The organism is Mycobacterium sp. FW102-FHT13B02, assembly GCF_058790275.1.
In genome coordinates this window covers 112,259-223,881 of sequence record NZ_JBYTCM010000002.1, presented here as the reverse complement: position 1 = coordinate 223,881, position 111,623 = coordinate 112,259, and the positions used below count along the sequence as shown (strand labels likewise).

At 67.3% G+C, this 111,623-nt stretch carries 115 protein-coding genes, 4 tRNA genes and 2 riboswitches (2 of these 121 running past the window's edge); of the genes, 52 read left to right on the top strand and 67 right to left on the bottom strand.

What is annotated here, in order from left to right; all coding sequences use genetic code 11:
* Both AC3WTE_RS03970 and AC3WTE_RS03965 read left to right on the top strand, forming a co-directional pair.
* Positions 1-401 carry the end of a carboxyl transferase domain-containing protein gene (locus AC3WTE_RS03970; RefSeq protein WP_492435826.1) on the top strand. The gene continues 1,099 nt to the left of window position 1, outside the view, so 401 of the gene's 1,500 nt are visible here — the last part of the coding sequence; its start codon lies off the left edge, out of view; its stop codon occupies positions 399-401.
* 32 nt (positions 402-433) lie between these two features.
* On the top strand, positions 434-1,108 hold the full coding sequence (locus AC3WTE_RS03965; RefSeq protein ID WP_492435824.1) for a hypothetical protein: 675 nt from the start codon (positions 434-436) through the stop codon (positions 1,106-1,108).
* Here AC3WTE_RS03965 and AC3WTE_RS03960 read toward each other — a convergent pair whose 3' ends face one another.
* Positions 1,109-1,651: a TetR/AcrR family transcriptional regulator gene (locus tag AC3WTE_RS03960; protein ID WP_492435822.1), complete on the bottom strand. Its 543-nt coding sequence runs from the start codon at positions 1,649-1,651 to the stop codon at positions 1,109-1,111.
* 96 nt (positions 1,652-1,747) lie between these two features.
* On the opposite strand from AC3WTE_RS03960, the gene AC3WTE_RS03955 reads away from it, so the two are divergent.
* Positions 1,748-2,887, top strand: coding sequence for an FAD-dependent monooxygenase (locus AC3WTE_RS03955; protein ID WP_492435820.1), 1,140 nt, complete (start codon positions 1,748-1,750; stop codon positions 2,885-2,887).
* Between the two features lie 68 nt (positions 2,888-2,955).
* On the opposite strand, the gene AC3WTE_RS03950 is transcribed toward AC3WTE_RS03955, so the two are convergent.
* The 3 genes from AC3WTE_RS03950 to AC3WTE_RS03940 all read right to left on the bottom strand — a co-directional run bounded on the left by AC3WTE_RS03950 (position 2,956) and on the right by AC3WTE_RS03940 (position 6,651).
* Entirely contained in the window at positions 2,956-4,881 is a 1,926-nt protein-coding gene (locus tag AC3WTE_RS03950; RefSeq protein ID WP_492435818.1) for a primary-amine oxidase, read from the bottom strand.
* The gene (locus AC3WTE_RS03945; RefSeq protein ID WP_492435816.1) at positions 4,878-6,344 is read right to left on the bottom strand and encodes an APC family permease; all 1,467 of its coding nucleotides are present in this window, start codon (positions 6,342-6,344) and stop codon (positions 4,878-4,880) included. The genes AC3WTE_RS03950 and AC3WTE_RS03945 overlap by 4 nt, the downstream gene beginning before the upstream one ends.
* 91 nt (positions 6,345-6,435) lie before the next feature.
* The gene (locus AC3WTE_RS03940; RefSeq protein ID WP_492435814.1) at positions 6,436-6,651 is read right to left on the bottom strand and encodes a hypothetical protein; all 216 of its coding nucleotides are present in this window, start codon (positions 6,649-6,651) and stop codon (positions 6,436-6,438) included.
* A 246-nt stretch (positions 6,652-6,897) separates the two neighbouring features.
* Between AC3WTE_RS03940 and AC3WTE_RS03935 the strand changes: the two genes are divergently transcribed.
* Positions 6,898-8,355 (top strand): APC family permease, encoded by a 1,458-nt coding sequence (locus AC3WTE_RS03935; RefSeq protein WP_492435813.1) that lies wholly within the window; start codon positions 6,898-6,900, stop codon positions 8,353-8,355.
* On the top strand, positions 8,352-9,104 hold the full coding sequence (locus AC3WTE_RS03930) for an IclR family transcriptional regulator (RefSeq protein WP_492435811.1): 753 nt from the start codon (positions 8,352-8,354) through the stop codon (positions 9,102-9,104). The genes AC3WTE_RS03935 and AC3WTE_RS03930 overlap by 4 nt, the downstream gene beginning before the upstream one ends.
* A gap of 453 nt (positions 9,105-9,557) precedes the next feature.
* On the opposite strand, the gene AC3WTE_RS03925 is transcribed toward AC3WTE_RS03930, so the two are convergent.
* From AC3WTE_RS03925 to AC3WTE_RS03910, 4 genes are all read right to left on the bottom strand, one after another.
* Entirely contained in the window at positions 9,558-11,318 is a 1,761-nt protein-coding gene (locus tag AC3WTE_RS03925) for an NRAMP family divalent metal transporter (RefSeq protein WP_492435810.1), read from the bottom strand.
* 521 nt (positions 11,319-11,839) lie between these two features.
* Positions 11,840-12,012, bottom strand: a riboswitch (M-box (ykoK) riboswitch).
* A 75-nt stretch (positions 12,013-12,087) separates the two neighbouring features.
* Positions 12,088-12,240 (bottom strand): hypothetical protein, encoded by a 153-nt coding sequence (locus AC3WTE_RS03920; protein WP_492435808.1) that lies wholly within the window; start codon positions 12,238-12,240, stop codon positions 12,088-12,090.
* 264 nt (positions 12,241-12,504) lie between these two features.
* The gene (locus tag AC3WTE_RS03915; RefSeq protein ID WP_492435806.1) at positions 12,505-14,121 is read right to left on the bottom strand and encodes an AMP-binding protein; all 1,617 of its coding nucleotides are present in this window, start codon (positions 14,119-14,121) and stop codon (positions 12,505-12,507) included.
* Entirely contained in the window at positions 14,115-15,839 is a 1,725-nt protein-coding gene (locus tag AC3WTE_RS03910; RefSeq protein ID WP_492435804.1) for an AMP-binding protein, read from the bottom strand. Before AC3WTE_RS03910 ends, AC3WTE_RS03915 begins: the two co-directional genes overlap by 7 nt.
* A 58-nt stretch (positions 15,840-15,897) precedes the next feature.
* Between AC3WTE_RS03910 and AC3WTE_RS03905 the strand changes: the two genes are divergently transcribed.
* Positions 15,898-16,737 (top strand): LuxR C-terminal-related transcriptional regulator, encoded by an 840-nt coding sequence (locus AC3WTE_RS03905; protein WP_492435802.1) that lies wholly within the window; start codon positions 15,898-15,900, stop codon positions 16,735-16,737.
* Positions 16,738-16,741: 4 nt separating this feature from the next.
* Here the strand turns inward: AC3WTE_RS03905 and AC3WTE_RS03900 are convergent, their stop codons facing one another.
* The 5 genes from AC3WTE_RS03900 to AC3WTE_RS03880 all read right to left on the bottom strand — a co-directional run bounded on the left by AC3WTE_RS03900 (position 16,742) and on the right by AC3WTE_RS03880 (position 22,772).
* Entirely contained in the window at positions 16,742-18,559 is a 1,818-nt protein-coding gene (locus AC3WTE_RS03900; protein ID WP_492435801.1) for an ABC transporter ATP-binding protein, read from the bottom strand.
* A 28-nt stretch (positions 18,560-18,587) separates the two neighbouring features.
* Positions 18,588-20,510, bottom strand: coding sequence for an ABC transporter ATP-binding protein (locus tag AC3WTE_RS03895; protein ID WP_492435800.1), 1,923 nt, complete (start codon positions 20,508-20,510; stop codon positions 18,588-18,590).
* A 59-nt stretch (positions 20,511-20,569) separates the two neighbouring features.
* On the bottom strand, positions 20,570-21,130 hold the full coding sequence (locus AC3WTE_RS03890; RefSeq protein WP_492435798.1) for a chromate transporter: 561 nt from the start codon (positions 21,128-21,130) through the stop codon (positions 20,570-20,572).
* An 84-nt stretch (positions 21,131-21,214) separates the two neighbouring features.
* Positions 21,215-21,790, bottom strand: a complete 576-nt coding sequence (locus AC3WTE_RS03885; protein WP_492435796.1) for a chromate transporter — start codon at positions 21,788-21,790, stop codon at positions 21,215-21,217.
* Positions 21,783-22,772 carry a phospholipase D-like domain-containing protein gene (locus tag AC3WTE_RS03880; RefSeq protein WP_492435794.1) on the bottom strand — a complete coding sequence of 330 codons (990 nt, stop codon included), beginning with the start codon at positions 22,770-22,772 and terminating at the stop codon, positions 21,783-21,785. The genes AC3WTE_RS03885 and AC3WTE_RS03880 overlap by 8 nt, the downstream gene beginning before the upstream one ends.
* Positions 22,773-22,845: 73 nt before the next feature.
* Between AC3WTE_RS03880 and AC3WTE_RS03875 the strand changes: the two genes are divergently transcribed.
* Both AC3WTE_RS03875 and AC3WTE_RS03870 read left to right on the top strand, forming a co-directional pair.
* On the top strand, positions 22,846-23,556 hold the full coding sequence (locus tag AC3WTE_RS03875) for a response regulator transcription factor (RefSeq protein ID WP_492435793.1): 711 nt from the start codon (positions 22,846-22,848) through the stop codon (positions 23,554-23,556).
* Between the two features lie 10 nt (positions 23,557-23,566).
* Positions 23,567-24,907 carry a sensor histidine kinase gene (locus tag AC3WTE_RS03870; RefSeq protein WP_492435791.1) on the top strand — a complete coding sequence of 447 codons (1,341 nt, stop codon included), beginning with the start codon at positions 23,567-23,569 and terminating at the stop codon, positions 24,905-24,907.
* A 368-nt stretch (positions 24,908-25,275) separates the two neighbouring features.
* Here AC3WTE_RS03870 and arfA read toward each other — a convergent pair whose 3' ends face one another.
* From arfA to pdxH, 7 genes are all read right to left on the bottom strand, one after another.
* On the bottom strand, positions 25,276-26,280 hold the full coding sequence (gene arfA, locus AC3WTE_RS03865) for a channel-forming protein ArfA/OmpATb (RefSeq protein WP_492435789.1): 1,005 nt from the start codon (positions 26,278-26,280) through the stop codon (positions 25,276-25,278).
* Between the two features lie 118 nt (positions 26,281-26,398).
* On the bottom strand, positions 26,399-26,764 hold the full coding sequence (locus AC3WTE_RS03860) for an FKBP-type peptidyl-prolyl cis-trans isomerase (protein WP_061005607.1): 366 nt from the start codon (positions 26,762-26,764) through the stop codon (positions 26,399-26,401).
* Positions 26,765-26,814: 50 nt separating this feature from the next.
* Entirely contained in the window at positions 26,815-27,234 is a 420-nt protein-coding gene (locus AC3WTE_RS03855) for a MarR family transcriptional regulator (protein ID WP_459368261.1), read from the bottom strand.
* Positions 27,224-28,675 (bottom strand): MFS transporter, encoded by a 1,452-nt coding sequence (locus AC3WTE_RS03850; protein ID WP_492435787.1) that lies wholly within the window; start codon positions 28,673-28,675, stop codon positions 27,224-27,226. The genes AC3WTE_RS03855 and AC3WTE_RS03850 overlap by 11 nt, the downstream gene beginning before the upstream one ends.
* Positions 28,676-28,885: 210 nt before the next feature.
* On the bottom strand, positions 28,886-30,181 hold the full coding sequence (locus tag AC3WTE_RS03845) for a citrate synthase (RefSeq protein WP_455982127.1): 1,296 nt from the start codon (positions 30,179-30,181) through the stop codon (positions 28,886-28,888).
* 121 nt (positions 30,182-30,302) lie between these two features.
* The gene (locus AC3WTE_RS03840; RefSeq protein WP_492435785.1) at positions 30,303-31,577 is read right to left on the bottom strand and encodes an MFS transporter; all 1,275 of its coding nucleotides are present in this window, start codon (positions 31,575-31,577) and stop codon (positions 30,303-30,305) included.
* 92 nt (positions 31,578-31,669) lie between these two features.
* Positions 31,670-32,344: a pyridoxamine 5'-phosphate oxidase gene (gene pdxH / locus AC3WTE_RS03835; RefSeq protein WP_492435783.1), complete on the bottom strand. Its 675-nt coding sequence runs from the start codon at positions 32,342-32,344 to the stop codon at positions 31,670-31,672.
* 40 nt (positions 32,345-32,384) lie between these two features.
* Here pdxH and AC3WTE_RS03830 point away from each other — a divergent pair, with 40 nt between their 5' ends.
* The 3 genes from AC3WTE_RS03830 to AC3WTE_RS03820 all read left to right on the top strand — a co-directional run bounded on the left by AC3WTE_RS03830 (position 32,385) and on the right by AC3WTE_RS03820 (position 34,759).
* Complete coding sequence (locus tag AC3WTE_RS03830; protein ID WP_492435782.1) at positions 32,385-33,005, top strand: maleylpyruvate isomerase N-terminal domain-containing protein; 621 nt, start codon at positions 32,385-32,387, stop codon at positions 33,003-33,005.
* 67 nt (positions 33,006-33,072) lie between these two features.
* Complete coding sequence (locus AC3WTE_RS03825) at positions 33,073-34,203, top strand: citrate synthase 2 (protein ID WP_492436276.1); 1,131 nt, start codon at positions 33,073-33,075, stop codon at positions 34,201-34,203.
* A 100-nt stretch (positions 34,204-34,303) separates the two neighbouring features.
* A complete protein-coding gene (locus AC3WTE_RS03820; protein ID WP_138228564.1) occupies positions 34,304-34,759 on the top strand; it encodes a VOC family protein in 456 nt (151 codons plus the stop codon).
* Between the two features lie 61 nt (positions 34,760-34,820).
* On the opposite strand, the gene AC3WTE_RS03815 is transcribed toward AC3WTE_RS03820, so the two are convergent.
* Together AC3WTE_RS03815 and AC3WTE_RS03810 are read right to left on the bottom strand one after the other, a co-directional pair.
* Positions 34,821-36,497, bottom strand: coding sequence for an FAD-dependent oxidoreductase (locus AC3WTE_RS03815; RefSeq protein ID WP_492435781.1), 1,677 nt, complete (start codon positions 36,495-36,497; stop codon positions 34,821-34,823).
* 36 nt (positions 36,498-36,533) lie between these two features.
* Positions 36,534-37,550 (bottom strand): AurF N-oxygenase family protein, encoded by a 1,017-nt coding sequence (locus tag AC3WTE_RS03810; protein WP_492435779.1) that lies wholly within the window; start codon positions 37,548-37,550, stop codon positions 36,534-36,536.
* A gap of 207 nt (positions 37,551-37,757) precedes the next feature.
* Between AC3WTE_RS03810 and serC the strand changes: the two genes are divergently transcribed.
* Entirely contained in the window at positions 37,758-38,864 is a 1,107-nt protein-coding gene (gene serC, locus AC3WTE_RS03805) for a phosphoserine transaminase (RefSeq protein WP_492435778.1), read from the top strand.
* A 137-nt stretch (positions 38,865-39,001) separates the two neighbouring features.
* Positions 39,002-39,937 carry a septation protein SepH gene (sepH, locus tag AC3WTE_RS03800; RefSeq protein ID WP_492435777.1) on the top strand — a complete coding sequence of 312 codons (936 nt, stop codon included), beginning with the start codon at positions 39,002-39,004 and terminating at the stop codon, positions 39,935-39,937.
* An 86-nt stretch (positions 39,938-40,023) separates the two neighbouring features.
* On the opposite strand, the gene AC3WTE_RS03795 is transcribed toward sepH, so the two are convergent.
* From AC3WTE_RS03795 to AC3WTE_RS03785, 3 genes are read right to left on the bottom strand one after another with little or no spacing between them, the layout of a single operon-like run.
* On the bottom strand, positions 40,024-40,299 hold the full coding sequence (locus AC3WTE_RS03795; RefSeq protein ID WP_492435775.1) for a DUF2537 domain-containing protein: 276 nt from the start codon (positions 40,297-40,299) through the stop codon (positions 40,024-40,026).
* A 10-nt stretch (positions 40,300-40,309) separates the two neighbouring features.
* Positions 40,310-41,170 carry a TrmH family RNA methyltransferase gene (locus AC3WTE_RS03790; RefSeq protein WP_492435773.1) on the bottom strand — a complete coding sequence of 287 codons (861 nt, stop codon included), beginning with the start codon at positions 41,168-41,170 and terminating at the stop codon, positions 40,310-40,312.
* A complete protein-coding gene (locus AC3WTE_RS03785; RefSeq protein WP_492435771.1) occupies positions 41,167-41,598 on the bottom strand; it encodes an Rv0880 family HTH-type transcriptional regulator in 432 nt (143 codons plus the stop codon). The genes AC3WTE_RS03790 and AC3WTE_RS03785 overlap by 4 nt, the downstream gene beginning before the upstream one ends.
* A 41-nt stretch (positions 41,599-41,639) precedes the next feature.
* Between AC3WTE_RS03785 and AC3WTE_RS03780 the strand changes: the two genes are divergently transcribed.
* Positions 41,640-41,906, top strand: a complete 267-nt coding sequence (locus AC3WTE_RS03780; protein WP_492435769.1) for a DUF2530 domain-containing protein — start codon at positions 41,640-41,642, stop codon at positions 41,904-41,906.
* A 29-nt stretch (positions 41,907-41,935) separates the two neighbouring features.
* Positions 41,936-42,403 carry an SRPBCC family protein gene (locus tag AC3WTE_RS03775; protein ID WP_492435767.1) on the top strand — a complete coding sequence of 156 codons (468 nt, stop codon included), beginning with the start codon at positions 41,936-41,938 and terminating at the stop codon, positions 42,401-42,403.
* Here AC3WTE_RS03775 and AC3WTE_RS03770 read toward each other — a convergent pair.
* On the bottom strand, positions 42,400-43,101 hold the full coding sequence (locus AC3WTE_RS03770) for a DUF3027 domain-containing protein (protein ID WP_492436275.1): 702 nt from the start codon (positions 43,099-43,101) through the stop codon (positions 42,400-42,402). The genes AC3WTE_RS03775 and AC3WTE_RS03770 overlap by 4 nt on opposite strands.
* A 408-nt stretch (positions 43,102-43,509) precedes the next feature.
* On the opposite strand from AC3WTE_RS03770, the gene AC3WTE_RS03765 reads away from it, so the two are divergent.
* Positions 43,510-45,261: an MFS transporter gene (locus tag AC3WTE_RS03765; protein ID WP_492435766.1), complete on the top strand. Its 1,752-nt coding sequence runs from the start codon at positions 43,510-43,512 to the stop codon at positions 45,259-45,261.
* The gene (locus AC3WTE_RS03760) at positions 45,258-45,740 is read left to right on the top strand and encodes a DUF2771 domain-containing protein (RefSeq protein ID WP_492435764.1); all 483 of its coding nucleotides are present in this window, start codon (positions 45,258-45,260) and stop codon (positions 45,738-45,740) included. The genes AC3WTE_RS03765 and AC3WTE_RS03760 overlap by 4 nt, the downstream gene beginning before the upstream one ends.
* Positions 45,741-45,756: 16 nt before the next feature.
* Here AC3WTE_RS03760 and AC3WTE_RS03755 read toward each other — a convergent pair whose 3' ends face one another.
* Together AC3WTE_RS03755 and AC3WTE_RS03750 are read right to left on the bottom strand one after the other, a co-directional pair.
* Positions 45,757-46,782, bottom strand: coding sequence for a glutathione S-transferase family protein (locus AC3WTE_RS03755; RefSeq protein ID WP_492435762.1), 1,026 nt, complete (start codon positions 46,780-46,782; stop codon positions 45,757-45,759).
* Positions 46,783-46,865: 83 nt separating this feature from the next.
* A complete protein-coding gene (locus AC3WTE_RS03750; RefSeq protein WP_073697818.1) occupies positions 46,866-47,276 on the bottom strand; it encodes a cold-shock protein in 411 nt (136 codons plus the stop codon).
* Between the two features lie 149 nt (positions 47,277-47,425).
* Between AC3WTE_RS03750 and AC3WTE_RS03745 the strand changes: the two genes are divergently transcribed.
* The 4 genes from AC3WTE_RS03745 (at position 47,426) to AC3WTE_RS03730 (ending at position 50,708) form a co-directional block, all read left to right on the top strand.
* Positions 47,426-47,830 carry a YccF domain-containing protein gene (locus AC3WTE_RS03745; protein ID WP_459368241.1) on the top strand — a complete coding sequence of 135 codons (405 nt, stop codon included), beginning with the start codon at positions 47,426-47,428 and terminating at the stop codon, positions 47,828-47,830.
* Complete coding sequence (gene moaA, locus AC3WTE_RS03740; protein ID WP_492435761.1) at positions 47,831-48,892, top strand: GTP 3',8-cyclase MoaA; 1,062 nt, start codon at positions 47,831-47,833, stop codon at positions 48,890-48,892.
* A gap of 11 nt (positions 48,893-48,903) precedes the next feature.
* Positions 48,904-49,152, top strand: a complete 249-nt coding sequence (locus tag AC3WTE_RS03735; RefSeq protein WP_492436273.1) for a MoaD/ThiS family protein — start codon at positions 48,904-48,906, stop codon at positions 49,150-49,152.
* A 240-nt stretch (positions 49,153-49,392) separates the two neighbouring features.
* Positions 49,393-49,560: riboswitch (cyclic di-AMP (ydaO/yuaA leader) on the top strand.
* Positions 49,561-49,568: 8 nt separating this feature from the next.
* Positions 49,569-50,708 carry a transglycosylase family protein gene (locus AC3WTE_RS03730; RefSeq protein ID WP_492435759.1) on the top strand — a complete coding sequence of 380 codons (1,140 nt, stop codon included), beginning with the start codon at positions 49,569-49,571 and terminating at the stop codon, positions 50,706-50,708.
* A 127-nt stretch (positions 50,709-50,835) separates the two neighbouring features.
* On the opposite strand, the gene AC3WTE_RS03725 is transcribed toward AC3WTE_RS03730, so the two are convergent.
* The 4 genes from AC3WTE_RS03725 to AC3WTE_RS03710 all read right to left on the bottom strand — a co-directional run bounded on the left by AC3WTE_RS03725 (position 50,836) and on the right by AC3WTE_RS03710 (position 52,459).
* Positions 50,836-51,258, bottom strand: coding sequence for a molybdenum cofactor biosynthesis protein MoaE (locus tag AC3WTE_RS03725; RefSeq protein WP_492435757.1), 423 nt, complete (start codon positions 51,256-51,258; stop codon positions 50,836-50,838).
* A complete protein-coding gene (locus AC3WTE_RS03720; RefSeq protein ID WP_492435756.1) occupies positions 51,255-51,734 on the bottom strand; it encodes a MogA/MoaB family molybdenum cofactor biosynthesis protein in 480 nt (159 codons plus the stop codon). Before AC3WTE_RS03720 ends, AC3WTE_RS03725 begins: the two co-directional genes overlap by 4 nt.
* Before the next feature lie 63 nt (positions 51,735-51,797).
* A complete protein-coding gene (moaC, locus tag AC3WTE_RS03715; RefSeq protein WP_492435754.1) occupies positions 51,798-52,268 on the bottom strand; it encodes a cyclic pyranopterin monophosphate synthase MoaC in 471 nt (156 codons plus the stop codon).
* A 2-nt stretch (positions 52,269-52,270) separates the two neighbouring features.
* Entirely contained in the window at positions 52,271-52,459 is a 189-nt protein-coding gene (locus AC3WTE_RS03710; RefSeq protein ID WP_492435752.1) for a hypothetical protein, read from the bottom strand.
* A 65-nt stretch (positions 52,460-52,524) separates the two neighbouring features.
* Between AC3WTE_RS03710 and AC3WTE_RS03705 the strand changes: the two genes are divergently transcribed.
* Positions 52,525-54,762: a helicase-associated domain-containing protein gene (locus AC3WTE_RS03705; RefSeq protein ID WP_492435751.1), complete on the top strand. Its 2,238-nt coding sequence runs from the start codon at positions 52,525-52,527 to the stop codon at positions 54,760-54,762.
* A gap of 128 nt (positions 54,763-54,890) precedes the next feature.
* Complete coding sequence (locus AC3WTE_RS03700) at positions 54,891-56,540, top strand: DNA repair helicase XPB (protein ID WP_492435750.1); 1,650 nt, start codon at positions 54,891-54,893, stop codon at positions 56,538-56,540.
* Between the two features lie 41 nt (positions 56,541-56,581).
* Here AC3WTE_RS03700 and AC3WTE_RS03695 read toward each other — a convergent pair whose 3' ends face one another.
* From AC3WTE_RS03695 to AC3WTE_RS03685, 3 genes are all read right to left on the bottom strand, one after another.
* Entirely contained in the window at positions 56,582-56,920 is a 339-nt protein-coding gene (locus AC3WTE_RS03695) for a cupin domain-containing protein (RefSeq protein ID WP_492435748.1), read from the bottom strand.
* Between the two features lie 47 nt (positions 56,921-56,967).
* Entirely contained in the window at positions 56,968-57,354 is a 387-nt protein-coding gene (locus AC3WTE_RS03690; protein WP_492435747.1) for a hypothetical protein, read from the bottom strand.
* Positions 57,355-57,469: 115 nt separating this feature from the next.
* On the bottom strand, positions 57,470-58,462 hold the full coding sequence (locus tag AC3WTE_RS03685; RefSeq protein WP_492435746.1) for an LLM class F420-dependent oxidoreductase: 993 nt from the start codon (positions 58,460-58,462) through the stop codon (positions 57,470-57,472).
* A 96-nt stretch (positions 58,463-58,558) separates the two neighbouring features.
* On the opposite strand from AC3WTE_RS03685, the gene AC3WTE_RS03680 reads away from it, so the two are divergent.
* Together AC3WTE_RS03680 and AC3WTE_RS03675 are read left to right on the top strand one after the other, a co-directional pair.
* On the top strand, positions 58,559-58,864 hold the full coding sequence (locus tag AC3WTE_RS03680) for a type VII secretion target (RefSeq protein ID WP_492435744.1): 306 nt from the start codon (positions 58,559-58,561) through the stop codon (positions 58,862-58,864).
* Positions 58,865-59,032: 168 nt separating this feature from the next.
* Positions 59,033-59,743 carry an MgtC/SapB family protein gene (locus AC3WTE_RS03675; RefSeq protein ID WP_492436271.1) on the top strand — a complete coding sequence of 237 codons (711 nt, stop codon included), beginning with the start codon at positions 59,033-59,035 and terminating at the stop codon, positions 59,741-59,743.
* Positions 59,744-59,756: 13 nt separating this feature from the next.
* On the opposite strand, the gene AC3WTE_RS03670 is transcribed toward AC3WTE_RS03675, so the two are convergent.
* The 3 genes from AC3WTE_RS03670 to AC3WTE_RS03660 form a co-directional block, all read right to left on the bottom strand.
* On the bottom strand, positions 59,757-60,977 hold the full coding sequence (locus AC3WTE_RS03670; protein WP_492435743.1) for a DUF7373 family lipoprotein: 1,221 nt from the start codon (positions 60,975-60,977) through the stop codon (positions 59,757-59,759).
* A 3-nt stretch (positions 60,978-60,980) separates the two neighbouring features.
* Positions 60,981-61,997, bottom strand: a complete 1,017-nt coding sequence (locus AC3WTE_RS03665; RefSeq protein ID WP_492435741.1) for a VWA domain-containing protein — start codon at positions 61,995-61,997, stop codon at positions 60,981-60,983.
* 112 nt (positions 61,998-62,109) lie between these two features.
* On the bottom strand, positions 62,110-62,661 hold the full coding sequence (locus AC3WTE_RS03660) for a TetR/AcrR family transcriptional regulator (RefSeq protein ID WP_492435740.1): 552 nt from the start codon (positions 62,659-62,661) through the stop codon (positions 62,110-62,112).
* A gap of 81 nt (positions 62,662-62,742) precedes the next feature.
* On the opposite strand from AC3WTE_RS03660, the gene AC3WTE_RS03655 reads away from it, so the two are divergent.
* Genes AC3WTE_RS03655 through AC3WTE_RS03635 form a run of 5 tightly spaced genes read left to right on the top strand, consistent with a single transcriptional unit; the run spans position 62,743 to position 65,956 of the window.
* A complete protein-coding gene (locus AC3WTE_RS03655; protein ID WP_492435738.1) occupies positions 62,743-63,930 on the top strand; it encodes an FAD-dependent monooxygenase in 1,188 nt (395 codons plus the stop codon).
* Between the two features lie 59 nt (positions 63,931-63,989).
* Positions 63,990-64,415 (top strand): pyridoxamine 5'-phosphate oxidase family protein, encoded by a 426-nt coding sequence (locus AC3WTE_RS03650; protein WP_492435737.1) that lies wholly within the window; start codon positions 63,990-63,992, stop codon positions 64,413-64,415.
* A 4-nt stretch (positions 64,416-64,419) separates the two neighbouring features.
* Positions 64,420-65,031, top strand: coding sequence for a class I SAM-dependent methyltransferase (locus AC3WTE_RS03645; RefSeq protein ID WP_492435736.1), 612 nt, complete (start codon positions 64,420-64,422; stop codon positions 65,029-65,031).
* Between the two features lie 57 nt (positions 65,032-65,088).
* Positions 65,089-65,511, top strand: coding sequence for a PPOX class F420-dependent oxidoreductase (locus AC3WTE_RS03640; RefSeq protein ID WP_492435734.1), 423 nt, complete (start codon positions 65,089-65,091; stop codon positions 65,509-65,511).
* A gap of 7 nt (positions 65,512-65,518) precedes the next feature.
* Entirely contained in the window at positions 65,519-65,956 is a 438-nt protein-coding gene (locus AC3WTE_RS03635) for a TIGR03618 family F420-dependent PPOX class oxidoreductase (RefSeq protein ID WP_492435732.1), read from the top strand.
* 71 nt (positions 65,957-66,027) lie between these two features.
* On the opposite strand, the gene AC3WTE_RS03630 is transcribed toward AC3WTE_RS03635, so the two are convergent.
* The 3 genes from AC3WTE_RS03630 to AC3WTE_RS03620 form a co-directional block, all read right to left on the bottom strand.
* Complete coding sequence (locus AC3WTE_RS03630) at positions 66,028-68,175, bottom strand: 3-hydroxyacyl-CoA dehydrogenase NAD-binding domain-containing protein (protein ID WP_492435731.1); 2,148 nt, start codon at positions 68,173-68,175, stop codon at positions 66,028-66,030.
* 16 nt (positions 68,176-68,191) lie between these two features.
* Entirely contained in the window at positions 68,192-69,403 is a 1,212-nt protein-coding gene (locus AC3WTE_RS03625) for an acetyl-CoA C-acetyltransferase (protein ID WP_492435730.1), read from the bottom strand.
* A gap of 670 nt (positions 69,404-70,073) precedes the next feature.
* On the bottom strand, positions 70,074-71,096 hold the full coding sequence (locus AC3WTE_RS03620; protein ID WP_492435729.1) for an alpha/beta hydrolase: 1,023 nt from the start codon (positions 71,094-71,096) through the stop codon (positions 70,074-70,076).
* A gap of 103 nt (positions 71,097-71,199) precedes the next feature.
* On the opposite strand from AC3WTE_RS03620, the gene AC3WTE_RS03615 reads away from it, so the two are divergent.
* From AC3WTE_RS03615 to puuE, 3 genes are read left to right on the top strand one after another with little or no spacing between them, the layout of a single operon-like run.
* Positions 71,200-72,414 (top strand): DUF6986 family protein, encoded by a 1,215-nt coding sequence (locus tag AC3WTE_RS03615; protein WP_492435727.1) that lies wholly within the window; start codon positions 71,200-71,202, stop codon positions 72,412-72,414.
* Positions 72,411-73,373, top strand: a complete 963-nt coding sequence (alc, locus tag AC3WTE_RS03610; protein WP_492435725.1) for an allantoicase — start codon at positions 72,411-72,413, stop codon at positions 73,371-73,373. Before AC3WTE_RS03615 ends, alc begins: the two co-directional genes overlap by 4 nt.
* Complete coding sequence (puuE, locus tag AC3WTE_RS03605) at positions 73,370-74,272, top strand: allantoinase PuuE (protein ID WP_492435724.1); 903 nt, start codon at positions 73,370-73,372, stop codon at positions 74,270-74,272. The genes alc and puuE overlap by 4 nt, the downstream gene beginning before the upstream one ends.
* On the opposite strand, the gene AC3WTE_RS03600 is transcribed toward puuE, so the two are convergent.
* From AC3WTE_RS03600 to AC3WTE_RS03580, 5 genes are all read right to left on the bottom strand, one after another.
* On the bottom strand, positions 74,269-74,991 hold the full coding sequence (locus AC3WTE_RS03600; protein ID WP_492435722.1) for an aspartate/glutamate racemase family protein: 723 nt from the start codon (positions 74,989-74,991) through the stop codon (positions 74,269-74,271). The two genes, puuE and AC3WTE_RS03600, sit on opposite strands and share 4 nt — an antisense overlap.
* A gap of 19 nt (positions 74,992-75,010) precedes the next feature.
* Positions 75,011-76,558: an NCS1 family nucleobase:cation symporter-1 gene (locus AC3WTE_RS03595; protein ID WP_492435720.1), complete on the bottom strand. Its 1,548-nt coding sequence runs from the start codon at positions 76,556-76,558 to the stop codon at positions 75,011-75,013.
* Between the two features lie 80 nt (positions 76,559-76,638).
* The gene (locus AC3WTE_RS03590) at positions 76,639-77,340 is read right to left on the bottom strand and encodes a GntR family transcriptional regulator (RefSeq protein WP_492435719.1); all 702 of its coding nucleotides are present in this window, start codon (positions 77,338-77,340) and stop codon (positions 76,639-76,641) included.
* 67 nt (positions 77,341-77,407) lie between these two features.
* A complete protein-coding gene (locus AC3WTE_RS03585; protein WP_492435717.1) occupies positions 77,408-78,970 on the bottom strand; it encodes a phytoene desaturase family protein in 1,563 nt (520 codons plus the stop codon).
* 63 nt (positions 78,971-79,033) lie between these two features.
* A complete protein-coding gene (locus AC3WTE_RS03580) occupies positions 79,034-79,618 on the bottom strand; it encodes a TetR/AcrR family transcriptional regulator (RefSeq protein ID WP_492435715.1) in 585 nt (194 codons plus the stop codon).
* Between the two features lie 70 nt (positions 79,619-79,688).
* Between AC3WTE_RS03580 and AC3WTE_RS03575 the strand changes: the two genes are divergently transcribed.
* Both AC3WTE_RS03575 and AC3WTE_RS03570 read left to right on the top strand, forming a co-directional pair.
* Entirely contained in the window at positions 79,689-80,189 is a 501-nt protein-coding gene (locus AC3WTE_RS03575) for a DUF2834 domain-containing protein (protein WP_492435713.1), read from the top strand.
* Between the two features lie 11 nt (positions 80,190-80,200).
* Positions 80,201-81,361, top strand: a complete 1,161-nt coding sequence (locus AC3WTE_RS03570) for a pyridoxal phosphate-dependent aminotransferase (protein ID WP_492436269.1) — start codon at positions 80,201-80,203, stop codon at positions 81,359-81,361.
* Positions 81,362-81,421: 60 nt separating this feature from the next.
* On the opposite strand, the gene AC3WTE_RS03565 is transcribed toward AC3WTE_RS03570, so the two are convergent.
* The 5 genes from AC3WTE_RS03565 to AC3WTE_RS03545 form a co-directional block, all read right to left on the bottom strand.
* The gene (locus AC3WTE_RS03565; protein WP_492435712.1) at positions 81,422-81,859 is read right to left on the bottom strand and encodes an SRPBCC family protein; all 438 of its coding nucleotides are present in this window, start codon (positions 81,857-81,859) and stop codon (positions 81,422-81,424) included.
* 65 nt (positions 81,860-81,924) lie between these two features.
* Positions 81,925-83,004, bottom strand: a complete 1,080-nt coding sequence (locus AC3WTE_RS03560) for a CaiB/BaiF CoA transferase family protein (RefSeq protein WP_492435710.1) — start codon at positions 83,002-83,004, stop codon at positions 81,925-81,927.
* 47 nt (positions 83,005-83,051) lie between these two features.
* A complete protein-coding gene (locus tag AC3WTE_RS03555) occupies positions 83,052-83,504 on the bottom strand; it encodes an SRPBCC family protein (RefSeq protein WP_492435709.1) in 453 nt (150 codons plus the stop codon).
* Between the two features lie 107 nt (positions 83,505-83,611).
* Entirely contained in the window at positions 83,612-84,310 is a 699-nt protein-coding gene (locus AC3WTE_RS03550; protein WP_492435708.1) for a sensor domain-containing protein, read from the bottom strand.
* Between the two features lie 23 nt (positions 84,311-84,333).
* Positions 84,334-84,864 carry an Rv2240c family protein gene (locus AC3WTE_RS03545; protein ID WP_492435707.1) on the bottom strand — a complete coding sequence of 177 codons (531 nt, stop codon included), beginning with the start codon at positions 84,862-84,864 and terminating at the stop codon, positions 84,334-84,336.
* A gap of 431 nt (positions 84,865-85,295) precedes the next feature.
* Here AC3WTE_RS03545 and AC3WTE_RS03540 point away from each other — a divergent pair, with 431 nt between their 5' ends.
* From AC3WTE_RS03540 to AC3WTE_RS03515, 6 genes are all read left to right on the top strand, one after another.
* Positions 85,296-85,970: an MspA family porin gene (locus AC3WTE_RS03540; protein ID WP_492435705.1), complete on the top strand. Its 675-nt coding sequence runs from the start codon at positions 85,296-85,298 to the stop codon at positions 85,968-85,970.
* A 247-nt stretch (positions 85,971-86,217) separates the two neighbouring features.
* Positions 86,218-86,889, top strand: a complete 672-nt coding sequence (locus AC3WTE_RS03535; protein ID WP_492435703.1) for an MspA family porin — start codon at positions 86,218-86,220, stop codon at positions 86,887-86,889.
* 59 nt (positions 86,890-86,948) lie between these two features.
* The gene (locus AC3WTE_RS03530) at positions 86,949-87,593 is read left to right on the top strand and encodes a hypothetical protein (RefSeq protein ID WP_492435702.1); all 645 of its coding nucleotides are present in this window, start codon (positions 86,949-86,951) and stop codon (positions 87,591-87,593) included.
* Between the two features lie 142 nt (positions 87,594-87,735).
* Positions 87,736-90,279, top strand: a complete 2,544-nt coding sequence (locus tag AC3WTE_RS03525) for a cellulase family glycosylhydrolase (protein WP_492435700.1) — start codon at positions 87,736-87,738, stop codon at positions 90,277-90,279.
* A 25-nt stretch (positions 90,280-90,304) separates the two neighbouring features.
* On the top strand, positions 90,305-90,916 hold the full coding sequence (locus AC3WTE_RS03520) for a pyridoxamine 5'-phosphate oxidase family protein (protein WP_492435698.1): 612 nt from the start codon (positions 90,305-90,307) through the stop codon (positions 90,914-90,916).
* A 41-nt stretch (positions 90,917-90,957) separates the two neighbouring features.
* The gene (locus AC3WTE_RS03515) at positions 90,958-91,578 is read left to right on the top strand and encodes a flavodoxin family protein (RefSeq protein WP_492435696.1); all 621 of its coding nucleotides are present in this window, start codon (positions 90,958-90,960) and stop codon (positions 91,576-91,578) included.
* On the opposite strand, the gene AC3WTE_RS03510 is transcribed toward AC3WTE_RS03515, so the two are convergent.
* From AC3WTE_RS03510 to AC3WTE_RS03485, 6 genes are all read right to left on the bottom strand, one after another.
* On the bottom strand, positions 91,579-91,845 hold the full coding sequence (locus AC3WTE_RS03510; protein WP_492435694.1) for a DUF6480 family protein: 267 nt from the start codon (positions 91,843-91,845) through the stop codon (positions 91,579-91,581).
* A 39-nt stretch (positions 91,846-91,884) separates the two neighbouring features.
* On the bottom strand, positions 91,885-92,913 hold the full coding sequence (locus tag AC3WTE_RS03505) for a hypothetical protein (RefSeq protein ID WP_492435692.1): 1,029 nt from the start codon (positions 92,911-92,913) through the stop codon (positions 91,885-91,887).
* A 70-nt stretch (positions 92,914-92,983) separates the two neighbouring features.
* A complete protein-coding gene (locus tag AC3WTE_RS03500) occupies positions 92,984-93,241 on the bottom strand; it encodes a hypothetical protein (RefSeq protein WP_492435690.1) in 258 nt (85 codons plus the stop codon).
* A gap of 114 nt (positions 93,242-93,355) precedes the next feature.
* Positions 93,356-93,432 (bottom strand) — tRNA-Phe (locus AC3WTE_RS03495).
* A 50-nt stretch (positions 93,433-93,482) separates the two neighbouring features.
* Positions 93,483-93,559 (bottom strand) — tRNA-Asp (locus AC3WTE_RS03490).
* A 33-nt stretch (positions 93,560-93,592) separates the two neighbouring features.
* Positions 93,593-93,665, bottom strand: a tRNA-Glu gene (locus AC3WTE_RS03485).
* A gap of 164 nt (positions 93,666-93,829) precedes the next feature.
* Here AC3WTE_RS03485 and AC3WTE_RS03480 point away from each other — a divergent pair.
* Positions 93,830-93,905, top strand: a tRNA-Lys gene (locus tag AC3WTE_RS03480).
* A 42-nt stretch (positions 93,906-93,947) separates the two neighbouring features.
* Positions 93,948-94,403: a PaaI family thioesterase gene (locus AC3WTE_RS03475; RefSeq protein ID WP_492435688.1), complete on the top strand. Its 456-nt coding sequence runs from the start codon at positions 93,948-93,950 to the stop codon at positions 94,401-94,403.
* Positions 94,404-94,412: 9 nt separating this feature from the next.
* On the opposite strand, the gene AC3WTE_RS03470 is transcribed toward AC3WTE_RS03475, so the two are convergent.
* Positions 94,413-95,135 (bottom strand): MerR family transcriptional regulator, encoded by a 723-nt coding sequence (locus AC3WTE_RS03470; RefSeq protein WP_492435687.1) that lies wholly within the window; start codon positions 95,133-95,135, stop codon positions 94,413-94,415.
* A gap of 80 nt (positions 95,136-95,215) precedes the next feature.
* On the opposite strand from AC3WTE_RS03470, the gene AC3WTE_RS03465 reads away from it, so the two are divergent.
* From AC3WTE_RS03465 to AC3WTE_RS03455, 3 genes are read left to right on the top strand one after another with little or no spacing between them, the layout of a single operon-like run.
* A complete protein-coding gene (locus AC3WTE_RS03465; protein WP_492435686.1) occupies positions 95,216-96,007 on the top strand; it encodes an SDR family NAD(P)-dependent oxidoreductase in 792 nt (263 codons plus the stop codon).
* Positions 96,008-96,039: 32 nt separating this feature from the next.
* Positions 96,040-97,029, top strand: a complete 990-nt coding sequence (locus AC3WTE_RS03460; RefSeq protein ID WP_492435684.1) for an SDR family NAD(P)-dependent oxidoreductase — start codon at positions 96,040-96,042, stop codon at positions 97,027-97,029.
* 12 nt (positions 97,030-97,041) lie between these two features.
* Entirely contained in the window at positions 97,042-98,694 is a 1,653-nt protein-coding gene (locus tag AC3WTE_RS03455) for an AMP-binding protein (protein ID WP_492435683.1), read from the top strand.
* Between the two features lie 12 nt (positions 98,695-98,706).
* Here AC3WTE_RS03455 and AC3WTE_RS03450 read toward each other — a convergent pair whose 3' ends face one another.
* The 5 genes from AC3WTE_RS03450 to AC3WTE_RS03430 all read right to left on the bottom strand — a co-directional run bounded on the left by AC3WTE_RS03450 (position 98,707) and on the right by AC3WTE_RS03430 (position 102,435).
* Positions 98,707-99,366: a cation efflux transmembrane domain-containing protein gene (locus AC3WTE_RS03450; RefSeq protein ID WP_492435681.1), complete on the bottom strand. Its 660-nt coding sequence runs from the start codon at positions 99,364-99,366 to the stop codon at positions 98,707-98,709.
* Positions 99,363-99,704, bottom strand: coding sequence for an ArsR/SmtB family transcription factor (locus AC3WTE_RS03445; RefSeq protein ID WP_492435679.1), 342 nt, complete (start codon positions 99,702-99,704; stop codon positions 99,363-99,365). The genes AC3WTE_RS03450 and AC3WTE_RS03445 overlap by 4 nt, the downstream gene beginning before the upstream one ends.
* Before the next feature lie 69 nt (positions 99,705-99,773).
* Complete coding sequence (locus AC3WTE_RS03440) at positions 99,774-100,910, bottom strand: serine/threonine-protein kinase (protein ID WP_492435677.1); 1,137 nt, start codon at positions 100,908-100,910, stop codon at positions 99,774-99,776.
* Positions 100,911-100,983: 73 nt separating this feature from the next.
* On the bottom strand, positions 100,984-101,349 hold the full coding sequence (locus AC3WTE_RS03435; RefSeq protein WP_492435675.1) for a group I truncated hemoglobin: 366 nt from the start codon (positions 101,347-101,349) through the stop codon (positions 100,984-100,986).
* Positions 101,350-101,460: 111 nt separating this feature from the next.
* The gene (locus tag AC3WTE_RS03430; RefSeq protein WP_492435674.1) at positions 101,461-102,435 is read right to left on the bottom strand and encodes an oxygenase MpaB family protein; all 975 of its coding nucleotides are present in this window, start codon (positions 102,433-102,435) and stop codon (positions 101,461-101,463) included.
* Positions 102,436-102,534: 99 nt separating this feature from the next.
* Between AC3WTE_RS03430 and AC3WTE_RS03425 the strand changes: the two genes are divergently transcribed.
* From AC3WTE_RS03425 to phoU, 5 genes are all read left to right on the top strand, one after another.
* Positions 102,535-103,122: a TetR/AcrR family transcriptional regulator gene (locus tag AC3WTE_RS03425; RefSeq protein WP_492435672.1), complete on the top strand. Its 588-nt coding sequence runs from the start codon at positions 102,535-102,537 to the stop codon at positions 103,120-103,122.
* Between the two features lie 127 nt (positions 103,123-103,249).
* Positions 103,250-104,251, top strand: a complete 1,002-nt coding sequence (locus tag AC3WTE_RS03420; RefSeq protein ID WP_459368155.1) for an acyl-ACP desaturase — start codon at positions 103,250-103,252, stop codon at positions 104,249-104,251.
* Complete coding sequence (gene dusB, locus AC3WTE_RS03415; RefSeq protein ID WP_492436268.1) at positions 104,239-105,420, top strand: tRNA dihydrouridine synthase DusB; 1,182 nt, start codon at positions 104,239-104,241, stop codon at positions 105,418-105,420. The genes AC3WTE_RS03420 and dusB overlap by 13 nt, the downstream gene beginning before the upstream one ends.
* A 2-nt stretch (positions 105,421-105,422) precedes the next feature.
* Positions 105,423-107,492, top strand: coding sequence for an LCP family protein (locus tag AC3WTE_RS03410; RefSeq protein ID WP_492435670.1), 2,070 nt, complete (start codon positions 105,423-105,425; stop codon positions 107,490-107,492).
* Positions 107,493-107,570: 78 nt separating this feature from the next.
* On the top strand, positions 107,571-108,239 hold the full coding sequence (gene phoU / locus AC3WTE_RS03405; RefSeq protein WP_492435668.1) for a phosphate signaling complex protein PhoU: 669 nt from the start codon (positions 107,571-107,573) through the stop codon (positions 108,237-108,239).
* A gap of 2 nt (positions 108,240-108,241) precedes the next feature.
* On the opposite strand, the gene AC3WTE_RS03400 is transcribed toward phoU, so the two are convergent.
* Positions 108,242-108,748, bottom strand: coding sequence for a MarR family transcriptional regulator (locus AC3WTE_RS03400; RefSeq protein ID WP_492435667.1), 507 nt, complete (start codon positions 108,746-108,748; stop codon positions 108,242-108,244).
* 76 nt (positions 108,749-108,824) lie between these two features.
* Between AC3WTE_RS03400 and AC3WTE_RS03395 the strand changes: the two genes are divergently transcribed.
* A complete protein-coding gene (locus AC3WTE_RS03395) occupies positions 108,825-109,799 on the top strand; it encodes a quinone oxidoreductase family protein (RefSeq protein ID WP_492435665.1) in 975 nt (324 codons plus the stop codon).
* A 16-nt stretch (positions 109,800-109,815) separates the two neighbouring features.
* On the opposite strand, the gene AC3WTE_RS03390 is transcribed toward AC3WTE_RS03395, so the two are convergent.
* The 3 genes from AC3WTE_RS03390 to pstA all read right to left on the bottom strand — a co-directional run.
* Entirely contained in the window at positions 109,816-110,550 is a 735-nt protein-coding gene (locus tag AC3WTE_RS03390; RefSeq protein WP_492435663.1) for a winged helix-turn-helix transcriptional regulator, read from the bottom strand.
* Between the two features lie 68 nt (positions 110,551-110,618).
* On the bottom strand, positions 110,619-111,395 hold the full coding sequence (gene pstB, locus AC3WTE_RS03385) for a phosphate ABC transporter ATP-binding protein PstB (protein ID WP_459368148.1): 777 nt from the start codon (positions 111,393-111,395) through the stop codon (positions 110,619-110,621).
* Positions 111,396-111,414: 19 nt separating this feature from the next.
* Positions 111,415-111,623, bottom strand: the end of a protein-coding gene (pstA, locus tag AC3WTE_RS03380; RefSeq protein ID WP_492435662.1) for a phosphate ABC transporter permease PstA. The gene runs 694 nt beyond the window's last position; only the last 209 of its 903 coding nucleotides appear in the window; its start codon lies off the right edge, out of view; the stop codon is at positions 111,415-111,417.

Sequence of the window (111,623 nt, the reverse complement as noted above, 5' to 3'; positions counted from 1 at the left end):
TCGTCACGCTCGACACCCCGACGGTGTCGGTGCTCCTGGGTCAGGGCAGCGGCGGCCCGGCGCTGGCGATGGTTCCGGCCGACCGGGTGCTCGCCGCGCAGCACGGCTGGCTGGCTCCGCTGCCGCCGGAAGGCGCCAGCGCCATCGTCTACCGCGACGTCGACCACGCCCCCGAACTTGCTGCCGCCCAAGGAGTTCGGTCTGCGGACCTGTTGAAGGCCGGCATCGTCGACGTGATCGTGCCCGAGAATCCCGACGCCGCCGACAATCCGGTCGGATTCACCGAACGGCTGGCGGCCACCATCGCCGCCGAGCTGCACGCACTGCACACCGTGCCCGCCGCCCAGCGGCTCGGGGTGCGGCTGCAGCGCTACCGGCGGATCGGTGTACCCGACAGCTGAGCCGGCGCGATGGCATGCTGGACAGGGTGCAAATGGCGATGCACTTCTGGTGGCTGATCTTTCCGCTGAGCGGGGTGATCGGCGGTGCTGTTCGGGCCATTGCGGTGGCGAACGATCGGCGCGCCGAACGCCGGCTCGAGCGCTACCGCATCAAGCAGCAGACCAAGATCGCCGTCGCCGAAGCGGCGGGACGGGGCCGCGTCGACGCCGCCACCGAACGGCGCGCCATCAGCAGGGTGCTGGCCCAGCACGACGACACCGACGGCCGGTGGCTGAGTTACGAGTTGGACGTCGCCAAGCTGCTCGACTTTCCGGCGATGACGAACCTGCGGGACCCGCTCACCGTTGCCTTCCACAAGGCCAAGAGCCGCGCCGACCTACTCCGCCCGTCGACTCCCGACGACCTGGCCGGCGATCGCGACGCCCAGATCGAATACCGAGACGCCGTCCATGAATACGCGTCGGCATTCGACGTCGCCGAGGCCGAGGCGGTCCGCCGGCGGCGCAGCGATTTTTCCGCAGAGGACCAGGAGCGGTTGGCCCGGGCCGAGCACCTGCTGCGGGTCGCGTCCGATCCGGCGGCCACCCCGAGCGAGCGGCACAACGCGTACAGCAAGGCCCGCCGGGAACTCGACGGACTCATCGCGCTACCAGCGGTGACGCGGGCGGCGATCGAACGTCGCGTGGCGGGTGAGATCGAGGCCTGATCAGGCCTCGTCGAGGTAGCGCTGCAGCGTCGGCGCGAGCCAGTGGATGAGGTCGCCGTCGCTCATCGCGACGATCGGCGGCAACTTCAGAACGAACCGGCACATCGCCATGCCGAGTATCTGCGTGGCAATCAAGCCGGCACATCGCGCGGGGTCGGCGGGTTTGAGCCGGGCGATGGCGGGCCGCAGCTGGTCGGCGAAGATGCTCTGCATCCGCCCCGCCGCTTCGGCATTCGTGGTCGATGAGCGCAGCAGCACGATGAGGCCGTCGTCCTGCGTCCAGCGGTCCAGGAAGTGCGCCACCAACGCGGCACCCAGGTCCGCCCTGGGGACATCCGACAGGTCCGGGAACCGCAGATCGAATTCGGCTGCGGCGGCGAACAATTGGTCCTTGTTGCCGAAGTAGCGCATCACCATCGACGGATCGATGTGCGCGTCCGCGGCAATGGCCCTGATGGTCGCCCCCTGGTAGCCGGTCGTCGCGAACCTCTCCCGGGCCGCCGCCAGGATCACGGCCTTGGTCTCCTCTGACGATCTACGCATGCCAACAACTGTATGCCAACACTTGTTGACTTCGATGCCGAAACGCGCAACCATGGTTATGCCAACAACTGTTGGCATACGCGGAAGGAGACACAGATGACTGACACCGATGTGCTGATCGTCGGAGCCGGCCCCACCGGACTCGCCCTCGCCGCCGCCCTACAGGCCCGCGATGTCGAAGCCCTCGTGGTCGACCGCCTGGCAGCCGGGGCCAACACCTCGCGCGCCGCAGTGGTCAACGCCCGCACACTCGAGGTACTCGAGGAACTGGGCGTGGCTGAACGCCTGGTTGAGCTGGGTATCCGCGCCCCGCGTTTCACCATCCGTGACGGCCACAAGACGCTGATCCCGGTCGATTTCAGCACACTGCCGACCCGGTACCCCTACAGCTTGATGGTGCCGCAATGCACCACCGAGCGGGTGCTGCTGGACCGTCTGGCCGAACTCGGCGGCAAGGTCGTGCGGCCCAAGACCCTGGCCCGTGTCACCCAGGACGGCGAGGGCGCCACGGCACACTTCGATGACGGCGAGACGATCCGGGCGCGGTACCTCGTCGGCGCCGACGGCATGCACAGCGTCGTCCGGGAGCAGTCGGGAATCGGGTTCAGTGGCGGACAGTACGGGCAGTCCTTCGCCCTCGCCGACGTCCGCCTCACCGGCGATGTCACAGCGAGCGAGGTGATCCTGTTCTGGGCGGCCAGCGGTATGACGGTCGTCGCTCCACTGCCCGGCGGCACCTACCGCATCGTCGCGCCCGTCGACGCGGCGCCCGAAGAGCCGTCCGCCGCTTTCGTCCAGGAACTGCTCGACACCCGCGCCTTCGGGCCGGGCCGGGTGACGGTGACCGACGTCGAATGGGGATCCCGGTTCCGGGTGCACCACCGCGTCGCCGACAGCTACCGCGCCGGTCGGGTACTGCTCGCGGGCGACGCCGCCCATGTCCACAGCCCGGCCGGCGGCCAGGGCATGAATCTGGGCATCCAGGACGCCCTTGCGTTGAGCGATTCCCTGGCAACGGTTTTGGCGACCGGACGCGACGCGGCGCTCGACGCCTACAGCGCAGCCCGGCGCCCCTTGGCGCAACAAGTCATCGCCCTCACCGACCGGCTGACCCGGCTGGCCACGCTGCCGGGACCACTGCTCCCCGCCCGGAATCTGGCGATCGGGCTCATCGGCCGCCTCCCCGCCGTGCAGCACCAGCTGGCGTGGCGACTGTCCGGGCTGGCCAACCGCTGAGCCGGTCCCGACAGCGGAAAGCCGGGCCTGATCTTCGGGGGTGACCAGGCCCGGCAGCTCATTTCCGCTCAGCCGTTGCAGCAGTGCGACTTCTTCGGCGACGGCGGCACATTCAGCGCCGGGTTGCGATCGAAGAAGCCGACCGGCTTGAGCTTGAATCCGGCGTAGTCCACCGGCATCACCGGCCAGTCCTCGGGCCGCGGGAAGTGCGTCAACCCGAAGGTGTGCCAGACCACGATGTCCTCACCCTCGATGTTGCGGTCCTGCGCGACGAAGGACGGCAGGCCGCCATCACCCGGATGCTGGTTGACGAACTGGCCGGCCGGATAGCGTTCGGCCGGATCGTATTTCGTCACCCACAGGTGTTTGGTGGCGAAGGCCGCCCGCTTGGCGATGGAGCTCGACGGGTCGGCCAACAGCGTGGGCTGTCCCTCGGGGTGCAGCGCGTAGCCGACGTTCTGGCCCAACCGGTTCTGCTTGGTCGGGTTGGTGATGTGCCACACCCGGGCCTTGAGGTTGTCGGCGGTGCGCATGGCTTCGAGCTCGTGGGTCAGCTTTGTCTTCTGCGGGCGGAATGCGTTGCCCCACGGGTTGTCCGGGCCCATCGGAACGCCGACCGCGTCCACCTCCTCGACGGTGTTGGTCAGCCCGTCGACCGCCATGTCCAGCCGCGCCGAGAACATGTGCTGGTGGAACGGCGCGCCCAGGCCCGGGGCCATCTCGGTGGAAAAGCCTTCCGGCCCACGGTAAGCCGAAGCGAACACGATGCCGGTGGCCTTGGCCTCCAGCTCGATGGTGCCGTCGAGGTAGAGGTACCAGTAGAAGCCGTAGTCGTAGTTGCCGATGGTGAGGAAGAAGGAGATCACCAGACGACGCGACCGGCGCACCTCGGCCATGCCGTTGAACATGTCGGTGTGCTTCCACAGCACGCCGAAGTCCTCCTCGTGCAGGCAGATTGCGTTCTTCATCAGCTTGGGCTCGCCGTTCTCGTCGGCGATGGTGACGTCGAAGTACTTGATCTCGCCGAGGCAGTCGCAGCCCAGTTCGAGGGCATTGGTGTAGCGGCCGAACAGGTACTCGCCCTGATCGAAGTAGTTCTGCCAGTACCGCACCGGGGACGGATCGGCGTAGGGCACCACCATCTCGGCGATGGACGCCCGGTACACGACCGGCCGCCCGTCGATCGACAACTGGTGCAGGGTCAGACCCTCGCGGACATCGAAGCCGAAGCGGAAAGACCAGTCGGCCCACGTGATCTGGTTGCCCGCAACGGTGAAGCTCGCGCCTTCGGGCTGCGTGATCTCGATGGGCTTGAGATCGGTGCGGGCGGGAACGGCATGCGGTGCGGCGTCCCACTCGCCACGCTCGGTGGGCAGCGGCAGCTCGACCTCATCGATCACCTTGACAACCTTGCGGCCCGTGAGGTCGACGTAGGCGACCACGCCGTCGATCGGGTGCGCCCAGGGCAGGTCGGCCGCGTCGTATTGGTAGAACGCCAGCACCCGGACGATGCGCCGGCCCACCTCGTCTTCGTGTCCGAATACGCCGGCTGACAGCGGAACCGCCCGCACGTCAGTCGGATTCAGCTTGCGCTTGGTCATCGCCTCGATCCACTCGGGGCACTCGAGGAGGAACGCTTCGATGTCCTCGAATTCCTGGTCCAGGATCGGTACGTGACCGTCGCGCGTGCTGTCGATCGTCACCTCGCTGATCACGCGGCCCTCGGTCACCGACACCACCAGATCGGAGCCCTGCCCCGTGGCCCGGTCCAGCAGCAGCACCCGGGCGCGGCGGTCCATGTCGTCGCCGGGGCGGAAGGCCAGCACATCGTTCTTGTGCGGCTCCTCCAACGCGACGAACACGAAGCGGACGCTGTCGCCGAGCAGCCCGTGGGCGTCGACGATGCGGCGGACCGCGCGGATTTCGTCGGCACTCAGTGGGGTGAGCGGATGGTCGGGAACTGTCGTCACCTGGGGCTCAATAGTGGCAGTCATCGTGCGATCTCCTTTGCGATATCAGGGTTTTCGTTCTGTTGATTCCCGGCATGGGGCCGCGCCACTGCGACCGCGATGCCGCCGACGAAGGCGCCGACCAGCAGGACGCCGAGGATCGCGGCCATGGTGCTGGAGCCACCGACCAGCAGCGGCAGGTTGACCGCGGTCATCACCGACAGGACGGCCAGGCCGACAAGGCCAAGGCTCGGCGCGATGACGGTGTGCCATGGCCGGGTATCGAGGCGCGTGCGGCGGAAGAAGACGATGACGGCTGCCGAAGTCAGGGTCATCAGCACCACGATGCCCACCGATGCCGCGCCGACGAACCAGGTGAACACCTGCGTCACCGGGTCCAGTCCAGCCACCACCGACGCTCCGACGAGCACCAGCGCCGAGAGGGTCTGTGCGAACGAGGCGATGTGCGGGGAGTCGTGCCGCGGGTGCGACCGACCGCAGCGCTCGGGGAGCGCCCGGGTGTTACCCAGCGAGAAGATGTAGCGGGCCAGCACGTTGTGGAACGACAGCAGTGCGGCGAAAAGACTTGTGATCAAGAAGATCTGGACCAGGTCACCGGCCAGGGCACCGACGTAGCGGGTTGCGGTCTCGGTCAGCATGGTCGCGGGATTCTTCGTCGCCTCGTCGACCGCGCCCGCATCACCCCAGGCGCTGACCAGTGCCCAGCTGCTGAGCGCGTAGAAGCCTCCGATGAGCAGCAGTGCGGCGTACGTCGCACGCGGGATGGTGCGCGCCGGATCACGTGCCTCATCACGGAACACCGCCGTGGCCTCGAAGCCGATGTATCCGGCCAGCGCGAAGATCAGTGCGATCCCCGGGGCACCGGAGAAGAAGTTGTCCGAGTGCAGCACTGCCGCCGAAAGCCCCTGTGCACCATCATGTCCGATGACTGCGGCGTTGATCACCAGCACGATGCCGACTTCGCAGACCAGCAGGACGCCCAGGACCTTGCCCGACAGCTCGATGTGCCGGTAGCCCAGGACGCCGGTGACCGCCATCATCACCAGGGCATAGAGGTACCAGGGCATCGACGGCCCACCGTGTGCGGTGATGAGCTCGTTGATGGACGCGCCGATGTAGCCGTACACACCGACCTGCACCGCGGTGTACGACAGGAGGGCCAGGAACGCGGCGCCGAGTCCCGCATGCCGGCCGAAGCCGGCCGCGATGTAGGTATAGAAGGCGCCGGCTCCGGTGATGTGCCGGGCCATCGCGGTGAAGCCGACCGCGAACAGCAGCAGCACCGCGGTGCAGACGACGTACGACGCTGGATACGCCGCCCCGTTGCCGGCGGAGATGCCGATGGGAAAAGTGCCGGCAACGACGGTCAGTGGCGCAGCGGCGGCCACGACCATGAACACGATTGCCACCGGGCCGAGACGGCCCGTCAATCGGTTGGGTTGAGCACCGGCGCTTCGACCGGCATCGAGAACTGCGTCAGTTGTCATGGCAACACCTTCGCTGGAATTGAATGTGAATTGGTTGCGGCACGGTAAGGCTTCAGTGAGTTCAAATGAGAATTCCTGGAGCGGTGAATTCTCATTTGACGGCGAAACTCACAGCGCGATGTTGATGGCTTTTGTCTGGGCGTATTCGGCAATGGCGCCCCTCGGTGGCCGGGTCGACGGTGTCGAACCGCCGGCCGGAGACCGACTCGGCCCGCTGACCGTCGACGTACATCTGCTGCGGACGGGAAATGAAATCAGTGGTCCGCGGGTCCAGATCGACACTGAGCGTGGCTGCCATGGACGTCATACTTACGCCTCGATGTGGTGCGCGTCACCACTAATTCCGAATGGGTATTCGGCGAATTCGGATTCTCATTTGAAATGGCTTTGCCGTTCTCATTCTGGCCTCCCGATAATCGCAGCTCGTGTCGATCACCAGGCATCGGCGGGCTATGTCTGGCGGCTGCCGTCCGCTCCGATTCTCATTTGAAGATTTTCGATGTTTACCCGACAACGCTGCCGGGGTCGGTGGCGATCGGCTACCTTCCGACGAATGGGCCCCACCCGAACCATCCGCAGCCGCTCGCCGGTCGCCGGGCTTCAGCGCGCACAGCTGACGTTCACTCAGGTTCTGGGGCAGTCGGTCTCGGCGGTGGCCCCGTCGGCGGTGATGGTCACCCTCCCGGCACTGGTCCTGCCGGCCGCCGGCCGCACCACGATCGCGGTGTTCATCCTGACGGCCCTCATGATGACCGCGGTCGGGTACTGCATCACGCAGTTCTCCACCCGGATGGTGGCCGTGAGCGGGCTGTACAGCTACACCGTCAAGGGCTTGGGCGCTGTGCCCGGTGTTGCGGCCGGGTGGTCACTGGTGATCGGCTACGCCGCCGCGGCGATGGCCAGCGCCCTCGGCGCGGCCAGCTACATCGCCGCCCTGCTAGGCCGGGTCGGGGTGCCCGGCGGTAAACCCGTCATCGCCGGCCTGACCGTCCTGGTCGGCGGCGGCGCGCTGATCCTCATGGTCCGGGGCATCAGGCTGTCGGCGCGCATCTCACTGGCCGTCGAATTGTTCGCGATCGTGGTGGCCGGCATGGTACTGATGATCGCCTTCGGCGGCGCGGTCACGGGCGCCGCGGCACCCTCGAAAACGATTGCAGATGCCCCACATTCGGCACTGGGCTTCGCCCTCCTGCTCGCCATCACCTCATATGTGGGGTTCGAGAGCGCGAGCACCGTGGCCCGGGAGGCGCAGCGCCCGTTCGTCACCGTGACCCGGGCCATCCGCTGGACGCCGCTGGCCCTCGGGGCGCTCTACACCTTTGCCGCCGTCCTGCAGACCACCGGCACCATCCGCACCCGGACCGGGTCGACGCCCATCGTGCTGTCCCTACCCGACTCCGCCGACACCTTGGCCGGCGCGCTGTCCATCGCGATGGAGTTCGGCATCACCGCGTCGTGGATCGCCTGCGTGATCGGCTCCAGCACGGCGTTGTCCCGCACCCTGTTCGCGATGGGACGTGAGGGCCTGCTGCCGGACGCCATGGGTCGCGCCCATCGGCGGTACCGCACCCCGCACGTCGCACTCAGCATCGCGATGCCGCTGATCGTGGCCGTGCCGGTCGGCTACCTCTTTGCCGCGGAGTCCAGCCGCGACGTTCTCATCGGCCTGCTCGCGGTATCCGCGCACGGCTACATCGTGGCGTATCTGCTGGTGTGCCTTGCCACTCCGGCCTTCCTCCGTCGGATCGGCGAGCTCACCACCGTCCCGATGATCGTCGGGCTGGCCACTGCCGCCACCATGGTCGCGATCATCATCTGGGCTGCGCTATCGGTGGCGTCACCGGCGTGGATCGCCACTGCGGTCTACTCCGTCCTGTTGGCGTTCGGTCTGGCGGCATTCCTGGTGCGCCGCCGGACGGTTACCGATCTGGCCGACCGCGTCGGGGTGTTCGACGAGACCGTCGCCGGTGACGTGTTCGCCGACTACAACCCGTGGGAGGTGCGCCGATGAGCCCGGCCGACGGTGCGCTGTCCGGCCGCCAGCCCAAGGCGGTACAGAGCGCGCTGCAGGTGCTCGAGGCCGTCGCCGTGGCCGGCACCGGCGTCACCGCAAAAGACATCGCCGAGCACCTTTCCATGCCATCGGCCACCACGTACCGGCTGCTGAATCTCCTTGTCGCCGACGGCTACATCGTGCGGCTACCAGACCTGTCGGGATTCGCACTGGGCCCGCGCATGGGCTTGCTGATCGACGCCGCGGTCTCCCCCACCGTGTGCACCAAGGCCCGCGAGACGCTGGCGGAGCTGCGACTCTCGGTGCGCTTCGGCGTGCACCTGTTCTACTTCACCAACACCTCGGTGCGCCTGGCCGACCCCGACGGTGAATACCCACCGCCCGCAGACGAATCAGTGCTCAACCGGCACCTGCACGCCAGTGCGGTCGGCAAGTTGTTGCTCGCCGAGAAACACGACGCCGATGCGCTGCTCGGCCTCACGCCGGCCGCGCTCACCGACCGCACCGTCACCTCGAGATCGGCGCTGGCCGAACAGCTCACCGAGATCAGGGCGCATGGATACGCGGTGCAGATCGGTGAGCTGCGGGCCGACTGCGCCTGCGTCGTGGTACCCGTCCGATCCGCCGCCGCGACCCTGGTCGCTGCCGTGGCGATGTCCGGCCGCGCCGAACAGGAACAGCTCCTGAAGCGGCAGATTCCGGTACTGCAGGACTATGCGACCCAATTGGCGCCGCTACTGGCCTGACGCCAGCACATGCCGGCGTGCGTACCGGCTTGCGGATCAGCTGGCACGGGCCATTCTCGGGGCACCCTGTTTGCGGAATTGACGCATACGTCGCTACTGTGCGACAGTCGTCGGGGATAAATCCAGATACGCACAGCAATGCAATGCATCGGACGGTAAGCATGGTAAATCGGCTGCTTACAGTGCATCAATTGGTTGTTCTACTACAGTCGGCAAATCAAATCGAGTTGCTGCTGAGCGTGGCGGCCGGGACCGCGTCGATCGTCACCGCTGCCCGTGACGCCGTAGGTGACGTTGCTGCCTGGGGTCCGGAGCGCGCGCACTCGGAATTCTGCACCTGCAAAGACGGCGACACGTCCCACTGCCCCGCGCGCGACTCACTCTGAGCTGCGGAAAGTCATCGCCCAGAGGTGGGGCACGGCACCATGACACCGCACCCCACCTCGACAGCGCTCAACCGCCGATCGCCTCGGCGACCTTGACCCCAACCAGCACCACGGCCACCAGCAGGTAGCCACGCAGCGCGACCATGCCGGCCACCCGCAACGGCGACCACGCTGGCCGATCCAGGGTGTCCAGAGCGGGAGTCCGGAACTCGTCCCGCTCCTGCCTCAGCAGAGCCTTCCGGACAGCGCGATCGTCCGGTTTCTCATCCAGATCCGCCACCTGCTCGGGGTCCAGACCACCCAGCTCGGCGGCTACTTCCACCGCGTCCCGCTTTCGCTGCGTGCGCCGCGACCGCAACGTGGCACCGGCGATGGCCGCGCCTCCCAGGGCGCCGACGCCCACCCCGATTCCGAATCCCGACTCGAGTTGTGCGGCAGTCAGATTCGGGAAGAACGTCGCCGCCGTCAGGGCCAGGGACAGCAGCACCAAGGCCCACACGATCACGCCGGCCACGATGTTCTGCCGCATGGTGTTGACCCACGGACCCAGCACTGCCTTGTCGTTGCACAGCAGAACCAGGAACACCGTCGCCGACGGCAGCAGCACCCCGGCCAGCGCCTGCACGCCCTGGGTGAGCAGCCCCAGCACGTGATCCGGGCTGAACGACACCGCGGCGGCCACCCCCAAGAGAGCGGCGTAACCCAGGTAGAAGGCCGGTGCCTCGCTGACCTTCCAGTGCAATGAGTGGCGCCTGCCCAAGGTGTCACCCAGTGCGTAGGTGGTGGCGAGCCCGACGGCATTGGCCCCGATGAGCGACGCGTCCAGCAGCAGGATCGCGAACAGCGCGCCCGCGGTGTCAGACACGTGCTGACCGAGCTGATGTGCCACGTCACCCGCATCGGTGAAATTGCCGGCCGCGCCGCTACCGGCGAGCCCGAACGCGCTGGCGGCCATGATCGCCACCGCACCCACCATCACCACGACGATGCCGATCCACAGGTCGATCCGCTCGTAACGAATCCACTTGGGGGTCAAGCGCTTGTCGACGATGTTGGACTGCTGGAAGAACAGCTGCCACGGCGCGACGGTGGTGCCGACGATGGCCACGATCAGCAACAAGAGCGTCGAGTTCAGGCCACCCGGGAACGACGGGATCAGGCCGCGCGCAGTGTCCGACGCCGACGGGTGCACGATGAATGCCAGTGGGAAGATCACGATGTTGATGGCGATCAGCGCGAAAACGAAGCGCTCCCAACGGCGGAACGAACCGCCGGCCACCACGGCGAACAACAGCACCGCGGCGAGCGGCACCGAGATCGACTTGGGCAGCCCGAAGTAGCTCAGCGCCATCGACACCCCGACGAATTCGGTGACGATGGTCAAGGCGTTGACGATGAGCAGGTCACCGACACTGAACGCGCCCCAGAACTTGCCGAAGCGCGCGAAGATCAGGCGGGCGTGCCCGACGCCGGCGACCGCACCGAGCCGCACCACCATCTCCTGGTTGACGTACAGCACCGGAATCAGCAGCGCCAGCGTCCACATCAGTGCCATGCCGTAGTTCTGGCCGGCCTGCGCGTAGGTCGCGACGCCGCCGGCGTCGTTGTCCCCGACCATGACGATGAGGCCGGGCCCCATCACCACCAGCAGCATCTTCAATCGCTGCCAGCGGCTGCGACCCGCGCTGGTCTCGTCGGTGCGGATGGTGCCGAGCGCGCCGACGATGTCGCCGACGTGCGCGGTGTCGAGCACTGCGGTGCTCGGTGAATCACGTTGCGTTGCTGAGGTTTCGCTGGAGGGACGCGGGGTACGAGCGAAAAAGGCCATGTCGAGATTCCTCTCGGGATATGGCAGCACAAGAGGGGTCCGCCCACCGGAATCGGTGGGCGGACCGTGCGGCCTAACGGATCAGAAGTGGGGGTGCGCCCCGAGAGACGCCGAGATCACCGCGAGCGGCGTGTGCGACATCTGGAGGTTGTGCCGTTCCTGCGGGGTCAGCCGAGCGCGAACGCTCACCCGACGAACAACGCGATGTACTGCGGCACTACGAAATACGGTCATGACAGGTCTCCTGCAGGGATGAGTCCCGCGAGCCTGCGTCAGGCACCGTCGATCAGACGGCCACGCCGATGAAGAGCCGGCAAGGTCGCGGGAGGATGGAAATGAAATTGTCGGAGTTGGGTTTTCGCTCCGGACTGGAACTCGGACCATCGCCAGGTTTCATGTGTCCTCACCTCCTCGCCGTCAGGTCCCCACCAGGGACAGTTGTGCCACATGACTTCGACAACACGCAAGGGATGGACACGGCATCCGAAGCGGCCATAACGGGCCACTGCATCTCGACGCCACATACACCCCTCTCGTCAGAGCTTCGGCACTGAACGACGTAATCCACCTGGGCGGATAGCCACTTTGGGTAACCCCTTAATCCGGGGAGACCTGTCCTGACCCTGGGCGTCTCTCGACGTCGTCGGATCAGTGGCTTTTGTTCGTTCAGGAGCCTCGCCTAGCGAGGTGCTGACCTGGGAAACATAACCCCGGCCGCGGCGGCCCGTCAAGTTGAATGACGGCCGACTCGCCGGGCATGACAGGGTGATCAGCTGTACGGGTGCGCTCCGATCGAAGCCGAGATGACGGCCAAGGGCGTAGCCGACAAGCGCAGGTTGTGTCGTTCCTCCGGGGTCAGTTGTGCTCGGGCACGGACCCGCTCAACTATCCGGCGGACGGCGTCGGTGCGAAATACGTTCATGGCACGCTCCTGTCAACATCTGTCCGCCGGCCCGAATGTCGGGCGGCCGATGGGCAGACCGATACCCACCAATGACAGCACGTAAACGTGAACTCGGCGCCGGATGCAACCGTCAAGACCGTGTTAAGAATTCACGGTCGGCAGACGCCCCTCACCTGGGCTTTGTCATCGAGATCGGCGGCACCGCGGAGCACCGAGAGGGTGGCATACGCGAAAACGTGCCGATTCTCCTCGGCAAGCCGCACTCTCGACGCAGAAACGCGCTCAGTCCAAGCCGAAGATGCGGATGCTCTCGGCACGCATGTCGACCTTGCGGACCTTCCCGGTGATCGTCATCGGGAATTCGTCGACGACGTGCACGTAGCGCGGAATCTTGAAGTGCGCCAGCCGGTCTGCGGTGAATTCCCGGATGGCCGCGGCGTCCAGCGGGACGGCGCCGGGGCGCATCCGCAGCCAGGCGCAGATCTCCTCGCCATAGCGGGCATCGGGAACCCCGATCACCTGGGCGTCCTCGATGTCCGGGTGCGTGTACAGGAACTCTTCGATCTCGCGCGGGTACACGTTCTCGCCGCCGCGGATCACCATGTCCTTGATGCGGCCGACAATGGCGCAGTAGCCATCGTCCCGCATCACCGCGAGATCACCGGTGTGCATCCAGCCCTCGGAATCGATGGCTTCCCTTGTCTTTTCGTCGTTGTCCCAATAGCCGAGCATCACCGAATAGCCACGGGTGCAGAACTCCCCCGGCTCGCCACGCCGCACCGTCTCACCCGTCTCCGGGTTGACGATCTTCACCTCGAGGTGGGGATGCACCCGGCCGATGGTCGCCGTGCGCCGGTCCAGGTCGTCGTCGATGAGGGTCTGGCAGGACACCGGCGAGGTCTCGGTCATGCCGTACCCGATGGCCACCTCGGCCATGTGCATGTCGGAGACGCAGCGCTTCATCACCTCGACCGGGCACACCGAACCGGCCATGATGCCGGTGCGCAGGCTCGACAGGTCGCGGTCGCCGAACGACGGATGGTTCTGTACGGCGATGAACATCGTGGGCACGCCGTAGACACCCGCGCACTGCTCGGATTCAACGGCATCGAGCGTCGCCGCGGGATCGAAGCCGGGTGCCGGAATCACCACGGCCGCACCATGGCTCATACATCCGAGCACCCCCATCACCATGCCGAAGCAGTGGTAGAACGGCACCGGGATGCACAACCGCTCGCCCGGCATCAGCTTGATGCCCTCGGTGGTGAAGTAGCCGTTGTTCAGGATGTTGCGATGCGACAGCGTCGCACCTTTCGGGAATCCGGTTGTGCCCGAGGTGTATTGGATGTTGATCGGATCGGCGTTGGACAACGTGGCCTGCCGGGCGGCGAAATCACCGGCACCGATGGCCGCGCTCGCGGCGCGCAGCTGATCCCAATCCGCGCTGTCGAGGAAGACCACGTCGCGCAGGCCGGGTACCTGCGGACGGACTTCCTCGATCATCGCCGAGTAGTGGGACGTCTTGAACGAAGTGGCCGAGATCAGCATCCGCATCCCGGACTGATTGAGCGCATAAGCCAGTTCATGTACCCGATAGGCAGGGTTGACGTTGACCAGGATGGCGCCGATCTTGGCCGTCGCCAGCTGCGTCACGATCCACTGCGCACAGTTCGGTGACCAGATGCCGACCCGGTCACCTTTCTCGATGCCACGGGCCATCAATCCACGGGCGACCAAATCGACTTCGGCGTTCAACTCGGCGTACGTGTACCGCAGTCCTTGCGCGCGGTCGACCAGCGCCAGGGTGTCCGGATGGGCCGCGGCGGTGCGCTCGAAATTGGCTCCGATGGTCTCTTCCAGGATGGGAGTGCCGGTGGGCCCCGCGTCGTAGCTCAGCATGACTTCAACAAATCCTCGTAACGGTATTCCGACGCGATCGGGGTGCCGGCCGCATGCGCCTGATCTTCGCGCCTACGCAGGTCGACGCGCCGGATCTTGCCCGAAATGGTCTTGGGGAGATCGCCGAATTCCACCCGGCGGACCTTGAGGTACGGCGCCAGGTGGTCACGGGCGAATTCCATGATGGACCTTGCGGTCTCCTCGTCAGAACTCCAGCCCGCAGCCAGGCAGACGTAGGCCTTCGGCACGGAGAGCCTGGTTTCGTCGGGCTGCGGCACCACCGCGGCTTCCACCACCGCGGGATGCTCGATGAGCACGCTCTCCAGCTCGAACGGCGACACCTTGTAGTCCGACGACTTGAACACGTCGTCGGTGCGGCCGATGTAGGTGATGTAGCCGTCGCCGTCCCGGGAGGCCACGTCGCCGGTGTGGTAGTAACCGCCCGCCATGACGGCCGCATTCCGTTGCGGATCACCGAGATAACCGGTCATGAGGTTCAGCGGCTGCGCGCTCAGCTCCAGGCAGAGCTCGCCCTCGTCGGCCTGCTCGCCGGTCACCGGATCCACCAGCACCACCGGCACACCCGGCATCGGCCTACCCATCGAACCGGCCTTGACCGGCCGGCCCGGGGCGTTGCCCACCAGCAGGGTGGTCTCGGTCTGGCCGAAGCCGTCTCGGATGGTCAGCCCCCAGGCGTCCCGCACCTTCGCGATGACATCGGGGTTCAGTGGTTCACCGGCACCGAGAATCTCGCGCAGCCCTTCGGGTTTGGCGCCGAGGTCGGCTTGGATCAGCATCCGCCACACGGTTGGCGGCGCGCAGAAGGTGTTGACACCGGCGCGGCGCAATTGGCCCATCAGCGCGGCGGCGTCGAAGCGGCTGTAGTTGTAGACGAAGATGGTCGCCTCGGCGATCCACGGCGCGAACACACAACTCCAGGCATGTTTGGCCCAACCCGGCGAGCTGATGGCCAGGTGCACGTCGCCGGGCGTCACCCCGATCCAGGCCATCGTGGTCAAGTGCCCGACGGGATACGAAACCTGCGAATGCTCAACGAGTTTGGGCTTGCTGGTGGTGCCCGAGGTGAAGTAGACCAGCAGCGGATCGTCGACCTCGGTGACGGCGGTGAACGGACCCGCCGAAACCACTTGGTACGCATCGGCGTAGCGGTGCCAGCCCGGCGCCGAATCACCGACAACGACTCCGGTGTACTGCCCGTCGACGGACGAGAACTTGTTCGCGTCCGCAGCACCCGTCACCACGAAGCCTGCCCCGCCGCGGGTGATCCGGTCGGCCAGGTCCGCCGGGCCCAGCGCTTCGGTCGTCGGCATCACCACCGCGCCGAGCTTGGCCACCGCCAGCATCGACTCCCAGAGCTCCACCTGGTTGCCCAGCATGACGATGACGCGGTCACCCTTGCCGACGCCCAGCGTCTGCAGCCACGTCGCCACCTGGTCGGATCGGTCGGCCATTTCCGCGAAGGTGTACTGCCGCTCGTCGCCGCCTTCTTCGGTGATCCACAGCGCCGCCTGCTCGGCCCGTTCCGGGCTGCGGGCGATGACGTCGAACCAGTCGGTGGCCCAGTTGAAGGTGCCGGTGAGCCGCGGCCAACTGAACGAATCGACGGCGGGCGCGTAGTCACCGATCGATGCCACGAGACGGTCCCGTGCCTCTCGGTACTGCTCGGTGTTGGTCGTGATCCCAGCGTCTGTCGGCATGAACGTAGGATCTACGTCACAGCCATCCACCCGCTACCCCCGAAAGAGGGTACTGATCGTGACCACCGGCCCCTCCGTGCTGCGCCCGCGCGACACCGACGCGGTGCGCGCCGAGCTGCGGAGAATCGGCACCGAGGGGGCGGTACCGGTGATGTTCGGCGGTCAGGTGCACGACGACGCACTGCTGCTCACCGAGTTCTACGGCACCCGGGGCGGCGGGCTCCGCGGCCTGATGGTGCGGTCGGCGTTCGGGCTCGGCGGGGCCAGCATGGTGTCGGGACAGCCGCTCGCGGTCGCCGACTACCGGCATGCACCGTCCATCACCCACGACTACGACAGGCCCGTGCTCTCCGAGGGCATCCGGTCGGTACTGGCGGTGCCGGTCGTCGTCGACGGCCGGGCCCGGGCCGTGCTCTACGGCGCCTACCGGTCCAGTGCACCGTTCGGCGGCCGCACCGTCGACCTGATGCTGACGTCGGCACGGCGGCTGTCCGACGAGCTGACCATTCGCGACGAGGTGGACCGCCGGTTGCGGCTGCAACAGGCCCAAACGGCCGGCACGGCGGTGAACACCGAACACGTCCGTCAGGTGCATGCCGAGCTGCGGCGGCTGGCGGCCGGTGGCCATCCCGTCGCACCGGGCACCCTTGGCGACCTCGCCGACCGGCTGGCCGCAGCCCTGGCCGGCGGTCCGGCAACCGTCGGTCCGCTGAGCCCGCGCGAACTCGACGTGCTGGCGCAGATCGCGTTGGGCTGCACCAATACCGAAGCCGCCGCGCGGCTGTCCCTGAAACCGGAGACCGTCAAGAGCTACTTACGCAGCGCCGCAACGAAACTCGGTACCCACACCCGGCACGAGGCGGTGTCGAAGGCACGCCAGCTGCGGCTTATCCCCTGACCGGTCAGGCCAGCGAGTCGATCCAGGCGCGGTGCAGCGCCGCGTATCGCCCATTCTGAGCGACCAGATCGTCGGGGGCACCGTCCTCGACAATGCGCCCGCCGTCGAGGACCAGGACCCGATCCGCGGACTGCACGGTGGAGAGCCGGTGCGCGATCACCAGCGCGGTGCGCCCCGCCAGCACCGTGGCCAGTGCGCGCTGCACGAGGCGCTCGGTCGGGATGTCCAGCGAGGACGTCGCCTCGTCGAGGATCAGCACCTTGGGGTCGGCCAGGAACGCACGGGCGAACGCCACCAGTTGCCGTTGCCCCGCCGACAGCCGGCCGCCGCGATTCGCGACGTCGGTGTCGTAACCGTCGGGCAGCGCGGCGATGAACCGTTCGGCGCCAACAGCTTCCGCGGCCGCGCGAATCTCGGCGTCGGTGGCGTCGGGCCGGCCGAACCGGATGTTGTCGGCGACGCTACCGGCGAACATGAAGTTCTCCTGCGTCACCATCACCACGTGCTGACGCAACTCGGTCTGGGCGATGGACCGCAGGTCAATGCCGTCGAGGGTGACCGTGCCGGTGACCGGGTCGTAGAAGCGGGCGATGAGCTTGGCGATGGTCGTCTTCCCCGCGCCGGTGGCACCCACGAGAGCGACGGTCTGCCCCGCCGGCACCGTCAGATTCAGCTCCGGCAGCACCGGCCGCTGCGCGGTGTAGCCGAAGCTGACACCGTGAAAAGCAATGTCCCCCTTGACCGCCGTGAGGGTGACCGGGTCGGCGGGATCCATGATCGCCGGCTGCTGCCCGAGCACCCCGGCCAGCTTCTCCAGCGCCGAGGCCGCCGACTGGAAGGTGTTGAAGAACTGCGAAATCTCCTGCATCGGTTCGAAGAACATGCGCAGGTACAGCAGGAAGGCCGTCAAGGTGCCGATGGTCATGCGGCCGTGCAGCACCAGGTAGCCGCCGTACAGCAGCACGATGGAGGTGGTGAGGTTGCCGATCAGCTTGACGGTGGGCATGAACACCGCGAGCAGCGTCATGGTGCGTTCGTTGATGGCGCGGTAATCGTCGACGACGTCGTCGAAGATCTGCTGGTTGCGCGGTTCACGCCGGTAGGCCTGCACCGCTTTGATGCCCGTCATGGTTTCGACGAACTGGACGATCACCAGCGCCGCGCGCTCGCGGACCGTGCGGTACGTCTTGGACGATTCGCGTCGGAACCAGGCGGTCAGGAGCACCAGGAGCGGGAAGGCGCCCAGGCACATCAACCCGAGCCGCAGGTCCAGCGTCACCAAGAGCACCGCGGTGCCGCCGAGGGTGAGTACGGCGGTGATGAGGCTGTCGAAACCCGTCGACAGCATGGTCTGGATGGCTTCGATGTCGTTGGTGGACCGGCTCACCACGCGGCCGGACGTGTAGCGGTCGTGGAATGCCACGTCGAGACGCTGGAACTGCCGATACACCCGGCGGCGCAGTTCCAGCAGCACCTTCTGGCCGATGCGGCCCGACCGGTTCAGGAAGAACAGCCGGAAACTGGCCTGCAGCACGACGACGCCGCACAGGGCCGCCACGATCTGCAGCAACTCGCGGGCCGGTCCGCCGTGCAGGATCGGCGGGATGCCGTGGTCGATGCCACGCTGCACCAGCAGCGGAACCGACAGGCGTGCAGCATTTTCCACCACCACGACCAGGCCCAGCAGCAGGACCGCGACGCGGTACGGCTTCAGCAGCGAGCCCAATAGAGCGCGGGCCTCGCGACGCCGAGACACGCTCTCATCGATGGGCAGGTCCAGGGCCGCCTCGACCGTCCGGCCGCGCCAATCATTGATGCTCATCGGTGTTCTCTGCTCTTCGCGCAAGCGCTCATCGCCGGCGCACCTCTTCGGCCTCATCCGTCTGCTCCAGATAGAGCTGCTCGAGGCGTTCACGCTCGGCGTCCTGCTCCCAGTCACAGCTGCGTTCGGCGCCGTCGTCGAGCTCATCGTCGGCGGACAGCAGATACCGGTATTCGGGCGCCTGCGCCAGCAACTCGGCGTGCGTGCCGATGCGGGTGATGGTGCCGTCGTGCAGGAGCGCCACCCGATCGGCCAGCAGCACAGTCGACGCCCGATGCGCCACCACGATGCCGGTGACCGCCCTCAGCACGCGTCGCAGCGCGACGGTGACCTCGGCCTCGGTGTGCATGTCCAGGGCCGACAGGGTGTCGTCGAGCACCAGCAGCGACGGCGCGGCGAGAATGGCCCGGGCCAGCGAAAGACGTTGCCGCTGACCGCCGGACAAGCTCATACCCTGCTCGCCGATGCGGGTGTCCAGGCCGAACGGCAGGTCGTAGACGAACTGGGCGGCGGCGATGTCGACGGCCGCGCGAATCTCGTCGTCGGTGGCGGGATCGTCGGCGCCTTGTCCTGAAATCGACCGGCCCAGGGTGAGATTCTCGACGACGGACATGGAGAACAGCGTCGGGTCCTCGAAGGCGGTGGCCACCGCGCGGCGCAGGGCAGGCAGCGACAGCTCTCGGATGTCCCGCCCGTCGAGCAGGATGGCGCCCTCGGTGACGTCGTAGAGCCGCGAGAACAGCGCGGCCAGTACCGATTTCCCGGACCCCGTCGCGCCGACCAGCGCCAGCGTCTCACCCGGTTCGACCGTCACCGACACGTGGCGCAGGGCCCAATCGTCGGGCTCGGCGTCCGGGAAGCGGAAGCCGACGTCGCGCAGTTCGAGATGACCGCCGCGCGGCACCGCACGCACCGGACCGTCAGTGATATCCACTGGGGCGTCGAAGATCTCGGCAACGCGGTTGGCGGCGGTCATCGACTCCTGCATCATCGACAACAGGTAGCCCAGCGATGCGATGGGCCAGACCAACGAGAGCATCATGGTGATGAACGCGACCAGCGTGCCCATGGTGACCAGGCCGTGCCCGGCCGCGTACGCACCGAATCCCAGCACCAGGATCAGCGTGAGATTGGGAATGACCTCGAGCAGCGCCCAGAAGCGCGCCGACACCGCCACCTTGCCCACCTCGGCGTCGTACAGGGCCGTCGCCCGCTCGTCGAACCGCTCGTAGACGTAGTCCTCGCGGCCGAACGATTTGATCACCCGCAGGCCCAGCGCCGATTCCTCGACATGCGTTGCGACATGGCCGGATTGGTCCTGCGCCTGCCTCGACAACACCGTGAACTGCCGCTCGAACCGGAAGATCGTGATGGTCACGGGCAGCACCGACGCCAGCACCACCACGCCCATCGGCCAGTACATGGCCAGCAGAATGGCCGTCACCACGACGATCTGAATGGTGTTGAGTACCAGGAACAGCAGGCCGAACCCGAGGAATTGACGAATGGTGCCAAGATCGTTCATCACGCGGGACAGCAGTTGTCCCGATTGCCACTGCCGATGGAACGACATCGGCAGAATCTGCAACCGCGCGTAGAGCTCCTTGCGGATGTCGGCCTCGACACCCATGGTCGCGCGGGCCCCGAGCCAGCGCCGGATGAACCACAGGACCGCCTCGACAAGCCCCAGGGCCAATGCGGCTGAACCGAGCACCCACAGGCCGTGCTGATCCTGGTGCCGGACCGGGCCGTCGATCACGGCCTTGGTCACCAACGGAATCGACACCGTCACGCCCAGGCCGACGAACGCGGTGAGCAGCATGGCGCCCCAACGGCCGCGGTACGGCCCGAGATACGGCAGCAGGCGCAGCAAGTCCGCCGATGCACGCTGACGCCGCGGCACCGGCGCTATGGCCGGAGCCGAATGCAGGGGCTGGGCTACATCAGACACAACAACTTCAATGCTCGCACGTGCCACCGACAATCCCACGGCACGGCGGGCTGACCAGTTCAGATGAAACCCAGATACCCGACGAGTCCGGCCGCAGCCACCACGATCAGCGGGTTGAGCTTGGTGCGCATGAAGATCACGGTGCATACCGCCGTGACGGTGTACGCCCGCCAGTCATGGTCCGCGGCGCGGCTCATGACCAGCGACGCCGCCAGGATGAGGCCCACCGTCAGCGGCGCAAACCCCTTCTCGACCGCACGGCGAAGTTTCGAGCGTTCGGCCTTCTGCCAGATCAGCGTGATGGCGTAGACGAATGTCGCGGCCGGCACCACCATCGCGACCATCGAGATGACGCCGCCGATGATCGCCCCGGGAATGCCGGCGACTTTCAGCCCGGCGCCGTACCCGACCATCGACACGATGAGGATGCTCGGCCCCGGCGCAGTCTGGGAGATCGAGAACAGGTCGGCGAACTGGCTGTTGGTCAGCCAGTGCCTGCCGTTGACGGCGTTGATGTGCATTTCCGGCAGGACCACGTTGCCGCCGCCGATGGACAGCAACGACAGCATGCCGAACAACCCGATGAGCTGAAAATACGTGGAAAGCGCCTCTGAACTCATGCGCGATCCGCCTCCGGCTTCTCGCTGGGCGTCATGCGCGATCCGCCTCCGGTTCCAGCTCCGGCTCCGGCTCCGCGCTGACGCTCATGAAGCCGCTGCGGCGCGCTCCCGCGGCCACGCCCAGATCAGGCTGAGCGGCGCCAGGATGGCCAGCGTCCCCAGCAGCGGAAACCGCATGACGCCATTGAGCACGAAGGCCCCGGCGAACAGCAGGACCGGCACGACGCCCGTCAGGCACTTCTGGCCGGTCTTGAGCACCATCGTCAGGGTCAGGGCCACCGCGGCCGCCGACGCGCCGTGCAGCACGCCCTTGACGGCGGGGACCTCCTTGAACCGGAAGTATATGAACGACAGCACCAGCACGATCACCAGAGGCATGGCGCACAAGCCGAATACCGCCGCCGCAGCACCGAAGAAGCCCCGCATCTTTGTACCGGTGAAGACCGCCATGTTGACCTGATTGGCACCCGGCAGAATGCGGCACATCGTGCTGGCCGAGAGAAACTCGGCGTCCCCGAGCCAGCCCTTCTCCACCACCAGCACCTCGCGCGACCAGGCCGACAGCCCGCCACCGAACGACGCCAGCGCGATGTGGTTGAACGTCAGAACCAACTCGAACAACGAAACCCGTTGGGCCGTCGAGTCGATCTGGTCACTCATGAACCAACTCGGGGTCATGCGGGAAGTCGTCTTCGTGGTGCTGCGAAGAGTCGAGCGGGTCCGGCGGCTCGTAGTGGTGCGAGGTCTCCCAGTCCGACTCGAACACCGCGCTCAGCTGCGCGACGGCCTCCGGATCGTCGACCATGACGCCCAGTTCGCGGCGCAGGTCGAAGGCGCTGCGGTCGATGTTCATCGAGCCCACCAGGGCTTCGTGGTCGTCGACGATGACCAGCTTCGCGTGCACCCGCAGGTTCTTCTGCTTACGCACCTTCGCGCCGAACCGGCGCAGCGTCCGCAGTGACGCGAACGTGTCGAGGATGTCCCAGTCGCTGATGCCGTGCCGGCCACCGCACAGCACATGGACATTCACGCCGCGATCCACCGCCGCCGCGATGTGGTCGAGGATGACGGCGTCGACGTACTTGGGATGCTGGATGCGCAGGTGATGTTGCGCCGTGTCGATGAATTTCGCCATGTGGTACCGCGAATTCGAATTGCTCCAGAGCAGCCCGTGGTACGACGACGGCTCCCAATCGGTGTGCGACCAGTCGGCGTCGAACACCTCGACGATCTGTGCGACATGTTGGGCGTCGGTGGTGATGACGCCGTAGTCGCGGGTGAGGGTGAAGTACTTCTCGCACAGATTGAACGTGGCCACCAGCGCGGCCGTCTCGTCGACCACGATCGACTTCTCGTGCGTCACATAAAACGTCGGATTGGACCACTGCACGTTCACGCCGGCGTCCGAGAACTGTGCGAACGTGTCGTCGTTGGCGCGGTCCCCGCCGGATCGGGCGGGGTTGAGCATGACGCGCACCGCGACGCCCGCTCGGTGCCGCTCGATCACCTCCGCCACGAGGGACGGCTCGGTGAACGTGAATTGTTTGATCAGCAGCGATTTCTGCGCCGATGCGATGAAATCCCGCACCGGCTGCACACCATCATCGGGTTGAACGATGACTCGCGGCGACACAGGCCCCATAAGCGCCGGATGCTAGCACCGAATGGTGGCTGCCAGACGTGCCTCCGTCAATTACGGATGGCCATCGGGCAAGATGAGTCCCATGGATAGCGGAAGCGCCTCTCCCCGCCTGCTCGTAGTCGACGACGACCCGGACGTGCTGGCCTCGCTGGAGCGCGGATTGCGGCTGTCCGGTTTCGAGGTGTCGACCGCGGTCGACGGTGCCGAGGCCCTGCGCAGCGCCACCGAATTCCGGCCGGACGCCATCATTCTGGACATCAACATGCCGGTGCTGGACGGCGTCAGCGTCGTCACCGCACTGCGCGCCATGGACAACGACGTGCCCGTGTGCGTGCTGTCGGCCCGCAGCTCGGTCGACGACCGCGTCGCCGGGCTGGAAGCCGGCGCCGACGACTACCTCGTGAAGCCGTTCGTGCTCGCCGAGTTGGTTGCCCGCGTGAAGGCGCTGTTGCGCCGGCGCGGCGCGACGGCCACGTTCTCGTCCGAGACCATCTCGGTCGGGCCGCTCGAAGTCGACATCCCCGGCCGGCGGGCCCGCGTCAACGGCGCCGATGTCGACCTGACCAAGCGCGAGTTCGACCTGCTGGCCGTGCTGGCCGAGCACAAGACCGCCGTGCTGTCCCGCGCCCAGCTGCTGGAGCTGGTGTGGGGCTACGACTTCGCCGCCGATACCAACGTCGTCGACGTGTTCATCGGCTACCTGCGCCGCAAGCTGGAGGCCAATGGGGCGCCGCGACTGTTGCACACGGTCCGCGGCGTGGGGTTCGTGCTCAGGCAGCAATAGGCAGCAGACGGTGAACACGCTGGCCCGGGTCTTCCGCCGCACTCCATCGCTGCAGTCCCGCGTCGCGTTCGCCACCGGTATCGCCGCGGCCATCGTGGTCGGGATCGTCGGCACCATCGTGTGGATCGGCATCACCAACGACCGCAAGGAACGCCTGGACCGGCGGCTCGACGAAGCGGCGGGGTTCGCCATCCCGTTCCTGCCCCGCGGGCTCGACGAGATCCCGCGGCCGCCGCACGACGAGAACGTCGTCATCACCGCCCGCCGGAACGGCCAGGTCAGTTCGAACTCGAATGTCGTGCTGCCCGAGCTTCCCATCGGCTATGCCGATACCGACGTCAAGGGCGTCCGCTACCGGGTGCGCACGGTGCAGATTCACCTGCCGGACCCGATGTTGGTAGCGGTGGGCGCCACGTACGACGCGACGATCGTCGACACCAATAACCTGCACCGCCGCGTGATCGCGTTGTGCGCGTTCGCCATTGGCGCGGCCGCCGTGGCGGGCTGGGCCCTGGCCGCGTTCGCGGTGCGTCCACTCAAGCGGCTCGCCCAACAGACCCGCGACATCGATCCGGAAGGCGATGCCCCCCACATCGACGTGCGCGGCGCCACCGAGGCCGTCGAAATCGCCGACGCGGTCAAAGGTTTGGTGGACCGGGTGTGGGAGGAGAAGGGCCGGACCAAGGCCGCGCTGGCGTCGGCCCGCGACTTCGCCGCGGTGTCGGCGCACGAGCTGCGCACCCCGCTCACCGCGATGCGCACCAACGTCGAAATCCTTACCACGCTGGATCTTCCGGACGAACAGCGCAAGGAGGTGCTGGGCGACGTCGTCCGTACCCAGTCGCGCATCGAGACCACACTATGGGCGCTCGAGCGGCTGGCCCAGGGCGAGCTCTCCACCGTCGATGACCATGTGCCCGTGGACATCACCGATCTCCTGGACAGAGCCGCGCACGACGCCGTGCGGGTGTATCCCGACCTGGAGGTGTCCCTGGTCCCGGCGCCGACCATCATCATCGTGGGACTTCCTGCCGGACTGCGGCTTTCGGTGGACAACGCGATCGCCAACGCGGTGAAGCACGGCGGCGCGTCGAGAGTTCAGCTGTCGGCGGTCAGTTCGCGCGCCGGAGTCGAGATCGCCATCGACGACGACGGCTGCGGCGTCCCCGAAGAGGAACGACTGAAGGTGTTCGGCCGGTTCAGCCGCGGTTCCACGGCGTCGCACTCAGGCTCGGGGCTGGGCCTGGCTCTCGTCGCCCAGCAGGCCGAACTACACGGCGGGACGGCGACATTGGAGACCAGCCCCCTCGGTGGGACCCGGCTGCTGCTGCGGCTGCCCGGGCATCGCTAGAGGCTACTTCCAGGCGTTGACCGTACGCTGACGTAACAAAGTTCGAGTAGCGAGCACCTGGACGCACCATCAACACGGGCCGGCGTGATGCCGCGAACAGGACGGAAAGGCCGTGAGTTCAATCGCGCTGGGTATCTGCCGGTGGTTATTGAACTCAGGGACGTCGGACGACCGGAAAAGGTACCTGCGTTCAATCTCTGCTGTCGCACGTGTCTCCTGATTGAAGCCACGTACTTCCCAGACCCAGCTGACTGCGAACTGACGGCGCAAGAGGTCGAGTAGACAAGTGCGAAGATTGACAGTCAACGGGCGTAGCGGCCAATGGGGCATATCGCAGGAGTGCCGAGGCGCCGGCGTGAGGCAAGGGCTCAGCCGAGAGTGATCTCGACCCGGCGGTTCTTCGCCCGTCCGTCCTCGGTGCTGTTGTCGGCGATCGGGTTGGCGGAGCCGGCACCGCGAGCGGTCACCTTCGCGGCCAGGACGCCGTTCGAAACTAGAGCAGCGGCAACAGCTTTGGCGCGGGTGTCGCTGAGTTTGAGGTTGACGGCGTCACTGCCTTGATTGTCGGTGTAGCCGATCACGGTGACCGTACCGTTCGGGCAGCCGCCCTTGATCTTGTCGGCGACCTGGCCCAGCACCCGGCGGGACTCCCCCGTCATCTGCGAGCCGCCGGTGTCGAAACTGATCGGGCTACGCATCAGCTCCGTGACGTCGGCCTGCACCTTCGCACAGGGGCCGCCGGCCGGGGCGGGTGCCGGTGCGGGCACAGGCGCGGATGCCGACGACGGCGCCGGGGCCGGCGGCGCGACCGGGCCACCGGGCGCGGGAATCTGAATGTTGTTGGCGAGCTTCGCGCCGGGGAAGGACAGCGCCGCCGCGCTCTGCACCTCGCCCGCGACATCGAGGTTCGGGGCCGTCCCCATCAGCGTGATGGTGGCGCCGTCGATGGACAAACCGAAATCCGAGATGGGATCGGCGGCCGACAGGACGTTGCCGACAACCGACATGTCCGGGGTTCCGGCGCCGTCAACCACAGTGGTCTTGTCGTCGAGAGTGGCGCTGCGCCACTGGGCCTTCACCGCGTCGGCCAGTTCGGACTTCGACCGCGTGTTGGCGAGGTTGCCGGTCAGGGTGACGGTGTTGCCGTCACGCGTCAACGCGAAGGGTGCCGACGTCAGCTCGGGCTGCGCCGGAACCGGCGCCGCGGAGACCGCTATCGAACTCGGGGCCTGGTGCTCATCGGAGCTGCCGAATACCACCCAGCTGACGGCCGCGACGACGGCTACCACGACAGCCACTGCAGCGACCTGGCCGCGTGTGCCGAGGCGACGAACGCTGCCGGACGGCTCGGTGACGTCAGCTGTGTCCGGCATGCACAACCCTCCCTGAAAACAAGTTCGAGCCTAGAGCCCGGCAGCTGTGGGGACGGCACGTTGCCGCCATGACACGCCACAACCGCCGGACCCTAAGCCCGACAGCACGTCGATCAGGTCAGCGGACACCGACGAGGTCGATGACGAAGATGAGCGTCTTGCCGGACAGGCGGTGCCCACCACCGGCGGGGCCGTATGCCTGTGCGGGCGGGATGGTCAGCTTGCGCCGGCCGCCCACGCGCATCCCGGGGATGCCGTCCTGCCAGCCCTGGATCAGGCCGCGCAGGGGGAATTCGATGGTCTCGCCGCGGTTCCAGGAGCTGTCGAACTCCTCACCGGTGTCGTACTCGACGCCGACGTAGTGGACCGTGACGTTGCCGCCGGGCACCGCCTCGGCGCCGTCGCCGACGATGACGTCCTCGATCACCAGCGAGTCAGGTGCCGGGCCGTCCGGGAATTCGATCTCAGGTTTGGTGTTAGCCACGGGGACCACCGTAGTCGGGCACCTGCTGCAGGTGGACAGGAACCGTGTCCCTAGTGGCGACGCAGTCGGCTCAACAGGTCGCGCAGCGTGGCCAGCTCGTCGGCGTCCAACGTGGCAAAGACCGGCGGGGCCGGATCGTCGATCTGGCGGATACCGCGTGTCACGGCGGCTCCGGCGTCGGTGAGCGACACCAGTTTGCATCGTCGATTGTCCGGATCCGGCTGGCGCACAACCAGTCCGCGTTCTTCCAGATCGTTGATGGCGACGGTGGCGGCCGGGGCATCCATGGCGGTCGCGGCGGCGATTTCCTTCGCCGTCATGGCCTTGGCTTCCAACCGGCGCAGAATCCGGGCGCGGCTGAACGGCAACCCGGACCGCTCGACCACCGCACGTTTCCAGCTGTCGCGGTTCTCGACCACGACGGCGGCCATGGTCTGCCAGACCTCGTCAGCCAGCGAATCAGTGGACATGGGCCGGCTCCGGGGCGGGGGTACCTTCGATCAGCGGAGCCAGCCGCTCAGCCGAGCGCAAGGCCCGCTGCGAGGTCGAAACCAGGCCGAGCGCGACGATCGCCAGACCCACGCCGAAGCACATCCACCACAGCGGCCGGGCCTGAGTGCCGAAGTCCGCGGCACCGGACAGTGCGGCGCCGGCAATCGAACCGCACAGTGCCACACCGATACTGACGCCCACTTGCCGGCTGGTAGACGTTACGGCCGCCGCAGCGCCGGCACGATCTACCGGCATACCGCTGACCGCCGCGTTGGTGATGGGTGCGTTGACCATGGCGAACCCCATGCCGTACACCGTGAAGATCAGCACCACGTGCCACATCGGCGTGGTGCCGGTCAGCGTCGTCAGCAGGAGAGCAGCCGCTGCCATCAAAACGCCCGCGGTCAGCAGGGACGGACGCGCACCGTAGCGTCCGACGATCCGTCCGGACAGCGGCGAAAAGATCAGGGCGCCAACGGCTATCGGGAGATAGATCAGGCCGGTGTGGATGGCCGAGTAGTGCCGTTCGGTCTGCAGGTAGAACGACATCATGAACAGGAACGCACCCCAGCCGGTGAACGCCAGGATCGCGGTGACCGTAGCGGAGGCGAACGGGATGCTGCGGAAGAAACGCAGGTCGATGAACGGGTCGTGGCGGCGCCGTTCGTAGCGTAGGAAGGCGACGAGTGCGACCGCCGCCAGCACGGCGATCGACACGGTACGGGCACTGGTCCAGCCCATGCCCGGCCCTTCGATCAGGGTGAACACCAGGCTGAACAGGAACAACACTGCCAGCCCTTGGCCGACCGGATCGATATTGCGCATGGTGGCCGATTTGCTCTCCGGGACGAAGATGGCAGTCAGCACGATGGCCGTCAGGCAGATCGGCAGATTGATCCAGAACACCGCACGCCAACCGACGGTCTGGATCAGCAGGCCGCCGACGGTGGGCCCCAGCGCCATCGAGATGCCGACCACTGCGCCCCACAATCCGAGCGCCCGGGCCCGCTCCACCCTGCCGGTGAAGACCTGCGAAATAATCGACAGCGCAACGGGATTCAGCATCGAGCCGCCGATACCCTGGAGGAGACGGGCGCCGATCAACGCGTCCGCGGTCGGCGCCAGGCTGCACAACAGCGAACCGAATGCGAAGACCGTCAGGCCGATCTGGAATACCCGACGACGGCCGAACCGGTCGCCGGTCGCGCCCGAGAGCATCAACAGCGAGGCCAGCACCAGGGTGTAGACGTCGACGACCCACTGCATCTGGGCGGGCGACGCACCGAAGTCGGCACGGATCGACGGGATCGCGACGTTCACGATGGTGGCATCCATCGACACGATCAGCAGACTCAGGCAACAGGAGATCAGGATGATCGTCTTGCGCCGTGAGTCGAGCGCGCCGATGGTTGTATTCACACAACTATTGTGAAACCACAACTGTTGCTGATGCAACATCGGGGCACAGTGACATGGGCGACATGAGCGGGAACTGGCCGCTCGCCGCCCGCGAGCGAGCCCGAAATGCGCACGAAAAACGGCGTGTCGCCGGGCAAACACGCACGCCCGCGGAAAAGAGACGGCCCCTGGCGCGAAGTGCGCGAGGGGCCGTGTCCGTGAACAGACTCTCTAGTGGGCGGGGTAGTCCCGCTCGGTGTAGCCGGTGTAGATCTGGCGCGGGCGGCCGATCTTGGTGCTCGGGTCGGCGCTCATCTCGCGCCAGTGCGCGATCCAGCCCGGCAGGCGACCGAGAGCGAAGAGCACGGTGAACATGCGGGTCGGGAAGCCCATGGCCCGGTAGATCACGCCGGTGTAGTAGTCGACGTTCGGGTACAGCTTGCGCTCGACGAAGAAGTCGTCGGTGAGGGCGATCTCCTCCAGCGACTTGGCGATGTCCAGCAGTTCGTCGTCGCCGCCGAGCTTGCCGAGGATCTTGTCGGCCTGCTCCTTGACGATGCGCGCCCGCGGGTCGTAGTTCTTGTAGACCCGGTGACCGAAGCCCATGAGCTTCACGCCGTCTTCGCGGTTCTTGACCTTCTTGACGAAGTCGCGGACGTCACCGTGCTCGGTGCGGATCTTCTCGAGCATCTCCAGCACGGCCTGGTTCGCGCCGCCGTGCAGCGGGCCCCACAGCGCGTTGATGCCACCGGAGATCGAGGTGAACAGGTTGGCCTGCGACGAGCCGACCAGACGCACCGTCGACGTCGAGCAGTTCTGCTCGTGGTCCGCGTGCAGGATGAACAGCATGTCCAGGGCGCGGACCAGCTCCGGGTCCACCTGGTACGGCTCCGCCGGCAGGCCGAACGTCATCCGCAGGAAGTTCTCGACCAGGTTCAGCGAGTTGTCCGGGTACAGGAACGGCTGACCGACCGACTTCTTGTAGGCGTAGGCCGCGATGGTCGGCAGCTTGGCCAGCAGGCGGATGGTCGACAGCTCGACCTGCTCGGGATCCTTGGGATCGAGCGAGTCCTGGTAGTAGGCGCTCAGCGCGTTGGCCGCCGACGACAGCACCGGCATCGGGTGAGCGTTGCGCGGGAAGCCGTCGAAGAACCGCTTGAGGTCCTCGTGCAGCAACGTGTGCCGCTGAATCTTGTTGGTGAACGCTTCCAGCTCGGAAGCCGTCGGCAGCTCCCCATAGATCAGCAGGTAGCTGACCTCGATGAAATTCGACTTCTCGGCGAGCTGCTCGATCGGGTACCCGCGGTAGCGCAGGATGCCGGCGTCACCGTCGATGTACGTGATGGCGCTCTTGGTGGCCGAGGTATTGACGAAACCACCGTCGTACGTGGTGTAGCCGGTCTTGGCCAGCAGCGAGCCGAGCTCGATGCCGTCCGACCCCTCGGTGGCATTCACGATCTTCAGATCGATCTCGCCCCCGGGATACCGGAGGTTGGCTACGTCGTCAGAGCTGGAGGTGTCGGCCACTAGAACCCCTTTTGCGGTGTCGACCTTTTGCGGTGTCGGCAGGTGAAACGTCCGGGACTAGACGGTAGTCGTTAAGAGAACTATGTGCTTGATCGGGTCGTGCTAACCCCGTTGCCGAATATCAGGTGCGCGCCACCCGGTAGCGCACGAACGCGGGTACCACCAGGACCGACACGACGACACCGACCACCACCAGCGCTCCGCCGCCCGTCGCAGCCACCGTCGTACCCACCACCGCGGCCGCCGCACCGTGCACCGCGTCAGCAATCCGAGGGCCGCCTGCGACCACGACGGTGAAAACGCCCTGCAAACGGCCGCGCACCTCGTCGGAGGCCGCTTCCTGCAGGATCGTGCTCCGGAACGCTGCCGAGACCATGTCCGCCGCACCGCCGACGGCCAACAGCGCCAGCGCGATCCAGAGGAATCCGTCGTCGGGCCGGCCCGTGGCCTGGCCGACCGCGAGCCCGAAACCGGCCATGGCCGCGCCCCACACCACGATCGAGACCACCACCGCCAAACCCTGCCTGCGGACCCGGGGCAGCCACCCCGAAAACACCCCGCCGGCGACCGCGCCGACGGCCATGGCGGCCGACAACAGCGCCATCGCGGTCCCGCCCGCGACCGGTCCGCCGAAGTTCTCGTGGGCCATCTGCGGAAACAGCGCCCGCGGCATGCCGAAGATCATCGCGATGAGGTCGACCACAAAAGACATGAGGACGACCCCGTTGCCCGACAGGTGCCGAAAGCCGTCCAGTACGGCCGCGAAGCCCCAGCGTGAGGTGTCGTCGTCGACCGAATACTCGGGCGGCATCGGGGTGAGCCGAAAAGTCGCCCAGATCGGCACGATCGTGGTGAGGGCGTCGATGAAGTACAGCGTCGACAGGTCCACCCACCGCAGCAGCACGCCGGCGAGCAGCGGGCCGATGATCGCGCCGGCCTGGAACACCGTCATGTTCAGCGAGTTGGCGGCGGGCAGCTGTTCGGCGGGCAGCATCCGCGGGATGGCGGCCGAGCGGGTCGGCGAGTTGATCGCGTAGAACGCCTGCTGTACCGATAGCAGGCACAGCACCAGCCAGACGTTGTTGAGGCCGGCGGCGGCCTGCACCCACAACAGCACCGACGCCACGGCCAGCCCGCAGGACGCGATGATCAGCAGCAGCCGGCGGTCCATCGCGTCGGCCCAGGCCCCGCCCCACAGGCCGAACACGATCAGCGGCACGACACTGAACACGCCCGCCAAACCGACGTACGCCGAGTTCTCCGTCAACGCGTACAGCTGGACCGGCACCGCGAAGATGGTCAGGTTGGCGCCGACGACCGTGACGACGCTGGACCCCCAGAGCCGACGGTAATCCGGGTTGCGCAGCGGTGTGGTGTCGGCGATCAGACCTCTCATCGGAGGGCGAGCGAAGCGACGGGACAGGTCATCGGAGGGCGAGCGAAGTGACGGGACAGGTCATCGGATGGCGAGCGAAGCGACGGGAAGGGTCACGGCTGGAGCCGTTCGATGCGGTCGCCGGTGATACGGATCCGGTTGTGCACCCGGCTCTCCCGGCCCTGCCAGAACTCGATCACTTCCGGGGCGAGCAGGTACCCGCCCCAATTCGGCGGCACCGGCACCTCGGGCACGTCGGCGAATCGCTCGGTCACGTCACGCAACTGTTCCAGCAGCGCCGCCCGCGAGGCAATCGATTTTGACTGGTGTGATGCCCACGCACCCAGCTGCGAACCGCGCGGCCGCGTGGACCAGTACTCAGCCGTGTGCTCCGCGTCGACCTTGGTCACCGCGCCGCGGATGTGGATCTGCCGGCCCACCAGGTACCACGGGAAGGTCGCCGACGCATAGGGCACGGCGGCCAGCTGCTCGCCCTTATCGGAGTCGTAGTTGGTGTAGAAGGAGATGCCGGTCTCTTCGATGGACTTGCACAGCACCGAGCGGGTGACCGGATGGCCCTGCGCATCGACGGTGCCCAGCACCATCGCGTTGGGTTCGGCGACCCCGGCCTGCACGGCGTCGGCCATCCAGTCGCGGAACAACGCCAACCAGCCCCGGTCCAGCCAGTCGACGTCGAGGTCGACACTGCCGTCCTTCTCTGTCGAGCCGTATTCGACCCGCATCCGGGCCAGATGATGTGCCGACTGTTCCACGTGATCGGATGCCATGCTCGGCGACGGTACGCCCATGCGGTGACACAATGCAGACATGGCGTCAGAAGCACCCGCGGACCATGCGGTATTCGTCTCGGCGGCAACAGCTTTCGCGGACCTGGTGACACACATCCCAGCCACGGCCTGGGCCGGTCCCGGGATCGGAGACTGGGACCTGCGGTCCCTGGTCGGGCACACCTCTCGGTCCCTCATCACCGTCAGTAGCTACCTGCGTACGCCCGCCGACCGCGAGGACGTGACCGGACCGGCGCACTACTACGCGCTGCTCCGCAGCTACGCCTCCAACAGCCCGGACATCGTTGAGCGCGGCCGTGAAGCCGGGCGCAATCTGGGGCCGGATCCCTCGGCCAAGGTCGCCGACTTGCTGCGCCAGGTGCGCAGCGATCTGGACGGGGCAGGAGATCCGCTGATCGCCGTGATCGGCGGTCTGGGCATCCGGCTGAGCAATTACCTTCCGACGCGCGTGTTCGAGTTGACGGTGCACAGCCTGGACATCGCGCGGGCCACCGGTATGGACATCACCCTGCCCGACCAGGCACTGCGGGACGCCACAGTGCTCGCCGCGCAGATCGCGGCGCTGACCGGTCAGGCCGCAGCGGTGCTTTCGGCGCTCACCGGACGCGGTGGTCTACCGGCCGGTTTCTCCGTGGTCTGAGCGTTTGTTACCGGCCGGTAGGTCCGCGCCCATCGGCTAATGGAACAATTTCGGCATGACCGAGGCAATGTCAGTGTCGACGCCGCAGATCCCCGAGAACTTCGTCGCCGGTTTGGAAGGTGTCGTGGCCTTCACGACCGAGATCGCCGAGCCGGACAAGGACGGCGGGGCGCTGCGCTACCGCGGCGTCGACATCGAGGACCTGGTGAGCCACCGCGTCACATTCGGTGACGTCTGGGCCCTGCTGGTGGACGGCGAATTCGGCCGGGGCCTACCCGCCGCCGAACCGTTCCCGCTGCATGTGCATTCGGGCGACGTCCGCGTGGACGTCCAGGCCGCTCTGCCCACGCTGGCGCCGATGTGGGGCTTCCAGCCGCTGCTCGACATCGACGACGACACTGCCCGCGACCAACTGGCGAAGACGTCGGTGACCGCGCTGTCATTCGTCGCGCAGTCGGCCCGCGGCATCTACCAGCCCGCGGTGCCGCAGCGCATCGTCGACGAATGCCCGACTGTCACAGCACGTTTCATGACCCGTTGGCAGGGCGAGCCGGACCCGCGGCACATCGAGGCCATCGACGCCTACTGGGTGAGCGCCGCCGAGCACGGCATGAACGCGTCGACGTTCACCGCGCGCGTCATCGCCTCGACCGGAGCCGACGTACCCGCGTCGCTGTCCGGCGCCATCGGCGCCATGAGCGGCCCGCTGCACGGCGGCGCCCCGGCCCGCGTGCTGCCGATGATCGAGGAGACCGAGCGCACCGGCGACGCCCGGGGCGTGGTCAAGGGCATCCTGGACCGCAAGGAAAAGCTGATGGGCTTCGGGCACCGCGTGTACCGCGCCGAGGACCCGCGGGCGCGCGTGCTGCGCGCCACGGCCAAGCGCCTGGATGCGCCGCGCTACGAGGCCGCCGCCGCACTGGAGCAGGCCGCCCTGGCCGAGCTGCGTGAGCGCCGGCCGGACCGGGCCATCGAGACCAACGTCGAGTTCTGGGCCGCGGTCATCCTCGACTTCGCCCAGGTGCCCAGCGCGATGATGCCGGCGATGTTCACCTGCGGCCGCACCGCAGGCTGGTGCGCCCACATCCTGGAGCAGAAGCGGCTGGGCAAGCTGGTCCGTCCCGCGGCCATCTACGTCGGCCCGCAGCCGCGGAGCGCGGACTCCGTCGACGGCTGGGACGGCATCGCCCACGCCTGACACTTCGGGCTCGGTTTCTTGTCACCGATGAGAAGTAGCGTTGGAGATGGTCATAACGACTGACCCCAATCCACGCAGTACCGCTCTTGAGGAGAAACCGATGACCGAATCTCAGACCTTCCTCGCCCCGCACCTCGTCGTCGGCGACGGTGCCGCCGCAATCGACTTCTACGTCAAGGCTTTTGGCGCTACCGAGCTGGGCCGGGTGCCCGGCCCCGACGGCAAGCTCATGCACGCCGCACTGACCATCAACGGGTCGAACGTCTACCTCAACGACGACTTCCCCGAGATGTGCGGCGGCAAGTCGCAGACCCCGACGGCCTTCGGCGGCACGCCCGTCACCATCCACCTGCAGGTGCCCGATGTCGACGCGGCATACCAGCGCGCCATCGACGCCGGCGCGCGGGAACTGATGGCCCCGCAGGACATGTTCTGGGGTGACCGCTACAGCCAGGTGGAGGACCCGTTCGGGCACCACTGGTCGCTGGCACAGACCGTGCGCGTGGTCAGCCCCGAGGAGATCGAAGCCGCGATGGCCCAGCAGCAGGGCGCGTAGCGACCCTGGATTGGCGCACGATTTTCCGCGGCCGGCGCGGAAAATCGTGCACCAATCGCAGTCAGCCGAGGGCTGAGAGCAGGCGCTGACGCAGCGTCGGTTTCGGTGCGCCGGCGGCAGCGGTCAGCATCTCGGCCACATCGATGAACTTGTCGCGTGGCCGGTCCGCGCCGCCGCGGGCGATCTCGGCCGCATCGATGGCCCGCCACCCCGCCATGTCGACCACGTCCGGCCGCCGGTCGCGGATGAGCTGGTGCAGCGCACCGGCTTTCGCGGTCGGCTCGGCGAGTCGGCTGGCGTTGTAGTCGGCGACCAGTCGGTCCACGGTATGCGCGGCGCACGACTTGTTGGTGCCGATGAAGCCCGTCGGGCCCCGCTTGATCCACCCCGCCACATAGCTGCCGCGGACTGGGTTGCCGGTGGCCGGATCGATGACGCGGCCCTCGTCGTTGGGGACCACACCGGCGGCATCGTCGAACGGTAGACCGCGAATCGCCTTGCCGTGGTAGCCGATTGACGTCAGCACCAGGCCGGCTTCGAGCTGCCGGACCTCGTCGGTGCCGGTCACGGTGAATTCGATGCCGGTGACCTTGCCCGAGCCGAGCACGCGCGCCGGGGTCAGCTCGTAGGCCAGCCGGATCCGCGGCCGGGTGGTAGGTGCGGAACTGTCGGCCAGCTTGGCGAGGATCTCGAGCTTGTGACGCGTCAGCCCTTCGGTCACCGTCTCCAGGTCGCGACGGACCAGCTCATGGTCAGCGGCGTCGAGCACCACGTCGCACGTCGAGGTCAGGCCGATCAACTCCGGCAGGGTGAAGGCCGAATGGATCGGGCCGCGCCGGGCCGCGATCACCACCTCGCGCACCTTCGAGTCGCGCAGCGCGGCCAGGGCGTGATCGGAAATGTCGGTGCGCGCCAACGCATCCGGATCGGCGGTCAGGATGCGGGCCACGTCGAGCGCGACGTTGCCGTTGCCGATGATCACCGCCCGCTCGTGACTCAGGTCGACGGGCAGATGCGAGAACTCGGGATGCCCGTTGTACCAAGCCACCACCTCGGTGGCGGTTCCGGTTCCGGGCAGCTCCATGCCCTCGATGTCGAGGCGCTTGTCGTTCGGCGCACCCACCGCGTACAGCACGGCGTGGTGGTGCTCCAGCAGCTCGGCGTGCGTGATGTCCCGACCCACCTCGACGTTGAGGTAGAAGTCAAGCCCACGACGCTTCGTGATCTGGTCGAACAACCGCGTCACGCCCTTGGTGTTCTGGTGGTCGGGGGCGACCCCGGCACGCACCAGCCCGTAGGGCGTCGGCAGCTTCTCGAAGATGTTGACCCGGACCCCGCGCTGGGTCAGCAACTCGTCAGCGGCATACATGGCAGCCGGCCCGGAACCGACGATGGCCACCCGCAGCGGACCGTGCGGCCGTTGGTCGACCGCCGGAGCGTCGGGCACCGGCGCCAGCTTGGACGTCGGTGGGAGCTTGCCCTCGTACTTCGGGTAGAAGGACGCGTTGAGCTCGATGAACGGCAGCTGCGCTTCGGTCAGCTTGGTGTCCGGCTTGATCGCGCCGACCGGGCAGGCGGTGACGCAGGCGCCACAGTCCACGCAGGCGGCAGGATCGATGAACAGCATTTCGGCGGTAGCGAAACCCGGCTCGTCCGGGGACGGGTGAATACAGTTCACCGGGCATGCGAAAACGCATGAACCATCGCTACAGCACGACTGGGTAATTACGTGAGGCATGTCGTGCGTCGTCTAACTTTCTAGAGTTTCAGAAGATCAGGCGGCGACCACGACGTGCTGGCGCTGCGGCTCGCTGCGGTACCGGCTGGGCGGGCCGTCGATCTTGCAGATCTTCCACATGATCTTGGCCAGCGGGTTCATCAGACCGGTGTCGTACGCCAGCATGCGCACGTCGGAGAACATGTTGCGCAGGAACATGCGCGACTCCGGGGCGTCGAAGAACAGCTCGTCGCGCACCGAGCGCGGGATGTCGAACGTCTTCCAGAAGACGCGCGGCGGCACGATGATGGCCGAGCACAGAATGCGCATGGTGAGCGGCACGAACAGCGACAGCCAGAACTTCTTCCAGCGACTCAGCTCCGGGACGCGCTTGTGCAGGTACTCGTGGGCGAACGAGATGTGGCGGGCTTCCTCGGCCACATGGATGGCCATGACCCGCTCCATGATCGGGTGCAGCTCCGACCCCTCACGCAGGATGTTCTTCTGGGTGTGGTCGATGGGTTCCTCGCCGGCGAGCACACCGAAGAAGAACGGGATGGGTGCCGGACCGGCGGCCAGCGGGATCAGCGGCTGAATCCACTTGAGCAGCTTGGGCATACCCGGTACGTCAACACCCATGTGGTTGACCATCTCCTGGAACATCAGGGTGTGATTGCCCTCTTCGATGGCCTCGTGGGTGCAGTAACGGAACTCGGGCGAACCGTTCGGAACCCAGAACGCGTACTCCATGAGGCCGCGGATCAGGATGTTCTCGAAGTGCAGACCAACCTTGGCGACGTTGGCCTGGCGCCACATGCCGATCGCGATCTGGCGTTCCTGCGACTGGGCCTGGTACCACGGGTGGCCACCGAGCGGATCGGTGTCCGGGAGGATCCAGCGCGGGTCGTTCGGGACCACAGCGAAGTCCGGCAAGTCCCACGCGATGTCGGTGTACGGGTTGAAGTTGCGTCGCACCGACCCCTCGGACAGTGTGGCGAGCTTCTCGACGTACACCTGGTCGTCGAGCACGTCCATGTTCCGTCGCCAGCGACGAATCATGCGGGTACGAGCCATTTTCGAGCCTCCCAAGACTGTTTTGCCAGCTTTACAATCGGCTGTCTTGTGTCGAACGGTACCGGAGGTACCACCTAAAGACTAGTGCCCGCCATCACACATCTCCAACCACTTTGTGACGCCGATCACACGACCTGCGCGCAAAGTGGAGCAACCAGGCCGATCCCGCGGTCACCGGGCCGTCGACCTGCAACTACGCTGGCACCCATGGCTGAGCTCACCATTCCCGCCGACATCAAGCCCGCCGACGGACGCTTCGGCTGCGGCCCGTCCAAGGTTCGCCCCGAGCAGCTGACCGCACTGGCCGCCGCCGGCAGCCTTTTCGGCACCTCACATCGCCAGGCCCCGGTCAAGAACCTGGTCGGTCGCGTGCGCGACGGTGTCAAGCAACTGTTCGCCACCCCCGACGGCTACGAGGTGATCCTCGGCAACGGCGGCTCGACCGCGTTCTGGGATGCCGCCGCCTTCGGCCTCATCGACAAGCGCTCGCTGCACCTCACCTACGGCGAGTTCAGCAGCAAGTTCGCGTCGTGCGTCGCCAAGAACCCGTTCGTCGGCGACCCGATCATCATCAAGGCCGACGCCGGCAGCGCGCCTGCGGTGCAGTCGGACCCCGACGTCGACGTCGTGGCCTGGGCCCACAACGAAACCTCGACCGGTGTCGCGGTGCCGATCCAGCGGCCCGCCGGTGACGCGCTCGTCGCCATCGACGCCACCTCGGCCGCCGGCGGACTGCCGGTCAACATCGCCGACACCGACGCCTACTACTTCGCGCCGCAGAAGAACTTCGCCTCCGACGGCGGCCTCTGGCTGGCCGTGATGAGCCCCGCCGCACTGGCCCGGGTCGAGCAGATCGCCGCCACCGACCGCTGGGTGCCCGACTTCCTGTCGCTGCCCATCGCGGTGGAGAACAGCCTCAAGAACCAGACCTACAACACCCCGGCGATCGCGACCCTGATCCTGCTCGCCGAGCAACTGGATTGGCTGAACGGCAACGGCGGCCTGGACTGGGCCGTCAAGCGCACCGCCGACTCGTCGCAGCGGCTGTACTCGTGGGCCGAGTCGCGTCCGTTCACCACTCCGTTCGTCGCGGACCCGGCACTGCGGTCCCAGGTGGTCGGCACCATCGACTTCAACGACGACGTGGATGCCGCAGCCGTGGCAAAGGTGTTGCGCGCCAACGGAATCGTCGACACCGAGCCGTACCGGAAGCTGGGCCGCAACCAGCTGCGCGTGGCCATGTTCCCGGCCATCGACCCCGACGACGTCAGCGCCCTGACGGCGTGCGTCGACTGGGTTGTCGAACGCCTGTAGTACAGCTCTCCGCACAATCACGAACACAAACCGAGGCGCGCAGCTCAGCAAGAGGTGCGCGCCTCGGTGTGTCAGCACGATTACGAGTCGATAACGCAGTAGGGTGGGCCGTTAAGCCGCGTCCTAGGAGGTCACCAATGAGGGAACTCAAGGTCGTCGGACTCGATGCCGACGGCAAGCGCATCATCTGCGAGACCCCCAACGGTTCGGCCACCGCAGACAAGTTCTTCTTGCGTGTCGATGATCGACTGAAGGCCGCCGTCCGTGGCGACCGGGCCGCCAGCAACCAGACTCAGATCGAGGTCGAGGTGCCCAACTCCCTGCGCCCCCGTGACATCCAGGCCCGCATCCGAGCCGGCGCCTCCGTCGAGCAGCTCGCCGCAGCCGCGGGGGTGAGCCCGGAGCGCGTCATGCGCTTCGCCCACCCGGTACTGCTGGAGCGGTCCCGCGCCGCCGAGCTCGCCAGCGCGTCGCACCCGATCCTGCCGGACGGCCCGTCGGTTTTGACCCTGCTGGAAACCGTGACCGGCGCTCTGATCTCCCGCGGACTCGATCCCGACGCAACCAAGTGGGACGCCTGGCGTAACGAGGACAGCCGGTGGACCGTGCAGTTCGGCTGGAAGGCCGGACGCTCCGACAACGTCGCGCACTTCCGGTTCAGCCCGGGCGCCCACGGCGGCACCACCACCGCTTTCGACGACGCCGCCACCGAGCTGATCGATCCGAACTACGCCCGCCCGGCCCTGCGGTCGGTCGCACCGCTCCCACAGCTGCATTTCGAGGAGTCGGTCGCCGAGATCCCGATGCCCGCGTTCGTCCCCGAACCGGAGCCCGCCGCCCCGGAACCTGCACCCGCCCCGGTCGTCGTCATGACGCCGGCACCCGTCGCTCCCCCGGTGCCCGCGGCGCCTGTCGCCCCGCCGGCGCCGGAGCCGATCCCCGCTCCCGAGCCGGCCGCTGTCACCGAGACCCCCGAGCCGGCCGCACCCGCGCCGCGTCCGCGCAAGAAGAAGCCAGAGATTCCGGCCTGGGAAGACGTGCTGCTCGGCGTCCGGGCCAACGGCCAGCGCTGACCCGGCGTTTGCGCGTCGACTCTGTACTGAGGGCCTGCGCTACTCGCGCTTTTGCGCCGTAGCTACAGGATCAACGCCGGGTGAGGCTAGCTGGACAACGCGATGGCCGCCGTCGCGATCCACCCCAGCGCCACGCCCGCACAGGCGCCCCAGACGAACCAGCGCCATACGGGGCGGACGCGCCAGCTCCACACTGTCGGGGCCAGGCCGCCGACCGCCACCGCGTTCAAGCCCACTGCCAGCAGCGGGTGCACCCGGAGCAAGCCGAGGGACAGGACGATGATGGCCGCCGCGGTCAGCGCGGCCACGAATGCCGACACCGTCAGTCCGGTGCCCCAGGGTGTCTGCGTCGGCGTCGTCATCTGAGCCAACTTAGCCCGCCGCCCTGGCACGTTCGTAGAACGCCAGCGCAGCGGCCGTCGCGACGTTCAGCGAGTCGGTCCCCCGCGACATCGGAATGCGCGCTCGCACCTCGCAGGCCCGCATGGTGTGTTCGGTGAGCCCCGGGCCTTCCGCTCCGACCAGCACCCCGACCTTCTGGTTCGCCAACGGCGCGAGGGCATCGGCCAGCGGCACGGACCCTTCCCCTGGCGTCATCGCGATGAGATGAAAGCCGTTGTCCTGCATCAACTTCAGATCACCCGGCCACGACTGCGCGCGGGCGTAGGGCACCAGCAGCGCATGTCCCATCGATACCCGGACCGCGCGCCGATACAACGGATCGGCGCAGCCGGCGCCGAACACCACCGCGTCGACGTCGAGCCCCGCGGCATTGCGGAAGATCGAGCCCAGGTTCTCGTGGTCGTTGACGCCCTCGAGCACTGCGACGGTCCGAGCATCCTGCAGCACCTCGGACACCGACCGTTCGGCAGGCCGTGGCGCCGCCGCCAGGACGCCCCGGTTCAGGTGGAAGCCGACGACCTCGGCCATCACCTCGGCACTGGCGCGGTAGTACGGCACGCCGCTGCCGGCCAGGTCGTCGGCCAGTTCGCCGAGCCGGCGGTCGGTGCCGAGGAACGCGCGCGGGCTGAACCGAGAGGCCAGCATGCGCTGCGCCACCAGCACACCTTCGGCGATCACCAGACCTTTGCCCGACGGCAGATCGGGGCGGCGATCGACGCTGTTGAGGTCACGGAAATCGTCGAGCCGGGGATCAGCGGGGTCGGTGACGTCTTCGACAATCACGTCGATGACGCCGTCCCCACCGTCGTCGACCTCCGTTACGGCGCTCACTGGCCTTCGTCGATGATCGCGAACATCAGGTCCGCAGCGGCGAGCAAGGTCGCGCGGTCCTGCTCCTTCAGCTTCTCGAGCCGGCCCTGCAGCCATTCCATGCCCGCCCGGCGCTCCGCCTCGAACAGCTCCGCGCCGGCCGGGGACACCGCGACCAGCACCTGGCGCCGGTCGTCGGGATGCGAACTGCGTTCCACCAGGCCCAGTTCGAGCAGCGATGCGATGACGCGCGTCATCGACGGCGGCCGCACCCGCTCCCGGGTGGCCAGCGCGCCCGGCGTCATCGGGCCGTCCTTGGCGAGCGTGGCCAACGCCGACAACTGTGTCAGGGACACCGGGGAATCCGGACGACGGAACCGTAACTGCCGGGCCAGCCGCACGACGGCCAGCGACAGGTCATTGGCCAAGCGGTCATCGGCGTCCGTCACGAGCAGATAGCGTACCGATCGATCGACTAGCGTTAGAGGAGATGGCCACGCCTGCGCACGAACAACCGGCGGCACCCGAGCCGCCGGCTCTTCCCGACCGCCTGCTCGACCCGGTTCCCCTGATCGTGGTCGCCGCAATCGGCTGGCTGGTGGCGGTGGTGTTGGCCTTCACTGTCGCGGCCCTGCGCGACTGGCGGCCGGTGACCGTCGCGGGCCTCGGGGTCGGCGTACTGGGCACATCTATATTTCTGTGGCAACGCAGCGCAGCCCGTCGCGGCGCTCGAGGTGCCCAACGCGGCCTGCGCTGACCTGGAACGTCTCGACAAGGGAGAGCCCGATGGCTGGAGAAGCACCGCTGCTGCAGGCAGACATCACCATCAATGCGCCGGTGGCCAGGGTCTGGGCCTTGATCTCCGACCTCGACAACATGCCCAAATGGAGCCCGCAATGCCGGGTGATGAAGGCGATCGGCGCCGTGAAGGTCGGCACCAAGACCGTCAACCTCAACCGGCGGGGCGCGATGTTCTGGCCGACCACCTCGACCATCACCGCACTGGACCCGCAAAAGAAGCTGTCGTTCCTGGTCAACGCGAACGGCACCGAGTGGACCTACGAGCTGGAGCCCGCCGGCACCGGCACCAAGGTGACCGTCAGCCGGCATGCGGAGAACGGCGTCAAGCCCATCTCGGGCGCACTCGTCGACCGCTTCATGGGTGGCGTGCCCACGTTCGAGCAGGAACTGGTCGACGGCATGAAGACCTCGCTCAGCCGGATCAAGACCGCCGCCGAGAGCGCCTCGAACTAAGTACCGAGGTCGAGCACGCCGTCGTCGAAGGGCTCGAAGGCCGGTGAGCCGATGGGCTCCGGCGGCGGCGTGTCCGAGTGGGCGCCACAGCCGTACTCCGCCGACACCACGCGTCCGTCGGCAGACAGCTCGTTGGCGCAGACCCCGAACACCAGGCCGAGCGAACCCGACAGTGGCACGTAGAAACCACATCCGCGGCACGTCCGCCGGGTGGCGCGAGCCATGGCGGCGTTCGGGCCGAAGTCGCCGTCCTGCCAGCGCTGCGCAGCCTCCGTCCGGCCCCAGTCGCTGAGCACCTGCTTGCGACCGAAGCCGATCTCAGCAGCCACCTCGTCAAGCTCGGGATCGCCGGATGCCAGGTAACCGGGCACCAGGCGGGGATCGTTCGGGGGCGGAGACAGCAGATCACCCGGGCTCAGGTCACCCGGCTGTACGCGCTCATGCCACGGCACCCACTCCGGGGCCAGCAGCGCGTCCGGGCCCGGCACCAGGACCACTTCACTGACGGTGGTGTGGTCGGCGCCCGGATAGGTCGCCAGCACCACTGCCCACTGCCAGCCGTGGTAGCCGGACATCGAGGCGAGGAACCGATGGGTCACCGAAGCCGGGTCGTCGAAGCTGGCGCCCAGGTAATCACCGACGACGCCCGCGCCGCTGAATTCGATGATCGCGGCGCGAGCCTGGTCGACGGCGCCCATCAGGATCGGGGTCAGGTCGGGCAGGTCGGCCTGTTCGACAACCGCCTCAAGGGCGGCTTCGGTGTCCGGCCCCTGCTCGGTCTCCACAGTCGGAACCTCCACGGCCGGAACCTCGTCGGCCGGGGACTCGTCGGCGGCGGCCTGCTGCGGCTCGGCGACGACGTCCGCGACCTCGGCGGATTCCGCTGCCTCAGCAAGAGCCTCGACGGCCTCCATGGGTTCCGCGGTGGCTTCAGGGGTCGGCACCTCGACCGGCGCCTCGGTCGGCGTCGACTCGTCCGGCGTCACGGCTGCCGATTCGGTGTCATTGGGCGTGTCCATCGCGTTCAATACTGCCTGACCACCCAGGACAAGGCCACACCGCCTGCCTGCGCGCCGCTGTCGGCAGCATGGGGAACAATCGTGCCCATGAGTGGACCGCGGGATGCCGGGAGGTCGGGGGATCCCCGCTACTACCCGCCGCGCCCACCGCGCCGCCCTGACGAAGAGCATCCCGGCATGGCCAACTACCCGAGCGATCCTGGCCAGTCCCGCCGCCGGCCGCCACCGCGGGGCTCGTCGTCGCACAGCGACAACCGGTGGCTGCCGCCGCTCGACGACGAGCACCACGACGGCCACGACTACGACCGGGACTACGACCGTGGCTTCGACGACGGTTACGACGGCCGGCGGCGCGACCATGAGGACCGTCGGGGCTACGCCAATGGCGAGAAGATCACCGTCACCCGCGCCGCCGCGCAGCGCAGCCGGGAGATGGGCACCAAGGTCTACGGCTTCGTGCACCGCGCGGCCACCGCCGACGGCGCCGACAAATCCGGTCTGACGGCGCTGACCTGGCCCGTTGTCGCCAACAACGCGCTCGACGCGGCCATGGGCGTCGCGCTGGCCAACACCTTGTTCTTCGCGGCGGCCTCCGGCGAGTCCAAGAGCAAGGTGGCCCTGTACCTACTGATCACCATCGCGCCGTTCGCGGTGATCGCCCCCTTGATCGGGCCGGCGCTCGACCGGGTGCAGCACGGTCGCCGGGTCGCCCTGGCCGTCTCGTTCGCGCTGCGCGTCGTGCTCGCGCTCGTGATGATCGGTAACTACGACGGCGCGACCGGGAGCTATCCGCCCTGGGTGCTGTACCCGTGCGCGCTGGGCATGATGGTGCTGTCCAAATCGTTCAGCGTGCTGCGCAGTGCGGTGACGCCACGGGTGCTGCCGCCGACCATCGATCTGGTCCGGGTGAATTCCCGGCTGACCATGTTCGGGTTGTTGGGCGGCACCGGTCTGGGTGGTGGCCTCGCCGCCGCTTTCGAGTACACCTTCGGGCTGATGCATCTGCCGGGCGCGCTCTACGTCGTCGCCGTCGTGGCCGTCGCGGGCTCGGTCCTGACCATGCGCATCCCCAAATGGGTCGAGGTCACCGAGGGCGAGGTGCCGGCGACGCTGTCGTACCACGCGCCGACCGAGCAACTCCGGCACCCACATCACGGCAAGTCCCCGCGACAACCGTTGGGCCGCAATATCATCACGTCACTGTGGGGCAACTGCACCATCAAGGTTCTGGTCGGCTTCCTGTTCCTCTATCCGGCGTTCGTCGCCAAGTCGCATGACGCGAGCGGCTGGGAGCAGCTGAAGATCCTCGGGCTCATCGGCGCCGCCGCGGGCATCGGTAACTTCGCCGGCAACATCGCCAGTGCCCGGCTCAAGCTGGGGCAGCCCGCACAGGTAGTGGTGCGCGCGACCGTCATCGTCACCGCCGCCGCCATCGCCGCCGCGGTGGCCGGCGACCTGATGGTGGCCGCGGCTGCAGCGCTGATCACCTCGGCGGCGACGGCGATCTCCAAAGCGTCGCTGGACGCCTCGCTGCAGCACGACCTGCCCGAGGAGTCGCGGGCGTCGGCCTTCGGCCGGTCCGAGTCGGTGCTTCAGCTGGCCTGGGTGATCGGCGGCGCCGTCGGTGTGCTGATCTATACGGACCTCTGGGTCGGGTTCACCGCGGTCAGCGCCCTGCTGATCCCCGGGCTGGCCCAGACCCTGGTGAGCTACAACGGAGGCTCACTGATCCCGGGCTTCGGCGGCAACCGGCCCGTACTGGCTGAGCAGGAGGGCCCCTTGCCTGAACGACAGACCGATCCCACAGTGCCCCACGGGATGCGCCAAGGATGGATATGAAACGAGTTCTCTCGCTGTTGGCAGTGGTCGCGGTGCTGTCGGCGACGGCTACCGGGGTACTGATCTGGCGGCTGACGCGGCACCAGGGCCCCGACTTCCCCGAAATCAGCGCCTTCACCGATGGCCAGCTCGCCCGGGTGGGGCCCTACCGCTACTGCGACGTGCACCTGAAGGCGTGCGACGTCCCCGCGACCACCGGCGAGCTGCATGTGACGGCGCGCCATCCCGTTCAGCTGTCGGTGCCGCAGGCCATCGCGCGAGCGCCGTGGGTGCTGCTGCTCGCCTACGAAGACGGCGGCTCCGCGGTCCGCGAGTTCCGGCCGGACAAGCGACTGGCCGTCACCATCCCGACCGTCGACGCGCATCACGGCAAGCTGCTCGGTCTCGCGGTCCAGCTACCCACTCTGGCAAGGGATTCCGACGGCAACGAGTTCCCCTTGCCGCACGCCGAGTGGTCGGTGCGGACCGTCTGGCCCTAGGTTTCCTCGCGAGCGGTCAGGCGCCGTGACCGGCCGGCACCCGCTCGCCGGCGCGGACCGGGCCGGGTGGCGTGCCGTCACCGAAAGGCCTGCCGCCCAACGTTTCCCGGCCGTGCGGCAGCAGCCAGCCGGCGAGCTCGGGGCCCTTCGGCACAATCTGCGTCGGATTGATGTCCGCGTGCACGATGTAGTAGTGCTGCTTGATTTGCACGAAGTCGATGGTGTCGCCGAAACCGGGCGTCTGGAACAGGTCCCGGGCATACGCCCACAGCACCGGCATCTCGGAGAGCTTGGACCGGTTGCATTTGAAATGCCCGTGGTAGACGGGGTCGAACCGGGCCAGTGTCGTAAACAGCCGCACGTCCGCCTCGGTGATGGTGTCTCCCACGAGATACCTTTGGCCGCTGAGCCTTTCGGTCAACCAGTCCAACGCGGTGAACAGTCGGTCGTACGCGGCGTCGTACGCCTCCTGTGACCCGGCGAACCCGCAGCGATAAACACCGTTGTTGATCTCGGTATAGACGCGCTGCGCAACCTCGTCGATCTCGGCGCGCAGGTACTCCGGATACAACTGCGGTGCACCGTCGCGGTGGTAGGCAGTCCATTCGGTGGACAGGTCCAGCGTCAGCTGCGGGAAGTCGTTGGTCACGACCGCACCGGTGGGCACGTCGACGATCGCCGGCACCGTGATGCCCTTGGGGTAGTTCGGGTCACGCTTGAAGTACGCGTCCTGCAGGCGCGGAATCTTCAGCACCGGGTCGACGCCACCGGGGTCCAGATCGAACGTCCAGCTGCGCTGGTCGTGCGTCGGACCACAAAAACCAATGGAGAGAACGTCTTCCAGGCCCAGGAGTCGGCGAACGATGATGGCGCGGTTGGCCCATGGACAGGCCCTGGCGACGATCAACCGGTACCGGCCCGGTTCGACGGGAAAATCGCCGGCCGCCCCAGCCCCATCTGCTCCTCGCGTGCGCGAAGTTATCCGGGTACTGATGTAGTTCGTGTCGCGGGTGAATTCAGAACCGGAGTTGACGTAGGACACGACCCCAGTCTGCCCGCCCGACGTTGGCTTGTGTGCGTGAAATCAACCGATTTTCGAACACAAGCCAACGTTCGGCGCGGCGATCAGGCGTCGAGCTCGCGCGCGACGGCCTTGACCACCTCGGACACCTTCCGGGCGGTCTTGCGGTCGGGGTAACGGCCCCGGCGCAGCTCGGACTGCACGACGTCCTCCAGGAGGGTGATCATGTCCGACACCATGCCGTGCAGCTCGTCGGGCGTGTGCTTGTGCTCAGGAGCCGACGCCTCGCGACGGGTGCGCGACAGGCTCGGCGGCGGGTCGATCAGCTTGAGGCTCAGGGCCTGCGGACCACGGCGACCGGCGGCGACGCCGAACTCGACGCGCTGACCGGCCTTGAGACCTTCAACGCCGGCGGGCAGCGCCGAAGACCGGACGTAGACGTCCTCGCCCTCTTCCTGAGAGAGGAAGCCGAAGCCCTTCTCCGTGTCGTACCACTTAACCCGGCCGCTTGGCACTGGTCTCACCTGCTCGTTCTCAACATGCGGTTACATAACGAAAGCGCCCCACCTCCGCAGGACGCGTTGGCGTTGATTCTACTCGGCCACCTCAGATCGCAGCATCCCCATTACTCGGTAGGCTGAAGGTTCTATTTATAGGAGGTGACATGCGCCTGGTCCTGAACATCATCTGGCTGGTTTTCGGCGGGTTCTGGCTGGCGCTTGGCTACTTCCTCGCCGCCCTGATCTGCTTCATTCTCATCGTCACCATCCCGTTCGGCGTCGCCGCAGCCCGCATCGGCGTGTACGCGCTGTGGCCGTTCGGCCAGACGGTGGTCGACAAGCCCGGTCCGCGTCCCGGTGCGTTGGTCGGCAACGTGATCTGGCTGGTGTTGTGCGGCTGGTGGCTGGTGCTCGGCCACATCGCCACCGCCATCGCCCAGGCCATCACCATCGTGGGTATCCCCCTGGCCCTGGCCAACCTCAAGCTGATCCCGGTGTCGCTGCTGCCACTCGGCAAGCAGATCGTCCCGGTCGATCAGACACACCCTGCTCCGGCCTGGCAGAGATAGATGACGCTCACGCCTCTCGGCCTGCCCACCGTCGCCCGGCCCGTCGGCGCGGCGCCCGCGTCCGGACCGCTGATCGACACGTATGGCCGCGTGGCGGCCGACCTGCGCGTCTCCCTGACCGACCGCTGCAACCTGCGCTGCACCTACTGCATGCCGGCCGAGGGCCTGGACTGGCTGCCGGGCACCGACCTCTTGACGCTCGACGAGCTGACGCGGCTGATCCGGGTGGCCGTGACCCGTCTGGGCATCACCGGCATCCGGTTCACCGGCGGTGAGCCGCTGCTGTCACCCCATCTGGAGGACGTCGTCGCGGCGGCGGCGGCGCTGCAACCGCGGCCGGCCATCGCTGTGACCACCAACGGCGTCGGACTGGCCAAACGTGCGTCGACACTGAAGAAAGCCGGGCTGAATCGCGTCAACGTCTCGCTGGACACGTTGGACCCGGACCGGTTCGCCGCCATCACCCGGCGCCGCCGGCTTCCCGAGGTCCTGGACGGCCTGGCCGCCGCGAAGGATGCCGGTCTGAGCCCCGTCAAGGTCAACGCGGTGCTCGACCCGGAAACGGGCCTGGACGACGCCCCGGCGTTGTTGCATTTCTGCCTCGAGCATGGCTACCAGCTGCGCATCATCGAGCAGATGCCGCTGGACGCGGGGCACCATTGGCAGCGCGGTTCGGTCCTGCAGGCCGACCAGATTCTGGCGGCCCTCCGCCGGGAATTCACCTTGCGCCCGGACCCGGCACCGCGGGGTTCGGCGCCGGCCGAGCTCTGGCAGGTGCACGACGATGGGACGGTGCTGGGCACCGTCGGCGTCATCGCGTCGGTCTCCGCGGCGTTCTGCGGCACGTGCGACCGCACCCGGTTGACGGCCGACGGCCAAGTGCGCAGCTGTCTGTTCTCGCAGCAGGAGACGGACTTACGGGCGTTGCTGCGACACGGCGCCGACGACGATGCGCTGGAAGCCGCCTGGCGGGCCGCGATGTGGGCCAAGCCGGCGGGCCACGGAATAAATGATCCGGGTTTCGTCCAGCCGGCCCGCCCGATGAGTGCGATCGGCGGCTGACGTTGACCGAAATGCTGGTGACGGTGCGCTATTTCGCCGCCGCGAAGGCCGCAACCGGGATCGAGACCGAAACGTTGCAGCTCAATGCGGGCGTCACCGTCCGCGATCTGGTGCACTCCATTGGTACGCGTGGGGCAGATGTGGCAAAAGTGCTCTCACGCTGCTCGTTTCTGCGCGACGGCGTCGCCGTGCGCGATCTGGACACCGCCCTGGCAACGGCTGAGACGATCGATGTCCTTCCCCCCTTCGCCGGCGGCTAATTGTGAAATGCCTCACATAACGAAACAGTAACGACCTGGCTGAAGCCAGCCTGACCGGCATTGATACCTGCAAAAACGCCGAAACAGCCAGCGCCTTTAAACTCCTCTCATAATTTGCTGGAGGCCGAAACGCCGAAAATCGGCCGAAGTGACGGAACCCACCCGACCCGATACCGTCATCTCTCAAGCCAGAGCAACCCTTTGGCACCCGCACTTGAAACGCCTAGCTCCATCCATCAAGTGCGGCCGACGACAAACCCGTGGATGGAGGCGGGGGACCCAACCGGTCCACCGAAGAAATCAGGACCAGGAGCCTCGGCTCCTTGGGGTGAAGCCTGCTTTGCAGGCCGGGCAACCTCTCCAGCCCGAACCCGACAGCTGACCTCGCAGGCGTTGACGAGAGGACTGCTTTTTCTATGAGTGGACGCCACCGTAAACCGACCACGTCCAGCGTCTCTGTCGCCAAGATCGCCTTCACCGGCGCGGTCCTTGGTGGCGGCAGCATCGCCCTCGCAGCTCAGGCCTCCGCCGCCACCGACGGCGAATGGGACCAGGTAGCCCGCTGCGAGTCCGGCGGCAACTGGGCCATCAACACCGGCAACGGCTACCAGGGCGGGCTGCAGTTCTCGCCCAGCACCTGGAGCGCCCACGGCGGTGGCGAGTACGCCCCGGCCGCGAACATGGCCAGCAAGGAAGCACAGATCGCTGTCGCGGAGCGCGTCCTGGCCAGCCAGGGCCGCGGTGCCTGGCCGGTGTGCGGACACGGCCTCTCCGGCTCCACCCCGCGCAATGCGGTGAACACCCCGGTCAAGGCTCCCGCCCCCACGATCGACAACGCCGAGCTCAATGCCCCGGCCGATCCGGCTCCGGCGCAAGACGCCGCCGCTCCGCTGGACGCACCGGCACCGGCTCCTGACGCCCCGACCATCGTCACCGTCGCCAACGACATCCCCGCTCCCGAAGCGCCGGCCCTGGACGTACCCGAAGCCCCCGCTCCCGCCCCCGAGGCACCGGCCCCGGCCCCGGCCCCGGCCCCCGACGCTCCCGTCGTCGACGCACCTGCCCCGGATGCCCCCGCCCCGGCCCCGGCGCCCGTGATCCAGGCCGCCAACTGGGACACCAACCAGGCTCCCGCCGACAACGGCGCCTGGGCGCTGCACGCCAAGCAGGACCTGCCGGCCGACCCGGCCCCGGTCGTCGACGCGCCTGCTCCGGCGGCTGACGCCCCGGCCCCGGCCCCAGCCCCAGCCCCGGCACCGGCTGCCCCCGCCGCGCTGCAGACCCCACCGGACGGCACTCCGCACCTCGCCAGCCCTGCCAACCTGCCCCCGGGCTCGACCATGGAGCCGACCGATACCGGCGAGAGCTCCAACATGAGCTATCTCAAAGAGCTGTGGCACGCGGTGCAGAACAAGGACATCTCCGGCCGTGACGCCCTGCTCGCTGTCGCCTCGACGCGGACCGGCGCGCCGGGCGGCGACATGCAGGCTCCGCCGAACGCTCCGGCGCCCGGCCCGGCCCCGGTTGCCGACATCGCGCCGGCTCCGGCGAACTAGTACGGATAAAGAAAAGCGCCTCGGTCGACCGGGGCGCTTTTCTTTGCCGTTGACCCTGATTCCAGGGCGCAGAGGTTCGAGTAGTCCGTGCCACCATCACAGGCTCAACACGAAACCTCGGCGGACGTCAGGCGGAGCCGACCCATTCGTCGGTGCCGTCGGTGAAGAACTGGTGCTTCCACACCGGCAGCCGCTCCTTGACCGTGTCGACCAGGAGCGCGCAGGTCCGGAACGCCGCGGCGCGGTGATCGGCCGATACCGCCGCGACGAGGGCGGCGTCCCCGATGTCGAGCACGCCGATCCGGTGGCTGACGGCGATGGCTCGCACGCCTTCGGAGGCGGCTGCGACGTCGGCAGCAACCTCGGCCAGTACCTCGGCGGCCGACGGGTGCGCCGAGTACTCCAGTCGGGTTACCCCACGGCCGCCGTCGTGGTTGCGCACGATGCCGGCGAAGCTCACGACCGCTCCCGCGGCGCTGTGGTCGACCAGGGCCTCGTGGGAGGCGACATCGATCGGCGATTCACTGAGGTCGGCACGCAGCACGATCACCCGGCATGGTCCTTTCCACTGAGCTGGTCCAGCGCATGGTCCAACACCCCGGCCAGCACGCCCAGCCCGTCCTTCACTCCCCCGGATGACCCAGGCAGGTTGACGATCAAGGTCCGGCCGGCCACGCCACACACGCCACGCGACAGCACCGAAGTCGGGACGTGGGGCAGGCCGGATTGGCGGATCGCGTCGGCCAGCCCCGGGATCTGGTAGTCCAGGACCTCGAGGGTGGCTTGCGGGGTGGCGTCGGTCGGCGATATGCCGGTGCCACCTGACGTGAGGACGACGTCCACGTCGTCAGCGATGGCCCGGCGCAGTTCGGCACCCACCGGCGTCCCATCGGTGACGACGACCGGCGCGGGCACGTCGAATCCACGCTCGGCGAGCCAAGCGACGATCAGCGGGCCGGTGCGGTCCTCGTAGACACCGGCGGCGGCGCGGGTGGAGGCGATGACGACGCGGGCGGTGCGGCTCACGTTGGCTGTCTGTTCTTCGCGCAGGCGCTCATCAGTTCCGTCTGTTCTTCGCGCAGGCGCTCATCACCGCTCCCAGAGTCCGGTCTTGCCGCCTTCCTTGCGCAGCACACGGATGTCGTCGATGCGCGCGGCCGGGTCGACGGCCTTGATCATGTCGTACAGCGTCAGCGCGGCGACGCTGACGGCGGTGAGCGCTTCCATCTCGACGCCGGTGCGGTCGGTGGTGCGCACGGTCGCGGTGATCACGATGTCGGCACCGCCGGCGCCAGCCTCGAACGCGACCTCGACCTTGGTCAGCGCCAGCTGGTGGCACAGCGGGATCAGGTCACTGGTGCGCTTGGCGGCCATGATGCCAGCCACGCGCGCGGTCGCCAGGGCGTCACCTTTGGGCAGGCCGCCGCTGGTGATGAGGTCGACGACGTCGGCGCGGGTGCGCAGGACGCCCGCCGCGAGGGCGGTGCGCCGGGTGGCGTCCTTGGCGGACACGTCCACCATGTGGGCCGCACCCGATTCGTCCAGGTGCGAGAGCTCCACGGCTACTTGTTGACGACGGTGACCGGGTGCGTGTACGGCAGCGTCTCGGCCGGCAGCGGGAACTGCAATTCACCGAACGGCGACAGCGCGCCGGTGCGATCCGTTGCCAGTTCGCTGACGGCGTGGTCGTCGTGACCGTTCACCTCGGGCCAGCCATTGTCGACGTACTGGTTCTTCTTCTTCTCAGCCACGGAGACATTGTGGCAGGCCCCGCGCCCGCTGGCGAGGCCGGGAGGCTGCTTTACGCTGGTCAGCAATGATCGACGATTCCCCGGGTGTGCCGTTGGGCTCCTGGCTGGCCGACATGTCGGATGCGCAGCTGGTGCAGCTGCTGCGCGCCCGCCCCGACCTCACCCAGCCGCCACCGGCGACCCTGTCAGCGCTGGCGGCCCGGGCGCAGTCCCGGCAATCGGTCAAAGCCGCGACCGACGATCTCGACTTTCTACAGCTGGCGGTGCTGGATGCCCTGCTGACACTGCAGGCCACCTCCATCGCCGTGCCGACCGGCGCGCTGTTCAAACTGCTGGCCGGCCGCGCCACCAAGAAGATCGTCACCTCGGCGCTCGATGAGCTGCGGACCCGCGGGCTGGTGTGGGGCGGTGACTCGGTGCGAGTGGTGTCGGAGGCGGCGTCGGTGCTGCCCTGGTATCCGGGGCAGGTCACGGTCGAAGACCCCGACGGCGACGGCATCGCCGAGAAACTGGCCGGCATCGACACGGCGCAGCGGGAGCTGCTGGAGCGACTGGCCGACGGGTCACCGATAGGCCGAACCAAGGACGCGGCACCCGGTACGCCCGCCGACCGCCCGGTGCCGCAGTTGATTGCGATGGGCCTGCTGCGCCGCATCGACGACGAGACGGTGATCCTGCCGCGGCTGGTCGCCCACGTGCTGCGGGGCCAGCCGCCGGCACCGGCGACGTTGACGCCGCCGGCACCGTCTACGCCGGTTCTGGCGGAGGCCGACGTCGACGCGGCGGCCGCCGGCTCGGCCGTCGACCTGCTGCGGGAAGTTGAGCTGGTCCTCGAAACCCTTTCGGCCACACCGGTTCCCGAGCTACGTAGCGGCGGCCTCGGCGTCCGCGACGCCAAGCGGCTGACCAAGGTCACCGGTATCGACGAGCAGCGGCTGTCGCTGATCCTGGAACTATGCGCGTCGGCCACGCTGATCGCGTCGGGCATCCCGGACTCCGACGACTACGACGACGGCCCGTACTGGGCGCCGACCGTGGCCGCGGACCGGTTCATCGAATCGAGCGCCGCCACCCGCTGGTATCTGCTGGCCACCACCTGGCTGGACCTGCCGTGCCGGCCCGGCCTGGTCGGCAAGCGCGGCCCGGACGGCAAACCCTATGCCGCCCTGACCAATGCGCTGTATTCGTCGGCCGCGCCGCTGGACCGCCGACTCCTGCTGGCGGTGCTCGCCGAGCTGCCACCGGGTAGCACCATGGACACCGCCACCGCTTCGGCGGCGATGCTGTGGCGCCGGCCGCGCTGGACCGCCCGCCTGCAACCGGAGCCCACCGGCGAATTACTCACCGAGGCACATGCTTTGGGCATGGTCGGCCGCGGCGCCATCGCCGGGCCCAGCCGGCTGCTGCTGGCGGGCGCGCCCGAAGAAGAGGTCACTGCCGCGATGGCGGCGGCCCTGCCCGACCCGATCGATCATTTCCTGCTGCAGGCCGACCTGACGGTCGTCGTCCCCGGGCCGCTGGAACGCGACCTCGCCGACCAGCTGGCGGCCGTCGCGGACATCGAATCCGCGGGCGCGGCAACGGTTTACCGAATCAGCGAGCAGTCGATCCGGCGCGCCCTGGACACCGGCCGGACCGCAAGCGAGATCCACACCCTGTTCGCCCGGCACTCCAAGACACCTGTGCCGCAGGGACTCACCTACCTGATCGACGACGTGGCCCGCCGGCACGGGCAGTTGCGGGTCGGCATGGCATCGTCGTTCATCCGGTGCGAGGACCCGGCCCTGCTGGCGCAGGCCCTGGCCTCCCCCACCCTCGAGCAGCTGAGCCTGCGGGCGCTGGCCCCGACTGTCGCGGTGTCCCCGGCCCCGATCGCCGACGTGCTCGCGGGCCTGCGCACCGCGGGCTTCGCCCCGGCCGCCGAGGACTGGTCGGGCACCATCGTCGACCTGCGTCCTCTCGGGGCGCGGGTGTCCACGCCCATTCACCGTCGTACCTTCCGGCTCCCCCAGCCGCCGAACGAGAAGACGCTCGGCGCGATCGTCGCCGTCCTGCGCCAGACCGGCCGCGGCGGCAACGGGGAGCGGCTGGACCCGGCGGCCGCCATCTCGTTGCTGACCGACGCCGCGCTGACCCAGTCATCGGTGGTGATCGGCTACGTCGACGCCGCAGGAGTGGCCACCCAGCGCGTGGTGTCGCCGGTGAACGTGCGCGGTGGCCAGCTGACCGCCTACGACCCGGCCGCGGGGCGGGTCCGGGAATTCGCCATCCACCGGGTGACCTCGGTCGTCGCGCCGGAATAGGGTGTTCCGGGGCCGCGTTTCCACCACGAGCTGGAGGTACCTCCCGTTTGCGGTGGAAATGGACCACTCGACCGCGTCTGGATAATGGACCGGATGGCCTGCGAGCAAGGGAAAAGAGTGGATGGCGCATGACTGACGGACCCCTGATCGTCCAGTCGGACAAGACGGTGCTGCTCGAGGTCGACCACGAGCAGGCCGGGGCGGCGCGGGCGGCGATCGCGCCGTTCGCCGAACTGGAGCGTGCTCCCGAGCACGTGCACACCTACCGGATCACGCCGCTGGCGCTGTGGAACGCGCGCGCCGCGGGTCACGATGCCGAGCAGGTGGTCGACGCGCTGGTGTCGCACTCGCGCTACGCGGTGCCGCAGCCGCTGCTGGTCGACATCGTCGACACCATGGGCCGCTACGGGCGGTTGCAGCTGGTCAAGCATCCCGCGCACGGGCTCACGCTGGTGAGCCTGGACCGCGCGGTGCTCGCCGAGGTGCTGCGGAACAAGAAGATCACCCCGATGCTCGGCGCCCAGATCGACGACGACACCGTCATCGTCCACCCGTCTGAGCGCGGCCGCGTCAAGCAGATGCTGCTGAAGATCGGTTGGCCGGCAGAGGATTTGGCCGGCTACGTCAACGGTGAGGCACACCCGATCACGCTGGAACAGGACAGCTGGAAGCTGCGCGATTACCAAGAGCTGGCCGCGGACTCATTCTGGGCCGGCGGGTCGGGCGTCGTGGTGCTCCCCTGCGGCGCGGGCAAGACGATGGTCGGCGCGGCAGCCATGGCCAAGGCCGGGGCCACGACGCTGATCCTGGTCACCAACACCGTCGCCGGCCGGCAGTGGAAGCGCGAGCTGATCGCACGCACCTCACTGACCGAAGAAGAGATCGGTGAATACTCCGGCGAGCGCAAGGAGATCCGGCCCGTCACCATCGCGACGTACCAGGTGATCACCCGCCGCACCAAGGGCGAGTACAAGCACCTGGAACTGTTCGACAGCCGCGACTGGGGCCTGATCATCTACGACGAGGTGCACCTGCTGCCCGCGCCGGTGTTCCGGATGACGGCCGACCTGCAGTCCCGGCGCCGGCTCGGCTTGACCGCCACCCTGATTCGCGAAGACGGCCGCGAGGGCGACGTGTTCTCGCTGATCGGGCCGAAGCGGTACGACGCCCCGTGGAAGGACATCGAGGCACAGGGTTGGATCGCGCCCGCCGAATGCGTCGAGGTCCGGGTCACCATGACCGAGAACGAGCGCATGACGTACGCGACGGCCGAGCCCGAGGAGCGCTACAAGCTCTGCTCGACGGCGCACACCAAGATCGCGGTGGTGAAGTCGATCCTGGCCCGGCATCCCGATGAGCCGACCCTGGTGATCGGCGCCTACCTGGATCAGCTCGAAGAACTCGGCCAGGAGCTGGACGCCCCGGTGATCCAGGGCTCCACCAAGAACGCCGAACGCGAGGCGCTGTTCGACCAGTTCCGGTCGGGTGAGATCCGCACGCTGGTGGTCTCGAAGGTCGCAAACTTCTCCATCGATCTACCGGAAGCCTCTGTGGCCGTTCAGGTCTCGGGGACGTTCGGGTCGCGGCAGGAGGAGGCCCAGCGCCTGGGCCGGTTGCTGCGCCCCAAGGCCGATGGCGGCGGCGCGGTGTTCTACTCGGTGGTCTCGCGTGACAGCCTCGACGCCGAGTACGCCGCACACCGGCAGCGCTTCCTCGCCGAGCAGGGCTACGGCTACATCATCAAAGACGCCGACGACCTGCTGGGACCCGCTATTTAGCATCAACGCGCTCGCAGAGCGCGCGATGACGTTCGTTCCGCCTAACGCGCCGGCTGTTTGACGACCGTCAGCAGCACCACCGAGTCGGCGAGCGCCTTCAGGCTGTGCCGGGTGGACGGAATGATGATGTGGTCGCCGGCCATCCCATCCCAGCTGGCCTGTTCGGCGACGAGCCGCACCCGGCCCTGCAGCACCTGAAGGGTGGCCTCGCCGGGGCTCTCGTGTTCGGCCAACTCATTGCCGTCGGCGAGCGCGATCAGCGTCTGCCGCAACGCGTGCTCGTGGCCGCCGAAGACCGTGTGCGCGCTGCGCCCGCCGTTTCCGTTCTTCGCGGCGTCCAGATGCTGACGGGCCAGGGCGGTCAAAGAGATCTTCTCCATGCTCTGACTATCCGCCTCAGCACTCCCCGTGGCGACCCTTTGGCGGTTTAAATCACGCGCAGCGAATCCCCCTCGTTGGGGAAACGACGAGCCAGTGCGTCGAGCATCCGCTCTACCTCCAGGAGCCGCCGACGCAGCGCCAGCAGCGCGTCGGACGGCAGCTCCGAACCCGGTTCGCCCGTGCTCTGCCCACGTCGGGATCGCCGCTCCAACAACGTCATCTGGTCTTCCAGATCGGCAACCTCGTCCAGTAGCAGGGCCGCGAACAGGCGCGATTGCGCGAGGTCGGCGCGGTGCGCGGGCCGGGGCCGGGTATCGACCCGCGGCCGGCCGCTCACGACACCGGGGCGCACCGTGCGCCGGGTGGCGGTGGCATGTGAGGGAATCGGCACCGGAACGGCTCGGCGTCCGGTTTCGCGCGTCGTCGGCAACATGGCGCAATGATCACCGAGGTTGCACCTTTGCGCTACCAGCCGTTCATCTTTCCGACCGGAACCGGACACCTTCGGAAAAGCTCAATCGAGCACGAAATACGGCAACGGCGTCCGGCTAGTCACCGAGCGCGGGGATCACCTCGCGCTCGAAGGCCTCGATGCTCGACCTGTCGTAAGCGGCTTCGGGGAAATACAGGATCGCGTACCCGCACCCGAGGTCCTTGATCTTCTGCAGCTTCGAGATCACCTGTTCGGTGGTGCCACAGGCAGAATCGGGTGACGTCAGGTTCTTGACCATGGCGTCGACGGCAGCCTCGTGCGCGACGGCGACCTGACGCTCCCGGATGCGCGCGATGCGGGCTGCGACGTCGGCCTCGGACTCCCCGATCACCACGTTGAAGTTCGCCGAGCGGACGATGCCGGCGTAGTCGGTACCGACCTCACGGCAATGCTGTTGCAGCACTTCCGATTTGTGCGCGAAGCCGGCGGGCTCGGATGTGAAGTTGGTGTACTGCGCGTACTTGGCGGCGATCTTCAGCGTCACCTTCTCACCGCCACCGGCGATCCACAGCGGAATACCGTCCGCCTGCAACGGTTTGGGTTGCACGATGGCACCGTCAACCTGGTACTGCTTGCCGTCGAAGCTCACCACTCCGTCGCGCCACGCGGTGCGCATGATCTGCACGCCCTCATCGAGCCGCGCCAGCCGCACACCGGCCGACGGGAAGCCGTAACCGTAAGCGCGCCACTCGTGTTCGTACCAGCCGCCGCCGATGCCCATCTGCACCCGGCCGCCGGAGATGATGTCGGTGGTCGCGGCGACCTTCGCCAGATACGCGGGGTTGCGGTAGCTGATCGCGGTGCACATCTGGCCCAGCTTGATCCGCGAGGTCGTCGCCGCGTAGGCCGCCATCAACGTCCACGCCTCATGCGTGGCCTCCGCGGTCGGCATCGGCACGGTGTGGAAGTGGTCGTAGACCCACAGCGAATCCCACGGGCCGCCGTCGGCATACGCGGCGAGGTCACGCATCACCTGCCATTGATCCTGAGGGGCGATGCCCACCAGATCGAGTCGCCAACCTTGCGGGATGAACAGTCCGAAGCGCATGGTCCCGACTTTAGGACGGCCCGGGCGCACGCGTGCTCGAACCTCGCCGTCAATCGGCGTCGGCGACCACCGGGCACCGCACTTAGGCTGGAGAACATGGCACCCGAAATGCGCGTCGACCCGCAGGCCCTGACCGCCGCGGCGGGCACCATGACGTCGTGCGGCTCGGCCGTCGGCGCTCTGACGCCGGAAGAGCCCCTGAATTCGGCCGCTGCGGGCATGCCCGGATTCGCCACCGGTGCCGCGTGCCAGCGCGTGGGCCCGCAACTGAACACCGACTGCCAGAACATGGGCAAGGCCGTCACCGGGTTCGCCGACTCACTGCGCACCGCGGTGACCAAGTACCAGAGCACCGATGCCACGGCAGGCGCCGCCATCGGAAAGACCATGCCCGGCCACTGAGCCGCCCGACCAGACGCGAAATCCGCCGTTCACCCACCGTTCGAACTGTGTCCCTACAATCCGCCCTTACCCACCGACGCTGCGGGTAAGGCAAGCGCAGCCGGTGTCGCAGCCGAGTCCGGGCAACCATTGCCCCGAGACGGGCGAAAACATCAGGAGCACAACATGATCGACACGCTCGAGATCGGTTTGCGGATCGGGGCCGGCCTGACCCTGGGCGCCGCCATCGGCATGGAGCGGCAATGGCGTTCCCGTAATGCCGGGCTGCGCACGGCCGCGCTCGTCAGCCTCGGCTCGACCCTGTTCGTCGTCATGGGTGGGTACTCGTTCACCGGAGTGCATGCCGACCCGACCCGGGTGGCCGCCCAAGTGGCCTCCGGCATCGGCTTTCTCGGCGCCGGCGTCATCATGAAGCAAGGTGCCACCATCTCCGGTCTCAACACCGCGGCCACACTCTGGGCTGCCGCCGCGGTCGGAGCGCTCGCCGGCGGCGGCATGCTGGTGCCCGCGGCGATCGGCGCGGGTGCCGTCATCGCGGCCAACATCGTCCTGCGGCCCATCGGCCGCACCCTGGACCGCCACCACGGCCCCGGTACCGAGAAGACGTCCGCCGAATACCGGTTCGAGGTGCGGTGCCCGACCAGCGCGGAGACCCGGATCCGCGGGCTGGTGTTCGACGCCATCTCGCGCCCCAACCTCACCGTGCAGTCCATCGCCGCCACCGACCTGCCCGACGACCAGGGCGTCCGGATCGCCGCCACCGTCATCGCCGACGAACGCGACGACCACCAGATTGAAGCCGCCCTCGCCGATGTCATCAAGGCACCCGAGGTGACCTCCGTACGGTGGACCGCCGAGGAAATGTCCCTGGCCGACTAGCGCATCAGGTCGGTTAGGGAGTCAGCAGCATCTTGTATTGCGCGGCCGTCTCCTGCCGTGCGCCGGTGTCACTCGCGTTGTGCACGGAGATGACGGAATTGTTCAGCGCGGCAAAGCAATAGAAGACCGAACCGTTGGTCATCGTCGGATCGACCTCGGATTGCACGCAGCGGCTTCCCGGCAGGAAGTCGACGGCATTCACCGGATGCGCCGCCACCTCGACGCGCGCGGTGAGGTCGGCAAGATCGTTCACGAGTTTGGCCGCTGCCGCCGCATCGCGCACCTGGTAGACGGTGGTGTGGTTGTACGTCATCGAGTGCAGTCCCGCTGCCGCGAAAAGCGGCGCGGTGTCAACGGGATCGTCCTGGAAGTGCAGCGCGGCCCGCGGTAGATAGGTACCGGCCTTGGCGCTGAGCGGACGGGTGCTCGGCGGGTCCGGGTAGGTGGGCGGCGACATCGTGTGCGACAGCAGGCCGGTCGGATCCATGGCGAGGGACGCGAACTGCGCCGGATCGGTCGGTACGAACTGATCGATCCGCGGCACCTGCGCGTCCAGCGTCGCGGCAATCGCCGCCACGGCACTGTCTTGCTGTGGCGCGTAGACGAGCTGGCCCAGCACGTACTGGCCGTGCGGGGTGAACGAGTACATCGTCACCGGCTGATCGGGGCTGACGCTCGCGGTGTAGCTGTACGTGGTCGCCCGGGCCTCGGGATGTCCGGGGATGGGTACCGGGTGATCCACCGCCGGCGACAGCCCGGCAACCGCAGCGGCCAGGTCAGCGGCGGCCGCGGTGGCCGCAGCCGCGTCGGGGAAGCGCAGAACGGCGTTCATCAATCGCCACTGCTCGGGGTCCAGCCGATCGGACGCAAAGCCGTAGAGCAGGTGGTGCGCCTTGACGGTGTCGGCCACCCCGGCCGGTATGACCGTGCCGAGTGCCGCGGCGTCGGTGATGACGAGGGCCCGCGACAGCCCCGGCACCACCATCTGCGGATCGACCTCCCAGGGACCGACGACGTTGTCCGCCATCCGGCGGGCGTCGATCTGGGCACCGATCAGCGGCGCTCCCGCCACACCCAGCGGCGCCGCGGGCGCCACCGGGAAGTTGCCGCTACCAAGGAGATTCACATCGACTGCGGCCGGTGCGTGAGCGCCTTCGCCCGTCCCCGCCTCGGTGCTGGCGCAGCCTGCCACCACCAGCGTCGCCAGCGCCACCAGCACCAACCGCGGGGGCATGGGTCAGCCCGGCACGCGGTTGTTGATCTTCAGCCCCGCGAACAGCGCCAGGACCAGCACGAAGAACCCGACCCGGGTCCAGCTGCCGCTGGCGTCGCCGCGGATGGTCTGGTAGCCGATCTGCGCCTGCAGGTTGGCGTAGACCCGGGTCAGCTGGTCGAGGGTCTCGGCCCGGAATGTCTCGCCGCCGGTTATTTTGGCGATCTTCTGCATTGTGACGTCGTCGGTCGGGACGGGCACTTCCTGGCCCTCGTAGGTGATGACGCCCGACGGGGTACCGAACGAGATGGTCGAGATCACGACGCCCTGGTCCTTGGCCGCCCGCGCTGCGGTAAACGCACCGCGGGGGTCGTTCGGGTCGGCCGGCACCGTCTCTTTTCCGTCCGACATCAACACGATGTGGGCCGGCGGCGGGCCGTCCCCGCCTCCCATGACGGCGTCGAGGGTGGCGATGGCCTGCAATGCCGTGAAGATGCCCTCGCCGGTCGCGGTACGCGGTGCCGGTTCCAGCGAGTCGATGGTGCGCGCCACGACGTCATGGTCGCTGGTCGGCGCCACCAGCATCGTTGCACTGGAGGAGAATTCGACCAGTCCGACGCTGATGCCGTTGGTCAGGCCGTCGACGAACGTTTTGCCGGCGCTCTTCGCCGCTTCGATACGGCTGGGTTTGACGTCGGTGGCGATCATCGATTCGGAGACGTCGATGACGAGCATGACGACGGCGCGGTTCCGCGGAATGCGGATGTCGTGCGTCGGGCCGGCCATGGCGGTGGTGAGCAGCAGCAGCGCGACGACGAGCAGGACGGCCGGCACGTGACGCCACCGGGACTGCGTCTTGGGGCGGGCCGCGACGACCTGCTCCAGCAGCTCGGTGTTGGCGAACCGCAGGACGCGCTTGCGGCGGGCCTTGCGCAGCAGCAGGTAGATGGCGACGGCCCCGACGACCGCGATCAGATACAGGAAGAACCAGGCACTGGAGAACCCGGACAGCGTCAGTGGCCCGACAAAGGGGATCTCCAACAGGCACTCTCCGTTGCGTTCGGCGTCGGTCCCTCAGACCGATATGGGGCAATCGTACCGACGCGAATGGTTCTGGCACCGGATGCGGCTGGTTCCGGACGCGGTCGGCCCGTCAGTCCGACAGGCCGAGCGCTGCCATGGCGCCGTCCACGGTCGCCTGTTTCAACTGGTCAGCAGGAGCGTCCGGGAACTGCAGGCAGCAGTCCTGGAGACCGCCGAAGGCGATGACGGCGCGGGCGGACTGTTCGAGGGTGGGGCGACGCCCGAAGACCAGCTTGCCCAGCCGGTCGCGCCACGCCAGCATGCTGTCGATGAGGCCCAGGTCGGCGAGCGTGGTCAGATCGGTGACGATCAGCAGCAGATCGGCCCGGTGCCGGTAGTGGAAGTCGAAGTAGCCCTGCAGCAGCTCCCGGGGGGTGGCTCGGGCCGCGCCGCGCAACCGTTCCTGGGTGGCCACGAATTCCTCGCCCTCGTCGATCAACGGCTGCAGGATGCTGCGCACCAAGTCCTCACGCGAGCTGAAGTGGTAGTACAACGCGGGTTTACTGATGCCCAGCCGGTCGGCGATGTCCTGCAGGCTGGTGCGCTGCACGCCCTTCTGACTGAATAGCTCGCGCGCCACATCCTGGATGCGCGACCGAGTCTTCGACGGGGTTCTCGCCACGTAGCCACCCTAACTTACTTAACGGGCGGTAAGCTGACCGCGCATCCACTTACCGACCGTTAAGTAAACACGGAGGACTTCATGAAGGTGCTCATCTCCGGCGCCAGCATCGCCGGCCCGGTCCTGGCCTACTGGCTGTGCCGCAACGGATTCGACGTCACGGTGGTCGAGCGCGCGCCGGCCCTGCGCAAGACCGGGGGCCACGCCGTCGATCTGTTCCGGCCGGCCATGGAGATCTCCGAACGCATGAGCGTGTTGGGCCGCATCGAGTCCCGCGCCACCGGGACCACCGCGCTCACCCTGAACCGTCCACCCAGCAACCGGTGGACCCACGTCGATTACGTCAAACTCATCGCGACCATGTCCGACCGGCATGTCGAGATCATGCGCGACGACCTGAGCCAGGCCTACTACGACGCCGTCCGCGACGACGCCGAGTTCCGCTTCGGCGACCAGATCACGTCCATCACCGATGCCGGTGAGGTGACGTTCGAGAACGCCGCCCCGGAGCGCTACGACCTGGTGATCGGCGCCGACGGCCTGCACTCCGGGGTCCGGCAGCTGACCTTCGGTGACCAGGCCCGGGAAGTGTTTCTCGGCGGCTATCTGGCGGTGGTGTCGGTGCCGAAAATGCTTGCACCCAAAGGTGAAATGAGCGGGTACCTGGCGCCGCGGAAGATCGCCATGGTGTACAGCGCCGACCACCTCGAGGATGCCCGGGCGGTGTTCATGTTCCGGACCGACCAGCCGCTGGACTACCACCACCGCGATATCGCCGCTCAGCAGCGCCACTTGCAGGCGGCGTTCGAGGGCGTGAGTCCCGAAGTCGATCACTGGCTGGGAGAACTGGACACCACCCCCGCGTTCTACTTCGACGCGATCACCCAGCTGGAGATGAGCACCTGGTCGCGGGGGCGGGTCACGCTGGTCGGTGACGCCGGGTACTGCCCCGGCCCGGGGGTCGGCGGCAGCACCAGCCTGGCGGTCTACGGCGCGTACGTGCTGGCTCACGCCTTGACCGCAGCCCGCGGCGATCACCCGGCCGCATTCGCCGCCTACGAGCGCACCATGGCCGCGCCGGTGGCCGGCAGCCGCGCCATGGCGCGGGTCAATGCCAAGACCATCGTGCCCGGAACCGATTGGGGCGCAAGGGCGCTGCTCGGCGTCGCGCGCACGCTGTCGGTCTTGCCCAGCGGCCTCACGCAGCGGCTGGCCCGGCTCAACTCGAACGGCGTCCGGCTGTACGACACCATGCCGCTGCCGGACTGACGTCTTCCGGTGTGGCCGAAGCCGCTGCGATGTCACCCGTTTTCGCTACGTTGGGTTGCATGGCCCTTTCCAAGGATGAACGCGAAGAATTTCTGGCCGAACCACACATCGGGGCGCTGTCGGTCCACGCCGGCGCAGACCGCGGCCCTCTGACGGTGCCGATCTGGTACTCGTACACGCCCGGCGGCAAGCTGTGGCTGCTGACCGGGCTCGGCTCTCGCAAGCACAAGCTGATCGAGGCGGCGGGGCATCTGTCGCTGATGGCCGAGCGCCTGGAGCCCACGGTCCGCTACGTCGCCGTCGACGGTCCGGTGCTCAGCATCGAGACGGGCACCGATGAACAGCTGGTCGAGATGGCCGAGCGGTACCTCGGCAAGGAGAAGGCCCCGGCCTACCTCGAGATGGCCCGGCGCGAGCACGGCCCCAGCGTGACAGTCACCGTCGACCCGAAGCACTGGCTGTCGGCCGACCTAGGGTCGCTGTGACGCCATGTCGTCCCGGCAGCGCCTATTCCGGTTCTTCTACCGGCTCGGCTTCACTCCGTGGGACGGGCATCCGCTGGCCACCAGCCTTCGCGAGCTGGTTGAGGGTGACGGAGCGCTGACACCGGGAACCGCGCTCGACATCGGTTGCGGCACCGGTGACAACGCGCTGTATCTGGCCGGGCTCGGCTGGGACGTGACCGGCGTCGACTACGTCGCGACGGCGGTCCAGAAGGCACGGGCCAAGGCCGCCAAGCGGGACGCTTCGGCCCCCGGCTCCGTGCGGTTCGACCAGGCCGACGCCACCCGGCTCACCGGCCAGGGCATCGGCGCGGACTTCGGGCTGATCATCGACAACGGCTGCTTGCACGGCATGAGCGCCAACGACCGCGACGCCTACGTGGGCGAGGTGACGGCGGTGGCGGCACCGGATGCACGGCTGCTGATCGTCGCGTTCGTCCCGGGCGCCTCGTTCGGGGTGCCCGGGATCGACCCGGCGGAGGTGCAACGGCGGTTCGCGCTCGGCTGGACGCTGCTGTCCAGCGGTGACGAACCGGGCCTGAATCGCGGCGACAAGAACCCGGCGCGGTACTACCTGTTCGCCCGGCGTCGCACCTGACCGTTCGAGGTCAGCCTCCGGAGCCAAGCTGTCGGCCTCCGGGCGTAGCGTGGCCCCATGGGCGAACTTTCCGACGATGTGATCGCTTTTCTCTCCGAAGGCACGCGCACCGCGGTGCTCGGCTGGGTAGCGGCCGACGGTCGGCCGTTGTCCGCACCCGTGTGGTTCGTGGTCGACGACGGGGCGCTGGTGTTCAACACCGGCAAGGACACGGCCAAGGGGCGGGCGCTGGCCCGCGACCCTCGGGTGGTGTTGTGCATCGACGACACCACCCCACCGTATGCGTTTGTCCAAGTTCAGGGCATCGCGTCGATCAGTGAGGATCCCGACGAGTTGCTCGACATCGCCACCCGCACCGGCGGCCGCTACATGGGCGCCGACCGCGCCGAGGAATTCGGCAGGCGCAACGGCGTGCCGGGCGAACTCGTGGTCCGGGTCAACCCCACGAAAGTCATTGCCGCGTTTGACGTGGCGGATTGAGGCGATCATGACCGACCTCTCCGCTTTCGCCGAGTTGTCCGCACGCGACCATGGGCTGTGTGTGCTGAACACCCTGCGTGATGACGGCAGCATCCAGTCCTCGGTGGTCAATGCCGGGGTGCTGCCACATCCGAGCACCGGTGAGCCGGTCGTCGCCCTCGTCGCCATCGGCGCCACACGCAAGCTGCGCAATCTGCGTGCCGATGCCCGGACTTCCGTTGTCGCACATGCCGGCTGGCAGTGGCTGACGGTCGAGGGCACCGCCGAGGTCATCGGCCCGGACGACACTGACGCCGAAACACTGAGAGTGTTGTTGCGCAACGTCTTCACCGCCGCCGGTGGGACGCACGACGACTGGGACACCTACGACCGCGTCATGCGCGAAGAGGGTCGCGCCGCGGTGCTGATCTCACCGACTCGGGTGTACTCGAACCCTGCGCGATAACCCCCAGGAAACGCGAAAACCCCCAAACCCATAGGGATTTGGGGGTTCTCGCGATTGTTTGCGCTAGCTGACTAGCTCTCCAGCGAAGCCGGTGGCAGGAAGCGGTCGCCGTACTTGGCGGCCAGTTCCTTGGCCCGGGCCACGAAGGCCTCCTTGCCGACACCGAGCTCGCCCTGGTAGCCGACGATGAACTGCGCAGAACCACCGGTGTAGGGCGGGAAGCCGATACCCATGATCGAGCCGATGTTCGCGTCAGCGGTCGAGGTCAGCACGCCCTCGTCGATGCACTTCTGGGTCTCCAGCGCCTCGGCGAACAGCATGCGGTCGATCATGTCCTGCAGCGGCAGTTCGGTCGAACCCGAGTTGAAGGCGTCCTTCAGACCCGGCCACAGCTGAGTGCGCTTGCCGTCGACGTACTCGTAGAAGCCCGCGCCCTTCAGGCGCGACGGGCGACCGAGCTCGATCATCTTCTCGACGACAGCCTCGGCCGGGTGCCCGACATAGGTGCCACCCTCGGCCTCGACGCCCTCCTTGGAAGCCACGGCGATCTTGTGCATGAGCTCCAGGTTGAGCTCATCCGAAAGCTGCAGCGGCGCTGCCGGGTAACCGGCCTGCGAACCGGCCTGCTCGATGGACGCGGGCGCGACGCCCTCGCCCAGCATGGCCAGCGCCTCGTTGACGAAGGTGCCGATCACGCGCGAGGTGAAGAAGCCACGGCTGTCGTTGACGACGATCGGGGTCTTCTTGATGGCGAGGGTGTAGTCGAACACCCGGGCCAGCGCCTCGTCAGAGGTCTTCTCGCCCTTGATGATCTCCACCAGCGGCATCTTGTCGACAGGCGAGAAGAAGTGGATACCGATGAAGTCCTCCTGGCGCTTCACGCCGGTCGCCAGACCGGTGATGGGCAGCGTGGAGGTGTTCGAGCCGAGCAGCGCGTTGGGCTCGACGATGTCCTCGATCTCCTGGAACACCTTGTGCTTGAGTTCCTGGTTCTCGAACACGGCCTCGATGACGAAGTCGACACCCTTGAGGTCGGCCGGGTCAGCGGTCGGCGTGATGCGGGCCAGCAGCGCGTCGGACTTCTCCTGAGTGGTCTTGCCACGCTCGAGGGCCTTGGCCTCGATCTTCTCGGAGTAGTTCTTGCCCTTGTCGGCGGCTTCCTGCGTGACGTCCTTGAGGACGACCTCGTAGCCGGCCTTGGCCGACACGTAGGCGATACCGGCGCCCATCATGCCCGCGCCCAGGACGCCGATCTTCTTGATGTCCTGCTTGGCGATGCCCTGCGGGCGGGAGGCGCCGCCGTTGATGGCCTGCAGGTCCAGGAAGAACGCCTGGATCATGTTCTTCGCGGTCTGGCCGGTGACCAGGGTGGTGAAGTAGCGGCTCTCGATGCGCGATGCGGTGTCGAAGTCGACCTGCGCACCCTCGACGGCGGCATCCAGGATGGCGCGCGGCGCGGGCATCGGGGCACCCTTGAGCTGCTTCTTCAGCAGGGCCGGGAACGACGGCAGGATGCCGGCCAGGCCCGGGCTCGACGGGGTGCCGCCGGGCATCTTGTAGCCCTTGACGTCCCACGGCTGGGTGTGGGCCTCGGGGTTGGCCTTGATCCACGCCTTGGCGGCGGGGACCAGTTCGTCGACGGTGTCGACGAGCTCGTCGACCAGGCCGGTGGCCTTGGCCTTGGCCGGGGTGAAGCGGGTGCCCTGGCTCAGGACCTCCATGAAGGCCTTCTGGATACCGAACATGCGCACGGTGCGGGCAACGCCGCCACCGCCCGGGAGCAGACCCAGGGTGACCTCGGGCAGACCGATCTGGCTGCCGCGAACGTCGGCCGCGATGCGGTGATGGCACGCGAGCGCGATCTCCAGGCCACCGCCGAGGGCGGCGCCGTTGATGGCGGCGACGACGGGCTTGCCCAGGGTCTCCAGGGCGCGCAGGTCGGCCTTGATGGTCTCGACCATTTCGAAGGCTTCGGCCGCATCATCGGGGCCGATGTTCATCATGCCCTTGAGGTCACCGCCGGCGAAGAAGGTCTTCTTCGCGCTGGTGATGACGACACCGGTGATGGAGTCCTTCTCGGCAAGCAGGCTCTGCACCGCGTAGTGCATCGACTCCTTGTAGTGCTCGTTCATCACGTTGGCCGAACCGGTCGGGTCGTCCATGGTGAGGGTGACGATGCCGTCGGCATCCTTGTCCCACTGAATTGTCTTCTCAGCCATTGTTTTTCGCTTCTTCCTAGACGCGCTCGATGATGGTGGCCACGCCCATGCCGCCGCCGATACACAGCGTGATCAGGGCACGCTTGGCGCCGCGGCGCTCGAGCTCGTCGACCATGGTTCCGGTGATCATGGCGCCCGTGGCGCCCAGCGGGTGACCCATCGCGATGGCGCCACCGTTGACGTTCAGCTTCTCGTCCGGGATGTTCAGGTCCTTCTGGAACTTCAGGACGACCGAGGCGAAGGCCTCGTTGATCTCGAACAGGTCGATGTCATCGACGGTCAGGCCGGCACGGTCCAGCACCTTCTTGGTGGCCGGGGTCGGGCCGGTCAGCATGATGACCGGGTCGGCACCGCTGGTGGCGGTGGCCACGACGCGGGCACGCGGGGTCAGGCCCTGCGACTTGCCGGCAGCCTCCGAACCGATCAGCACCAGCGCGGCGCCGTCGACGATGCCCGAGCTGTTGCCACCGTGGTGGACGTGGTTGATCTTCTCGACGTAGTGGTACTTCTGCAGCGCCACGTCGTCGAAGCCGCCCATGGCGCCCAGACCCGCGAACGCGGAGTTGAGCTTGCCCAGGCTCTCAACGGTGGTGCCGGGACGCATGTGCTCGTCGTGGTCCAGGATGGTCAGGCCGTTCTGGTCCTTGACCGGGATGACCGACTTGGCGAAGTAACCGCCCGACCACGCCGCGGCGGCCTTCTCCTGCGAGCGCACCGCATAGGCGTCGACGTCTTCGCGCGAGAAGCCCTCGATGGTGGCGATCAGGTCGGCGCCGATGCCCTGCGGGACGAAGCCGATGCGGTAGTTGGTCTCCGGGTCACCGGCCCACGCGCCGCCGTCCGAACCCATCGGGACGCGGCTCATGGACTCGACGCCACCGGCGTACACCAGGTCGTCCCAGCCGGAACGGACCTTCTGTGCGGCCAGGTTCACGGCCTCCAGGCCGGAGGCGCAGAAGCGGTTGAGCTGGAAGCCACCGGTGGTCTCGGGCAGCTTGGCCACGAGAGCGGCGGTGCGGGCGATGTCGCCACCCTGGTCACCGACCGGCGAGACGCAGCCCATGATGACGTCGCTGATCAGGTTCTCATCGAGGTCGGGATTGCGGCGACGCATTTCGTCGATCAGGCCGACGATGAGGTTGACCGGCTTGACCTCGTTCAGTGCACCGTTGCGCTGCTTGCCACGGGGCGTGCGAATGGCCTCATAGATGAAGGCTTCTTCGGACATGTATTTGCTCCAGGTCCTATTGAGATGGGGTTGTGGGTGCGCCTACCCGCGGGCGGACGGTCCCCTGCCCGGAAGCGTAACAGGCCCTCCCAACCAGGTGGTTGGGAGAGTGCGGCCCACCACCCACGAGCGTGCGGGCCTGCACAGCGACACACCGCCAGCGGCGTACATGGCGCGCACGCTCGTGGCCGACGAATGCACGTTGACCTGCCATTTCTTCCGATTCGGTGGGCGTCGACCTGGACGCCCGCGCCAGATCAGCCCCCGGGCCGCCGAGCGTTACGCCGAGGATCGCAGTCACCATGCGGCAGTAATCCTCGGCGTTGTGGCGGTTGGGCCAGTGGCAGCCGACTCCAGAATCCGTGCACGCTCCACGAACGTGACCAGACGGCGGAAAACAGACGCGAATACCGCCTTGTGGTCACGCTCACGAAAGGCGACGTCGCAGTCCGCAGTTGTCGACGCAAATTAGCGCCTGAACGCACGCTCGCCGGGCAGAACCGCGTTGACCCTGAATCGAGGGCGCACTTGTGCGAGAAGGCTGCGCCCTCACTGCAGCCTCAACGCCACTGGCGGCCCGAGACCCGTTCACCCTGAAACCAGGGCGCATAAGTGCGAGAACGCCGCGCCCTCACTACAGAGTCAACGACTAATCAGGCCAACAGCGGAGTCAGGCGATGGCCTTCACGAACTCCGCGATCTCCCCGACGGCACGACGGGCGTCGGGGTTCGAGAAGGCGAAGGCCTGGAAGACGTGGACGGCGCGGTCGAAGACCTGCAGCCGTACCGGGACGCCCGCCTCGGCGAGCCGCTCGGCCATCAGTTCCGAATCCGGCCGCAGCGCCTCTTCGGAACCCACTTGCAGCAGGAACGGGCCGAGGCCGCGGAGGTCGGCGTCGACCGGAGACGGGGTCGCTTCGCGCCCTCCGTTGTGCAGCAGGAAGACCTCGCTGATCATCCGGAGAAAGTCGACCGGGAACATCGCGTCCGGAATGCGCTGCGCTGCTTCATATTTCGGCGTCATGTCACTGTTCGTGGCCGCAGACAACATCACACAACCTGCTGGCGGCGCCATTCCCAGGTCGCGCACCGCCACGGCGGTCATGGCCGCGATGAACCCACCGGCGGAGTCACCGGCCAGCACGATGCGCTCCGGCTTCACGCCCTGTGCCAGCACGTAGCGGTAGGCGTCGACGCCGTCTTCAACCGCGTCTTCGACGAGGTGGCGCGGGCACAGCCGGTATCCCACCGACAAAGCGCGTGCGCGGCTGTCGCGGGCGATGTGACTGACCAGCGGGCGGTGGCTGTTGATGCCGAGTGCGATGAACGCCGACCCGTGGAAGTAGATGATGACGCGGCCGTCGACCGCAGGAGTGGTCTCGTTCCAGACCCATTCCGCCGGGCAATTCGGCAGCTCGACTTTCTCGGTGCGCGACCCACGCACCGCGGGCATCCAGTTCGTCACCCGCTCAGAACCGTCGTAGGCGCGGTCGAGCAGGAGCTGCGGGAACCGCTTGTTGAGGGCCAGCATGACCTTGGTCAGCAGGAACAGCAGCGGCTTCACAGCCCTGAGCAGATAGGACTCGGCGACCGAGTGCCAGTTCGCCTTGCCCATCCACTCCGGGCCGGCGTATGCGACGGGCTCGGGCACAGAGTTCTCGGCCGGATCATCGATCCGTTCGGCGCTGGTCATCGGGCCTCCTTTTGCGACATTGCTGAGCCGAGACTAGATCAGCTGCCTAACACCGGCTCGGGCTCGACATGCTGAGATCGCGTCGGCACGGCACGATAGGCGGGTGTCGGACCCCCACCATCGCATCCCGGCGGATGCGCTCGAGCGCATCGACACCCTGTTGTCCCGCGTCGAGGCCGACCTCGCTGCGCGGTTTCCGGGGGACGGCCCAGCCGTGCAGCCCATCCATACCGTCTATGTCAGCGCGGCCGACGCGACTCCCGACACTCCTGCCCAGTGGGGTCAGGCCGCACTCGAATTGCTGGACCAGCACCCGGAGGTCTTCGCCGAACTCGGCGACCAGACGACGGTGGCGTTGGTGCGCGACCAGCTCACCGCAGCACCGATTGCCGATTTGCGGCTGGATTTCGAGGATGGCTATGGCCACCGCGGTGACGACGTGGAGGATCGTGACGCGGCGCGGGCGGCGGTCACCCTGCCCGCACTCGGGTTGAGCCACAGCGGGATTCGGATCAAGGGGCTGACCACCGCAGAGCGCCGTCGGGCGCTGCGCACCCTCGAGTTGGTGCTCGACGCCGGCGCCATCGACGGATTTGTCTTCACCGTGCCGAAACTGCGTGCGGCAGAACAGGTCACCGCGGCGGTCTGGCTGTGCGAGGCATTGGAGACCGCACACGGCCTGGCCGATCACGCGCTGCGCTTCGAGCTGCAGATCGAGAGCCCGCAGGCGGTACTCGGCCCCGACGGGACCGCGACCCTCGCCCGCGCGATCCAACTGGCCGACCGTCGGTGCAGCGGATTGCATTACGGCACATACGATTACAGTGCCGCGTGCGGGATCGCACCGCAACATCAGGCGCTCGATCACCCCGTGGCCGACCACGCCAAAGCGGTGATGCAGGCCGCCGCCGCTCAGACCGGCGTCTGGGTCGCCGACGGCTCGACGCAGGTGGCCCCTATCGGCACCGAAGAGCAAGTGGTGCAGGCGATCCGGCGCCACCATCGGCTCGTCACCCGGTCCCTCGAGCGGGGTTTCTACCAGGGTTGGGACATGCACCCCGGTCACCTGGTGACGCGCTGGCTGGCCACGTTCACCTTCTTCCGGGCCGCCATGGCCGCCGCGGCGCCACGGCTGCAGGCTTACCTGGACCGCACCGGCGGCCCTATCGTCGACGAGCCCGCGACCGCCGAGGCGTTGGCGGCGGTGGTCCTGCGCGGGCTGGACTGCGGCGCATTCGGCGCCGACGACCTCCTCGCGATCGCGCCCGGCGCCACCGTCGAAGTCCTACGAAACCTCAAGAACCGAAAGCTGTCATGACTGAATCATTGCCGGACTTCACCTGGCTGCCGGATCTCGCGCTACGGAGCCTCGGCGGCGCGGTGATCTGGGCGAACGACGATCTGTTCGCGGAGAAGGAAAACCTCATCTCCGCCGACCCCTCGCAATATCGTCCGGCATCGTTCGGGCACAAGGGCCAGATATACGACGGTTGGGAGACCCGGCGACGGCGCGACGCCGGCCACGACACCGCAATCGTGCGCCTCGGTGTACCGGGTGTCATCCGCGGCGTGGTGGTCGACACCGCATGGTTCAAGGGCAACTATCCGCCGGCCGTCTCCGTCGACGCCATCGAAGTCGACGGGTACCCGACCGCCGAACAGCTGGCCGCCCACCCTGGCTGGGTACCGCTCATTGACCGCTCGCGGGTGTACGGGGACACCCGTAACAACTTCGAGGTCTCCTCGGAACAGCGCTGGACGCACGTGCGCCTCAACATCTATCCGGACGGCGGGGTAGCGCGACTACGGGTGCACGGAGAAGGCCGCCCGGACAAGCGATTTCTCGGCGTCGGCCCCGTGGACCTGGCTGCGCTGGAAAACGGCGGTCTGGTGCTCGACGCCTCGAATCGCTTCTACAGCTCGCCGCAGAATCTGATCTTTCCCGGACAAGCACAGGTGATGGGCGACGGCTGGGAAACCGCCCGCCGTCGTGACGACGCCAACGACTGGGTCCGCATCCGGCTGGCCGGACCGGGCCGGGTACGGCTCGCCGAGATCGACACGTCGTACTTCATCGGGAACAGCCCCGGGGCCGCGGCACTGACCGCGCTGCGCGCCGACGGCCAGTGGATCGAACTACTGCCCCGCACTGAACTGCTGCCCGATACCCGGCACCGCTTCCTCATCGACGCCGGCGACGTGGTGTCCGAGGCACGACTGGACATCTATCCCGACGGCGGGCTGGCTCGATTGCGGCTCTTCGGGGAACTCGCGTGAGCTACCCACGCGACCTGGTGGGCTATGGCCGTACCCCGCCGGACCCGCAATGGCCGGGCGGTGCCGCGATTGCCGTGCAGTTCGTCCTCAATTATGAAGAGGGCGGGGAGAACAACGTGCTCGACGGGGATGCGGCCTCGGAGACGTTCCTGTCCGAGATGACCCCGGCCGACGCGTTCCCGAATCGGCACATGAGCATGGAGTCGCTCTATGAGTACGGCTCGCGCGCCGGATTGTGGCGGATACTAAGGGTTTTCGAGCGTCGGGATATCCCGCTGACCGTCTTCGCGGTGGCGCGGGCCCTGCAGCGCAACCCGGAGGCGCTGGCCGCATTCGATGAACTCGGACACGAGATCGCCTGCCACGGCCTGCGGTGGCAGTCCTACCAGCTGACCGACCGTGACACCGAACGCGAGCACATGGCAGAGGCGGTGCGGATCCTGACCGAGCTCACCGGCGCCGCGCCGCTGGGCTGGTACACCGGCCGGGACTCCCCGCACACGCGGGAGCTGGTGGTCGAGCACGGCGGGTTCGTGTACGACTCGGACTCCTACGCCGATGATCTGCCGTACTGGGTCCGCGTGGCCGACACCGACCATCTCGTGGTGCCGTACACACTCGACACCAACGACATGCGTTTCGCCTCTCCCGCAGGGTTTTCCAACGGCGAGGAGTTCTTCGCTCATCTGCGGGACGCGTTCGACGTGCTCTACGCCGAAGGTCTGGGCGGCAGCCCGAAGATGCTCTCGGTCGGGTTGCACTGCCGTCTGGTCGGCCGACCGGCCCGCAGTGCCGCGCTGGAACGATTCCTCGACCACGTGCAGTCACACGACCGGGTATGGCTGGCGCGGCGCATCGACATCGCCGAGCACTGGCGCGCCGTGCACCCGGCCCGCTAGCGTTCGCGCCGGACGGTGTACCGCTTGGCCGGCGGCGTCGCGAACTCACCGCGTTTACCGGTGCGCAGACCCATTCGCACCAGCGCCTGCACCGTCAACGTTGCGGCGCTCACCCCGTCGACCACCGGCACCCCGAGCTCGGCGGTGATCGCCGCGCACATCTCGGCCATGCCCGCACACCCCAGCACGATGGCATCGGAACCGTCGGCCTCCAGCGCCTCCCGGCAGGCCTCGGTGACGACCTTGCGCGCCGTGGGGTCGGTCTCCAGGTCGAGCACCGGAATGTCGCAGGCGTGGATACCCATGCAGAACCGTTGCATCCCATAGCGTTCCGCGAGATCGACGGCTCGGCCCATGGTGCGCGCCAGCGTCGTCACCACGGAGAAGCCCCGGCCGAGGTGGCTGGCGGTCTGCATGGCGGCCTCGGCGATGCCGATGACCGGCCCGGCCGCGACCTCCCGCGCCGCGTCCAGTCCCGGATCACCGAAGCATGCGATCACATAACCGTCGACACCGGCGTCCTCGCCGCGGCGGATCGCCTCGAGCAGGCCCGGCACGCTCATGGCCTCGTCGTAGTGGCTTTCGATCGAGGGGGGACCGTATTCAGACGTCACGGCCACGATGTCGACGCCGGGACCGGCCACTGCCTGTGCGCAGCGCCCGATCCCAGCGGTCATCGATGGTGTGGTGTTGGGGTTGATGACCCAAATCCGGCTCATCCCAAGGACTCCCGCACGGTCACGCCACCGACTCGGCGACGAACCGGTCGCGGACAGCCAGTACCCGGTAGAGGCCGAGCGCGACGCCGCAGCCGATGAACCAGCTGTACTGCGCCGCAGTGTGCATGCCGTACACGCTGCCCGCCAGAAGCACCGGAAGTGCCGCGAGAACCGCGCCGGAAACGGTGGCGATGACCGCTACCTTGTTGTATCCCTTGGTGTACCAGTACTTTCCGGACGAGGCCATGGTGAACAGGTCGTCGACCACCACCTTCTGCTTGCGCACCAGGTAGAAGTCGGCGAGCAGCACGCCGAACAGTGGACCGATGAAGGCGCCCAGGGTCTCGAGCGTGTAGTGGATCACCTCCGGGTTGTTGTAGAGGTTCCACGGGGTGATCAGGACCGAGCCGACCGCGGCGATCATGCCGCCGGCACGCCAGCTGATGCGCTGCGGGCTGACGTTGGAGAAGTCGAACGCCGGGCTGATGAAGTTGGCGACGATGTTGATGCCGATGGTGGCGATGGTGAAGGTCAACGCGCCCAACACGATTGCGAAGGTGCTGTCGATGCGGGCCACGGTCTGGACGGGATCGGTGAGCAGTTCGCCGAACACCGGCAGCGTCAGCGACGCGGTGACCACGACCAGTACCGAGAACACCAGGAAGTTGACCGGAAGCCCGAGGAAGTTGCCTTTCTTGACTGCGGCGAACGACTTGCCGTAGCGGGAGAAGTCGCCGAAGTTGAGCATCGGACCAGAGAAGTAGGACACCACCAAAGCGATCGCGCCGAGCATCACCGGAATCGAATCGAGGCCGGTGTACTTGACCGCACCGAGATTGAGATCGATTGCACCCCAGCCGGCTTTGTAGATGAGGTAGCCACAGAGCATGAACATGACGACGTAGACGGCGGGACCACAGAAGTCGATGAACCTGCGGATGGCTTCCATGCCGCGCCAGAAGACGCAGGCCTGCAGCACCCATAACAACAGGAAGCTGGCCCAGCCCAGTACCGGCAAACCGAGGAAGCCGTGGGTGCCGAGGTCGGCATACGGAGCCAATGCCGGAAACAGCTTGAGCAACACCACATCCAGGGCCGCCGACGCCAAATAGGTCTGGATGCCGTACCAGGCCACCGCGATCAGACCGCGGATGACGGCCGGGATGTTCGCCCCCAGCACGCCGAACGCCGTGCGACAGATCACCGGATACGGCACGCCGGAAGCCTGGCTCGGCTTGGCGACCAGGTTGCACAGGAAGTAGACGAGGGTGATGCCGATCAGCAGCGCCACCAGCACCTGCCAACTGGCCAGACCCAGCGCGAACAGACTGCCTGCAGTCACATAGCCGCCGACGCTGTGCACGTCGGACATCCAGAACGCGAAGATGTTGTAGGAACCCCAGCTCTGCTTGCCCAGCGGGGCGAGGTCCTCGTTGGTCAACCGCGGGTCGTAATCGGGTTTGATGACGCCGCCACCGATCGGGTGGCCGGCGGCCTCGACGATGTCACCTGCTCCGACCACCGCGCCCGGTGGGGTGATGTCCTTGGGGACGAGGGTGTCAGTCATGCTAAAAACGCTAAGAACGCAACGTTTCCCCGCTGTTTCCGCGGCGATATGCGCCAATTGCGAAAAAGATATATCCGCCGCTACGCCAGCAGTCCCGTGTCGGTCGGTAGCGTGGCGATCACCGCGTTGAGCCGGACAGCATGGCTTTCCGAGACAGTGATCAGGCGCTCCGCATCACCGGCGACGAAGGCCTCGACCATCGCGCAATGATCGGCATGCAGGTGTGCCCGGTCGTCACGGCTGACATGCACCATGGATTGCACGGGTTCGGTGACATTCCACGCCGCTTCCAGCATGTGCAGCAGCCGATGCATGCGCGACGGGCGGGTGAGGGCGGCATGCAACTCCCGACTCTGCCGGTGGTAGGCGCCCGCGTCGTCGTCGTGGATCGCCTGCTGCAGCCTGACATTGACCGCGACCGCGGCCGCACGGTCGGCATCTGTGGCGTTGGCCACGGCGACGGCCAGCGATGCCGACTCCAAAGCCTCACGCACGATGTACATTTCGCGCAGTTCCTGTGTGGTCAACAGGGCCACGGTGTAGCCGAAGTTGGGCCGGTGCTCCACCAACCCCTCCCCGATGAGCGTTTTCAGCGCCTCCCGCACCGGAATTTGGCTGACCCCGAACACGTCCGCCACGTCGGCCAATGGGATCGGCGTACCGGGCGGCACCCCGCCGTCGAGGACCGCACGGCGCAGTTCGTTCAGCACCCCCTGCTGTGACGGCGCGGTCCCATCCGCCACCAGCTGCCCGAGCAGGACAGAACGCCGGTGGGGTCGCATGCCCGCAGCGTAGGACGCCGTTGTTGCCGATCCCGTTTCAACGACGTTTCGACTCAGTTAGCCCCCGTCACGTGTTGAGCACGGCGTGGGCGGCGTTGTAACCCGGGATGAAGTTGACGGCCGGGCCACCGTGGCAGCCGGCGCCGCCCAGGTAGAGCCCCTGCACCGGCAGCTCCTGGTCCAGGTAGCCCCGCGGACCGGGCCGGTTGGGCCCCATCTGTTCGGGATGGATCAGCCCGTGGCAGTAGTCGCCGCCGGGAGCGCCGAACATCCGGTCCATGTGCCGCGGCGTGAACGTCGTGTGCCGCAGGATCAGCTTCTCGAAGTTGGGAGCCACGCGGGTGATCTTGTCGATAACCCGTTGACCCATCTCACGTTTCATCGAGCCGTAACTGGCGGAGTCACCTGCCCCCTCTTCTACGGGGAACCACAGCGCGAACGCCGACGACGCATGCTTGCCCGGCGGCGCCAGCCCGGGATCCAGGACCGAGGGAATCTGCCAGGCGATGGACGGATCGGCCGGCACTATTCCCTTGCGCGCGGCGTCATATTGCTGCTGCAGTTCTTCCGGAGTGCTGAAAAGGCCGATGGTGCCCTGTAATTCGGGGTTGTTCAGCATCTCGTACGGCTCGGCGAACTCCGGGGTGCCGTCGAGCGCGAAGTGCATCTGCAGGTAGCTGCCGCGGTGGTCGACGCGCGTGTAGCGGGCCCGCACGTCGTCGGGGGCGGCGCCGCCGAGCAGCCGGTCGACCGTCAACGAGGGAGCCAGCGACGAAACCACCACGGGTGCAGTGATTTCCGTGCCGTCGTCCAATCGGACCCCCGTGACCCGGCGGTCGGCGACGGTGATGGCCGCGACTGCGCTGCGCAACCGGACCTCTCCGCCGTGCGCGACGAACGTGTCCTCGAGGTGCTTGGCCAGCGCGCCGATGCCGCCCTTGAGCTTTCGCATCAGCGACGCACCGTCGGTGGGGACGGCGAGGCCGAAGGCCAGCGCGGCAGCGCTACCCGGGGTGGCCGGGCCGCGGTAGGTGGAGTTGCACGCCAGCACTGACAGCATGCCGCGGATGGCGCCGTGTTTGTCCTTGTCCGGCAGGTAGCGGTCGAGGACGTCCGTCACCGAGCCGAAGAGCATGTCGGTGATGGCCGAACGCTCGAATTCGTTTGTGGCGCAGGCATACATCTCGTCATAGGTCTTGGGCGGAAGTCCGGCATCGAACCTGCCGAGGGCTCGCGCCGGCGCCATGCTCCAGGCCATCAGCCCGGCCATGCCGTTGACGGCCTCGGCGCCATGCACCTCGTTCATGTGGGTGAGCAGCTTCATGGGGTCGGAGTAGAAGAGCAACGGCTCGTCGCCGATACCCCGCATGTTGACCGACATGACTTCCTGCTCGACGCTCGGCACCTCGTCGAGGCCCAGCTCCTCACTGACTTTGAGCGCCGTCGGGAACTGTTCGGACCCGGCGATCTCGAACTTGAAGCCGTCGAACAGTTCGACGGTCGAGGCCATGCCGCCGGAGTACAGCTTGGCTTCCAGACACAGTGTGCGCAGGCCGGCTTTCTGCAGCATCACCGCCGAAGCCAGCCCGTTGTGCCCCGCTCCCACCACGATCGCATCGAATTGCGCCATGTCCGCAGACTGGCACCGTCAGACCAGTTATGTCAATAGTGACAAAACTTTGGGCAATGAACCTCAGACCGCGCCGGCGGCCAGCTGATCCAGCGCCTGGTGGCACATGCGCGCCAGATCGGCCAGCGACCGCTGCGCGCCCAGCATCCACACCTCCATCGCGCCGAACACCGCGGCGGCGATGGTCCGCGAGGTCACCGCGATGCGCAGCCGGTCATCCGACCCGCCGCGCCGGGCCAGATGCTCGGCGATGGCGTCGGCGAAGTCCGCCTCGACCTGCCGGATGTGGCTGACGATCCGCTCGGCGTCGAGCTCCTGTTCGCGCAGTGCGGCGATCTTGGTGACGGCGCCAAAGTCGTACGGGAAAGCGAAGATCGCGGCCTGCACCGCCACCAGCACCGGTTCGTCGGCGGGCCGGCCGGCCAGCGCGGTGCGGAACCAGTGCAGGCCGGCGTCGTAGTCGGCGAACAGCAACTCGTGTTTGGACGTGAAATGCCGGTAGAACGTACGGAGGGACACGCCGGCATCCGCGGCGATCTCCTCGGCGGTGGTGCCCTCCACACCTTGCGCCAGAAAGCGGACCAGCGCCGCCTGTTGCAACGCCTCACGCGTGCGCTCACTACGAACGGTCTGCGGGGGCCGAGCCATCCCAGTACCGTACCGCAGAATGTTTTGTCATGATTGACAAAACATTTCGCGGCGAGCAGACTCCGCTGGCATGGTCTCGCTCATCGTCCACGCGCTCCTCGGACTGATCACCATCGCGTTCATCGTCAGGCTCAACCCGGCCGTTTTCCGCAGGCCGGCCGACGGACCCGCGTTCTCCGCACTCGAAGCGGCCTACTACGTGATCGGCGTTGCCTCGATCGCCATCGGCTACTACTTCAACACCAAGTTCGTCATGGATTACCAACCGCCCGATGGCAATCCGATCACCGGACCGGGCAGTTGGTCGGACTACATCCGCCTGATGTTCGTCAATCCCGCGGCGTCCTCGGCGGGCCAGGACTACACGATCATCAACGTCATCCTGCTGCCGTTGTTCACCATCGCCGACGGCCTGCGACGCGGCATCCGGCAGCCGTGGCTGTTCTTTATCAGCAGCCTGTTCACCAGTTGCGCCTTCGCGCTGGCGTTCTACTTCGCCGTCATCGCACGGCAGCAGCGGCATCAGGGCACGGCCGACCACACCAGGAGTTCTGCGACAATCCCGGGGTGACACCACCGAGGATGGTCTCCCGCCTGCAGCCCTACGCCTCCACGATCTTCGCCGAGATGTCGGCGTTGGCCGCGCGCGTCGGCGCCGTCAATCTCGGCCAGGGTTTTCCCGACGAAGACGGCCCGGCACCGATGCTCGCAGTGGCGCAACAGGCCATCGCCGACGGCGTCAACCAGTACCCGCCCGGTCCAGGCATTCCCCAGCTGCGCCAGGCCATCGCCGCCCAGCGCAAGCGGCACTACGGCATCGACTACGACCCGGACACCGAGGTACTGGTCACCGTCGGCGGCACCGAAGCCATCGCCGCCGCGGTGATCGGGCTGGTCGAGCCAGACAGCGAAGTGCTGATCATCGCCCCGTTCTACGACTCCTACTCCCCGGTGATCGCGATGGCCGGCTGCCGCCGGGTCGTCGTCCCGCTCGCGCCCGAACAGCACGGCTTCGCCATCGACATCGACCGGCTCCGCGCCGCGATCACGCCGCAGACCCGCGCCCTGATCCTGAACTCACCGCACAATCCGACAGGCATGGTCGCCAGCCACGACGAGCTGACGGCCATCGCGGCGCTCGCCATCGAGCATGACCTGTTGGTGATCACCGACGAGGTCTACGAGCAGCTGACGTTCGACGGCCATCAGCACCGGCCGCTCGCCGGTTACCCCGGTATGGCCGAGCGCACCGTCACCATCTCCAGCGCCGCGAAGATGTTCAACTGCACCGGTTGGAAGATCGGTTGGGCCTGCGGACCCGCCGACCTGATCGCCGGGGTCCGCGCCGCCAAGCAGTACCTGACGTATGTCGGCGGCGCGCCCTTCCAGCCTGCCGTCGCGCACGCACTCGACCACGAGGACGCCTGGGTCGAGGCACTGCGCAAGGCGTACCGCGGCAAGCGGGACCGGCTGGCCGGCGCCCTGACCGACATCGGCTTCGATGTACACGACAGCTTCGGCACCTACTTCCTGTGCGCCGACCCCCGGCCCCTGGGGTACGACGACAGCACCGCATTCTGTGCGGGGTTGCCCGAGCGGGTCGGCGTCGCGGCCATCCCGATGTCGGCGTTCCTCGACCCGTCCTCCCCTGACTCAGCAGGCTGGAATCACCTGGTGCGCTTCGCCTTCTGCAAACGTGACGACACCCTGGACGAGGCGATCAGCCGACTGCGCACCCTGTGATTTGTGCACGAAAAGGTACGCGTAGCGACCTTTTTCGCGCACAGATCGCTCGGGTGCGAACTAGCCGTAGAGCCGAGTCACCCGGGCCCGCAGCCGGTCAACCGCAGCATCGAGCACCAGTTTGCGGGCCCGGCGCAAGATGAACTCGGGAATGGGGGCGACCAGGTCCACGATGATGTCGAACCGCACCCGCGTCCGATCGCCCTCACGAGTCAGTTTGTACTCGGCATGTTGTCCACGCTGCTGGAAGGTATCGGCCGCGTCCCACACCATCCAGTCATCGCCCCAGTGGTACTCCAGGAGTTCCTTGTCGGTGATGCCCATGATCTTCACGGTCGCTTTGACGTGATGCGGACGACCGTTGGGATACCGATCCAATACCTGTAATTGCCGGTGCAAGCTGCGCCATTGCGACGCCTCGTCCATATCGGCCAGCGCATCCATGATGGCTTCGGGCGAGGCGTCGATCACCAGCTCTCGGGACGCCATAACTGCCATAAGGGCAAATTTAGTCCTCCGCACCGGCCTCGGGTGGGAAATGCGGCAGCTAACTTCTCAAGCCGTCACCAACCGACTTCCGCGATCGGTGTGGTCTGCTGCGGCGGGGCACCGACGGGTCCCGACGGGGTCCGGGAGAACCGCGGTGCCGGGGCAGCCTGGTCGACACCGTCGACGGTGACGATCGTCGACCTGGCCCGGAGGTGTTCACCGGCCGCCGCCTCGGTCCAGTTGAGCACGGGAGTGACGCAGGCGTCGGTGCCGGCAAACGTCGCGGTCCACTCGGCACGGGTCCGGCTCGCGAAGCGGGCAGCAAAGATGTCCCGCATCTCGTCGTACCGCGCGAGGTCGAATTGGTTCGGCACCTCGGCCGGATCCAGACCGAGGCCCGCAATTAGCTGAGCGAAGAACTGCGGCTCGATGGAGCCGACCGCCATGTAGCCGCCGTCGGAGGTCTCGTAAACCCGGTAGTACGGGGCGCCGCCGTCCAGGAGGAACGACTCGCGCTGGTCCTTCATCACACCGGTGGACTTCATGGTCCACATCATCTGGGCCAGCATGCTGACGCCGTCGACCATCGCCGCGTCGACCACCTGTCCGCGGCCGGACCGTTCGCGTTCGTACAGCGCCGTCACGATGCCGATGAGCACCAGCATGGAACCGCCGCCGAAGTCGGCAACCAGATTCAGGGGTGCCACGGGCGGCCGGTCGCGGTAGCCGATGGCCGACAGCGCGCCGGTCTGCGACAGATAGTTGATGTCGTGGCCCGCGCTCTGCGCCAGCGGCCCGTCCTGGCCCCAACCGGTGATCCGGGCGAAGATCAGGCGGGGGTTGACGGCCTCGCACTCGGCCGGACCGATGCCGAGGCGCTCGCACGTGCCGGGACGGAAACAGTCAAGCAGCACATCGGCTTTCGCGGCCAGCGCGAGCAGCGCGGCCGGATCGGACTTGACGTCCAGGTCGACGATCCGCTTGCCGCGGTGCAGCAGGTCGACATTCTCGGCCGGCATGGTCAGCCCACCGGGACGCCGGACCCGCACCACGTCGGCGCCGAGGTCGGCCAGCATCATGGCAGCGTGCGGCCCGGGGCCGATCCCGCCGAGTTCGATCACCTTGACTCCGGCCAGTGGCCCCGCATTCGTCATCCCGCGACGTTAGCCCATGGGCCAAAGCGGCTGAATCCCGGTGTGCGTCAGCCCTTCTTGTTCTTGGCCATGAATTTTTTCAGCCCCTCGGTGGCGGTCTCGGCGCCGCCGCTGACGCTGCGCTTCAGCAGGAAGCCCGGGATCGGCACCACCGGGTCGACGGTGATCTCGAACTTCACCTTCGTTTTTGGGCCGGCCTTGTCGCCGGCCGGCGTCAGCGTGTAGCGGGCTTCCTGCTTCTTGAGCGACGACGAGCGGATCAGCACCCAGCTGCCCGTCAGGTCGGTCCAGGTGTACTCGAGGATCTGATCGTCGGCCATGCCCGCCGCCTTGATGGTCATCTTGGCCTGCTTCGGCCGGCCGTTCTCGTACGTGTCCAGGACCTCGGCCTTGGTGTACTGCGGCGACCACACGGGTGTCTGCGCAAGATCCGCGATGACGTCCATGATCTCTTCAGGGGTTGCCTCGATGGTCACTTCGTGCGACGCGCTGACTGCCATGGCGCGACCATAGACCACCCGGCCACACGCCGTGACCGGGATGGCGCAACCAGCGCCACCCGGCCACACGCCGTGACCGGGATGGCGCAACCAGCGGGACGATCCGGCTAGTGAATGCCGGCCTGGATCTTCGCGGCGATGTCCGCGGCCGCCGTCACCGGCGCCTTGGGAGTGCAGGCCTCGACGTCGATGATCAGGTTCGAGACCAGCTGCAAAACATGCTGGCACCAACGGGTTTCAGGCCCGGTGCCCCGGGTGATGGGCATCGCCAGTTTGGTGTCGGTGCGCTCCAGGTCGCCGGACAGCCACTTGGGCAGAGGCTTGTCGTTGAGCCGGATGTTGACGTGGTGGTTGGTGCACTTGGACCATCGGTCGGCGGACAGATTGAAGAAGTTGCGGGCCGCCGCGGACGTCGGGTAGTAGACGACCGACTGCGCCGCCAGGTAGTTCCACTGGTCGACGTCGGGGGTCCGCAACGTCTGCTGCCGCATGGCCTTCCAGTCCTGGCCGCTCTTGACGTCCTTGCCGTCTTTCGAATAGACGACGGACTCGTCGATCTGCCAGACGCCGAGGCAGTTCAGGTTCGGCAGCAAGTTGCGGTGGTCGTCCATCACATCGGTCGGCGGCTGCCCGACCAGTCCGGTGGTGCCCATCGTCTGGTTCAGCTCGGCCGGGGTCAGCAGCAGATTGTCGACGCTCGACTCGGCAACTGTCGTCGGGGTGGCGGGTGTCGGCGTTCCCGTCTTACCGCCGCAGGCAGCCAGGGCCAGGCACAGCACGGCAACGCCGAAGGCGTGTCGCTTCACGTGTTCCTTATATACCGGCGCGCTCAGGCGTGGGTACCGGCCGCGGCGCATTCGCGCTGGACGGCCTCGGCGTTGGTGTTGACCTCGGTTGCGGTGCTGTCGAGGCTGCCGCCCGTCATCCCGATGCCCATCTTCACCAACAGCTTGGCGGCGCCGTAGGACCAGGACCGCATGGGATCAGCGATCTCCGGTGTCAGGCCGGGCGTGTTCGCGGCGTCCATCGCGACCGCGGCCGACTGGCGCAGACTGGTCCGGCCTTGCTGGTTGCTCTGGTGGACATAGGGGTCGTTGTCGTCGAGGCTGTCGGCGAAGGCGCCGTAGCCGTCGGAGGCGCTGTCGAGAGCCGAGGCGAACTTCGAGCACGCCGCGACCGCCGCCGGGTCCGCATTCGACGACGTCACGCCGCTCGCCTGGACCTGTGTGCTGACATCTACGGGGCCGGCCGTACCGGCGTCGTCCGGATCGGCCGCAGCGGTCGGCAGGTACATCGCCCCAGTTCCGAAGACGACAACAGACGCTGCCGCCAGTCGCACCCAAGTGTGTGAAGACTTCACCGTTTCCTCCAAGTCTTTCGCGCCGCGTCCACGGGAGGCGTCTGCCCACCCGGCTATGACGGACGCTCGGCGTTCGACCTTCCCACCGTCGGGCGTGCAGATGACCAGTTGGTTAACACGAAACCAACCAATGCTTTCCAATCTCCGTCGGTTGCATTGCCCGACTGGCAGGATGACCTAGATCACAGTGGCCGAACAGGGCTTTCAACTGGCGGCGACCACGACAAATGACTCCAGCAATACACGCATATTCCGCGGTTGCCCACTGGTCGATAACGCAGGGGCAAGTTTTTGCGGTCCGTTAACCGTCCGGCAACCCGACCATTAGATGCTCCGCAGCGACACAAACACAGCAACGCACAGCCATCCCTGGAACGTTGCAATACCCGAATACGAGAGGCGCGCTCATCACCATGTCGAACCGTTTTGCCATGTTGGCAGCCCTTTGCGTGGTGCTCCCGGTCGGCACCGCGCCGCTGGCACTCGCTGACCCGCCGGCCGATCCCGCCGCCCCCGTGCAGCCCGCCGGCAACCCCGGCCCGCCGCCCCCAGGCGAAGGCGCCGTGCCCTCGGCACCGGCCGGTGTCCTGGACACCCCCGACGGCTGGCACCTGTCAGTCGTGGGCAGCAACGAAACCCAGCTGCCGGTCGCCCCCCTGACCACCGCCCTGTCCTCGCGTGAGTACTGGGTCGCCGGCACCTTCACCGGCACCGTCACCGGTGGCGGAAAGACCAAGCTCGCCGGCGGCACCCTGGAAGCCGGTGAGCAGATCGGCTGCGGCATCATCTCCGACGAAACCGAGATCAACCCCGGTATCAGCTTCACCCCGGGCATCAAGATTCCGTTCGCCGGCACCGACCCCAGCCTGGGCACCGGCATCAGCCTGCAGGGCAAGGTCTACCTCAAGCCCGGCACCGTGACCACCGTCGCGATCGACAAGAAGTCGTTCAAGGGCACCACCGCCCGCGTCAGCATCACCGGCGTGCGGATCAAGACCGACCAGTGCGCCGGCCAGTCCTTCATCCGGTCCTACGCCACCTTGACCAGCTCCACCGACAACACCGACGACGTCATCACCTACCTCGGCGTCACCAAGTCCGTCTGATCGCGGCGCCCGGATGCGGCCGGCACACTCCGGCCGCATCCGGACACCGACAAATTCGGACGGGAATTTTGAATCAGCGAGATGGCAAATATTGCCACTAGCCACAATTTCGGCAATCGGAACAGCGAAATATCCGAAAGACGAAATTGGCCGTCCGTTCACCTGAACGAAAACCGAACATTCAATGCTCCCCACAGCGATACAAATCCAGCCCGGATTCCAAACCCACGAGAGGCGCCGTAACCCCATGTTGAACCGACTCGCCACTTTGGCTGCCGCAGCAGGCGTGCTGCTGTCGGCGACCGTTGCGCCGCTCGCCCAGGCCGACCCGGCCGACCCGGCCGGCTTCGACGGCCCGCCGCCGGACACCGGCATCGTGGCCTCAGACGAGCCCGCCACCGTCACCTCCCCCGACGGCTGGGTCCTGACGGTCGTCGCCAAGAACGAGACCGAGCTGCCCGTCGCCCCGCTGACCACCGCGACCTCGTCTCGCGAGTACCTGGTCGGTGGCACGTTCAGCGGCACGGTCACCGGTAACGGCAAGACCAAGCTGAACGGCGGCACCCTGGAAGCCGGCTACCAGATCGGTTGCGGCATCGAGCTCGGCCAGGTCCGTCTGATCGGCCAGATCGGTATCAGCACCGCCGGTTCCACCCTGGCCGGTCTCATCCCGACCGGTGTCAGCATCCCGATGTCGGGCACCTTGGAAATCCACCCGAAGCCGGGCACCGTGACCCAGGTCCCCGTCGACAAGAAGACCTTCAAGTCGGCTCCGGTCCGCGTCACCCTCAAGGACACCCACATCAAGGTGGACGGTTGCGTCGGTCAGTCGTTCCTGCGGTCGTACGCGGTGCTGACCAGCTCGACCACCGACACCGACGACATCGTGGCCTACTACGGCATCACCAAGTCGGTCTGATGCATCGCTTTACACGCGGAGTTGTCGCCGCCGCAGGAGTTTTCCTCGCGGCGGCGGCAATGACGCAGACTGACGTCGCATCAGCTGATCCGGTGCCCACCCCGGTTCCCGCGCCCGCACCGGCCCTGCCACCGGCCCCCGCCGCGCCGGACGGCCCCGGCGGGAACATCCCGATCCCGATCGCGGGTGCCAATCTGGGTCCGCAGGGTCTCAACGTCCTGGGCCAGGCCAACGGGGACAGCCCCTTGGCCGCCGCACTGGGCGCACCGTCGGACCTGTCCGGCCTGGACCGCAACTCCGTGCTCGGCCAGTACGCCGTCCCCTCGGCCCCCGGCCAGGGTGGGCCGGTCACAGCACCGAATCTGCGGGCGTTCAACAACGCCTACGGAACGCCGCAGTGCCTCAAGCCGTCGGCACCCGGCAAGTGCGAGCAGTTCGGGGTGGACCCCGGCCAGGAGAACGAGGACGTCACGGGTCGGCAGTGGCTGGGCCGGTACATCGACATGTACCGCGACGGTCGTCTGAAGGGCGGCCTGCTCGGGCAGATGCCGCGTGAACAGCTCGGCGAATCCCTGCCCGGTACCGCGCCGCCTCCGGGCACCAACATCCCGCCGGGTCTGGCGGAGTTCCGGCCGGACCCCGCCGATGTCCCGCCTCCGCCTGGGGCACCGGTTCCGCCGGCACCGCCGGCACCGGCCAACTGAACAAACGATTCGGGCCCGTCAACTCCGGTTGACGGGCCCGAATCGTTTGTGCCCGACGGCTCAGCCGGTCCGGGCATTCGGAAATTCAGTCAGCCGCGCCATTTAGGCCGCAACGCCCGGAGCCGTCACGTATACACGAACGATGACGGTAAGCGCCGGTCTATACGGCGTCGGCGGACTGGCAGCGGCCATCATCGGGGCAGCGCTCACCACCGGTGCCGCCGTCGCATCGGCCGACAGCGGTTCCGGCCACGGCTCTGCCGGTAGTTCCGCCTCTTCGGCTGCCAGTTCCACAGCACACGCCAGCAGCAACAGCGCGGCCCCGCACGCCGATGGGCCGGCCAACCCCGCGCCGGCCCACTCGATCGGCACCCGCTCCTCCGCCGGCAGCAAACCTGCGACCGACTCGGCCGGTAAACGGCCGCACGGAGCGGCCGCATCGGCCATCGCCGCATCGTCGTCCCAACCCCACGCTGCCTCGAATCCCGTTGTCGCCAAGCCCAAACCGACACCCGCCGCAGCCACCCGTACCAGCACGACCGCTGCCGCCGCGACAGTCCCCTCGACCGTGACCCCGCCGGCACCGACAGCCGTGCCGGCCCCGCCGAACAATCCGGCCGCGTGGTTCCAGGCGCTGATCTACAACCCGCTGCACACCGGCCTCGAAGGCTGGATCAACAGTCCGCTCGGGCAGGGCGTGGACGGTGTCATCAACCGACTGGCCGGCACGTACGTGATCGGCAACGGCCGCACCGGCACGGCGACCGCACCCAATGGCACCGCCGGCGGGTGGTTGTTCGGCGACGGCGGAGCCGGCTGGGACAGCACGGAGGCAACGGTCTCCGGAGGCAACGGCGGCGCGGCGGGAATGGTCGGCAACGGTGGCCGAGGCGGGGCCGGCGGCGCCGGAGCGTCCGGCGGCACGGGCGGCGCCGGCGGCTTCCTGATGGGTGTCGGCGGCCATGGTGGCGACGGCGGCGCGCAGGCGGGCGGGACCGGCGGGCCCGGCGGCAAGGGCGGCAACGGTGCCGGTCTGCTGTTCGGCGCCGGTGGTGGCGGTGGCCGAGGCGGTGACGGCGCCGACGGCGGCCGCGGTGGCAACGGCGGTTCCGGCACCTTCGTTCTGGGCATCGGCGGTACCGGCGGGGACGCCGGGAACAGCGGCGTCGGTGGCGGTTCCACAGGTCTGCCGGCGCTCGGTGGCGCGGGCGGCAATGCGGGACTGCTGGGCAACCACGGCGCGGTCGGCATGTCCGGTACGGGCGCCGCACTCATCCAGACCGGCGCGAACAGCTCCATGCTGTCCGTCACGCCGACCGGCGTGTGGTTGACCAACAGCAACGGGCAGGTCGTGCTGCTGCACGGGTTCAACGAGGTGTACAAGCTGGCGCCGTACGAACCGTCGGCCAGCGGCTTCAGCGAGGACGACGCCGCATTCCTGGCAGCCAACGGCTTCAACGTGGTGCGGCTGGGTGTCATCTGGGCCGGCGTCGAGCCCCAGCCCGGCGTGTACGACGCGGCGTACGTCAAGTCCATCCAGCAGACCGTCCAGATGCTCGCCGCACACGGCATCTACACGATCATCGACATGCACCAGGACCTGTACAGCGCCTCACTCGGCGGCGAGGGCGCCCCGGAGTGGGCCACGCAGACCGGTGGACGCCCCAACCAGGGCTTCGGCTTCCCCGGCAGCTACTACCTGAACCCCGCCGAAACCACGGCGTGGGACAACTTCTGGAACAACGCGAACGCCGCCAACGGCATCGGGCTCCAGGACAACTACGCCAAGGCCTGGGAAACGGTCGCCGCCGCGGTCGCCGGCAACAACAGTGTGATCGGCTACGACATCATGAACGAGCCGTTCCCGGGCACCTCGTGGTTGCCGACACTGCTCGGCAGCCCGTTCTACGCGGACCAACAGCTGACGCCGATGTACAACCAGGTCGCAGCGGCCATCCGGGCCGTGGATCCGAACACCGCACTGTTCGTCGAACCCGCCAACCCCGCGGTCTCCGAAATACCCGCGATTCTCGGCGCGCCAGTCCAGCTGGGCACCATCAACGACGCGAACGTGGTTCTGGCATTTCATGATTACTGCGCCGGGTCGGCCACCACCAGCATCTGCGGCTGGCTGGCGAACCAGCAGGCCGGCACCGCGAACGCCTACGGCAAGGCCAACAACATTCCGGTGTTCATGGACGAGTTCGGCGCCTCCAACCTGTCATCGGATTTGAACGCCGAAATGAGCGCTGCCGCAAAGTATCTGATGAGCTGGTCGGAGTGGGCCTACTCCGGTGTCGGTGACGTCACTACCAGCGGCAGCACCAACGGTGAATCCGTGGTCTACGACCCCGCCCTGCCACCGACGGGCAGCAACGTCAACACCACCAGCCTGCAGACCCTGGCCGCACCATACCCACAAGCGGTCTCCGGCACCCCGCTCGGCTTCTCAACTGCCAACGGGGCCTTCACCTTCAGCTACTCGACGGCCAAGGCGGATAGTTCGGGCAACTTCGCGGTCGGTGCACAGAGCGCCATTTCGGTGCCAGCCGTCGCATACCCGAACGGGTACACGGTGGCCGTCACCGGCGGCCACGTGGTCTCGGCCGCGAACGCACCGACACTGGTGATCGCATCGGACACCGACACCGGCGTCATTCAAGTCGTGGTGACCGCCGCGCCGTAGAAACGTCCGGCGTAGCGTGACCATCGTGTCCACCGAGCCGAACAACCACTACCACCACCTGACGTTCGGCCCCGATGCTCTGGATCGCCAGCAGCGCAACGGCAGCTATCAAGCTTATGGACGGCACACCGAGCGCGCGGACGACGGCCCGCAGCACCTCGATGACCGCGAGCTGCTGATGATCCGGCGGGCGGATCAGTTCTGCCTGGCCACCGTCACCCCCAACGGTTGGCCGTACCTCCAATACCGCAGTGGCCCAGCCGGATTCGTCCGGTACCTGCCAGAGACCGACCGGCTGCGGTTCATCGATCTACCGGGCAACAACCAGTTCGTCACCCTGGGCAATCTGGCTGCCGACGACCGGCTGGCGATGTTCTTCGTCGATTATCCGCGACGTACCCGGCTCAAGGTATTCGGCCGCGGGAAGGTGCTCGAGGACGGGCCACAGCGCGAGATCGAGATCGCCGTCGAGGCCTTCGACTGGAACTGCTCGCGCTCCATCATCCCGCGCTTCGATCGCGAGTACCTCCGCGAGCTGGGTGAGGCGTACCAGGCCAGGTTCGACGGGCGTGAGGCCGAGCTGCAGGCCGAGATCGACGCGCTGAAAGCGCGGGTCGCGGAGTTGGAGAACCGCTGACAGTGCGGTTTGTCCAGGCTGAGCTCGGGTAACCGCCCCACATGACCCAACCAACTCCCCTCCGCGCGACCGCACTGATCTGCACACTCAAGCCGGGTCCGTCGCCGTCGAGCAGCGCTCTGATCGCCGAACATGTCATGGCGAAGCTGCGCGACCAGAATGTCGCGTGCGACGCCGTTCGGTGTGTGGACTTCAATATCGCGCCGGGCGTCGAGGCCGACATGGGCGACAGCGATCAGTGGCCACAAATCCGGGCCAAGGTCCTCGACGCCGACATCTTGTTGATCAGCACACCCGTCTGGCTGGGGCACCCGTCATCGGTCGCGCAGCGGGTTCTCGAGCGCCTCGACGCGGAACTCTCCAACAAGGACGACCAGGGCCGGCCGGCCGTCGCGGGGAAGGTGGCGATCGTCAGCGTCGTCGGCAATGAGGACGGCGCGCACAAGACCGTCGCCGATATCTTCCAGGGGCTCAACGACATTGGCTTCAGCATTCCCGCTCAGGGATGCACGTACTGGAACGGTGCCGCGATGGAGTCGACGGACTACAACGACCTCGACGAAGTGCCGGAAGCCGTGGCGTCGGCCACGGCGGCAGCCGCCCGCAACGCCGCACATCTGGCCCGCGTGCTGCACCCGGCGCCGTATCCGCCGTACAAGTAGTCAGCCCAGCACGCCGACGAGCTTCAGGATGAACAGGATCGCGATGCTCAGGAAGACGACAACGTAGATCGCGATCACCACCGTCGGGCCGATCACCCTGCGCGGGCCGCCGGCGGGCGGGATCGGATCGGGATTGCTCGTCGCGGATTCCTGCCCGGAATCCGGCGGCGTGTCACCGGGTTCTATGCCGCCACCAGGGGCCAGGCCCGGCGTCAACGTCGGCTCCGGGTCCGGTGGTGCCTGGTTCGGCTGTCTGTTGGAAGCCATGACGGGTGGTTACCCGGGTGATGCGGAGCCAAACGGGACTCAGCTTCCCACCAAGGCCTCCCGGAACTCATCAGAGATGTAGAACGGGATGAGGCGACGCCGCAACACCGACTCCAGATAGCCCCGCTCGTCGAGCAAGGCGATCACCGGGGGGCCGAAGCGCAGGGCTTCCTCGATCATGTCCTCACGCCCCACGCCGAGATCGAGCAGCAGATCGTAAAGGCTGACGTCGCCGTACTTCTCGAAGACGTGGTCGATGCCCTCATCGAGAAGGGCCCGGAAGTAGTCGGTGTCTCGGAAGGTGCGCCAGAACTCATAGATCGGCACCACCGCGTCTTCGACGTCGGCGGCGGAAATCATCGAAACCGCCGACGACAGTGGACTGTCCAGGTTGCTGCGCCACAGCTCGTTGATCGCATCGGCAAGCGCGTTTTCATCCGCATGGGTGTGAGCCAGGAGAAAGCGGGCGCCCCGGCGCGCCAGGTCCTCGGCACGCAGCTCCAACCGTTCGACCGGCCCCTGTGGCATACGTGCGCCAAGTCCGCCGACGATGCGGCCCAGCCGGCCGCGGGCCAGTGACCTGCCACCCTGCGTGACAGATTCCGCGAGCGAGTGCTGAACCAGCGTCACACAGAATTCGGCGAACGCCTCACTGCTCAGCATGCGTTCGAGCACCCGCTGGGTGACCCCCATCTCGACCACCATCGCGCTGAGCTCACTGAAACGCCGCCCGTCGATGACGTCGCCGAAGTTGGTGTCCGAGGCCGCGGTCAGCTGCAACAGCCGGACGGCAATCTCACTGACCAGTTCCGCGATGCCGCCCTCCACCGGTACCTGCACGGCGTACTTCGCGGCAACGTTCTTGATCATCGTGGGCGTCACCGCCTCTGCCAGCGTGATCTCCGACGCTTCCATCAGGGCATGCTCGATCTCGTCGAGCACCAGGCTGTGGTAGTTCTCGCCTCGCAGCTGCTGCATGGCGAATGCCACCTGTGCATCGAGCAGACGGGCGGCGACCGGTTCGAGCTGCGGCTCAAGACTGTCGGCCGACTCAGGGAAATTGGTCATTGCCAGGACCTTACCCAGGTGAACTCATCGGCCGCGGTTTCCGTTCGGCCAGTGCTGAGCACCTCGACACTCAGCGACGCACCGTCGGACTGTGCCCCACACCGGACTGCGGCGCCGACGTCCCCATGGGTGGTTGGTTCTGCTGAAAACTGAGGCAAACGCCCAGGTTGCCGGCGACACATGGGACACCGTTGATGGTCGGTACCGGTCCACCCGAGCGGTTCCCGGTCGGGTCGAGAGCAGCGTCGGCCGCCGCGGCCGGCGAAATGCCAATCAGCAGCGCCCCGCATACCGCCAGGTACGTGCCCATCCGAAGGAGACCGGCCATCATCGCCACGCTTTCACCCGTTCAATGGCCAACATAGCCCTGCGGTGTGGTTGCGGCCAGAGTCGACGGTGGCCCGGTAAAACAAAAAAGCCCGCAGTCACCTGCGGGGCTTGATGGTGGCCAGGGCCGGGATCGAACCGGCGACCTTCCGCTTTTCAGGCGGACGCTCGTACCAACTAAGCTACCTGGCCGGAAGGCACGAATGCCTCGCCGCAATAGCGACTGCTCGGCTTCGCCGAGGTGGCGACCCTGACGGGACTCGAACCCGCGACCTCCGCCGTGACAGGGCGGCGCGCTAACCAACTGCGCCACAGGGCCTTACATACTGCGTTGCTTCGCTTTCGCGTTGCGTACCCCCAACGGGATTCGAACCCGTGCTACCGCCGTGAAAGGGCGGCGTCCTAGGCCACTAAACGATGGGGGCCAATCCGAATCTCTTCGGGGGCACTCTCAACGTTTCCGTTGGGAGCTTCGATAGCTTAGGGCACGACAGCCCCACGACCCAAATCGGCACTACAGGCCACCAACCCCCGCTCAACCACCTACCCGGCGAGGCCGCCGCACGGGACGCAGTATCCTGTGTCCGACGCCCCTATAGCTCAGTCGGTAGAGCTACGGACTTTTAATCCGCAGGTCCCAGGTTCGAGCCCTGGTGGGGGCACCAGAAGCCTGCGAAACCGGCGGCTGCGGTGGATAGTCTTGCGGCGTGACGAACACCGAAGCGGCCCAGCTCGAGTTCATGAACTCGATGTTCGCGACCACCATCCCGTCCGCCCACGGGCTGGGCGTCAGAATCGTCGAGGTGCTCCGCGGGTTCGCCGCCACCACGGCACCAATCGCGGGTAACGGCAACCACTTTGGCGTGATGTACGCCGGTGTGCTGTTCACCGTCGCTGAAGTGCTCGGCGGGATTCTGGCCCTCATCGCATTCGATCAGAGCCAGTTCTATCCGCTGGTCAAGGACATGTCGATTCAATACAAGGCACCGGCGAAATCCGATGTGCGGGCGCAAGCCGAGTTGAGCGACGACGACATTGCCCGGATCGAGTCCGAGGCCGCACAGAACGGCAAGTCCGAGTACATCGTGGAGGCGGTCGTGACCGACGCCGAAGGAACCGTCGTCGCCACCACCAGGGCCACCTGCCAGCTGCGCCGAAAGTAGCCGCCGGGCTTATTTAGCCGGCATCTCCAGCTCCGCCACGCGCTCCTGCACCGCCTGACTGATCGCGGCGGTGAACCGGTCGGCCATCATCTGCGCCGCCAGTGGCCGCAGATTCGGCACCACCTTGGCGATCCGCGCGAGGTACACGTTGGGGTCATCGGCCTCCTGAATCCGGCTGAAGACGACGTCGGTCACCTCATTGGCGAGGGCGTCGATGTGCTTGTCGACGACGCCGGCCAGGCGTCGGATGTCGTCGGCCGGCACATTGGTGTCGCGCAGGTTCATGGCCGCGCCCAGCACCGACTGCCGGACGCTGAACGTGCCGTCATCCAGACGCCGGATGGCGCCGAGCGCTTCGAGGGTCTCGAGGGCCCGGGCATCCAACGACAGACCGGCGCGTTGTTCGAGTTCCCGTAGGTCGACGGTCTCGTCGTCCGCCGGGCTCCATGGTGTGAGAAGTGCCGCACGCACCGCGAGGTCGTGGGCGGTCGCGCCTTCCGGCAGCCGCGCGAGCACCTTGGTGATGGCCGCCAGGGTGTAGCCGTGCTGCTGCAGCTGCTGCACCAACTCGAGCCGAATGCGATGCGCCGCACCGTAATACGCCAGGCGTCCGCGCCGCTCGGCCGGCGGCAGCAGCCCGCTCTCGTTGTAGAAGCGGATGGTGCGCACCGTCGTGCCGGTGCGTGCGGCCAGTTCGTCGATGGTGAATTCCTCGACTGTGACATCTGCCATTCCACGAAGTATAGACACCAACATCACGACTGTGCCAGTGTTACTGGCACAGTCGCACGTCAACATGAAATGAGAGCCACATGACCCTGCCGAAGCCCTCTGGCACCACCGAGGTCGTCATCACTGGCGCCTCGTCCGGAATCGGAACCGAATTCGCCCGGGTGCTCGCCGCCCGCGGCTACCACCTCTTTCTGGTCGCACGTCGCCAGGACCGGCTCGACGCCCTGGCCGACGAACTGCGCGCCGAGCACGGCGTCGGCGTGACGGTGCGCCCGTGCGATCTCGCTGACGCCGCGCAGCGCCAGACGCTGATCGAGGAACTGCGCACCCGGCCAGTCGCCGGCCTCATCAACAATGCGGGTTTCGGCACCAGCGGCGCCTTCCACACCCTGCCCATGGACCGCGAGCGCGAGCAGGTCGAGGTCAATGTTGTTGCGGTGCAAGAACTCACCCACGCCGTCCTACCGGGCATGGTCGAGCGCGGCGCCGGTGCCGTCCTCAACGTCGCCTCCGTCGTGGCATTCCAGCCCATGCCGTCCATGGCGACCTACGGCGCGTCCAAGGCGTTCGTCAACTCATTCTCGGAGGCCGTCCACGAAGAGCTGCGCGGCACCGGCGTCTCCTGCACCTCGTTGTGCCCCGGGCCGGTCCCCACCGAATGGGCCGAAGTCGCCTCGGCACACGAATTCAGCCTGCGCCCCGCGCAGGTCTCCCCCGCCGACGTCGCCACCCAGGCCGTCGACGGCATGCAGGCCGGCGCCCGGCAGATCGTGCCCGGCGCGATCGTGAAACTCATGGCCATCACCGGCTCCATCACCCCCCACGCCCTGCTGCTGCCGGCCCTGCGCCTGGCCCGCAAGGCCCTGGGCTGACCACCGACCACACTCAAGAAGGAACCTCTGCCGTGAACCTCTCCGACCTCACCGCACTGGCGACCAAGCCCGTCGCCGCCGTCACCGCCAAGCCGCTGGCGGCCTTTGCCAGCCTCATGAACACCCCCATCAAGACCCGTCCGATCTACCTGCAGACCGTGGTCGACGCCCTCACCGGCTACACCCTCGAAGACGCCGTCGCGGGCAAGATCGTGGTGATCACCGGCGCCTCGGCGGGCATCGGCGAGACCACCGCGCGCCGCATCGGCGCGGCCGGCGGCGAGGTCGTGCTGGTGGCCCGCACCCGGGAGAACCTGGAGCGTGTGGCCAACGACATCCGCGCCGACGGCGGCACCGCGCACGTGTACCCCTGCGATCTGAGCGACCTCGACGCCATCGGCGACATGGCCGACCAGGTGCTGGCCGACCTGGGCCGCGTCGACATCCTCATCAACAACGCCGGCCGCTCCATCCGCCGCTCGCTGGAGCTGTCGCACGACCGGATGCACGACTACCAGCGGACCATGCAGCTGAACTACTTCGCCCCGGTCCAGCTGATCCTGAAGTTCACGCCGGGCATGCGCGAGCGCGGCTTCGGGCACATCATCAACGTGTCCTCGATCGGCGTGCAGACCAAGCTGCCGCGCTTCGGCGCCTACATCGCCAGCAAGTCGGCACTGGACGGACTGTGCGACACGTTGCAAGGTGAGACGGTGTCGAACAACGTCACCTTCACCACGGTGCACATGCCGCTGGTGCGGACCGCGATGATCGCCCCGACCAAGATGTACGACCGCTTCCCCACCCTCACGCCCGAGCAGGCCGCGAGCACGCTGTGCGACGCGATCATGCACCGCCCGCGCCGGCTGAGTCCGCCATCCGGACAACTGACCGCCCTCACCGACGCGCTCAGCCCCCGGCCGTTCGACCTGGTACGGAACAAGGTCTACTCGATGTTCGGCGATTCGGCCGCTGCGCACGCAACAGCCGAAGAAGCAGCCGAACCCGTTGTGGTCGAATAGAAGAGGAACTTCATGCGGGGCGAGCGAAGCGACGGGAAGACGATGGACCTGAACTCACTGCTTGCCGAGCCGGCCCGGCGGGCCGGCCTCGAAGCCCGCGCCCTTGCGGCACTGGTGCGAGCCGGCGCCATCGGCGTCGACCTGCCGCACCGGTTGGTGCAAGTCCTGCAGGCGCTGGCCACGTACGGTCCGTTCGGCGCCGCGCCGCGCATCGCCGCGATCCGCCATGGTGCGTATCCCGCGATCGCCGACGAACGCGGCGAACTGACCTACGCCGAGTTCGATGAGGCAGTCGACCGGATTGCCAACGCATTCCGGCAACGGCTGGCTCCGGGCGACACTGTCGGCATTCTCTGTCGCAACCACCGCGGACCCCTGATCGTGGCGTTCGCCGCGTCCCGCGCCGGGGTCAACGCGGTATGGCTGAACACCGCGTTCTCGGCCCGCCAGGCGGCGGAGGTCGCGAACCGCGAAGGCGTCGACCTGCTGGTACACGACGTCGAGTTCACCGATCTGGTCGCCGACATCGAGGCCAGGCATGGCAGATTCGTCACCGACATCGACAGCGCCACCGACGATCTCGACACCCTCGCGGCCGACGCGTCATCGAAGGCACCGCCGGCACCGGCGAAGCCCGGGAAGATCATCCTGCTCACGAGCGGGACGACGGGCACACCCAAGGGCGCACCGCGCGCGGAGCCGCGCAGCTTCATCCTGCCGGGCGGTCTGTTGGAGCGGTTGCCGATGCGCGCTCGCGAAGCCACCATCATGGGGCCACCGCTGTTCCACGGCACCGGACTGCTGATTGCCATCATGACCATCGCCCTGGGCTCGAAGTTGGTGCTGCGCCGCAAGTTTGAGCCAGAGCAGCTGTTGGCGGACATCGAGAAGCACAAGGCCACCACCGTGTGCGTCGTTCCAGTCATGCTGCAGCGCGTGCTCGGGCTCGGCGAGAACACGGTCGGCAGCTACGACACCTCGAGCCTGCGCGCCATCTTCTGCGCCGGATCCCAGCTGCCGGCCGCCGTCGCCACCGCAGCGCAGGACCTGCTCGGTGAGGTGGTCTACAACCTCTACGGCTCAACCGAAGTCGCACTGGCGACCATGGCCACACCGGCCGATATCCGCGAGGCCCCGACGTCGGTCGGCACGCCGATGCTCGGCTGCCGGATCAAGATCTTCGACGACACCGGCCACGAGGTCCGGTCGCCTGGAACAGGCCGGATATTCGTCGGCGCGGCAACACAATTCGAAGGTTACACCGGTGGTGGCTCCAAGGAGTTCATCGACGGGTTGATGGCGAGCGGCGACGTCGGGCACTTCGACGACAAGGGCCGGTTGTACATCGACGGCCGGGACGACGACATGATCGTCTCCGGCGGGGAGAACGTGTTCCCGGTCGAGGTCGAGGAACTGCTCGCCACCCACCCGGCCATCGTGGAAGCCTCTGCCATCGGCGTCAACGACGAGGAATTCGGAAAACGCCTGCGCGCCTTCGTGGTCACCGCCGCGGGCACCAGCGTGTCAGAGTCGGAGATCAAGGAGTTCGTCAAGAACAACCTGGCCCGCTACAAGGTGCCCCGCGAGGTGGTGTTCCTCGACGAGCTACCGCGCAACCCCACCGGCAAGGTGCTCAAGCGGGATTTGGCCGCCCGGACGGACTGAGCGGCGCGGCCGTCAGTCACCACACCCACATCCGCCGGACGCTGCACCGGGGTCGGCCATGGCCGGCGCGCAACAGGCGTCACCTCGCCACGCGTCGATGCCTTCCTTCACTGCGACGCCCGCGATCACCAGTGCGGCGATCGGGTCGGCCCACGCCCAGCCGAGGACGGAGTTCACCACCAGGCCGACCAGCAGCACAGCCGATAGGTAGGTGCACAGCAGCGTCTGCTTGGAATCGGCGACCGCCGAGCGGGATCCGAGCTCGCGGCCGGCTCGGCGCTGTGCGTACGACAACACCGGCATCACGACCAGGCTCACCGTCGCGAGGATGATGCCGATGGTCGAGTGCCGGGCTTCACCGAATCCGAGCAACCCGCGGATCGCGTCGACGGCGACGTACCCCGCCAGCGCGAAGAACGAGAACGCGATGATGCGCAGTGCGGTCTTCTCGCGCGCTTCGGGGTCTGTGCCCGCGAACTGCCAGGCGACCGCAGCCGCCGAGGACACTTCGATCACCGAATCCAGACCGAAGCCGACCAGCGCCGCCGATGACACCCGAGTGCCTTCCGACAGCGCGACGACGGCCTCGATGACGTTGTAGGAGATCGTCGCCCCGACCAGCCACCTGATGCGGCGCGCCAACATACTGCGGCGCGCGTCGGATAGCGTCATCGGTCGCACCCGCAGGGCTCACCGTCGGCGCCGACGCACACGCAGTCGGGATCCACCGCCAGGACCAGCCCCATGAGGTCGCCCAGCGCGCGGCCAATTCGGCTGTCCGCCAGTTCGTATCGCATCCGGCGACCTTCGGCGACCGCCACCACCAGGCCGCAGCCCCGCAGGCAGGTCAGGTGATTGGAGAGAATCTGCCGGGAGACTCCCAGCTGATCGGCCAGATCTGACGGATAGCCGGGAGTCCGATTCAGGCTCAACAGAATTCGCGTGCGCGTCGGGTCGGACAGAGCACGACCGAACCGCGCCAACGCATCGATGTGCTGCAGCGTCGCCATGCACAAACAATACATCTTCCCATGTATCCAGAAATGGATGTATCAAAGGCCGATCACTCGGCGCTGCCGTCAATCGCCATGGCGCCCGGGCTTGTTGTGGCCCTTGCCTTTGCCCTGACCGTTGGGCGGCGGGGCATTGTCAACCGGCGGCGGCGTCGATACCGGAACCGGCGTGGAGGTCGGTATCGAACCTGGCGTGCTGGTCCCGACCGGCGCCGGCGTCGCGGGTCGCGATGCGGCATCGACGATCACGGCGATCACCGTCACCGCGGCCACCAGAGCTGCCATGGCCCACAACAGGATCCGCGACCGGCGCCGCGGGCCGCTGACCAAGAGCGGTGTGGTCACCGGATCGGGTAGCGGGTTGCCGAGCACCAACGTCGGCGGCCGCCCCACCGGAACCGCGCCATGCAGGGCCGCGCGCATCTCGTCAGCGCCGGCGAACCGCCAGCGGTGGTCGCGGGCCATCGACCGTTCGACAACACTCACCAGTGCCGGGTCGACATCCGGCCGCAACACGCTGAGCGGCACCGGATGCCCCTCGGAAACCGCGCGGGCGAGCGCAACCAGATTGTCCTGCGGAAAGGGCGGCCGGCCGGTGAGGGCCTGGTACGCCACGACGCCGACAGCGTAGAGATCATCCGCGACGGTCGCCGGTTGCCCCGACAGCCTCTCGGCGCTGAGGTAGCCCATCGTCCCCACGATCTGGCCGGCGATGGTGTGGCTCGATTCGGCGCTCTTGGCAATGCCGAAGTCGGCGATCTTCGCCGATCCGGAATCGGCCAACAGGATGTTCCCGGGCTTGATGTCCCGGTGCAGAACGCCGGCCGCATGGGCCACCGCGAGCGCCGAGAGCACATCGTCGAGCACTGACCGGACCTGCTGCGGGGATAGCGGACCCGCGGCGATCGCATCCGCCAACGTGCGTCCCGGCAGCCGCTCCATGACGATGTACGGCGTGCCGTCCTGCTCGCCGTAGTCGTGTACCGCGACGACGTGCGGATGGTTCAGGCCCGCCGCAGCGCGCGCCTCGATCTCGAAACGGCGCCGGAAATCCGGCTGTGCACTCAGCGGCGCGTGCAGCAGTTTGACGGCTACAGGACGCTGCAGCTGGACGTCCCAGGCGTCGCGGACTTCCGCCATACCGCCGTGCCCCAGCGTCCCCCGCAACTGGTAGCGGTCGGCAAGAACACCGGGGTGAGGCATAACCCCACGCTAGCCCGAATCCCCCTCGGCCGACCCGCCGAGTTCAGCCGACAGTCGGCCTGCGGCGGCGTCCTCAGGCGCTCTTGGCGGTGGCGATGTCGGTGGCCAGTGGCCCGATCACTGCCATGATCTGCTGCACCGTCCGCGCCGGCACGCCCGCCGCGGCCAGGCTCTCACTCAGATACCCGGCCACCAGATTGAAGTGCCGCATGGTGATTCCGCGGCCGCGGTGGATGTCGCGCATGGACGCTCCGGTGTAGGGCTGTGGCCCGCCCAGTGCAGCGGCGAAGAATTCCACCTGCCGGCCTTTGAGCCGTGACATGTTGGCGCCGGCGAAGAAGCCGGCGAGTTCGGCATCGGCCAGCACCCGCTCGTAGAAGTCCGCCACCACCTGTTCGAGTGCTTCGGCCCCTCCGATCTGCTCATAGATGCTCGTCATGCACCGAGAAAACACCGGCCGTGTTGCCTACCTATTGCTCGACCGTGACCCAGCGGCTAATTCGATCTCACAGACCCCTCGAATTACTGCGAGTACCGCAAAACGCCTGGCTCAGTCGACCTTTGGGCAGTAGAACTGCGGCTGGCCCCGATATTCGAGAGGCGGCAGGTTCCGCGCCGGGGTCTGCACCAGCGGCGAATCGGCAGGCAGCCGACCGGTCGCGCGGTCCATCGCCGATCGCTTACGCGGATGCATCAGTCTGCGCTTCGGGCCGTACTTCGAGACCAGGGTGATCACCTCACACAGCCGGTCATGCACCCACTGCTGACGGGCAGACCAGGAGTACCCCATCAGATCCCGCACCGGCGGGTCATACAGCGCCACCGTCATGAACGTGAGGAAGCGCTGCATCACCTTGAGGTTCTGGGCCCACAACCAATCCGGAATCCATTGCAGTGAAGGGTGCTTGGGCATGGTCGACAAATCCATGACCTCGCGCGCCGCATAGTTGTTCTCCAACACGTTGCGGCACATGTGATCCCAGTAGACCTGGAAGTCCTCCCAGGTTTTCGGCACCGGCCGCATGCTCATGCCGTACATGCGGTACCAGGTGACATGCTCGTCGAACAGCTGTCGTTTGTCCGCTTCGGAGATGCCGCCGCCGAACTTCTCCGCCGCCAGCAGGGTGGATTTGAAGAACGTCGCGTGCGCCCAGTAGAAGACGTCGGGGTTCAGCGCGCTGTAGCGGCGTCCCTGCTTGTCGACGCCCTTGATCCCGATGTGATAGTCACGCACCTCGGCCCCGGTCTGGGGCGCGCGGTCACCGTCGAACACCACGCCGCCGATCGGATAGATCGACCGGAGCAGCCGCGGAATGCGCTCCATGAAGAAGATCGAATGCTCCTCCACCGCCGCGCCGAGCTGCGGATGCATGTTCTGCATGGAGCCCGCCCAGGTGCCCTGGAACAGCCCGGTCCATTGGCCGAAGTACTTCCACGTCAGCGAGTCCGGCCCCAGCGGGACCGCGTCATAGCCGCCAGGCGAAGCCGGGCAGCCGGCAGCCGCGGGCACAGAGTCGCTGGTCATGGGGCATGTGTCGGAAGTATTTTGAGTCACCGGCATTCTTTCCTGGATGTCAGCGGGTATCCTGACTACACGCGTTGTCAGCCATAGCCTAGGAGTCACGTGCCTTCCGGTCAACGACAGGGCCGCTGGTCCACCGTCCCCCTGGCGGACCGCCCGACGCGGCGCCGCGAGGCGCTCATCGACGCCGGCATCGCCGCGCTCGGCCATTCCGCCGGCCCGGCGGCCACCGTCCGCGCGGTGTGCCGCAGCGCGGGCCTGACCGAGCGCTACTTCTACGAAAGCTTTACCGACCGCGACGATTTCGTCCGCGCCGTGTACGACGAAGTGTGCACCACCGCCATGGCGGCGCTGACCTCATCGCAAAGCCCGCGCGACGCCGTCGAGCGATTCGTCACGATGATGGTCGACGATCCGACCCGCGGCCGCGTCCTGCTGATCGCCCCGGCCCAGGAGCCGGTTCTCACCCGGTCGGGCGCCGACTGGATGCCGAGTTTCATCGAGCTGCTGCAGCACAAGATGTTCCCGGACGACGACCCCGCCCGGCGCGCCCTGGAAGCCACCAGCCTGATCGGCGCCCTCACCGCGTTGTTCACCGGATATCTGAACGGCAAGCTGCCGGTCACGCGAGAACAATTCGTCGACTATTGCGTCGACATGCTGATCAGCCGGGTGCCGTCGCATCGGTAACACGTAAGAAATCGCGACATCACAGTTCAGAATCACCGATCGGACTTGAGTCACAGCAACTTGATGTCACTATCCGACACAGATACTCTGAATGCTACCAACAGGTACAGATACATCGGGAGGCGCCATGACAGCCGACTACACCGACCTACAGCTCCTGCACGAGCTTGAGCCGGTGGTCGAGACGCTCATCGACCGCCATATGAAGATGCGCAAGGACTGGAACCCCCACGACTACATCCCGTGGAAAGAGGGCAAGAACTACTACGCTCTCGGCGGTCAGGACTGGGACCCGGAGCAGGCCAAGCTCTCCGAGGTCGCGCAGACCGCCATGGTCCAGAACCTGCTGACCGAGGACAACCTGCCGTCCTACCACCGCGAGATCGCGATGAACATGGGCATGGACGGTGCGTGGGGCTTCTGGGTCAACCGCTGGACCGCCGAGGAGAACCGGCACGGCATCGCCCTACGCGACTACCTGGTTGTCACCCGCAACTGCGACCCGGTCCAGTTGGAGGAACTGCGTGTCGAGCAGGTCACCCGCGGCTTCTCGCCCGGCCAGAACCTGCAGGGCGACCTGTTCGCCGAGAGCCTGTTCGACTCGGTCATCTACGTGTCGTTCCAGGAGCTGGCCACCCGTGTCTCGCACCGCAACACCGGCAAGGCCTGCGACGAGCCCGTCGCCGACCAGCTGCTGCAGCGCATCTCGGGTGACGAGAACCTGCACATGATCTTCTACCGCGACATCTCCGCCGCCGGTCTGGACATCAACCCCAACCAGGCGATGGCGTCGCTGCACCGGGTGATCAAGAACTTCAGAATGCCCGGGTACACCGTGCCCGATTTCCGCCGCAAAGCCGTGGTCATCGCTGTCGGTGGCGTGTACGACCCGCGCATCCACCTGGATGATGTGGTCATGCCGATCCTCAAGAAGTGGCGCATCTTCGAGCGCGAGGACTTCACCGGTGAGGGCGCGCGGCTACGTGACGACCTGGGTCTCCTGATCAATGAGCTCGAGGAAACCTGCGAGAAGTTCGAGGTCGCCAAGGAGCGTCGCCTCGAACGTGAGCGGAAGATGGCCGAGAAGAAGGCCATGAAGAACCTTCTGGTGTCAACATCAGCGTCGTAAGTCCGGAACGAGACGCCACGCAGTCGGCCCGATCTCTACAGATCGGGCCGATCTCGTTGCGCTCCCCGGTCGTCCTCGCGCCCATGGCGGGTGTGACGAACGTCGCTTTCCGGACCTTGTGCCGCGAGCAGGAGCTGGCCCGGGTGGGCACGGTGAGCGGCCTGTACGTCTGCGAGATGGTCACCGCGCGGGCACTGGTCGAGCGGAACGCCGCCACCATGCACATGACGACGTTCGCGCCCGAGGAATCGCCCCGCTCCCTGCAGCTCTATACGGTCGACCCGGCTACCACGTACGCTGCGGCCAAGATGATCGTCGACGAGAACATGGCCGACCACATCGACATGAACTTCGGCTGCCCGGTGCCCAAGGTCACGCGCCGCGGCGGCGGCTCGGCGTTGCCCTACAAGCGCAAGCTGTTCGGCCAGATCGTCGCGGCGGCCGTGCGCGCCACCGAAAACACTGATATTCCGGTCACCGTGAAGTTCCGGGTCGGGATCGACGACGCCCACCACACCCACCTCGATGCCGGCCGGATCGCCGCCGAGGAAGGTGCCGCTGCCGTAGCGCTGCACGCCCGCACTGCCGCGCAGCGCTACTCCGGCTCGGCGGACTGGGACCAGATCGCCGCGCTGAAGGCCCATGTCACCAGCGTCCCGGTGCTCGGCAACGGCGACATCTTCGATGCCAACGACGCGCTGCGGATGATGGCCGAGACGGGCTGCGATGGCGTCGTCATCGGCCGCGGCTGCCTGGGCCGGCCATGGCTGTTCGCCGAACTGTCGGCGGCCTTCAACGGGCAGCCACGGCCCACACCGCCTACCCTCGGCGAGATCGCGAACATCATCCGCCGTCACGGCCAGTTGCTCGCCGATCACTTCGGCGAGGACAAAGGCATGCGTGACATCCGCAAGCACGTCGCCTGGTACCTGCACGGCCTGCCCGCCGGCGCCGACCTGCGCCGCGCGCTGGCCCTGGTGAAGACCCTGGCCGAGCTGGACGAACTTCTCACGCAACTGGATTCGGACGTAGCGTTCCCGGATTGCGCGGAGGGCCCGCGGGGCCGGCAGGGGTCGCCGGGTTCCGTAGTACTGCCCGAAGGTTGGCTCGATGATCCCGACGACTGCACGGTGCCGTTCGGCGCCGACATGGTCAACTCCGGCGGGTAACCGTGAGCGACCGCGACCGGACCACCCCCGGTGAGGGTGACGGCGATGCTGCCGGCGACAGCCCCTGGGTAACGCGTACGACGCGGGCCTCGGGCCCGGTCCGGGCGCCGTGGGAACGGGCCGGTCTACAGGGCCAACCGAACGACGAGGTCACCGGCAGCCACGGCGGCGGCGGTGTCACGGTCGCAGAACTCATCGCCCGCCTCTCGGGCGGCTCGGTGCCGTCGGCGCAGGCCATCGAGGCACCCGCGCTACCGAAGGCCGCTGCGCAACCCAAGGCCCCGGAGTCACGGTGGCCCGCGCCCATCAGCCCACCGCCTGCCCCGACGTCCGGGGAATGGGCGCGCACCACCCGGCGTCGGCCCGAATCAGAGCCCGCCACAGAGGTTTTCGATGCGCCGCTGGTCCCGCTGGACGAGCCGGTGTCGCCACCCGAGCGGCCGCGCGCCGTGGTGCGCACCGACGTACGGAACTACATCGACAACCCTGAGCGCCCGACGCATGCCGATGCGCCGCCACCCGTCGATCACCACACCCGTCATCGGTTCGCGGTGGCGGGTCGCATCATCGTCGCGCTGGCTGCCGTCATCGCGCTGTCGATGACCGGCGCCGCCTGGCAATGGCAGAACGTCAAGAACAACAACATGAACAAGGTCTCGGCGCTGGACCTCAACTCCCGCGACATCGTCGACCCCAACGCGCAGTTCGGTGACGAGAACTTTCTGATCGTCGGCGTGGACAGCCGCTACGGCCAGAACGCGGACATGGGCGCCGGTACCACCGCAGACGCGGGTGGCACGCGCTCGGACACCATCATGCTGGTGAACATCCCGGCCAGCCGCAAACGCGTTGTGGCCGTGTCTTTTCCGCGCGACCTGGCCATCAAGCCGACGCAGTGCGAAGCCTGGGACCCGAAGACCGGCGGCTACGGCCCCCTGTACGACGAGGACACCAAAAGCTATGGCCCCGACCAGGTTTACACCGAGACCAAACTGAACTCGGCGTACGCCTTCGGCGGCCCCAAGTGCCTGGTCAAGGTGATTCAGAAACTCTCCGGCCTGTCGATAAACCGGTTCATGGCAGTCGATTTCGCCGGTTTCTCGAAGCTCGTCGACGCCGTCGGCGGCGTCGAGGTCTGCAGCACCACACCCCTCGAGGACTACGAGCTGGGCACCGTCCTGGATCATGCGGGCCGGCAGGTCATCGACGGTCACACCGCGCTGCAGTACGTCCGGGCCCGCCAGGTCACCACCGAGGTCAACGGCGACTACGGCCGGATCAAGCGCCAGCAGATGTTCCTGTCCTCCCTGCTGCGGTCGATGATCTCCAAGGACACCTTCTTCAACCTCGGCAAACTCAACAACGTCGTCAACCTCTTCATCGACGACTCAACAGTCGACAACATCACCACCAAGGACCTGGTGCAGCTCGGCCAGTCCATTCAGGGCCTCAGCGCCGGCCGCGTCACGTTCGTCACAGTGCCCACCGGGGTCACCGACTCCGAGGGCAACGAGCCGCCGCGGGTCCAGGACATGCGCGCGCTGTTCGACGCGATCATCAACGATGACCCGCTGCCTGAGGAGCGCAACTCCGACAACACCCCGGTTCCGTCCACCCCGGCCGCGCCGAGCCCGGCCTCGTCGGACGGTGAACAGGTGAACACCACGACGACCGACCCGAGCCAGGTGACGGTCCGGGTGTCCAACTCGACCGGCCAGGACGGCCTGGCCGCGACCGCGACCAAGGAACTCGAGCAGCACGGCTTCACCGTCACCTCCCCCGACGACTACCAGGGCCAGGTGACGGGGACGACGGTGTTCTTCTCGGCCGGGCATGAACAAGCCGCCGCGACGGTGGCGTCGTCGTTGCCGAACGCCCACGTCGAGCGGGTTTCCGGCCTGGGAGACGTGGTGCGGGTGGTGCTCGGGACCGATTTCACCACCGTCGGAACCCCGGCTGCCAGCGGCTCGGCAGCACAGCTGCGGGTGACGCACGGCAGCCTGTCCGGCGAACCCACCAAGCTGCCCGAGGACCTCAGCGTCACCAACGCGGCCGACACCACCTGCAAATAGCATCCGACCTGCCGCATTCACCGGCCGTTCATTGCCAGATCACGGCAAGTCCAGGGGCCAGAAAGTAGTCTGGAGCGCATGCGTACCGCGTACCACGAGCAACTTGAGGGCCTGACCAACCGCCTTGGCGAGATGTGCGGACTGGCAGGTGTTGCCATGGAGCGCGCAACCCAGGCCCTGTTGCAGGCCGACCTGGTACTGGCCGAGCAGGTCATTTCCGATCACGAGCAGATCGCCAGCCTGAGCGCGCAGGCAGAAGAGCAGGCCTTCGTGCTGCTGGCGCTGCAGTCGCCCGTCGCCGGTGACCTGCGGTCCGTCGTCGGCTCCATCCAGATCGTCGCCGATGTGGACCGGATGGGCGCGCTGGCGCTGCACGTCGCCAAGATCGCCCGCCGTCGGCACCCGCAGCACGCGCTGCCCGAGGAGGTCAACGGCTACTTCGCCGAAATGGGCCGCCTGGCAGTCGAATTGGGCAACACCGCACAGGAGGTGTTGCTCACCCAGGACCCCGAGCGCGCCGCCCGGATTCAAGAAGAAGACGACGCGATGGACGACCTGCACCGTCATCTGTTCAGCGTGATGATGGACCGGGAATGGAAGCACGGCGTGACCGCCGCGGTCGACGTGACGCTGCTCAGCCGCTTCTACGAGCGCTTCGCCGACCACGCCGTCGAGATCGCACGCCGGGTGATCTTCCAGGTCACAGGCCGTTTTGCCGACGACGACGGCCTGCCCACCATTCACTAGGGCTACTCGGCAGGCACCAGGCGTACGCCGTCCCGGCCCGCGGCCAGCAGGTCCTGCAGCATCTTCGCCAGCACCGACAGTTCCGCTGCGGTGTAGCGCGACAGGAAGTCGTGCCTGCCGGCATCCATCTCGTCGTGCATGCGCTGGTGCACGGCGATCAGGAGGTCCCCGTCCGCGGTGGGGCTCAGCTGCAGCTCTTTGCGGTTGCCCGGTAGGGGTGACCGGGTGACCAGACCGGCGTCGACGAGGCGCTGCACGTGCTTGGACACCGTGCCCTTGAGCTGGTCGGCGCGGGCGGCCAGGCCCACGACGCTGATCGGCCCGTCGGCGAGCACGGCCAGCAGATGCAGGCTGAGCGTGGGCAGCTCACGCACGGTGCGTTCCAGCCGGGACGGGCAGCGTTCGGCCAGGTAGTCACGCTCGGCATCGCCCTCGTCGCTGTCGAACTTGTCCCCCACCGCACCGACCAGCGCGCCGATCTCGGCGATCAGTGCCGACTTGGTTTTCATGGAAACCATCTTGCCATCCAGTGGTCGTGCGCCATATAGTTTCCCTAGAAACCATTCTTCACCCGAGGGAGCACACATGAAGGCAGCGGTCGTGCACGAGTGGGGCCAGCAGCCCCGGTACCTGGATTTCCCCGAACCTCAGCCGCACGACGGCGCCGTCGTCGCCACCGTGGAGGCGTCTGCGCTGACCAACCTCAGCCGCATGGTGATCATGGGAAAGCACTACAGCAGCAAGGAAATTGAGCTGCCTGCCATTGCCGGTGTCGACGGCATCGCCCGTCTCGACGACGGCACTCGCGTGTACACCGGGTCACTGGCCCCGTACGGGCTGATGGCCGAGCGCACCCTCGTCGTCCCGGGCGGCACCGTCCCCGTGCCCGAGCACGTCGACTCGGTGACCGCCGCCGCCGTGCCCAATCCCGGCACCTCCGCGTGGATGACGCTGGACTACGCCGCCCAGACCAAACCCGGCGACCACGTACTGGTCCTCGGCGCCACCGGCGTCACCGGGTCGCTGGCAGTGCAGTTGGCCAAGTTCGTGTTCGGCGCAGGCCGCGTCGTGGTCGCCGGCCGCAACCCCGAACGGCTGGAGTGGCTGCGCACCGTCGGGGCCGATGACGTGATCCGGCTCGGGACCGACGATCTCACCGAAAGCGTTGTGGCGCAGCACTCTACACGACCATTCGACGCCGTCATCGACTACCTGTGGGGCACGTCCGCACAGCAGACGCTGGCTGCCCTGGCCGCCGCGCACCCGTCGACCCATTTCCACGCCACGCGGTTCATCCAGGTCGGGTCGATGACCGGCGCAAGCATCGACATCGACGCGGCGACGTTGCGCAGCACGGGAATCACGCTTCAGGGCGTGGGGATCGGCAGCGTGCCGCCCGAGGCCGTCAAGCGGGCCCGCACCGAAGGCCTGCCCCGGTTGTTCGCCATGCTGGAGACCGGCGAACTGCAACTGACGACCGTCGCCCGCCCGCTCGCCGACATCGAAAATGCCTGGGCGGCAAAGGAACCCTCCGGCACGCGCGTCGTCATCACGCCCTAGCCGGGCGGCCATATCCTCACCCGCAGATCGACGGTGCCAGCCGGTAACCAGCCCCACGGATTGTACGGATGAACTCGCCGTGTTCGGGGTCGTTTCCCAGCTTGCGGCGCAGCCGCTTGACGTGCACCGCAACGGTATTGGTGTCCGACGGGCGGCCCCAGACCGCGTGACTGATCTCCTCACTGCTGGCGACCGTCCCACGCTGCTCGATCAGATAGACCAACAACTCGAGTTCCCGTTGAGTGAGCTGCACTTCCCGGCCCCGGACCTGAGTTTCGTAGCGGTGCCGGTCCACGCGGATCGGTCCGGCGATCAGCACCGCCGGTTCGGGTCCCGCGGTCAACGCGAAACGTGCGATGGCGGCGATGTCGTAGGGGCGCGCGACGACGGCCGACGCCCCCGCAGCCAGAATAGGGCGGGTCAAGTCGTCTTCACCGGGCGCGGCGCCCACCAGGATCGGCAATTGAGAGGCCGCGCGGATCGCCGTGGTGATGCTGATGGCGCCGACGGTTACGGTGCGGCTGGCGATGACCAACACATCGGGAACGCCGGCACCAACCGCCAACAGTGTCTGGGCGCCGTCACGGCACCAAAGGGTCGCGATCCCCGCCCGCGCGGCGTCATCCATGAGGCCGCGGGCGATCGTCGAGTCTCCTTCGCACAGCACAAGACTGCCGCGCGGCGCGCCCAGCGCCGCACGGTGTGTGCCCGGTGCCATCGGCGCGTTCCTTCGCCGCACCTCGATGGTCAACGCGTGCCGCCCACCCTTCCTGTGGTGCCGGCGCTGCTCGCCCCCGACCGTTGAGCAGCCCGTGGGAGCTAGCCGAACCGTCCGGAAATGTAGTCCTCGGTGGCTTTCTGACCCGGATTGGAGAACATCTTCTCGGTGTCGTCGATCTCGACCAGCCGCCCCGGCTTGCCGGTGGCTTCCAAGTTGAAGAACGCCGTCTGGTCACTGACCCGGGCAGCCTGCTGCATGTTGTGGGTCACGATCACGATGGTGTAATCCTGCTTGAGCTCAGCGACCAGGTCCTCGATGGCCAGCGTCGAGATGGGGTCCAGCGCCGAGCACGGTTCGTCCATCAGCAGCACATCGGGCTGGACCGCGATTGCCCGCGCGATGCACAACCGCTGTTGCTGACCACCGGACAAGCCTGAGCCCGGCTTGTCGAGACGGTCCTTGACCTCGTTCCACAGGTTGGCGCCTTTGAGCGAGCGTTCGACGACCTCGTCGAGCGTCTTCTTGTTACGCACGCCCTGCAGCTTCAGCCCTGCCACCACGTTGTCGCGAATTGACATGGTGGGGAACGGGTTCGGCCGCTGGAACACCATGCCGATGGTGCGGCGCACACCCACCGGATCGACACCGGCGGCGTAGATGTCCTCGCCGTCGAGGAGCACCGAGCCCTGCACGCGGGCACCCGGGGTGACTTCGTGCATGCGATTCAGCGATCGCAGCACCGTGGATTTTCCACATCCCGAAGGACCGATGAACGCGGTCACGCTACGGGGCGGCACCGACAGCGAGACGTCGGCAACGGCGTGGAAGGCGCCGTAATAGATGTTGACGTCTTTGAGGTCGATACGTTTGGCCATGACGAAAGTTCCTGTCGATTCAGCGTTTGCGAGTGAGCAGCCGGGTCGCGGCCGCGGCGGCCAGGATCAGAATGGCGACCACGATGATCAGGGTGAGGGCGGCGCCCCACACCCGTAGCTGCCCGGCGGGCTGCGGGTTGATCAGCTCGGTGTAGATCAGCAACGGCAGCGACGCCATGTTGCCGTCGAACACGTCGAAGTTGATCGAGCGGGCGTAGCCGACGAGCA

Bases quoted from the DNA above. Each gene is read 5' to 3' on its own strand.
- AC3WTE_RS03685 (WP_492435746.1), bottom strand. From the start codon at position 58,462: ATGCGCTTCGGACTGTTCATCCCGCAAGGTTGGCGACTCGATCTGGTG.
- AC3WTE_RS03965 (WP_492435824.1), top strand. From the start codon at position 434: ATGGCGATGCACTTCTGGTGGCTGATCTTTCCGCTGAGCGGGGTGATC.
- AC3WTE_RS03465 (WP_492435686.1), top strand. From the start codon at position 95,216: ATGACCCTGCCGAAGCCCTCTGGCACCACCGAGGTCGTCATCACTGGC.
- AC3WTE_RS03920 (WP_492435808.1), bottom strand. From the start codon at position 12,240: ATGAACGTATTTCGCACCGACGCCGTCCGCCGGATAGTTGAGCGGGTC.
- AC3WTE_RS03640 (WP_492435734.1), top strand. From the start codon at position 65,089: ATGGGCGAACTTTCCGACGATGTGATCGCTTTTCTCTCCGAAGGCACG.
- alc (WP_492435725.1), top strand. From the start codon at position 72,411: ATGACTGAATCATTGCCGGACTTCACCTGGCTGCCGGATCTCGCGCTA.
- AC3WTE_RS03445 (WP_492435679.1), bottom strand. From the start codon at position 99,704: ATGGCGACGCTGCAGCACATCGATGCGTTGGCGCGGTTCGGTCGTGCT.
- AC3WTE_RS03765 (WP_492435766.1), top strand. From the start codon at position 43,510: ATGAGTGGACCGCGGGATGCCGGGAGGTCGGGGGATCCCCGCTACTAC.
- AC3WTE_RS03395 (WP_492435665.1), top strand. From the start codon at position 108,825: ATGAAGGCAGCGGTCGTGCACGAGTGGGGCCAGCAGCCCCGGTACCTG.
- AC3WTE_RS03695 (WP_492435748.1), bottom strand. From the start codon at position 56,920: ATGGAGAAGATCTCTTTGACCGCCCTGGCCCGTCAGCATCTGGACGCC.
- phoU (WP_492435668.1), top strand. From the start codon at position 107,571: ATGCGTACCGCGTACCACGAGCAACTTGAGGGCCTGACCAACCGCCTT.
- AC3WTE_RS03585 (WP_492435717.1), bottom strand. From the start codon at position 78,970: ATGGCGCAATTCGATGCGATCGTGGTGGGAGCGGGGCACAACGGGCTG.
- AC3WTE_RS03825 (WP_492436276.1), top strand. From the start codon at position 33,073: ATGTCAGTGTCGACGCCGCAGATCCCCGAGAACTTCGTCGCCGGTTTG.
- AC3WTE_RS03900 (WP_492435801.1), bottom strand. From the start codon at position 18,559: ATGAGCATCAATGATTGGCGCGGCCGGACGGTCGAGGCGGCCCTGGAC.
- AC3WTE_RS03875 (WP_492435793.1), top strand. From the start codon at position 22,846: ATGAGTCCCATGGATAGCGGAAGCGCCTCTCCCCGCCTGCTCGTAGTC.
- AC3WTE_RS03515 (WP_492435696.1), top strand. From the start codon at position 90,958: ATGACCCAACCAACTCCCCTCCGCGCGACCGCACTGATCTGCACACTC.
- AC3WTE_RS03915 (WP_492435806.1), bottom strand. From the start codon at position 14,121: ATGCTGAGCTACGACGCGGGGCCCACCGGCACTCCCATCCTGGAAGAG.
- AC3WTE_RS03420 (WP_459368155.1), top strand. From the start codon at position 103,250: ATGACAGCCGACTACACCGACCTACAGCTCCTGCACGAGCTTGAGCCG.
- arfA (WP_492435789.1), bottom strand. From the start codon at position 26,280: ATGCCGGACACAGCTGACGTCACCGAGCCGTCCGGCAGCGTTCGTCGC.
- AC3WTE_RS03525 (WP_492435700.1), top strand. From the start codon at position 87,736: ATGACGGTAAGCGCCGGTCTATACGGCGTCGGCGGACTGGCAGCGGCC.
- AC3WTE_RS03770 (WP_492436275.1), bottom strand. From the start codon at position 43,101: ATGGGCGCCGTCGACCAGGCTCGCGCCGCGATCATCGAATTCAGCGGC.
- AC3WTE_RS03945 (WP_492435816.1), bottom strand. From the start codon at position 6,344: ATGACAACTGACGCAGTTCTCGATGCCGGTCGAAGCGCCGGTGCTCAA.
- AC3WTE_RS03530 (WP_492435702.1), top strand. From the start codon at position 86,949: ATGACGCAGACTGACGTCGCATCAGCTGATCCGGTGCCCACCCCGGTT.
- AC3WTE_RS03625 (WP_492435730.1), bottom strand. From the start codon at position 69,403: ATGTCCGAAGAAGCCTTCATCTATGAGGCCATTCGCACGCCCCGTGGC.
- AC3WTE_RS03440 (WP_492435677.1), bottom strand. From the start codon at position 100,910: ATGCCTCACCCCGGTGTTCTTGCCGACCGCTACCAGTTGCGGGGGACG.
- pstB (WP_459368148.1), bottom strand. From the start codon at position 111,395: ATGGCCAAACGTATCGACCTCAAAGACGTCAACATCTATTACGGCGCC.
- AC3WTE_RS03815 (WP_492435781.1), bottom strand. From the start codon at position 36,497: ATGCCTCACGTAATTACCCAGTCGTGCTGTAGCGATGGTTCATGCGTT.
- AC3WTE_RS03885 (WP_492435796.1), bottom strand. From the start codon at position 21,790: ATGAGTGACCAGATCGACTCGACGGCCCAACGGGTTTCGTTGTTCGAG.
- AC3WTE_RS03630 (WP_492435731.1), bottom strand. From the start codon at position 68,175: ATGGCTGAGAAGACAATTCAGTGGGACAAGGATGCCGACGGCATCGTC.
- AC3WTE_RS03510 (WP_492435694.1), bottom strand. From the start codon at position 91,845: ATGGCTTCCAACAGACAGCCGAACCAGGCACCACCGGACCCGGAGCCG.
- AC3WTE_RS03960 (WP_492435822.1), bottom strand. From the start codon at position 1,651: ATGCGTAGATCGTCAGAGGAGACCAAGGCCGTGATCCTGGCGGCGGCC.
- AC3WTE_RS03505 (WP_492435692.1), bottom strand. From the start codon at position 92,913: ATGACCAATTTCCCTGAGTCGGCCGACAGTCTTGAGCCGCAGCTCGAA.
- AC3WTE_RS03680 (WP_492435744.1), top strand. From the start codon at position 58,559: ATGGCACCCGAAATGCGCGTCGACCCGCAGGCCCTGACCGCCGCGGCG.
- AC3WTE_RS03705 (WP_492435751.1), top strand. From the start codon at position 52,525: ATGATCGACGATTCCCCGGGTGTGCCGTTGGGCTCCTGGCTGGCCGAC.
- AC3WTE_RS03820 (WP_138228564.1), top strand. From the start codon at position 34,304: ATGACCGAATCTCAGACCTTCCTCGCCCCGCACCTCGTCGTCGGCGAC.
- AC3WTE_RS03930 (WP_492435811.1), top strand. From the start codon at position 8,352: ATGAGCCCGGCCGACGGTGCGCTGTCCGGCCGCCAGCCCAAGGCGGTA.
- AC3WTE_RS03940 (WP_492435814.1), bottom strand. From the start codon at position 6,651: ATGACGTCCATGGCAGCCACGCTCAGTGTCGATCTGGACCCGCGGACC.
- AC3WTE_RS03780 (WP_492435769.1), top strand. From the start codon at position 41,640: ATGGCCACGCCTGCGCACGAACAACCGGCGGCACCCGAGCCGCCGGCT.
- AC3WTE_RS03500 (WP_492435690.1), bottom strand. From the start codon at position 93,241: ATGGCCGGTCTCCTTCGGATGGGCACGTACCTGGCGGTATGCGGGGCG.
- AC3WTE_RS03555 (WP_492435709.1), bottom strand. From the start codon at position 83,504: ATGGCAGTCAGCGCGTCGCACGAAGTGACCATCGAGGCAACCCCTGAA.
- AC3WTE_RS03735 (WP_492436273.1), top strand. From the start codon at position 48,904: ATGCTGGTGACGGTGCGCTATTTCGCCGCCGCGAAGGCCGCAACCGGG.
- AC3WTE_RS03430 (WP_492435674.1), bottom strand. From the start codon at position 102,435: ATGACCAGCGACTCTGTGCCCGCGGCTGCCGGCTGCCCGGCTTCGCCT.
- AC3WTE_RS03450 (WP_492435681.1), bottom strand. From the start codon at position 99,366: ATGACGCTATCCGACGCGCGCCGCAGTATGTTGGCGCGCCGCATCAGG.
- AC3WTE_RS03880 (WP_492435794.1), bottom strand. From the start codon at position 22,772: ATGGGGCCTGTGTCGCCGCGAGTCATCGTTCAACCCGATGATGGTGTG.
- AC3WTE_RS03570 (WP_492436269.1), top strand. From the start codon at position 80,201: ATGGTCTCCCGCCTGCAGCCCTACGCCTCCACGATCTTCGCCGAGATG.
- AC3WTE_RS03855 (WP_459368261.1), bottom strand. From the start codon at position 27,234: ATGTCCACTGATTCGCTGGCTGACGAGGTCTGGCAGACCATGGCCGCC.
- AC3WTE_RS03950 (WP_492435818.1), bottom strand. From the start codon at position 4,881: ATGACTGCCACTATTGAGCCCCAGGTGACGACAGTTCCCGACCATCCG.
- AC3WTE_RS03730 (WP_492435759.1), top strand. From the start codon at position 49,569: ATGAGTGGACGCCACCGTAAACCGACCACGTCCAGCGTCTCTGTCGCC.
- AC3WTE_RS03650 (WP_492435737.1), top strand. From the start codon at position 63,990: ATGGCCCTTTCCAAGGATGAACGCGAAGAATTTCTGGCCGAACCACAC.
- AC3WTE_RS03690 (WP_492435747.1), bottom strand. From the start codon at position 57,354: ATGTTGCCGACGACGCGCGAAACCGGACGCCGAGCCGTTCCGGTGCCG.
- AC3WTE_RS03470 (WP_492435687.1), bottom strand. From the start codon at position 95,135: ATGGCAGATGTCACAGTCGAGGAATTCACCATCGACGAACTGGCCGCA.
- AC3WTE_RS03655 (WP_492435738.1), top strand. From the start codon at position 62,743: ATGAAGGTGCTCATCTCCGGCGCCAGCATCGCCGGCCCGGTCCTGGCC.
- AC3WTE_RS03935 (WP_492435813.1), top strand. From the start codon at position 6,898: ATGGGCCCCACCCGAACCATCCGCAGCCGCTCGCCGGTCGCCGGGCTT.
- AC3WTE_RS03795 (WP_492435775.1), bottom strand. From the start codon at position 40,299: ATGACGACGCCGACGCAGACACCCTGGGGCACCGGACTGACGGTGTCG.
- AC3WTE_RS03910 (WP_492435804.1), bottom strand. From the start codon at position 15,839: ATGCCGACAGACGCTGGGATCACGACCAACACCGAGCAGTACCGAGAG.
- AC3WTE_RS03540 (WP_492435705.1), top strand. From the start codon at position 85,296: ATGTTGGCAGCCCTTTGCGTGGTGCTCCCGGTCGGCACCGCGCCGCTG.
- AC3WTE_RS03620 (WP_492435729.1), bottom strand. From the start codon at position 71,096: ATGACCAGCGCCGAACGGATCGATGATCCGGCCGAGAACTCTGTGCCC.
- AC3WTE_RS03565 (WP_492435712.1), bottom strand. From the start codon at position 81,859: ATGGCAGTTATGGCGTCCCGAGAGCTGGTGATCGACGCCTCGCCCGAA.
- serC (WP_492435778.1), top strand. From the start codon at position 37,758: ATGGCTGAGCTCACCATTCCCGCCGACATCAAGCCCGCCGACGGACGC.
- AC3WTE_RS03700 (WP_492435750.1), top strand. From the start codon at position 54,891: ATGACTGACGGACCCCTGATCGTCCAGTCGGACAAGACGGTGCTGCTC.
- AC3WTE_RS03435 (WP_492435675.1), bottom strand. From the start codon at position 101,349: ATGACGAGCATCTATGAGCAGATCGGAGGGGCCGAAGCACTCGAACAG.
- AC3WTE_RS03670 (WP_492435743.1), bottom strand. From the start codon at position 60,977: ATGCCCCCGCGGTTGGTGCTGGTGGCGCTGGCGACGCTGGTGGTGGCA.
- AC3WTE_RS03955 (WP_492435820.1), top strand. From the start codon at position 1,748: ATGACTGACACCGATGTGCTGATCGTCGGAGCCGGCCCCACCGGACTC.
- AC3WTE_RS03400 (WP_492435667.1), bottom strand. From the start codon at position 108,748: ATGAAAACCAAGTCGGCACTGATCGCCGAGATCGGCGCGCTGGTCGGT.
- AC3WTE_RS03745 (WP_459368241.1), top strand. From the start codon at position 47,426: ATGCGCCTGGTCCTGAACATCATCTGGCTGGTTTTCGGCGGGTTCTGG.
- AC3WTE_RS03830 (WP_492435782.1), top strand. From the start codon at position 32,385: ATGGCGTCAGAAGCACCCGCGGACCATGCGGTATTCGTCTCGGCGGCA.
- AC3WTE_RS03560 (WP_492435710.1), bottom strand. From the start codon at position 83,004: ATGACGAATGCGGGGCCACTGGCCGGAGTCAAGGTGATCGAACTCGGC.
- AC3WTE_RS03925 (WP_492435810.1), bottom strand. From the start codon at position 11,318: ATGGCCTTTTTCGCTCGTACCCCGCGTCCCTCCAGCGAAACCTCAGCA.
- AC3WTE_RS03840 (WP_492435785.1), bottom strand. From the start codon at position 31,577: ATGAGAGGTCTGATCGCCGACACCACACCGCTGCGCAACCCGGATTAC.
- AC3WTE_RS03645 (WP_492435736.1), top strand. From the start codon at position 64,420: ATGTCGTCCCGGCAGCGCCTATTCCGGTTCTTCTACCGGCTCGGCTTC.
- moaA (WP_492435761.1), top strand. From the start codon at position 47,831: ATGACGCTCACGCCTCTCGGCCTGCCCACCGTCGCCCGGCCCGTCGGC.
- sepH (WP_492435777.1), top strand. From the start codon at position 39,002: ATGAGGGAACTCAAGGTCGTCGGACTCGATGCCGACGGCAAGCGCATC.
- AC3WTE_RS03890 (WP_492435798.1), bottom strand. From the start codon at position 21,130: ATGAGTTCAGAGGCGCTTTCCACGTATTTTCAGCTCATCGGGTTGTTC.
- AC3WTE_RS03595 (WP_492435720.1), bottom strand. From the start codon at position 76,558: ATGACTGACACCCTCGTCCCCAAGGACATCACCCCACCGGGCGCGGTG.
- AC3WTE_RS03590 (WP_492435719.1), bottom strand. From the start codon at position 77,340: ATGCGACCCCACCGGCGTTCTGTCCTGCTCGGGCAGCTGGTGGCGGAT.
- AC3WTE_RS03760 (WP_492435764.1), top strand. From the start codon at position 45,258: ATGAAACGAGTTCTCTCGCTGTTGGCAGTGGTCGCGGTGCTGTCGGCG.
- AC3WTE_RS03775 (WP_492435767.1), top strand. From the start codon at position 41,936: ATGGCTGGAGAAGCACCGCTGCTGCAGGCAGACATCACCATCAATGCG.
- pdxH (WP_492435783.1), bottom strand. From the start codon at position 32,344: ATGGCATCCGATCACGTGGAACAGTCGGCACATCATCTGGCCCGGATG.
- AC3WTE_RS03580 (WP_492435715.1), bottom strand. From the start codon at position 79,618: ATGGCTCGGCCCCCGCAGACCGTTCGTAGTGAGCGCACGCGTGAGGCG.
- AC3WTE_RS03535 (WP_492435703.1), top strand. From the start codon at position 86,218: ATGTTGAACCGACTCGCCACTTTGGCTGCCGCAGCAGGCGTGCTGCTG.
- AC3WTE_RS03455 (WP_492435683.1), top strand. From the start codon at position 97,042: ATGCGGGGCGAGCGAAGCGACGGGAAGACGATGGACCTGAACTCACTG.
- AC3WTE_RS03810 (WP_492435779.1), bottom strand. From the start codon at position 37,550: ATGGCTCGTACCCGCATGATTCGTCGCTGGCGACGGAACATGGACGTG.
- AC3WTE_RS03575 (WP_492435713.1), top strand. From the start codon at position 79,689: ATGGTCTCGCTCATCGTCCACGCGCTCCTCGGACTGATCACCATCGCG.
- AC3WTE_RS03635 (WP_492435732.1), top strand. From the start codon at position 65,519: ATGACCGACCTCTCCGCTTTCGCCGAGTTGTCCGCACGCGACCATGGG.
- AC3WTE_RS03600 (WP_492435722.1), bottom strand. From the start codon at position 74,991: ATGAGCCGGATTTGGGTCATCAACCCCAACACCACACCATCGATGACC.